The sequence below is a fragment of the Pseudoalteromonas translucida KMM 520 genome, from assembly GCF_001465295.1.
Lineage (GTDB): Bacteria > Pseudomonadota > Gammaproteobacteria > Enterobacterales > Alteromonadaceae > Pseudoalteromonas > Pseudoalteromonas translucida.
In genome coordinates this window covers 1,903,157-2,018,499 of record NZ_CP011034.1, presented here as the reverse complement: position 1 = coordinate 2,018,499, position 115,343 = coordinate 1,903,157, and the positions used below count along the sequence as shown (strand labels likewise).

At 39.2% G+C, this 115,343-nt stretch carries 100 protein-coding genes, 4 tRNA genes and 3 pseudogenes (2 of these 107 running past the window's edge); 60 read left to right on the top strand and 47 right to left on the bottom strand.

The features are described 5' to 3' along the window. The 8 genes from PTRA_RS09395 to PTRA_RS09360 form a co-directional block, all read right to left on the bottom strand. Positions 1-405: the 5' portion of a HupE/UreJ family protein gene (locus tag PTRA_RS09395; protein ID WP_058373582.1), read on the bottom strand. 180 nt of this gene lie to the left of the window's left edge; 405 of the gene's 585 nt are visible here — the first part of the coding sequence; it begins with the start codon at positions 403-405; its stop codon lies off the left edge, out of view. Positions 406-464: 59 nt separating this feature from the next. Continuing rightward, complete coding sequence (gene ureG, locus PTRA_RS09390) at positions 465-1,103, bottom strand: urease accessory protein UreG (RefSeq protein ID WP_058373581.1); 639 nt, start codon at positions 1,101-1,103, stop codon at positions 465-467. 30 nt (positions 1,104-1,133) lie between these two features. Next, positions 1,134-1,841, bottom strand: a complete 708-nt coding sequence (locus PTRA_RS09385) for an urease accessory protein UreF (protein ID WP_058373580.1) — start codon at positions 1,839-1,841, stop codon at positions 1,134-1,136. After that, positions 1,831-2,343, bottom strand: a complete 513-nt coding sequence (gene ureE, locus PTRA_RS09380; RefSeq protein ID WP_058373579.1) for an urease accessory protein UreE — start codon at positions 2,341-2,343, stop codon at positions 1,831-1,833. Before ureE ends, PTRA_RS09385 begins: the two co-directional genes overlap by 11 nt. Positions 2,344-2,363: 20 nt before the next feature. After that, the gene (gene ureC, locus PTRA_RS09375; RefSeq protein WP_011328435.1) at positions 2,364-4,067 is read right to left on the bottom strand and encodes an urease subunit alpha; all 1,704 of its coding nucleotides are present in this window, start codon (positions 4,065-4,067) and stop codon (positions 2,364-2,366) included. Beyond that, positions 4,067-4,399, bottom strand: a complete 333-nt coding sequence (locus tag PTRA_RS09370) for an urease subunit beta (RefSeq protein ID WP_011328434.1) — start codon at positions 4,397-4,399, stop codon at positions 4,067-4,069. The genes ureC and PTRA_RS09370 overlap by 1 nt, the downstream gene beginning before the upstream one ends. An 11-nt stretch (positions 4,400-4,410) precedes the next feature. Continuing rightward, positions 4,411-4,713: an urease subunit gamma gene (gene ureA, locus PTRA_RS09365; protein ID WP_058374577.1), complete on the bottom strand. Its 303-nt coding sequence runs from the start codon at positions 4,711-4,713 to the stop codon at positions 4,411-4,413. 205 nt (positions 4,714-4,918) lie between these two features. Beyond that, positions 4,919-5,827 carry an urease accessory protein UreD gene (locus PTRA_RS09360; RefSeq protein ID WP_083497519.1) on the bottom strand — a complete coding sequence of 303 codons (909 nt, stop codon included), beginning with the start codon at positions 5,825-5,827 and terminating at the stop codon, positions 4,919-4,921. Between the two features lie 1,045 nt (positions 5,828-6,872). On the opposite strand from PTRA_RS09360, the gene PTRA_RS09355 reads away from it, so the two are divergent. From PTRA_RS09355 to PTRA_RS09335, 5 genes are all read left to right on the top strand, one after another. Continuing rightward, positions 6,873-7,727 carry a pirin family protein gene (locus PTRA_RS09355; RefSeq protein ID WP_058373577.1) on the top strand — a complete coding sequence of 285 codons (855 nt, stop codon included), beginning with the start codon at positions 6,873-6,875 and terminating at the stop codon, positions 7,725-7,727. A 165-nt stretch (positions 7,728-7,892) separates the two neighbouring features. Further along, entirely contained in the window at positions 7,893-8,780 is an 888-nt protein-coding gene (locus PTRA_RS09350; protein WP_058373576.1) for a LysR family transcriptional regulator, read from the top strand. Between the two features lie 100 nt (positions 8,781-8,880). Further along, a complete protein-coding gene (locus PTRA_RS09345) occupies positions 8,881-9,576 on the top strand; it encodes a pirin family protein (RefSeq protein WP_058373575.1) in 696 nt (231 codons plus the stop codon). A 1-nt stretch (position 9,577) separates the two neighbouring features. Beyond that, positions 9,578-10,309, top strand: coding sequence for a sulfite exporter TauE/SafE family protein (locus PTRA_RS09340; protein ID WP_058373574.1), 732 nt, complete (start codon positions 9,578-9,580; stop codon positions 10,307-10,309). A gap of 58 nt (positions 10,310-10,367) precedes the next feature. After that, the gene (locus PTRA_RS09335) at positions 10,368-10,976 is read left to right on the top strand and encodes a nitroreductase family protein (RefSeq protein WP_058373573.1); all 609 of its coding nucleotides are present in this window, start codon (positions 10,368-10,370) and stop codon (positions 10,974-10,976) included. A 210-nt stretch (positions 10,977-11,186) separates the two neighbouring features. Here PTRA_RS09335 and PTRA_RS09330 read toward each other — a convergent pair. Next, positions 11,187-11,524: pseudogene (locus PTRA_RS09330) on the bottom strand (IS982 family transposase); the annotation flags it as partial. A 129-nt stretch (positions 11,525-11,653) separates the two neighbouring features. Here PTRA_RS09330 and PTRA_RS09325 point away from each other — a divergent pair. Further along, complete coding sequence (locus tag PTRA_RS09325) at positions 11,654-11,980, top strand: hypothetical protein (protein ID WP_058373572.1); 327 nt, start codon at positions 11,654-11,656, stop codon at positions 11,978-11,980. Positions 11,981-12,189: 209 nt separating this feature from the next. Here PTRA_RS09325 and PTRA_RS19430 read toward each other — a convergent pair whose 3' ends face one another. Further along, complete coding sequence (locus tag PTRA_RS19430; protein ID WP_237113447.1) at positions 12,190-12,357, bottom strand: catalase-related domain-containing protein; 168 nt, start codon at positions 12,355-12,357, stop codon at positions 12,190-12,192. Positions 12,358-12,484: 127 nt separating this feature from the next. Continuing rightward, positions 12,485-13,032: pseudogene (locus PTRA_RS09320) on the bottom strand (catalase); the annotation flags it as partial. A 286-nt stretch (positions 13,033-13,318) separates the two neighbouring features. On the opposite strand from PTRA_RS09320, the gene PTRA_RS09315 reads away from it, so the two are divergent. The 7 genes from PTRA_RS09315 (at position 13,319) to PTRA_RS09285 (ending at position 21,904) form a co-directional block, all read left to right on the top strand. After that, complete coding sequence (locus tag PTRA_RS09315) at positions 13,319-13,801, top strand: hypothetical protein (protein WP_058373571.1); 483 nt, start codon at positions 13,319-13,321, stop codon at positions 13,799-13,801. Between the two features lie 117 nt (positions 13,802-13,918). After that, positions 13,919-14,227 carry an REDY-like protein HapK gene (locus tag PTRA_RS09310; RefSeq protein ID WP_058373570.1) on the top strand — a complete coding sequence of 103 codons (309 nt, stop codon included), beginning with the start codon at positions 13,919-13,921 and terminating at the stop codon, positions 14,225-14,227. 9 nt (positions 14,228-14,236) lie between these two features. Then, complete coding sequence (locus PTRA_RS09305; RefSeq protein WP_058373569.1) at positions 14,237-15,079, top strand: SDR family NAD(P)-dependent oxidoreductase; 843 nt, start codon at positions 14,237-14,239, stop codon at positions 15,077-15,079. Positions 15,080-15,119: 40 nt separating this feature from the next. Next, on the top strand, positions 15,120-15,563 hold the full coding sequence (locus PTRA_RS09300; protein ID WP_237113446.1) for a polysaccharide deacetylase family protein: 444 nt from the start codon (positions 15,120-15,122) through the stop codon (positions 15,561-15,563). Positions 15,564-15,723: 160 nt separating this feature from the next. Next, entirely contained in the window at positions 15,724-16,293 is a 570-nt protein-coding gene (locus PTRA_RS09295; RefSeq protein ID WP_058373568.1) for a hypothetical protein, read from the top strand. Next, positions 16,290-18,827, top strand: coding sequence for a hypothetical protein (locus tag PTRA_RS09290; RefSeq protein ID WP_058373567.1), 2,538 nt, complete (start codon positions 16,290-16,292; stop codon positions 18,825-18,827). The genes PTRA_RS09295 and PTRA_RS09290 overlap by 4 nt, the downstream gene beginning before the upstream one ends. Next, positions 18,797-21,904 (top strand): site-specific integrase, encoded by a 3,108-nt coding sequence (locus PTRA_RS09285; protein WP_058373566.1) that lies wholly within the window; start codon positions 18,797-18,799, stop codon positions 21,902-21,904. Before PTRA_RS09290 ends, PTRA_RS09285 begins: the two co-directional genes overlap by 31 nt. A gap of 33 nt (positions 21,905-21,937) precedes the next feature. Here the strand turns inward: PTRA_RS09285 and PTRA_RS09280 are convergent, their stop codons facing one another. Genes PTRA_RS09280 through PTRA_RS09270 form a run of 3 tightly spaced genes read right to left on the bottom strand, consistent with a single transcriptional unit; the run spans position 21,938 to position 24,243 of the window. Beyond that, positions 21,938-22,795 (bottom strand): HD domain-containing protein, encoded by an 858-nt coding sequence (locus tag PTRA_RS09280; protein WP_024594202.1) that lies wholly within the window; start codon positions 22,793-22,795, stop codon positions 21,938-21,940. Continuing rightward, complete coding sequence (locus PTRA_RS09275; RefSeq protein ID WP_058373565.1) at positions 22,788-23,999, bottom strand: site-specific integrase; 1,212 nt, start codon at positions 23,997-23,999, stop codon at positions 22,788-22,790. Before PTRA_RS09275 ends, PTRA_RS09280 begins: the two co-directional genes overlap by 8 nt. Next, positions 23,992-24,243, bottom strand: a complete 252-nt coding sequence (locus PTRA_RS09270) for a hypothetical protein (RefSeq protein ID WP_024594200.1) — start codon at positions 24,241-24,243, stop codon at positions 23,992-23,994. Before PTRA_RS09270 ends, PTRA_RS09275 begins: the two co-directional genes overlap by 8 nt. Before the next feature lie 87 nt (positions 24,244-24,330). On the opposite strand from PTRA_RS09270, the gene PTRA_RS09265 reads away from it, so the two are divergent. The 12 genes from PTRA_RS09265 (at position 24,331) to brxL (ending at position 45,015) form a co-directional block, all read left to right on the top strand. Further along, the gene (locus PTRA_RS09265; RefSeq protein ID WP_058373564.1) at positions 24,331-24,561 is read left to right on the top strand and encodes a helix-turn-helix domain-containing protein; all 231 of its coding nucleotides are present in this window, start codon (positions 24,331-24,333) and stop codon (positions 24,559-24,561) included. Positions 24,562-24,811: 250 nt separating this feature from the next. Further along, on the top strand, positions 24,812-25,699 hold the full coding sequence (locus PTRA_RS09260) for a WYL domain-containing protein (protein WP_058373563.1): 888 nt from the start codon (positions 24,812-24,814) through the stop codon (positions 25,697-25,699). A gap of 24 nt (positions 25,700-25,723) precedes the next feature. After that, complete coding sequence (locus PTRA_RS09255) at positions 25,724-26,323, top strand: DUF1819 family protein (protein WP_058373562.1); 600 nt, start codon at positions 25,724-25,726, stop codon at positions 26,321-26,323. Further along, positions 26,323-26,928 (top strand): DUF1788 domain-containing protein, encoded by a 606-nt coding sequence (locus PTRA_RS09250; RefSeq protein WP_058373561.1) that lies wholly within the window; start codon positions 26,323-26,325, stop codon positions 26,926-26,928. The genes PTRA_RS09255 and PTRA_RS09250 overlap by 1 nt, the downstream gene beginning before the upstream one ends. Positions 26,929-26,963: 35 nt before the next feature. Then, complete coding sequence (gene brxC / locus PTRA_RS09245) at positions 26,964-30,653, top strand: BREX system P-loop protein BrxC (RefSeq protein WP_058373560.1); 3,690 nt, start codon at positions 26,964-26,966, stop codon at positions 30,651-30,653. A 25-nt stretch (positions 30,654-30,678) separates the two neighbouring features. Further along, positions 30,679-34,341: a BREX-1 system adenine-specific DNA-methyltransferase PglX gene (gene pglX / locus PTRA_RS09240; RefSeq protein ID WP_058373559.1), complete on the top strand. Its 3,663-nt coding sequence runs from the start codon at positions 30,679-30,681 to the stop codon at positions 34,339-34,341. 1 nt (position 34,342) lies between these two features. Next, a complete protein-coding gene (locus tag PTRA_RS09235; protein ID WP_058373558.1) occupies positions 34,343-34,804 on the top strand; it encodes a hypothetical protein in 462 nt (153 codons plus the stop codon). Next, positions 34,805-38,152, top strand: coding sequence for a BREX-1 system adenine-specific DNA-methyltransferase PglX (gene pglX, locus PTRA_RS09230; protein ID WP_058373557.1), 3,348 nt, complete (start codon positions 34,805-34,807; stop codon positions 38,150-38,152). A gap of 1 nt (position 38,153) precedes the next feature. Then, complete coding sequence (locus tag PTRA_RS09225; RefSeq protein ID WP_058373556.1) at positions 38,154-38,750, top strand: hypothetical protein; 597 nt, start codon at positions 38,154-38,156, stop codon at positions 38,748-38,750. Continuing rightward, positions 38,750-40,081: a DEAD/DEAH box helicase gene (locus PTRA_RS09220; protein ID WP_058373555.1), complete on the top strand. Its 1,332-nt coding sequence runs from the start codon at positions 38,750-38,752 to the stop codon at positions 40,079-40,081. Before PTRA_RS09225 ends, PTRA_RS09220 begins: the two co-directional genes overlap by 1 nt. Next, positions 40,081-42,819, top strand: a complete 2,739-nt coding sequence (gene pglZ, locus PTRA_RS09215; protein WP_058373554.1) for a BREX-1 system phosphatase PglZ type A — start codon at positions 40,081-40,083, stop codon at positions 42,817-42,819. The genes PTRA_RS09220 and pglZ overlap by 1 nt, the downstream gene beginning before the upstream one ends. Before the next feature lie 12 nt (positions 42,820-42,831). After that, positions 42,832-45,015 (top strand): protease Lon-related BREX system protein BrxL, encoded by a 2,184-nt coding sequence (gene brxL / locus PTRA_RS09210; RefSeq protein ID WP_237113445.1) that lies wholly within the window; start codon positions 42,832-42,834, stop codon positions 45,013-45,015. A gap of 627 nt (positions 45,016-45,642) precedes the next feature. On the opposite strand, the gene PTRA_RS09205 is transcribed toward brxL, so the two are convergent. The 4 genes from PTRA_RS09205 to PTRA_RS09190 all read right to left on the bottom strand — a co-directional run bounded on the left by PTRA_RS09205 (position 45,643) and on the right by PTRA_RS09190 (position 48,322). Continuing rightward, positions 45,643-45,719 (bottom strand) — tRNA-Val (locus PTRA_RS09205). A gap of 26 nt (positions 45,720-45,745) precedes the next feature. Next, positions 45,746-45,822 (bottom strand) — tRNA-Val (locus PTRA_RS09200). A 114-nt stretch (positions 45,823-45,936) separates the two neighbouring features. Continuing rightward, complete coding sequence (locus PTRA_RS09195) at positions 45,937-46,989, bottom strand: DUF3080 domain-containing protein (protein ID WP_058373553.1); 1,053 nt, start codon at positions 46,987-46,989, stop codon at positions 45,937-45,939. Further along, positions 46,967-48,322 carry an MATE family efflux transporter gene (locus tag PTRA_RS09190; protein ID WP_011328411.1) on the bottom strand — a complete coding sequence of 452 codons (1,356 nt, stop codon included), beginning with the start codon at positions 48,320-48,322 and terminating at the stop codon, positions 46,967-46,969. Before PTRA_RS09190 ends, PTRA_RS09195 begins: the two co-directional genes overlap by 23 nt. 171 nt (positions 48,323-48,493) lie before the next feature. Here PTRA_RS09190 and PTRA_RS09185 point away from each other — a divergent pair, with 171 nt between their 5' ends. Beyond that, a complete protein-coding gene (locus PTRA_RS09185; protein WP_058373552.1) occupies positions 48,494-49,120 on the top strand; it encodes a riboflavin synthase in 627 nt (208 codons plus the stop codon). Here the strand turns inward: PTRA_RS09185 and PTRA_RS09180 are convergent. Together PTRA_RS09180 and PTRA_RS09175 are read right to left on the bottom strand one after the other, a co-directional pair. Next, positions 49,117-49,320: a CPXCG motif-containing cysteine-rich protein gene (locus tag PTRA_RS09180; protein ID WP_058373551.1), complete on the bottom strand. Its 204-nt coding sequence runs from the start codon at positions 49,318-49,320 to the stop codon at positions 49,117-49,119. The two genes, PTRA_RS09185 and PTRA_RS09180, sit on opposite strands and share 4 nt — an antisense overlap. A 135-nt stretch (positions 49,321-49,455) precedes the next feature. Continuing rightward, entirely contained in the window at positions 49,456-50,316 is an 861-nt protein-coding gene (locus PTRA_RS09175; protein WP_011328408.1) for a fructosamine kinase family protein, read from the bottom strand. A 109-nt stretch (positions 50,317-50,425) separates the two neighbouring features. Between PTRA_RS09175 and PTRA_RS09170 the strand changes: the two genes are divergently transcribed. Further along, positions 50,426-51,118 carry a hypothetical protein gene (locus PTRA_RS09170; RefSeq protein WP_058373550.1) on the top strand — a complete coding sequence of 231 codons (693 nt, stop codon included), beginning with the start codon at positions 50,426-50,428 and terminating at the stop codon, positions 51,116-51,118. A 68-nt stretch (positions 51,119-51,186) separates the two neighbouring features. On the opposite strand, the gene PTRA_RS09165 is transcribed toward PTRA_RS09170, so the two are convergent. After that, positions 51,187-51,549, bottom strand: coding sequence for a DUF3718 domain-containing protein (locus PTRA_RS09165; protein ID WP_058373549.1), 363 nt, complete (start codon positions 51,547-51,549; stop codon positions 51,187-51,189). 242 nt (positions 51,550-51,791) lie between these two features. On the opposite strand from PTRA_RS09165, the gene PTRA_RS09160 reads away from it, so the two are divergent. From PTRA_RS09160 to PTRA_RS09150, 3 genes are all read left to right on the top strand, one after another. Then, a complete protein-coding gene (locus PTRA_RS09160) occupies positions 51,792-52,577 on the top strand; it encodes a hypothetical protein (RefSeq protein ID WP_011328406.1) in 786 nt (261 codons plus the stop codon). A 100-nt stretch (positions 52,578-52,677) separates the two neighbouring features. Then, positions 52,678-54,060, top strand: coding sequence for an amidohydrolase (locus tag PTRA_RS09155; RefSeq protein WP_058373548.1), 1,383 nt, complete (start codon positions 52,678-52,680; stop codon positions 54,058-54,060). Between the two features lie 12 nt (positions 54,061-54,072). Next, positions 54,073-55,314, top strand: a complete 1,242-nt coding sequence (locus PTRA_RS09150) for an amidohydrolase family protein (protein ID WP_058373547.1) — start codon at positions 54,073-54,075, stop codon at positions 55,312-55,314. Positions 55,315-55,468: 154 nt separating this feature from the next. Here PTRA_RS09150 and PTRA_RS09145 read toward each other — a convergent pair whose 3' ends face one another. Continuing rightward, positions 55,469-57,691, bottom strand: coding sequence for an NADP-dependent isocitrate dehydrogenase (locus PTRA_RS09145; RefSeq protein ID WP_058373546.1), 2,223 nt, complete (start codon positions 57,689-57,691; stop codon positions 55,469-55,471). Positions 57,692-58,490: 799 nt separating this feature from the next. Then, entirely contained in the window at positions 58,491-58,709 is a 219-nt protein-coding gene (gene cspD, locus PTRA_RS09140) for a cold shock domain-containing protein CspD (RefSeq protein ID WP_011328402.1), read from the bottom strand. A gap of 208 nt (positions 58,710-58,917) precedes the next feature. On the opposite strand from cspD, the gene clpS reads away from it, so the two are divergent. Both clpS and clpA read left to right on the top strand, forming a co-directional pair. Continuing rightward, the gene (gene clpS / locus PTRA_RS09135) at positions 58,918-59,226 is read left to right on the top strand and encodes an ATP-dependent Clp protease adapter ClpS (protein WP_083497543.1); all 309 of its coding nucleotides are present in this window, start codon (positions 58,918-58,920) and stop codon (positions 59,224-59,226) included. 68 nt (positions 59,227-59,294) lie between these two features. Then, positions 59,295-61,556, top strand: coding sequence for an ATP-dependent Clp protease ATP-binding subunit ClpA (clpA, locus tag PTRA_RS09130; RefSeq protein ID WP_058373544.1), 2,262 nt, complete (start codon positions 59,295-59,297; stop codon positions 61,554-61,556). A 210-nt stretch (positions 61,557-61,766) separates the two neighbouring features. Here clpA and infA read toward each other — a convergent pair whose 3' ends face one another. The 4 genes from infA to trxB all read right to left on the bottom strand — a co-directional run bounded on the left by infA (position 61,767) and on the right by trxB (position 64,536). Further along, complete coding sequence (infA, locus tag PTRA_RS09125) at positions 61,767-61,985, bottom strand: translation initiation factor IF-1 (RefSeq protein ID WP_002962494.1); 219 nt, start codon at positions 61,983-61,985, stop codon at positions 61,767-61,769. A 90-nt stretch (positions 61,986-62,075) separates the two neighbouring features. Continuing rightward, the gene (locus tag PTRA_RS09120; RefSeq protein WP_058373543.1) at positions 62,076-62,780 is read right to left on the bottom strand and encodes an arginyltransferase; all 705 of its coding nucleotides are present in this window, start codon (positions 62,778-62,780) and stop codon (positions 62,076-62,078) included. After that, positions 62,773-63,489, bottom strand: coding sequence for a leucyl/phenylalanyl-tRNA--protein transferase (gene aat, locus PTRA_RS09115; protein ID WP_011328398.1), 717 nt, complete (start codon positions 63,487-63,489; stop codon positions 62,773-62,775). Before aat ends, PTRA_RS09120 begins: the two co-directional genes overlap by 8 nt. A 96-nt stretch (positions 63,490-63,585) precedes the next feature. Then, a complete protein-coding gene (trxB, locus tag PTRA_RS09110) occupies positions 63,586-64,536 on the bottom strand; it encodes a thioredoxin-disulfide reductase (RefSeq protein ID WP_011328397.1) in 951 nt (316 codons plus the stop codon). Between the two features lie 288 nt (positions 64,537-64,824). Between trxB and pssA the strand changes: the two genes are divergently transcribed. Further along, a complete protein-coding gene (gene pssA, locus PTRA_RS09105; protein ID WP_058373542.1) occupies positions 64,825-66,150 on the top strand; it encodes a CDP-diacylglycerol--serine O-phosphatidyltransferase in 1,326 nt (441 codons plus the stop codon). Between the two features lie 128 nt (positions 66,151-66,278). Here pssA and ald read toward each other — a convergent pair whose 3' ends face one another. Next, positions 66,279-67,400, bottom strand: coding sequence for an alanine dehydrogenase (gene ald, locus PTRA_RS09100; protein WP_058373541.1), 1,122 nt, complete (start codon positions 67,398-67,400; stop codon positions 66,279-66,281). Positions 67,401-67,539: 139 nt separating this feature from the next. Here ald and lrp point away from each other — a divergent pair, with 139 nt between their 5' ends. From lrp to PTRA_RS09060, 8 genes are all read left to right on the top strand, one after another. Further along, positions 67,540-68,019 carry a leucine-responsive transcriptional regulator Lrp gene (gene lrp, locus PTRA_RS09095; protein ID WP_011328394.1) on the top strand — a complete coding sequence of 160 codons (480 nt, stop codon included), beginning with the start codon at positions 67,540-67,542 and terminating at the stop codon, positions 68,017-68,019. A 196-nt stretch (positions 68,020-68,215) separates the two neighbouring features. Further along, positions 68,216-70,702: a DNA translocase FtsK gene (locus PTRA_RS09090; protein WP_058373540.1), complete on the top strand. Its 2,487-nt coding sequence runs from the start codon at positions 68,216-68,218 to the stop codon at positions 70,700-70,702. Continuing rightward, a complete protein-coding gene (gene lolA / locus PTRA_RS09085; protein WP_058373539.1) occupies positions 70,702-71,328 on the top strand; it encodes an outer membrane lipoprotein periplasmic chaperone LolA in 627 nt (208 codons plus the stop codon). Before PTRA_RS09090 ends, lolA begins: the two co-directional genes overlap by 1 nt. Next, the gene (locus tag PTRA_RS09080) at positions 71,321-72,664 is read left to right on the top strand and encodes a replication-associated recombination protein A (protein ID WP_058373538.1); all 1,344 of its coding nucleotides are present in this window, start codon (positions 71,321-71,323) and stop codon (positions 72,662-72,664) included. Before lolA ends, PTRA_RS09080 begins: the two co-directional genes overlap by 8 nt. Then, positions 72,657-73,037: a fluoride efflux transporter CrcB gene (gene crcB / locus PTRA_RS09075; protein ID WP_058373537.1), complete on the top strand. Its 381-nt coding sequence runs from the start codon at positions 72,657-72,659 to the stop codon at positions 73,035-73,037. Before PTRA_RS09080 ends, crcB begins: the two co-directional genes overlap by 8 nt. An 8-nt stretch (positions 73,038-73,045) precedes the next feature. Continuing rightward, positions 73,046-74,350 (top strand): serine--tRNA ligase, encoded by a 1,305-nt coding sequence (gene serS, locus PTRA_RS09070; RefSeq protein ID WP_058373536.1) that lies wholly within the window; start codon positions 73,046-73,048, stop codon positions 74,348-74,350. A 479-nt stretch (positions 74,351-74,829) separates the two neighbouring features. Continuing rightward, entirely contained in the window at positions 74,830-76,071 is a 1,242-nt protein-coding gene (locus PTRA_RS09065) for a hypothetical protein (RefSeq protein WP_058373535.1), read from the top strand. A gap of 172 nt (positions 76,072-76,243) precedes the next feature. Next, entirely contained in the window at positions 76,244-77,575 is a 1,332-nt protein-coding gene (locus PTRA_RS09060) for a PIN-like domain-containing protein (RefSeq protein ID WP_058373534.1), read from the top strand. Between the two features lie 45 nt (positions 77,576-77,620). On the opposite strand, the pseudogene PTRA_RS19425 reads toward PTRA_RS09060, so the two are convergent. Continuing rightward, positions 77,621-77,863, bottom strand: a pseudogene (locus PTRA_RS19425) (IS110 family transposase); the annotation flags it as partial. 105 nt (positions 77,864-77,968) lie between these two features. Here PTRA_RS19425 and PTRA_RS19255 point away from each other — a divergent pair. Further along, complete coding sequence (locus PTRA_RS19255; RefSeq protein ID WP_237113444.1) at positions 77,969-78,202, top strand: hypothetical protein; 234 nt, start codon at positions 77,969-77,971, stop codon at positions 78,200-78,202. A 75-nt stretch (positions 78,203-78,277) separates the two neighbouring features. Then, positions 78,278-78,403, top strand: coding sequence for a hypothetical protein (locus tag PTRA_RS19340; RefSeq protein ID WP_257720823.1), 126 nt, complete (start codon positions 78,278-78,280; stop codon positions 78,401-78,403). Positions 78,404-78,651: 248 nt separating this feature from the next. Here the strand turns inward: PTRA_RS19340 and PTRA_RS09050 are convergent, their stop codons facing one another. Beyond that, positions 78,652-79,842 carry a PQQ-dependent sugar dehydrogenase gene (locus tag PTRA_RS09050; protein ID WP_058373533.1) on the bottom strand — a complete coding sequence of 397 codons (1,191 nt, stop codon included), beginning with the start codon at positions 79,840-79,842 and terminating at the stop codon, positions 78,652-78,654. Between PTRA_RS09050 and PTRA_RS09045 the strand changes: the two genes are divergently transcribed. Continuing rightward, complete coding sequence (locus tag PTRA_RS09045; RefSeq protein ID WP_058373532.1) at positions 79,827-80,267, top strand: hypothetical protein; 441 nt, start codon at positions 79,827-79,829, stop codon at positions 80,265-80,267. The two genes, PTRA_RS09050 and PTRA_RS09045, sit on opposite strands and share 16 nt — an antisense overlap. Before the next feature lie 466 nt (positions 80,268-80,733). Here the strand turns inward: PTRA_RS09045 and PTRA_RS09040 are convergent, their stop codons facing one another. From PTRA_RS09040 to PTRA_RS09025, 4 genes are all read right to left on the bottom strand, one after another. Then, positions 80,734-81,933 carry an Nramp family divalent metal transporter gene (locus PTRA_RS09040; protein WP_058373531.1) on the bottom strand — a complete coding sequence of 400 codons (1,200 nt, stop codon included), beginning with the start codon at positions 81,931-81,933 and terminating at the stop codon, positions 80,734-80,736. A 303-nt stretch (positions 81,934-82,236) separates the two neighbouring features. Then, entirely contained in the window at positions 82,237-83,499 is a 1,263-nt protein-coding gene (locus PTRA_RS09035; RefSeq protein ID WP_058373530.1) for a valine--pyruvate transaminase, read from the bottom strand. 136 nt (positions 83,500-83,635) lie between these two features. Then, entirely contained in the window at positions 83,636-84,295 is a 660-nt protein-coding gene (locus PTRA_RS09030; protein ID WP_058373529.1) for a glutathione S-transferase, read from the bottom strand. A gap of 13 nt (positions 84,296-84,308) precedes the next feature. Then, entirely contained in the window at positions 84,309-86,612 is a 2,304-nt protein-coding gene (locus PTRA_RS09025; protein ID WP_058373528.1) for a peptidase U32 family protein, read from the bottom strand. A 463-nt stretch (positions 86,613-87,075) separates the two neighbouring features. Here PTRA_RS09025 and PTRA_RS09020 point away from each other — a divergent pair, with 463 nt between their 5' ends. The 4 genes from PTRA_RS09020 (at position 87,076) to PTRA_RS09005 (ending at position 92,358) form a co-directional block, all read left to right on the top strand. Further along, entirely contained in the window at positions 87,076-88,155 is a 1,080-nt protein-coding gene (locus tag PTRA_RS09020) for an endonuclease/exonuclease/phosphatase family protein (RefSeq protein ID WP_058374575.1), read from the top strand. A gap of 234 nt (positions 88,156-88,389) precedes the next feature. Continuing rightward, positions 88,390-88,809 (top strand): MAPEG family protein, encoded by a 420-nt coding sequence (locus PTRA_RS09015; RefSeq protein WP_058373527.1) that lies wholly within the window; start codon positions 88,390-88,392, stop codon positions 88,807-88,809. A 385-nt stretch (positions 88,810-89,194) separates the two neighbouring features. Continuing rightward, positions 89,195-90,631 carry a sodium:proton antiporter NhaD gene (gene nhaD / locus PTRA_RS09010; protein ID WP_058373526.1) on the top strand — a complete coding sequence of 479 codons (1,437 nt, stop codon included), beginning with the start codon at positions 89,195-89,197 and terminating at the stop codon, positions 90,629-90,631. A gap of 350 nt (positions 90,632-90,981) precedes the next feature. Then, on the top strand, positions 90,982-92,358 hold the full coding sequence (locus PTRA_RS09005; protein WP_058373525.1) for an NAD(P)-binding domain-containing protein: 1,377 nt from the start codon (positions 90,982-90,984) through the stop codon (positions 92,356-92,358). Positions 92,359-92,440: 82 nt separating this feature from the next. On the opposite strand, the gene PTRA_RS09000 is transcribed toward PTRA_RS09005, so the two are convergent. After that, entirely contained in the window at positions 92,441-94,288 is a 1,848-nt protein-coding gene (locus PTRA_RS09000; RefSeq protein WP_058373524.1) for an ABC transporter ATP-binding protein, read from the bottom strand. Between the two features lie 173 nt (positions 94,289-94,461). After that, positions 94,462-95,259, bottom strand: coding sequence for a spermidine synthase (locus PTRA_RS08995; protein ID WP_058373523.1), 798 nt, complete (start codon positions 95,257-95,259; stop codon positions 94,462-94,464). Between the two features lie 195 nt (positions 95,260-95,454). Here PTRA_RS08995 and PTRA_RS08990 point away from each other — a divergent pair, with 195 nt between their 5' ends. Beyond that, entirely contained in the window at positions 95,455-96,873 is a 1,419-nt protein-coding gene (locus PTRA_RS08990; protein ID WP_058373522.1) for a M28 family metallopeptidase, read from the top strand. Between the two features lie 125 nt (positions 96,874-96,998). After that, complete coding sequence (locus PTRA_RS08985; protein ID WP_058373521.1) at positions 96,999-97,445, top strand: DUF4826 family protein; 447 nt, start codon at positions 96,999-97,001, stop codon at positions 97,443-97,445. 62 nt (positions 97,446-97,507) lie between these two features. On the opposite strand, the gene PTRA_RS08980 is transcribed toward PTRA_RS08985, so the two are convergent. The 5 genes from PTRA_RS08980 to mnmA form a co-directional block, all read right to left on the bottom strand. Continuing rightward, positions 97,508-97,975 (bottom strand): GNAT family N-acetyltransferase, encoded by a 468-nt coding sequence (locus tag PTRA_RS08980; protein WP_058373520.1) that lies wholly within the window; start codon positions 97,973-97,975, stop codon positions 97,508-97,510. Between the two features lie 9 nt (positions 97,976-97,984). Beyond that, positions 97,985-99,130: a ribosomal protein uL16 3-hydroxylase gene (locus PTRA_RS08975; RefSeq protein ID WP_058373519.1), complete on the bottom strand. Its 1,146-nt coding sequence runs from the start codon at positions 99,128-99,130 to the stop codon at positions 97,985-97,987. Positions 99,131-99,219: 89 nt separating this feature from the next. After that, complete coding sequence (purB, locus tag PTRA_RS08970; RefSeq protein WP_058373518.1) at positions 99,220-100,590, bottom strand: adenylosuccinate lyase; 1,371 nt, start codon at positions 100,588-100,590, stop codon at positions 99,220-99,222. 31 nt (positions 100,591-100,621) lie between these two features. Continuing rightward, positions 100,622-101,224, bottom strand: coding sequence for a high frequency lysogenization protein HflD (hflD, locus tag PTRA_RS08965; RefSeq protein WP_058373517.1), 603 nt, complete (start codon positions 101,222-101,224; stop codon positions 100,622-100,624). After that, positions 101,224-102,324, bottom strand: a complete 1,101-nt coding sequence (gene mnmA / locus PTRA_RS08960) for a tRNA 2-thiouridine(34) synthase MnmA (RefSeq protein ID WP_058373516.1) — start codon at positions 102,322-102,324, stop codon at positions 101,224-101,226. Before mnmA ends, hflD begins: the two co-directional genes overlap by 1 nt. Before the next feature lie 310 nt (positions 102,325-102,634). Between mnmA and PTRA_RS08955 the strand changes: the two genes are divergently transcribed. After that, a complete protein-coding gene (locus tag PTRA_RS08955; RefSeq protein ID WP_058373515.1) occupies positions 102,635-103,906 on the top strand; it encodes a sensor domain-containing diguanylate cyclase in 1,272 nt (423 codons plus the stop codon). 65 nt (positions 103,907-103,971) lie between these two features. Here the strand turns inward: PTRA_RS08955 and PTRA_RS08950 are convergent, their stop codons facing one another. From PTRA_RS08950 to PTRA_RS08925, 6 genes are read right to left on the bottom strand one after another with little or no spacing between them, the layout of a single operon-like run. Further along, a complete protein-coding gene (locus PTRA_RS08950; RefSeq protein WP_058373514.1) occupies positions 103,972-104,655 on the bottom strand; it encodes a pseudouridine synthase in 684 nt (227 codons plus the stop codon). Then, positions 104,655-104,984 (bottom strand): TusE/DsrC/DsvC family sulfur relay protein, encoded by a 330-nt coding sequence (locus tag PTRA_RS08945; RefSeq protein ID WP_058373513.1) that lies wholly within the window; start codon positions 104,982-104,984, stop codon positions 104,655-104,657. The genes PTRA_RS08950 and PTRA_RS08945 overlap by 1 nt, the downstream gene beginning before the upstream one ends. 3 nt (positions 104,985-104,987) lie before the next feature. Next, positions 104,988-105,254 (bottom strand): sulfurtransferase complex subunit TusB, encoded by a 267-nt coding sequence (gene tusB, locus PTRA_RS08940; RefSeq protein WP_058374574.1) that lies wholly within the window; start codon positions 105,252-105,254, stop codon positions 104,988-104,990. Positions 105,255-105,274: 20 nt separating this feature from the next. Continuing rightward, on the bottom strand, positions 105,275-105,631 hold the full coding sequence (gene tusC, locus PTRA_RS08935) for a sulfurtransferase complex subunit TusC (RefSeq protein WP_058373512.1): 357 nt from the start codon (positions 105,629-105,631) through the stop codon (positions 105,275-105,277). After that, positions 105,628-105,981 (bottom strand): sulfurtransferase complex subunit TusD, encoded by a 354-nt coding sequence (tusD, locus tag PTRA_RS08930; RefSeq protein ID WP_011328362.1) that lies wholly within the window; start codon positions 105,979-105,981, stop codon positions 105,628-105,630. The genes tusC and tusD overlap by 4 nt, the downstream gene beginning before the upstream one ends. Before the next feature lie 55 nt (positions 105,982-106,036). Next, positions 106,037-106,702, bottom strand: coding sequence for a Bax inhibitor-1/YccA family protein (locus PTRA_RS08925; RefSeq protein WP_041454448.1), 666 nt, complete (start codon positions 106,700-106,702; stop codon positions 106,037-106,039). A 251-nt stretch (positions 106,703-106,953) separates the two neighbouring features. Between PTRA_RS08925 and PTRA_RS08920 the strand changes: the two genes are divergently transcribed. From PTRA_RS08920 to pepN, 9 genes are all read left to right on the top strand, one after another. After that, positions 106,954-107,044, top strand: a tRNA-Ser gene (locus tag PTRA_RS08920). Between the two features lie 101 nt (positions 107,045-107,145). Further along, positions 107,146-107,236: transfer RNA gene (locus PTRA_RS08915), tRNA-Ser, on the top strand. A gap of 169 nt (positions 107,237-107,405) precedes the next feature. After that, positions 107,406-107,786, top strand: coding sequence for a hypothetical protein (locus tag PTRA_RS08910; protein WP_058373511.1), 381 nt, complete (start codon positions 107,406-107,408; stop codon positions 107,784-107,786). A 128-nt stretch (positions 107,787-107,914) separates the two neighbouring features. Next, positions 107,915-108,373: a GAF domain-containing protein gene (locus tag PTRA_RS08905; protein ID WP_011328359.1), complete on the top strand. Its 459-nt coding sequence runs from the start codon at positions 107,915-107,917 to the stop codon at positions 108,371-108,373. Next, complete coding sequence (locus PTRA_RS08900; protein WP_011328358.1) at positions 108,373-108,651, top strand: hypothetical protein; 279 nt, start codon at positions 108,373-108,375, stop codon at positions 108,649-108,651. The genes PTRA_RS08905 and PTRA_RS08900 overlap by 1 nt, the downstream gene beginning before the upstream one ends. Before the next feature lie 15 nt (positions 108,652-108,666). Then, on the top strand, positions 108,667-109,305 hold the full coding sequence (gene proQ, locus PTRA_RS08895) for an RNA chaperone ProQ (RefSeq protein ID WP_058373510.1): 639 nt from the start codon (positions 108,667-108,669) through the stop codon (positions 109,303-109,305). A 26-nt stretch (positions 109,306-109,331) separates the two neighbouring features. Beyond that, entirely contained in the window at positions 109,332-111,356 is a 2,025-nt protein-coding gene (gene prc, locus PTRA_RS08890) for a carboxy terminal-processing peptidase (RefSeq protein ID WP_058373509.1), read from the top strand. Between the two features lie 160 nt (positions 111,357-111,516). Next, positions 111,517-113,001, top strand: coding sequence for a Na+/H+ antiporter NhaC (gene nhaC / locus PTRA_RS08885; RefSeq protein ID WP_058373508.1), 1,485 nt, complete (start codon positions 111,517-111,519; stop codon positions 112,999-113,001). Positions 113,002-113,049: 48 nt separating this feature from the next. Beyond that, on the top strand, positions 113,050-115,343 hold the 5' portion of the coding sequence (gene pepN, locus PTRA_RS08880; protein ID WP_058373507.1) for an aminopeptidase N. It continues 301 nt past the right edge of the window; 2,294 of the gene's 2,595 nt are visible here — the first part of the coding sequence; its start codon is at positions 113,050-113,052; its stop codon lies beyond the right edge, outside the window.

Sequence of the window (115,343 nt, the reverse complement as noted above, 5' to 3'; positions counted from 1 at the left end):
ACCGTGGGCATAACCATGTGTAAGCATAAATAAAGCAACTAAGCTTGCGCCTAATACGGTTGGTAATTTAGCCATAGTGGCAATTAATATACCGGCTAGTAATACGCTCATTGCAATACCGGTTTCAACGCCTGCAAAGCTTAAGCCACTCCAAGCAAGGGCCGCGCCTAAAACCATGCCGCCAACTACAAATAATGGCGTGCCGCGTTTCATTGCTGTGCTTTGGCGAATACTCCAAAAGCCAATTGCTGCCATTGCTAATAAGTGGTCAATACCCATAAGTGGGTGTAACAAGCCACTAAGAAAACCGTTATGGGTTTCAGCGCCATGACCAGGGTGGGCTAAAGCTGCAGTAGCTGTTAGCATTAGGCCTAATCCCATCAGTAATTTGGTCATTATTTTCATACTATTCTCCGTTTATATTTTTTACTATTGAATTTTGTTTTGATTAAAAATTGTGTTGTTTAATTAATACTATTTGGCTTGCCAGGTCGGCGTTCAGGTAACATGCCTTGCTTTAAAATAAAGCTGATAATCTCTTCTAAGCCAACACCATCGTAAAGGTTAGCAAAAACGAAAGGGCGTTCACCGCGCATTTTTTTCGAGTCACGTTCCATTACATCTAACGAAGCATGCACATATTCTGCGATATCAATTTTATTAATTATTAATAAGTCAGACTTAGTGATACCTGGGCCACCTTTACGTGGAATTTTGTCGCCAGCAGACACGTCAATCACATAAAGTGTTAAATCAGAAAGCTCTGGGCTGAAAGTGGCTGATAAGTTATCGCCGCCAGATTCAACCAGTACTATTTCTAAATTAGGGTGGCGTGCTTGTAAGTCGTCAATCGCTGCTAAGTTCATAGAAGCATCTTCACGAATTGCCGTATGTGGGCAACCACCTGTTTCTACTCCTAAAATACGATCTGCTGGAAGTGCGTCGTGTTTAAGTAAAAAGTCAGCATCTTCGCGGGTATAAATATCGTTTGTAACCACGGCGATATCATAGTGATCTTTCAATACTTTACATAATTGACGTAATAAAGCTGTTTTGCCAGAGCCAACTGGGCCGCCAACGCCGATTCGTAAACAATGTGTCATTGCTGTTTTCCTTGTGTATATAGAAGCGTATTAGCTTCGAAATAATCTTGAATATTGTGTTTCGTGCTGTGCACTACCAAGCGCTAAGCCAGGCATAATTGGCCCAAGTTGGTCATCGGCTAATGCTAATGCAGTGTCGATTGCGATAACCATTTTAGGCCGTAATTGCTCAATTAAACGCTGCGCTGCCGTGTGCCCAAGCGGCATTGCTTTACAGGCAACCGCCAGTTGGTTTTCTAACCAGCCCCAAACAAACCCGAGTAAGCTTTGGCGTACTGGAATTTGTCGTTGTTGAGCTAACCAGGCAAAAACGGTGACATAACCTAGGTCTTGCGGTAATGCTGCATGACCTTGCTCGATTTTCGGTTGTAACTGTAAACTGTTGAGCAAACGCATTAGGGCTAAGCCTAAGCGGGTATCTTCATCGCTTAGCTCGGCAGTTTCACGATTTGCATGTAGCCAGTCGTTCCAGTAGCTTAAGCCTTCGCTGTCGCTTTTAGCCCAGCAGTTTTGTAGCCGAGCAAGTACCGGCAATTCGCAGCGCGTTAAACCGTCGTCAAGCACACCTTCTAACCATTCGCCAAGTTGTTGCTCATTAGTAACCCAGCCAAGTTCAAAAGCGCTTTCTAACCCCTGAGACCAAGCAAAAGCACCAATTGGCAGCGCAGGGCTGATCAATTGCATCAAGCCCAATAATGCCAGATCACTGCTTTGTGTTGGCTCAGTATTAGTGTGCATGAGTATGACCATCGGCATGTGAATGTTCATGGGAGTGAGCATGCGATTGCTCACGGCCAGCGTGTGCATATGCACCAGATTCTGGATCAAACGGTGCTTGGTGGTGCGTTAATTGCGCGCCTAAAAGTACCGCTAACTCTTCTAATACATGATCTGGCGGAAAACGTATCCAATGGCGACCATCTGTATCAACGCCAATTGCAAGTGACACATGGCGGTTACCTAAGTGGTAACATAATCGTGCCAAAGGCAAACCGTTTTCTATGTATGCTGTGGTAACCGGCTCATCGGCAGCGCTAATACTAAATACTTCGCCGCTGCTGGCACGCAGTAAATCGCCATTACGCAGCACTGGGCCGCGGTCAAGAAATAAACCAACATCATGACCATTGTCGCTCACTGCTTTTAGGCGACCACGAATACGTAACTCGTATGGTAAGGTGAGGGTGTCAAACACAGCATCTTGCGTGTTGCTATCTATTCTTTTTGTTAATTCAAACATTTAATTGTCCTAAAAATGGATTAAAACAAATGGTAGCGCTGGGCTAACGGTAATTCAGTTGCAGGTTCGCAGGTAAGTAATACACCGTCTGCGTGAACCTCATACGTTTGCGGATCTACCGTTAATACCGGACAAGCATCGTTGAGCTTCATATCGCATTTACGCACTTGTCGTACATTTTTACAGGCCACAAGCTGGCTCTTCAAACCGAGTTTTTCTTCAAGCCCAGTATTCATAGCAGCTTGGCTTACAAAGGTCATACGTGTTGCACTTACTGCTTTACCTAATGCACCAAACATACGGCGGTAATGTACCGGTTGTGGTGTAGAAATAGCTGCGTTTGGATCGCCCATTGCCGCACCTGCAATCATGCCGCCTTTTAATATAATTGATGGTTTAACCCCAAAAAATGGCGGTTTCCACAGTACTAAATCTGCAAATTTACCCACTTCAATAGAGCCCACTTCGTGGCTTATACCGTGAGTAATGGCAGGGTTAATAGTGTATTTGGCAATGTAACGTTTTGCGCGAAAGTTATCGGCGCCAAGTGCTTCATCTTCTGGTAATAAACCACGTTGCACGCGCATTTTATGTGCAGTTTGCCACGTACGACACACTACTTCGCCAATGCGCCCCATGGCTTGCGAGTCAGAAGACATCATCGAAATAACGCCCATATCATGAAGAATATCTTCGGCAGCAATTGTTTCACGGCGAATACGTGAATCGGCAAAGGCTACATCTTCAGGAATGTTAGGATCGAGGTGATGACAGCCCATCAACATATCAAGATGCTCATCCACAGTATTGATAGTGTACGGACGAGTCGGGTTAGTTGACGACGGCAACACATTAGGCATAGCACAAGCAACAATAATATCAGGGGCATGACCACCACCGGCACCTTCGGTATGATAGGTGTGGATACAACGATCTTTAAATGCTTCTAGCGTATCTTGCACAAAACCAGATTCATTAAGGCTATCTGCATGTATGGCAACTTGAATGTCGTAGCGATCAGCAACATCTAATGCGTTACTAATAGAAGCGGGTGCAGCGCCCCAGTCTTCATGAATTTTTAAACTCATAGCGCCGGCTTTAATTTGTTGCTCAAGTGCTTCGGGAGTACTTGCGCTACCTTTACCTAGAAAACCAATATTAATCGGTAAATCGTCCACGGCTTGCATCATTTTGCCTAAATGCCATGGCCCCGGTGTATGTGTTGTAGCTACTGAGCCTGTTGCAGGGCCTGTGCCGCCGCCAATCATAGTTGTTAGGCCACTCATAAGTGCTTCATCAACTTGTTGTGGGCAAATATAGTGCACGTGGGTATCGACGCCACCGGCTGTTAGTATTTGACCTTCACCAGCAATAATCTCAGTACCTGGGCCAATAATAATGTCTATGTCGGGCTGTGTATCAGGGTTGCCAGATTTGCCAATAGCAGCAATGCGGCCATTTTTTAAACCTACGTCGGCCTTAATAATGCCCCACCAATCGATAATCACTGCGTTAGTGATAACCGTGTCCATAACGGCGTCATCACAGCGTTGACTTTGCCCCATTCCATCTCGAATAACTTTACCGCCACCAAATTTTACTTCTTCACCATAATGGGTATGGTCATGTTCTATTTCGACCCATAATTCGGTATCACCTAAACGAATTCGATCACCCGTGGTTGGGCCATACATATCAGCATAGGCTTGACGAGATATTTTCATTACACACTCTCCTGTTTAGGTTTATTGTCTAAAGGTCCCATTACTTCACCACGAAAACCGTAAAGACGACGTAAACCTGAATAGGGGATCAAAGACACTTCACGGGTTTGTCCTGGTTCAAAGCGAATTGCTAAACCAGCAGCAATAGCTAAGCGATAACCATAGGCTTGCTCGCGATCAAAGCTCAGTGCTGGGTTACTTTCGGCAAAGTGGTAATGAGAGCCAACCTGTACAGGTCGATCCCCTTTATTAGCAACATTAATGGTGATGCTTTTACGCCCAACACACAGTTCAATGTCGCCACTTTTTAGTTGATATTCACCTGGAATCATAACGAACTTCCTTAAACTATAGGATTATGCACAGTGACCAGTTTGGTACCGTCAGGAAACGTTGCTTCGACTTGTACGTCTTGAATCATCTCTGCAATGCCTTCCATTACATCGTCACGGGTCAAAATTTCACGACCCAATGCCATCATTTCAGCCACTGTGCGTCCTTCGCGTGCACCTTCCATAATCGCGCAAGTGATCAGGGCAATTGCTTCTGGGTAATTTAGTTTTAGCCCTTTTGCTTTGCGTCGTTCTGCAAGTAAACCTGCAGTGAATAACATTAATTTATCTTTATCTCTGGGTGTTAATTCCATCGCTAACTCCATAGTCCTCGATGTTGTTATATTAATTACCTATGACTAATTGGCACAGGTGGTGTGTTCGCCTAAGCAAAAATCTAAGACGATTTGTTAAAAATATAGGTACAAATTTATTCAGCCAAGGTGTTTAATTAATCACCTAATGAGCATAGGCGATAGAATTATTGTTGTCATTTTTAGCCATGACAAACAGTTAAAATTAGGTTAACCAAATCCGTGGTATGGTGGCTTGATGTCCGCTTAATAGCGGGCGAAGTATCTCGCGTACTTGTTCAAATAATTTCCATACTTGGTTACGTTCGTGCCCTAAATAACGCACTAATAAAACGCCACGGCGGTAGGTAGCAGCCCAATTATTACTGGGCGGTAGTTGTTCACGCAGTGCGGCAATAGCTGCTGTTGGATCGCTTAAGCCAACGGTCCAAAATGTGCCATGTACGGTAGCACCACCTTGGCCCCATTTACCGTTAAATCTAGGGTGACTAGGGTCTAAATTTTGACGCTCTAACCACAATGGCTTACCGTCTTGGGTTAACTCAAAGCGCTGCTCAATACAGCCAGTAGCAAAGGGCAGATCACTGGCAGGGCGACCAAGGCCTAGTATTTCCCAGCCTAGGCACTTAGCCGTTTTAGCCAGTTCAATGTTAAATACTTGCACCCCACGAGAGCCATCAAAGGCGAGTGTTTCTTGCGGTAACCACTCTAAAATGGCGTTGTCATCCACTTTTAAATTAGTCGTTTGGCTCCATGCAACCCCGTTGCTGTCGGCTTTATAAAGCTTATTGGCGGCAGGTGTGGTAATTAAACTATGTGCGCCTTTAGTGAGCGTAATATCTATATTGAGCGCATCACCACTCACAACTCCACCGGGTGGATGCAGTAAATACACGTGACAGCAGCCATCTTTGCCTTCAGGGTAAAAAGGTCTTTGCACACGTAATGGACCATAATGACGAGCAATATTCATGCGCGTAACACGTGTATCGCCGCTGTTTTGAGCACAGAAGCCGAGCGTTAAAGAAGCTGCCCAGTGGCGATTGGCATCAAAGCTATGCCCAGATTTAGCGTCTGCCCGATGTGTTACGGGCATGGAGGAAAGTGTCATCATTCCAACATATACCTTTTATATAGGCCCAGCAGTGCACCTTTCGCTAAATTTATGGCTTTTCTGACGCGCAGGAGTAAGAGCCTTAAGATAGCAAAATCTTTAAGATCGTCCACATGTGTGGATTCGGTCAAATTGACGGAGTTAGCTTGTTAGCCTTCGCCGGATGTCAGTATGCGGGCAATTAATTGCCTGAAATTGCAAAACTGATGAAGATAAACTTCGAATACATATCAGGGTGTGTATCTACTTCCCGCAAATAGAGTCTGTTAAAGCTCAAATCATAGGGCGTGTAGAGTTGTGAGGAAATAACTATGTTCTAGCTAGATGTTAGCTGAGGAAAATAAATTGTCCAGAAAAAAATTTAAAAAATTGTATTTTTTCAATGTGTTTAACTATTTGTTGTTATTTATTAATTAGATACGAGATTTTGCTGTTGGTACAAAATATGTACCAAATGTTAAGTGTGATTAAAATAACGCTTATTCAAACGTTAATACAATGTTGTACTAGCGGTTTCTAAGCATTGGATTAGTATAAATATAAAGCCTTTGAGGGGAAAAAATACAAGCTCAGAAATAGCAATTAATACAAATATACTTTTGCGCTAGCGTACTATTTTGAGTGTTAAAATTATATTTTCGCTTAAAATACAGGCAGCTTAATAAGTTAAATTCCCTGTATGCTATGAATTTGCTTTGCGATAAAACTGGCTAAATTATTTGCTGTTTTGTGCAGCAGCATTATTTACAGGTATAAACATTTTCAGAGGTATACACGTTTTAACCTAAAAATAAGACCCTAATTTAAAAGTAAGAATAAAAAACAATTATGTAAATTACCTGCATCTTTTGTATTATTGCAATGACGTGCTAACATTCTCATTGGGAGAATGTTGCGGGCTAAAGTGGCGTTATTCATTAATTAAATTAGAACAACGGATGTTGGCTATCATTAAATTACAATATAAATTATAGATAATTGACTGTATATGAATTACAAATAACATACGTTTATTTTTATAAAGCAACTTAAGAGGATGTTTATTATGGCTAAAGTGCTTAAAGCTAAAGAGCATGATATTGGTGGATTAAATGTAAAACGCGTTTTACCTCATCAAGAAAAACGCATGGTAGGTCCATTTGTTTTCTTTGACCAAATGGGGCCAAATAATTTCCCTGCGGGCCAAGGTATAAATGTTAGACCGCATCCACATATTGGTTTATCAACACTAACTTACCTATTTGATGGCAGTATTTTACATCGTGATTCGCTGGGTAATAATTTAGAAATTCGCCCTGGTGATGTTAACTGGATGACCTCAGGTAAAGGTATTACCCATTCAGAGCGTGAAAGCTTTGAAGTACGTGCAAATCCACATTCAATTAGTGGTTTACAGTGCTGGGTTGCATTGCCAGAAGCTATGGCAGAAATTGAACCGTCATTTAATCATGTGAAAAAAAACCAATTACCGCACATTACCCACGAAGGAGTAATGATGCGATTAGTAGTGGGTGAAGCTTATGGTTTAAGTTCGCCGGTTAAAACCTATTCACCCATGTTTTATATTGATGTTGTTGCCAGCAAAGGAAGTGTTATAAAGCGCCCACACCCAGAACAAGAAACTGCAATATTTACTATTTGTGGCGAAGTAACTGTTAACGGTGAAACGTTTGGTACTAATGAGTTTATTTTATTAGAGCCAGGCGATAGCGAAATTACGCTGGCAACAGACGGTCGCTTTATTATGTTAGGCGGCGATAAATTTGAAAAAGTACCATTTTTGTATTGGAACTTTGTGTCATTTAGCAAAGAGCGTATTGAGCAAGCGAAAGACGATTGGGAAAATGGGCGTTTTCCAACTATTCCAGGTGATGATAAAGAGTTTATCCCGCTTAAATAATGCCAAGAGCTATTGCGCATTAATAGCTAATTAACTGAGATCCGAATAAAACTCACACCTATTTATGCATAATAACCAAGTGTGGTTTTGCTCAAGCTTAACTTGTCTGAAGATAGCCTGCAGAATTAACAACAAAAATAAAATTTAAAGCAATAAGAGGTAATCATGCTTAGAGTCACACTAGAGCAATGGCGAATGTTTCGCTCTGTGGTGCAATTTGGTGGCTTTAATCAAGCCTCACAAGGAATTCATAAAAGCCAGTCAAGTATTCACAATGCAGTGGGTAAAATAGAAAGCTCGCTCGATGTTAAATTATTTGAAATTGAAGGGCGAAAAACTGTTTTGACTCAAGCGGGTGAGCTAATGCTTAAGCGCGCCAACTTTTTGCTTGATGAAGCCGCTAAGCTGGAAATAGTGGGCCATACTCTTGGGCAGGGCACAGAAGGCAGCTTAAAAATTGCGGTTGATGAAATGTTTCCGCAAGCAAGGCTATATAAAGTGCTTGATACTGTTTCTGCCCAATATCCAATGCTGCAAATTGAGTTGGTGGAGTCGGTACTGAGTGGGGCAAGCGAACTGATTGAGAATGCTGATGTAGATATTGCTATTTCACCGGTTGCATTAACAGAAGGTTTTAGTGAGCAACTTTGCCAAATAGACTTTATTGCCGTTGCTAATCCAGATCATACTTTACATTCTTTGGGGAGAGATTTAACCTCAGAGGATTTGAAAAGTCATCGTCAAATTGTAGTGCGCGACTCAGGTATGCATCGTAAAAGTGATGCGGGCTGGTTAGGTGCTAACCAGCGCTGGACGGTGAGTCATTTGCGCACTTCTATTGATATGATCTGCAGTGGTTTAGGTTTTGCTTGGCTACCTACAACTTCTATTAAAAATGAACTAGCACAGGGCAAACTCAAAACACTCCCTTTACAACATAACAGCAAGCGCTCTATGCAGTTGCATTTAATCTTTAAAGATGGCGACAGCTTAGGCCCAGCAGCCAGGGCTTTTTTAGCTGAACTAAGATACCAATGTGAAGAATTACAATAATCATTCTTTTAAATAGAATGATTGATGCTAAAACAGCTAATTTTAATCGTATAAACACAGTAGTAAACTGGCTTCATTGAAATAAATGAAGGAATTTATAATGAAATACATAAGAAAGTCACAAGAGCGCGGTTCGGTCGATCTTGGTTGGTTGCAAAGCAAACATAGTTTTTCTTTTGGCAGTTACTACGATCCAAAACATATGGGGGTTTCAGCACTGCGCGTAATAAACGACGACATGGTTATGCCAGGTAAAGGTTTTGGCACACACGGGCACCGCGATATGGAAATTATTTCGTATGTAATGCAAGGCGCATTAAAGCATGAAGACAGTGAAGGCAATAAGCACACTGTACCGGCAGGCGACGTACAACGTATGAGTGCGGGCAGTGGCGTAATGCATTCAGAATATAATGCATCTAACACTGACCAAGTTAAGTTTTTACAAATTTGGATACAGCCCAATAAAATGGGAATTAAACCAAGTTATGAGCAAAAAAGCATTGCGCAAAATGGTCCATTAACGCCATTACTTACACCAGAGGGCGGTGAAAATGTATTGTCAATTAATCAAAATGCAAGCTTGTCACGCTTAGTTTTAAACGCGCAACAAATGTTTATGCTGGCTTCGGGTAAGCAAATTGGTTACCTGCACATTGTAAAAGGTAGCGTAATGGTTGATGGTAAAGAATTTGCTGCAGGTGATGCCTTTGCGGTTGACCCCGCGACAGAGCTAAACCTTGAAGCAACAGCTGAACTTGAAGCTTTATGGTTTGAATTACCGGCGGACTTTTAGTATGGATATTACAACACTTGTTTTAATAGCAGCTGTTGTTGTATTGATAGGTGTTTCAAAATCAGCATTTGCAGGGGCATTAGGCGTGTTTGCCGTGCCGCTGCTAATGCTAAAATTGCCAGCAGCGCAAGCCATTGCACTAATGCTGCCGCTATTAATTATTGGCGACATGTTAAGCGTAAGAAGTTACTGGCGAAAATGGGATAATCAACTACTTCTCCCCCTAATTCCTGGGGCAATAGTAGGTGTGCTCATTGCTTACTTAATTATAGACATTATTAATGCAGAACACTTACGCTTGATAATCGCCTTAATATGTATTGTTTTTTCAATTAAAAATATTTTCTTTAAAAAAAGCTCGCTTAAAATTCTCAGTAATAAAATTGGCGCGGGGATAATGTCCATGTTCTCCGGTATTACCAGCAGTTTAGTGCATGCGGGTGGGCCGCCCATTATTATTTATTTCACAGCGATAGGGCTTACTCCGGGTAAGTTTGTTGCTACCGCGGCGATATTTTTCGCAATGATGAATGTAATAAAACTTATTGCAGCTTTATCGTTCGGCTTGTTAACGGGTGAGACAATTTTAACTGCACTGGCCTTTTTCCCACTGGCATTTGTAGGTAATTGGTTAGGGGTAAAAATTAATGCAGTACTGGATAAAGCGTTATTTTTAAAGATAATGAATTATTTATTGTTAGTGCTCGGTTTTTGGTTACTTTTAGGTAAGTAACTGTAACTAAATTAGTTTTTTAATTACTTAAATATTTGAACAACCACAGGAGATAATAATGTCAAACTTAAATGATTTACAACAATTAGCACAGAAGCGTCGCTCTATCTATGCTCTAAGCGATCAGTTGCCCGTTTCTAACGAAGAAGTAGTTAAACTTGTTGAGCACGCAGTTTTGCATACGCCTTCAGCTTTTAACTCACAATCGGCACGTATCGTCGTTTTGTTTGGTGATGAGCATCACAAACTGTGGGACATTACTGAAGAAACGCTAAGAGTTATTGTTGGTGACGACGAAAAATTCCAAGGTACTAAAAATAAAATTGCAGGCTTTAGAGCCGGTGCAGGTACGGTATTGTTCTTTGAGGACAAAGCCGTAGTAAGAAACATGCAAGAAGCTGCACCTTTGTATGCTGACAAATTTCCAATTTGGGCACAACAAAGCAGCGCTATGCATCAGTATGCGATTTGGACAGCATTGGCTAGCTTAGACATTGGTGCCAACTTACAACATTACAATCCAGTTATTGATCAAAAAGTTGCAGATGAGTGGAACATAGCTGCAGACTGGGAATTGAATGCACAAATGGTATTTGGCGCTATTGACCAGCCAGCAGGCGACAAGGAGTTTAAACCGGTTGAAGAACGTATGAAAGTATTTGGTTAATACACTTACTTTAATATAATTTAACCAATGAAACCGCTTAGGTATATTTCTAGCGGTTTCATTGGTTTTTATAAGTAATTAATCTGACATTGATTTAAATAACAACCAAAGCCATAACAATAGCAAAATCATTCAGTATAAAATGATCAGCACTACTTTGCCTCGTATCCTCTACTTGGCTTATAGTTTTAAATTAATAATTTACAGCTTCAATAATTCAACGCCTGTGGGTTTACCTTTAAGTGAAGTAAAATAGGCACACATCGGCACAAGTACCCTCGGCATAACGGCTAAAATCGCGTGTAACTGAGCAAGTTAGGAAATTCACTTTTATACATAAGTGGAACATAACCAAGATAGTAATTTTTAAAATCACGGTGATGCGACATATGGAAACTAATGACAATAGTCATAATTTCACTGGTCGTCATACGTCCTGCTCGCTGACGTTTTTGGGTACCATCTTCGAGTAATTGTTTTTCCCATTGGGGTATAAATACTTTGCAAAAATCATCGAGATCGCAAAACAATTCAACTAATTTAATCATGCCTGTTCCTTGTTTATCCAATCGTTCTTGGTCGAAAGATCGGATCTCGGAACAGGCATTTAGTTCAATTTCTTAAACGAGATTCAGGTTATTTATTCAAATGAATTAATTTTAATCTTTATTCGGATAATGGAAGAGTCAACATTTATTGAAGTTGATTTTGCGGATTTATTAGCATTTTTAGCCGAGTGTAAACATGGTTTTAAAACCTTTTATAATCAAGATACGTTAACTGAATTTGTAAAATCAAATCAGTGCGCACCAAAGGCTTTATTTGGGCATAAAAAGTTGCTTGAAAATTCCGATACTAATTTTATGGATGACTTTTCTGATAGTGTAAATAAGCTTAAACAGCTAGTAGCAAATGATGGCTTTTTATATGTCTCGGCTGGCTTTAATCAAGACTTAAGTGAGCAGAAAAACGGTTTTGAATTTTTTATGACTAGCTGCAATTAAAAGGGAAGGTTAACTACAGTATAAGGAAGAATATGTAAGTGCATTATTTAAATGGGTTATATAAATTAAACTACAGACTAAGTTTAACTGTATTTATTACCGCGTTAATTAGCTGTCTTTTTGTTAAAAAAGCCAGCTAGCAAAATTTAGATATAACTAATAGTTTATAAGCAGCCAGGTAAATGTTTTGCAGGGTCTGTTTCACGTGCTTATATTGCATCAGAAACAGTCATCCCAAGGGCTTTAGCAACACCTTCACTATAGGCAGGATCGCACTGATTACAGTTACGAATATGACGATATTTAATAAAGTCATAGGTATCACCCATTTGTGCCGCCGTATTACTAAATAGCGCTTGTTTTTGCTCATCATTCATTAAGTTAAAAAGAGCGCGTGGCTGACTAAAGTAGTCGCTATCGTCTTCACGGAAGTCGTAGTGTGGCCTTGCCCATAGTTACCATCAACGCGGCCTTGTCCATCGCGCGCATTGCTATTAACAGGGCAGCGAGGTTGATTTACCGGCACTTGATTATGATTCACACCTACACGGTAGAGCTGTGCATCAGCGTAGTTAATTAAACGGGCTTGCAGCATTTTATCGGGTGATACGCCAATTCCAGGTACTAAATTACTCGGTGAAAAAGCAGCTTGCTCTACATCGGCAAAGTAGTTATTAGCGTTTTTATTTAACTCATACTCACCTACTTCAATCAGTGGGTAATCACCTTTAGGCCATACTTTAGTTAAATCAAAAGGATGATACGGCACGTTATCAGCTTCGGCTTCAGGCATAATTTGCACATACATTTCCATTTAGGGAAGTCGCCGCGCTCAATCGATTCAAATAAATTTTTTGATTACTTTCACGATCCATAGCGACTATTTCAGCAGCTTCTGTATCAGTTAAGTTTTTAATACCTTGCTGTGTACGAAAATGAAATTTCACCCAAAAGCGCTCACCGGCTTCACTCCACAAACTATAGGTGTGTGAGCCAAAACCATGCATATGTCTATATGAGGTAGGTATACCACGATCACTCATTACAACTGTTGGAAGTTCACACCTTAATTTTATACATTTATAGTGAGAGTCTAGCTTTAAATTTATTTAGTGTTGTTCCTGCGTGACAAATATCAAAAACCAGCCACGGACTTCGTATCCCTTCTAATAATTTTGGTATGTTAATTATATTAACAAAACCAACAAATGTGTCATCACAACCAGCTGTGTAAATTTAACCAGTGTAGCTAGGGTAACCAGCGGTGATCATGAGTTAGCCAAGCTTAGTAAATATAGATGTATCAAAATAATTACCTAAAAAATTAAAGGATGCTTTATGTCAAAATTAAATTTAAGAGAAACGTTTGCACTTTTAGCTCGCCATGAAGGTGTTTGGGAAGGATGGTATAGACACTTTGATATTAATGGCGAGCAAATAGATGCACATAAATCAAAACTAGTTTGTCGTATTCCTGATGACAAACCAAATATTTATCATCAAACCAATCATTACACATGGGAAAATGGCGAAACAGAAATACGTGACTTTATGGGTGAAGCTCATGAAGACAAGTTAGTTTTCGACAATGACATCATTAAAGGCTGGGCGGCAGAAGTTACCTTAGATGAGCACCAACGTACCATGATGTTACATTGGACCAGAGTTGGTGAGCCGAATATATATTTATACGAAATGATTCAACTATCTGACTGTGGGCAATTTAGATCTCGGGTATGGCAGTGGTTAGATTCGGGTAAAACAATTAAACGAACTCTGATTGATGAAAAAAGAGTATCAAACGATTGGCGCGGGCATTAAAAATAATCGTGCAATTGCCATTTATCAATTACCTATTTAACTAGCATCTAGAAAGATTGACTTTGTATCTTCCTAGACTTAAATTTGTCCGGACAAATTATATTAAGGCAAAAGATCATGACCACAATCGTCGTATTGTTTAACTTAAAAGCTGGTGTTGACGAGTCGACTTATCAGGCTTGGGCTAAGGAAACAGATATTCCTGCTGCAGGCGGTTTACCCTCAGTAGATGTGTTTGAAGTGCTAAAAGCAGAAGGCTTGTTAATGAGTGAAGAAAAACCTCCTTACAAGTATATAGAAATTTTAAAAATTAATGACATGGATCAATTTGCAAAAGATGTTAGCAGCCAAATGATGCAAAAAATTGCTAATGAGTTTCAGCAGTTTGCTGATAATCCTCTTTTTATCCTTACATCAAAACTATAAGAGGTGACCATGGCTATCTATTCTGAATTAAAAGGAAAAGTAGCGGTAATTACAGGTGCTGGCCGCAAAGGAGGTTTAGGCGAAGCAATGGCAAAGCGCTTGGCTGACGAAGGTTGTAAAGTAGTGATCACCGATATTGGCCATGCAGATGACAAGCATGCCCCAGATACTGCGGTTGGCACTATTAGCGAAATACAACAAATTGTAGATGAAATAGTTGCTGCTGGTGGCGAGTCAAGCAGTGTCATTTGTAATGTTTTAAAAGCAGACGAAGTAGCTGCTGCGGTTGATTTTACGGTTGAAAAATATGGACGTCTTGATATCTGGATCAACAATGCCGGTGTTGGCTATCTAATGAAACCAATATTAGAAATGGACGTAAGTGAATGGGATACCGTACTAGGAGTTAACTTACGTGGTGCTTTTTTAGGGACCAAATATGCGGCGGCGCAAATGGTTAAACAAGGGCAGGGGGGCAAAATTATAAATATCGGTTCTCAAGCCTCAAAGTCTGCTGTCGGCCATGCTTCGGCTTATACAGCTTCAAAACATGGTATGAATGGATTAACCCGAGTTGCCGCTGTAGAGCTTGGACCACATCAAATTAATGTAAATGAAATTTGCCCTAACCACGTCACCACAGCGCTAGGAGCTTGGCAAAATCAACACTTTTCTGAAGTGTCGGGTAAGGGGTATGAACAATACATGCAGGACATGCGAGACCGTATTCCTTTAGGTAGACCTGGACAGCAAGACGATATTGCAAAAGCCTGTGCATTTTTGTGCTCCGACCAAGCAATTTATATTACTGGTGAGTGTATGAATGTATCTGGTGGCGAAGAGTATCACTAAGCACTTCATAAATATTAAGCTGAAATAAGAGAATAAAATCATGCCTAAAAGTTATCAGTGGCCAAACAATAAACGCCTAGCAATGTCAATAGTTGTGAATGTAGAAGAAGGGTCTGAGTACAGCATTAAAGATGGCGATAAAGGCATGGAGCCTGTAGATGAGCTTCAAGTTTATTTGAAAAAGCCAATGCGCAACTATGGTAATGAATCCAATTATCAGTATGGGATTAAAGAAGGCGCGTCGAGAATTATTAATTTATTAGATAAATATAATGTTCCCGCGACTTGGACGGCAGCGGCTTTAAGTTTAGAAAGAGCACCACAGATTGCACAAGCAATTAAACGCAGAGAAGACGAAACATGTTCACATGGCTATCGCTGGATATTTCAATTTCGGATGGACGAAACCCAAGAATCGAACCACCGACCCCTACCATGTCAAGACGTTAGTTTAACTGCTTCTATAAATAATAATCTCCAGTAAATATAATGAATTGCATATTATTACAATAACTTAGATAAAATTTAGTTAATATTAAAATCTGTTTTTGAGTGTTTTACGAACATTTAAAGCTTGATCTGGGCACTATTTAGGCACATTATGAAAATGTCAAAAATGACTACTTATTGTTCTGGTGCTGAATATGATTGATGAGAATGTTGAAGGCAAATTAAAAAAGATCGATGAATTATTAGACAGGTCTACATTTGAGTATATTGTCGCAGAAAATATTACCCTTGAAAAAACCATAGATAATTTAATCAGTAATATAAATTTATTTTCGTTTTTAAAACCAAGTTCAAACGACAGCTTTGATACAATTACTACTTGGAAACTTGATGCTTATCAAGCCCCGATAATTGGATATAAAACTGATAATGAAAAGTTAAAACTAGTCTCTGGCTTATTTACATTTCATAAAGTTTGTCGACTTCAAGATCAGTCAAATCAACTTGTCCCATGTTTGATCCTTCCTAATCGTCCGACACCCGATCTTAGACGTTTAATTTTTCTTAATGATATTGTTCGGCTACTTTTTAAGCAGTACTTTAATGCATCCGGCCCTTTAATCTCAGAGTTACTTATTGGCTTATTCAAAGGTGAACAACCAGTAATTGATTCAACAGAATGGCGTACCTTATTTCCAGCTATTAAAACAAAAACAGAATTATGTAAATGGCTTAAAATTAGTACAAAAGTGATTAAATTATGACGGGTATGCTAAAGGTTAAGCTTCTTGAGCATATTGAGTTGTATTGCAAAGGGGTAAACTTGGAAATCAGTATCGAGGATATAAAATCTGACTTTGATGATTTTACTTCTCGCATAAGTGCTCCTGAAGATTTGAGTGGTTTATCACAAGTTTTTTTATTATTAAAAAGGATGAATGATGCATCACGAAAGCTATGGGAGTTTACTAAAAGTGAACTATGTCTTCCTGAGTATATTTATTATGCCTTTAATGAGTATGGAGTTGAGCTAGATGCAAGCTCAAGAGAGAGTTTTAATCGCAGCACATATAAAAATGGTTGGTGCAATGAGATACCATTCTATGTATTACTTATTAAATCATATGAGTATAAGCAAGATTCAAAATCATTAAATCTTCTTGCTAATTTTATTGGTAATTATTTTAAAACAATACATACACTCATCGATCCTGAATTAGCTACAAGCTCATCTACAAGAGAAGCTGAGGTTTGTAATAAGTTTCGCTTATTAATGAAAAAGTCCAATATAGCCTTCGAACCTGATAAAGATAAAATATTAACAAACTACCTTGATTCAGCTTCGTCAATCGCGAGTAAGTTAGAGTCAATTATTAATAATGATATATATACTAATAATGTAACGGATAGAGGTTATTTAAATACTTTAATTCATTTTTATAAGAATGACTGGCAACCAGCTCGGCTGTATAAACGAGGAGGCCGTTACAGAGGCTCCATCGCTAAATGGTATAAAAAACCTAATACTTTACCTATTACTGGGGCTGTTGATAATTTGTCAGTTTTAATACCATCTTTAAACTTTTTATCAGATACAGAGGGACTTAACCCTGAAGATTCAGAGGTTCAGATGCCTTTTGTAATTGATAACAATGAAGGTAATACTGTACGAGATAAAACCGAGCATCAAAGTATTGAAATGATTTTTAGTCCCGCCTCTAAGAAGAAAAAACAGATAGATATAACTCGTAATGTGCACAGAGCTCATAATATTGCTTACCAAGATACGCGATTATTAAAGGCGCCAGAACTGGGTTTATTATTTGATACACTAAATAAGTATGGCCATTCCGATAAAAATATTGAGCTAGCGATATTGGGATGGCTGATGTTTTTGTTGGGTAAGACGTTGCATGAGATAAAAGATTTACAGATATTTAATAAAATAGATGACAAAACACGAGGTTTGTTTCTAGATGAAAATGACCGTGGTTGGTGGTATTTTCCTATAACTCAAACTGCTAAACCAACGATTAAAAAAGTTGGTCTTATTAAAACAGCAAATGGTGTATTTACAGCCTGTCCTACATTTTTAACAGATTTAATAATTAAATATTTAAAGGGCAGAAAAGAAGGTTTACTTATTAACGTAGACAGTTTTGCAGCACTTGAAAACAGTTTAGCCAAAAAATTAAAAAAGGTATCAGATAAAGCTTATAGCGGAAGGCTAAGTATCAATAGCATTAGTAATTTTATTGGAAATTATATTAATGCAACAGGTGTGATTGACCCTATTTATATAGATTTTAGTTACGATGTAAAAATGTATTCTACTCGAGTATCTAGAAGCTATAGTAATATTGATGATGTTACGCGGTGTGAAAGGCTATTTGAGTTTTGGCAAGAAGTTGAGTCTGATTACTATGATTATTGTAAAGAAAAATTCCCTATAAAACTTTTTGAATTAGTGTGTTTTGATAAGCGTAATCGTATGCTTGGTTCTAAATTTACACCAGAGAATATGACAGTTAAGAGCCTCATAGCAGCTTTGGCATTAGAAGTTAAAAACACTAAGTTAAACTCTTTAAAACAACTAGATGCAATCTTAAAATACCATAACGCGTTTACAGTCTATACGGCATGGATGTTAATGTTTGGAACGGGTTATCGGGCTGTTTGGAACCCGTTACCAACTTTTTCCCTGTATTTTCCAACGCTAAACCTCATGGGGATAAGTGATAAAGATGATAGTGATTTTACGCATTCTAGATTAGTTTGTTTACCGTCTATTTTAAATGCGCAAATCACAGCTTATCAAGAGCACCTTAGTTGTTTGAGAGGGTTAATAAGAGTATTAAAGCCCAAGTTATGCCAGTCAATAGATGACTTTTTAAATGCCGCCTCTAAAAGCTTAAATCTCGATTACAAAGAATCTTGTCAGTGGTTTAAGCTAATTAGAAATTCACGTATAAATCATGGACCTTTATTCATATTTCAAAGACAAAGAGCTGGAATTGTTACTAAAGGTATTTCTCCTACAGAGTTAGTTCTCAGGTTACCTAAGGAACATAAAATACCTGCAAATGCAGGAAGGCATTGGCTTAAAAGTAATTTGCTTTATAACAACGTTAATTCAGAGCTAATAAACTTTCAAATGGGCCATTGGCAGTCTGGTGAGGTTCCTTTAGCTAATTATTCGACACTAAATTACATAGATTCTGTAAATGAATTATTACCTATTCTAGATAAGTTATTTAAGGGGGTAGGATGGCAAACTCTAAAGTCCGATCTTATTTAAATGAACTGAAGAAGCAAGGTAAGTTCCATCAATGTTTTCAACAGATTGTAAATGCTTATAGAAACTGCTCAGATAATGACTTTGGAATTAGATTCAGCGATGATGATTTTTTAAACGAATATAAAAAGCTATGCATGCTAATGCTTAGGTATTTTAAAAAATCCGATGAGAATGTTCTTTCTAGTGAAATGAACATTTTAAAGTCACGGTTAAAAGAAGACTTAACGATTAAACACCTTCAGCTCATGCTTATTGATGCTATATTAAATTATGGATTAAAGCATCATGGTATTGAATCTTCAAAAGTCCCTCAAATCGTCGTACTAAAGCGCGATAAACCTATGTTATCACCAGTAGAATTAATAAAACTACCGATAGCACTCCAAATTAAGTCAATATTAAGTAAAGAGCTACAAACACCAACTGCTAATTTATCAAAAGAAGCTAGTTATGGTCGGTTAGTTTTATATATGACAACAGGTGTTCAGTTTGACGAGCTTATTACAATCATAAATGCCCCGGATGCTTTAATGTATTTAGGTGGTCAAGTATTTTGGTATGGGAAAAGCGAAAAAGAGGAACGACGATACGTACTATGTGATGCTGTTGTCCTTTTATTATTACATCATAAAAACTTCATTAAGCCGTCTGAGAAAATACGAGTAAATAAAAATAGATTAAGTGAATTTATAATAACGTTTTTAACAGAAGCTAGTGGTACAAATTGGCAAAGCTTGTCACTTTTAAAATTACGAACACTTAGAAAAATAGATACTATAATCAACCTCAGCCCTATCGACTATCAGATGTATTTACGGTCTAGTACCTGTACCGAGCTACCTCAAACAGCTTTTTTAAGGTTAATAAGTAATAAGGCATTAGTTGCAGACGAAATAGCAAAACAACCTAAGAAATTTAATGAGCTTAATAAGCTATTGTCATTTGATAGTGACAGCTTTGATTATATTGAGCCTAAATTAATAAAAGCCAAGTTAGAGTATACCTATAAAAACTTGAGGGAACTGAATGGCCAAAGAGCTTCAAGGGCACAGTGCATTAAATTTGTTGAACAAGAATTGAAAAATGATAAAAATAGTGTTTATTTCAATATTTTGTGTGGTTGGCTTTATTACCTTTTGAAAGAGGGAGGGGTAACTAAAAAGAAGTTAAAAGTAGACACAGTAATTGATTATGTGAAAAGTATCAGTGAACCTTTTTTAAATGTTTTTACTCGAACTGATCTAGCAGTAATATCAGCGTCAGATTGGGCAATAAAGTTAAATGATACGAGTGAATATTTTAATTCTGCCCAACGTAAAAAGTATTTATATTATTTCTCTGTGTTTTTAATAGAGTCTGAAATTGTCAAAGACTTGTGTATTGACGATCTTGATATAGCTCCTGTCCAAAGTAAAGTTGATGCTAATTTAGTTTCAGCTAGTCATGTAAGCGCAATTCTTGAATATTTAAGTGACAGCCTCAATAACAGTCCGGTTGAGTTATATGCATATTTATTAATGTGTTTTTGTTTTTATAGTGGCTTGCGCCGTAATGAAGCCGCTAAGCTGTACTTTGGTGATATTCAGGTTTCACCTATAAAGCCAAATGAAGGCGAATATGATTGGGTTCTACTATCAATCAGACCAAATAAAATAAGGGGTTTAAAAACACCTTCAGCTAGAAGAGAACTACCCCTAGATGCGTTATGGCCAAAAGAGCATTTAACTAAGCTAAGAAGCTTTTATGACGTTCAAAAAAACACTGAAAATAAGCCATCAAATTCATTGTTATTTAACTGCTCTGTTAGCGTAAATAAAGCATACGAGCTATTAACGCAATTACTGCATTACTATACTAAGGATCATACTCTAAGAATTCATCACCTAAGACATAGCTTTGCTAATTGGACTTGGTACAGATTAAATTCAAACTTGGTATTAACGGGAAGGCAGTATTTATCTATATTTGAAAATGACTTATTTGATCAAAGTTTTATTACTCACTTTAACAAAAGATTAAAAGTTAAAGACAATACTCGCTCAAAAATGTTTTTTTTGTCTCATTTACTTGGTCATAAAGTCACTGTGTCGACACTAAATAGCTATTTACACTTAAAGGACATACAGCATTGCGCTCAAATGAATCAGACATATACAGTATCTAAGTATTTTTTATCTGAATGTATAGGGAGAGCTAATTTTAAGGAGTTTATGCCAGGTGAAAGTTTAATTGAAAGAATTGAATTTTATAGTAAAAAACAAGAGCAAGACTATTCGATCCAATATGCGGGTAAGGTTAGTGATTTAATCACACCATCGTTTAAAGGTTTTAAACAAAAGTTTGAAGCTGATGGGCAAATAAGAATGTTAGATTATGCAAATGCTCTTAAATCGCTAGAACTAAACTCAATACACGATACAGCATCGAGTTACTCACTCCCTGTGGAGCAAGTTCAAAAATTACATGATAATGCTCTGAGTGTAAGCAGAGAATATCCTAGGAAAGGTAAAAAGCTGCCCTTAATTCCTAACTTCCCAAGTTTAGATAATACTAAAGATGACTTAAAAAGAGTTTCTTCACAAAAAGCATTTTATTATTTATGTCAGAAATTTGATACTTTATTAAGTCAGAAAAATGTAACGCTTAGTGAAGCATTTGATGCCCTACAAATATTGAAATATGGTGCTGCAGGGAAGAATTTCGCTCTTCGTTGTCCTGATGAGCAAGTAATACGCAACTTTTTAAATTTATGTATAAAATTTAAATTAAAGTCGAGCCACTTCAAATTTCGTTTTCATCAAGTAGATTTACAAAATCAAAATGTTATTCAAGCGAGGTCTTACTGGGAAGAATTAGTTTCGTCATTTGGATTAAGCGATAGTCACATCGAAAGCGCCTCAATTGAGGAGGGCAGGTTTCTAGGTAAACATAATGGCAATGGCTTTTTAGAAGTTGGATTATTAATTACAGTAAAGGGTAGTAAAGGTACATATAAAAAGTCGAGGCGCCACCATAGCTTAATGAGCTTTCTTCATTTGCTGCTTATTATAAGTTATAGGGCCGGCGAAGCCCCTTAATAGCTTCAAATTAAGTTTAGGTATTTTAAAACGTTAACTCATTCTTTTAAGAACTTTATCGCCAACTTTACAAAAATGGTAATAATCAGGAAGCTCTTGAAATTTAGCATGTATAAAAGCTGATTCAGAAGAGCATCGGTCAGCTTGTTGCACAATATGCTCAATTGCATATCTCGCTTGATAGCCAGATGGCTTGGCTGCTAATAAACTGCTTAATAACTCCAGCAATTGCCTATTACGACTGCCTAGCTTCGCTAAAGGTTCAGCTAAGATAGCAAAGTTATAACCTTCGTGTGGTCCTGGTATGTAGCGATCGTTGGCTTGATGTAGCATGACAAATATTTTACCAATATCGTGAAATAAGCCAGCTACTAATGCAGCTTGGCATTCAATACTGGAATGATTTAAGTGTTTAGCATTATTAAATGCAATTTCAGCTACCTCTATACTGTGCTCAAACAATCCATGAGTATAAGAGTGATGGTGGTTTAGGCTAGCCGGTGCTTGTATGAATTTTTGTAAAATGCTTTGTTTAGTTAAAATAAAATCAATAAAAGGCTGCAACTCACTGCATGTGACAAAGCTAAGCAGCTTAAAAAATCGTGCTATTAAATGCTCATTTGTATTATTTATCATCGAAGTTAAATTAAGGTACTGCTGTTCGTTACATTGAGAAAGTATAGGCTCTATATCACAAACAACATGATTACCCATTATATCGTGAGTTAACTGAAATTGAGCTAAGCCAGACACTATTTGGCATTTTCTAGCAATATCAGCAGATGTAATAGCGTAAATTATTTGCTTACTTATCAATAGCTCACAATTGGCTGTTGGCAAAGTACCATTAATATGTAAATTTTTTAACCAACCATAGATATAGTTATTCATAAGTAGCCTCTTCTTCAATGTTGGCATTTAGAAGTAGGCGATCAAAAGCACTACCATCTTGTCGAGTATTGTTTGGAACATAACGGCTATAAACTTCAAATAGCATTTTAGTCGTGCTGTGACCCATTTGTTTAGCTATCCATTCAGGATTTTCACCAGCAGAAAGCCATAAGGTTGCGCATGTATGTCTTGTTTGATAAGGGCGTCTCCTCTTTAAAGAGAGCTCTTCTAGCGTTGGATACCATACCCTTTTAGTTATATTTCGATGATCAAGAGGGTTACCTTTTTTATTACAAAAAACATAAGTGTTCTTACCAGTTATTTTGAATTGTGTTTTTAATGCATCAACAACAACTCTAGATAGCTGGATATTTCTATATGATGTGGCTGTTTTAGGTGTCTCAACATTGCCATCAACTAAGGTTTCATGAATAGTAATTTCATTTCGATCAAAGTTAACGTATTCCCACTTGAGGCCATCAATCTCTGCTGTTCGTATCGCAGTAAAAAAGCGAACGGTATAATAATTACGAAAATCACTTCTTACATACTTAAGAAATTGCTGAACTTCATTGAGTGAAAAAGGTTCTATCTTGGTTTTAACTACTTTTAGTGGTTTTATATTGTTAAAAGGAGTTTGAAAATCATAACGTAATGACGCTTCTTTAAGTATGCCTCTAAGAGGTGTCATAACATGATTGATCCAATCATTACTCAATTGTTTTTTACTACTACGCTTAGGCTCTAATATGCCCGCGCGATATTTAATAATATGAGCACGGCTTATTTCATCAAGATTAAACTTGCCAAATTCAGGAATTAAATAACGCTCAAAGATCATAGACACATTTTTAAAATGACTAATTTTCCAATGAATTTTACTTTCTTCTAGCCACTCATAAGCAAATGCCTCGAAGTTAGGTACATTCTGTAAAATAACATCAGCTTTATTCGTTTCATTAGCTTTTATAGCTTCTATCTGGTCATCAAACAGTTTAAATGCCTTGCAGCGGTTACTATTCGGAAACATATCTCGGTAAACAAAACGATCGAGCATAATTTGAATTTCAATATTTTCTAGAACTTTCTCAAGTTTGATACGATTAGCTTTTGTATCCTTGAGTAAGGTCTGCTCACGACATCGTATATTTTGATAATAAAAATCAAAAAACAACTTATCGTTTCGGCTTCTTACACTAGCCATAACATACACCTCCACTTGCGAGAGGAATGACAAATTCGCGCTCAGCTTTATACGTGGTGTTGTACATTTCTTCCATTACACTTTCTAAAAGGTAAAGTATTTTTCTTGATCCAAAAGGTCTAATGTAATGCTCACCCTCAAAAAAAACATTGTCTTTCAACTTACGGTTAATGTAATCTGGGCTGAACTTAATAAAGCTTGAAAGTTCTTTAGCAGAAAGCAAAGTAAATTCATTTTTAATCATAGAAGTATCCTCACAAGAAACTAAAGTGATTAAATCATATAGAAAGTATCCTGTAAAGAAACTTTTTAAATAATTGGTTGTATTAAAATGATTGTTTATAACTTAAAGGAATTAATCGCAGCTAAGTCATTGAAAGAGGGACGTAAAATTACGTTAGATGAAGTTGCAAATGCCGCAGGAGTAAATAAAGCCGCTATGTCTAAAATGGCTAATAACAATAATTACTCAACAACGACGCGTACTTTGGATGCATTATGTGCTTACTTCGACTGCAAAATAGAAGAGATAATCACGTATAAAAAGTCGATAATTAACTAAAGAGTAGTATTAAAAGCGTTAGATAGATTAATACTGCATAACCTGTATATATTATTTAAGATATGATTCTATATAGACTTAAGAGCAAGTGGTGAAAATCTATTTTGATTGATATCAACTAGTCAGTCTAAATAATATTTTATCTAAAGTGATATGAATTATGAGTGAATTTAAGATTCATCAAAAATTATTTGATATCTATTCACTTTATGAACATACTAGGTTCACTTAGTTGATTTTATAATTAGAAATGAATTTAAACAATATTGGCTTTACTCAAAAACAACGTTTGTCATACATTGATTTTAAACTTTTTTTTGTTGGATATGTTACGAGAGCTGAAATAGTTTCTTATTTCGAGAAAGGGTTAACCTCGGCTACTCGTGATATCAATCTCTATAAAGAGTTGTGCCCTGAAAATATGGTATATGACTCAAAAGAAAAGAGATATTTTCAAGCTGCGGGCTTTAGGCCCTTATTCACACATGACCCTCGCAAAACCCTTGTAAAACTTTCTAACCAAATAACCGATGGCTTTGATGCTATTGGCGATACGACATTCCCCGTCGAAGCGCCAAGCCAGTTAAATATTCCTGATATTTTTATTGTCGCAAAGTTGGTTCAAGCAGTAATTAATCAAAAAGCAGTTAATATCACTTACACCTCCCTAAGTAGCGGCTCAGGAGAAAGAGATATCGTTCCCCACAGTATCGTCGATAATGGTTTGCGCTGGCATGTGAGAGCTTATGATCGTAAATCTAACAGTTTTCGGGATTTTGTATTAACTAGAATTACAAAGGCCGTATTAGAATATTCAGAGATACAACCTTTAGAAGTCAAAATAAGCGACCACCATTGGATGCGCATGATGCCGTTACAACTCGTTCCTCACCCCCATAACGTAAGTCATCCTACTGCAATCGCATTAGACTATGGAATGGACGGAGGAAAACTGTCGCTGAATGTGAGGGCTGCTATGGCTGGTTATTTATTGAGACGTTGGAATGTTGATTGTACCGCTGATGCAGAACTTGTTGGTGCTGAATACCAACTGTGGCTCAAAAACCGTCAAACCCTTTTCGGCGCAGAAAACTTAGCAATTGCTCCTGGTTATGTGCCTGAATTGGAAGAACTATAAATGACGACTCCAAGCATAATACAAATGAATTCATACAAAGACTACCTTGGCGACCTTATTGGTGGCAGCTTAATGATCAAAGAAAGTCAGACAGTCGCTGAGCTATTACTTAAAAAACCGTCACAAAAAGAGTGGTTAGAAGCCATTGTAAACCAAAATATTTTACAAAAACGCTCTGACGCTTCAGCAAAGAGGAATGCGGCTACTATCAAAAAGCGTTTAGAAGATATGTCAGACAAATACCTAGAACTAATCGCATTTGGTAGCACTGAGCTATCAACTCAGTTAATGTTTGCAGCTACGTTAATTAACTGCACATTACTTGCTGATTTTATGCGCAATGTAGTGTTAGATGCTAAACGTATGTTCCGTGAAAGTTTAGATGTAGCTGATTGGGAGTCTTTTTGGGATGAACGCATTAGATTATTCCCTGAGTTAGCTCAAATGTCACAATCATCGACTTACAAAATATCTCAAGTAGCTTTTAAAACCATAGCTGACGCTGGTTATATAGAAACAACACGGAATAAAAAAATACAAAATGTATATTTGTTACCAGAAGTGAGAGACTTGCTTCTAGAGATCAACAGAGACGATATTATTTCAGCGATGGAGTTGCACTAATGGTTGAGCTTAAAACTAAACAACAAAAACGACTTCATGAGCGGCTTGATGAAATTCAGCCCAAGATTGAAAGCGAAGATTTTTTAAAAAACCAAGGTTTAGGAAACGAGATTGGCTTTTACGTATTTGACTACCCACCAGAGTCAGAATTGACTGTAAGAGAGCATTTAGAATACATGACAGAGCGCCTTGATAAACGTGGGCGTAATTTTAAAAGCATCAACTTGTTTGAAGCCATTATTGAATTGCTCGATTCCCGCAAACTTACTGAAAGAGCATTTAAAGTACAAAAAGAGCGCGGTGATGACGCGTTATTCAACGCATTAAAGGGGCCTCTTGAGCAAAACCGAGTCGCTGAATTTATCGCCTCAAAAATAGACTTCGGCTCTTGTGAAAAAAACAAAACTGAGTTCATTTTACTTCATGGGCTTGGGAGCGCGTGGCCTATTATTCGTGGCCACGGCTTATTAAACGCTCTACATGCTAAGGTAGGCAACGTACCAACGGTACTTTTCTATCCTGGTGAGTACGACGGTACAGCGTTAAAACCCTTTGGCAGAATCGAATCAAATAACTATTATCGTGCATTTAAACTAGTACCGTAAACGGACTTGCAATCAAACAACAAGGATAAAATAACATGCAAATTAAAGACTTATTTACTAAAGATATAAACCGACCAATTAATGGTGTTGTAAAAGCTGACCAATTAGAAAACAGCACTGTTTTTACCGAGCTAGATGAATATGTAATCACCACCGAATTAGCAAAACACTTCGAAGAGTTCTTCGATGCGTATATGCCTTCAGTGCGTGATCCAAAAGCAAAAGCTGCATCAGGTAAATTAGGGATCTGGGTAAGTGGCTTTTTTGGTTCAGGTAAATCTCACTTCATCAAAATATTGTCATACCTTTTACAAAACATTCAAGCGACAAACGGTGAGTTTGATAAATCAGCTATCGAGTTTTTCAAAGATAAAAACCTAGATGGCTTCTTATTAGGTGAAATAGACACTGCGGTTACCAAAGATAATACCGTCATCCTTTTTAATATCGACAGCCGTGCCAACACAGATGACGGCGATGATGCAATATTAAAAGTGTTCTTAAAAGTTTTTAACGAGCAAATGGGCTTCAGTGGAGATCACCCTCATATTGCGCACCTTGAACGCGAATTAGACCAACGAGGTGTATTTGAACAGTTCAAAAAAGAGTTCAATGCGTTAGCGTCTGCTAACTGGATAGAAGAAAGAGATGCTTACGACTTCTTCCGAGACGACATGGCAGATGCGCTTGGTAAGGTAACTAATCAATCAACTGAATCAGCAAGGCAGTGGGTTGAGCAACTTGAAAACAACTTCACGTTAGACGTTAGCAACTTTTGTAAATGGGTAAAAGAATACCTAGATGTAAGCTCAGACCGCCGAGTGTTGTTTTTTGTGGATGAAGTGGGGCAGTTCATTGGTAACAACGCCCAGATGATGCTGAAACTTCAAACAATCACTGAAAACCTCGGTACTATTTGTGAAGGCCGTGCTTGGGTCGTTGTTACTTCTCAAGAAGACATCGATGCAGTAATTGGGCAAATGACAGGCTCAAAAGGTCATGATTTCTCAAAAATCCAAGGCCGATTTGAACGCCTATCTCTTTCAAGCTCAAACACCAGTGAGGTGATAGAGAAACGCCTGCTATCAAAAGAAGAGGCGGCTCGTATTGAGCTCCAGGACTTGTATGATCAAAAGGGTGACATTCTAAGAAACCAGTTAGCTTTTGACAGTACAACAACCGCTGAGTTAGCTAACTATAAAGATGCAAGTAGCTTTATTAATAGCTATCCATTTGTACCTTATCATTATATTTTAGTTCAAAAAATATTTGAAGCTATTCGTAAAGCGGGTGCAACAGGCTTACATTTAAGCCGTGGTGAGCGATCTTTGTTAGATGCATTCCAAAGTGCTGCCAAACAAGTCCGAAATGAAAATGTCGGAGTTCTAATTCCGTTATATTTTTTCTACCCAGCTATCGAAAGTTTCCTCGATACATCGGTTAAAAAAGATATCGACCAAGCATCCGTTAAAGAATCTATATCGCCGTTTACGCTGAATATATTAAAAACCCTGTTTTTAATTCGTTATGTCGATGTAATTAAGTCAACGTTAGATAACTTAGTTACCCTGTGTGTAGGCAAAGTCGATGAAGACCGATTAGCGTTAAGGCGCGAAATTGAACAGGCTTTAAATGCTCTAGAGCTTAATATGCTTATCGCTCGCCAAGGTGACGAGTACATTTTCCTTACTAACGAAGAAAAAGAAATTGAGCAGGAAATTCAAAAAACTGAAATAGAGTTATCTGATCAAACTAAGAAGATTAGCGATCTAATTTTTGATGATGTGCTGCGTCGTGAAGCGAACTATCGCTACCCTGAAAACAAGCAAGATTTCCCTATCAGCCGTTTTTGTAATGGTAGTCCACGAGATGGCTCTCAAGAAAACGACTTAGTAGTGAAAGTGATCACACCTAGAGATCCCAACTACGATGAATATACATCTACCGTATGTGCTAATCGTTCAATGGACGGTGATAGTGGCTCGATAATCATCAAGTTGGCTGAAAATAACAGAGTATTCAGAGACATCGAAACGTTTATTCGAACAAGTAAGTTTTTACGCGGCAACTCTGGTAAACGCCCAGAACAACAACAGTTACTTCATCAAAAAGCGACAGAAAACCAAGATCGAAATCGCCGCTTGATAGGAGAAGTAGAGGAGCTACTAAAAGATGCTGAATTTTACGCATTAGGCTCTAAACAAAATCCAAAAGGCGGAGCGGTAAGCTCAATACTTCAAGAGCTTTATCGCTACGTAATTGAAAACACATTCAGTAAATTAAAGTTAGTTAAACCATTTCCAGGTGATATTCGCCGCGAGATTCAAAATACCTTAGTTGCAGACGATGTTAGTCAAATTGGTCTCGATTTAAACGCTGATGAAATAAATCCGTTAGCGTCTTTAGAAGTAGAAAAGTTCATAACCCTTGGCGATGACACTGGCAGAGCAATTACCGCAGAAGACATTGTAAAACGCTTTTCAAAACGTCCATTTGGTTGGAATGATGAAGAAATAATTTTAATCATTTCGCGTTTAGCATTAGCTAACAAAATTTGCTTTCAAATGCGTCAACAAGAAGTCCCTTTAAAAAGTGCATACGACAATCTAACACAAGTTAGAAAGCGCGCAGAGCTTCGTATTCGACGTATTAAACAACAGTCTGAAGCTAACTTAAACCGTGCGGCTAAATTGTTTAAAAACGTGTTTGGTAAAAATGCTCCAGACAGTGAAAAAGAGCTGTTCAACATTGCTCAAACTAATATAAGCACCATGAAAAAGAAGCTTGATGGCTTTGCAAACAAAGCATCAACGGGGCATTACCCAGGTGTTAAAGATATTGAGAATGGCCGAGTATTACTGGCGGGTTTAATTGAAGCGCAATCAAGCTATCAGTTTATTGAATCATTCCTCGCTAATGGTGATGAGCTACTTGATTTTGAAGAAGACTACCAAGATCTTGAAAACTTCTACGAAACTCAATTTTCAACTTGGCAAAAGTTGTACAAAGCACTCACTATCGACTTTGACCGCAACCGCATAGCACTCGAAAAAGAGGAAAATGCGATAGCAGCGCTGCAAAAGTTAGAATCTATTTTTAATAAAGAGCGCCCGTACCGTGACATACGCGAAGTAGAACCGCTTATTGAAAGTGTAAACAAAGTTAACGAGGCTTTGTTAACTGAAAAGCGCACTCATGCAAAGGCAAGAATCGATATTCGTATCGAGCATGTAACTGAGCAAATTAAAGCCGCTGGCGCGGTAAACAGCGATATTAGCAATAAAGCGCTTTACCCACTACAAAATGCTAAAAAGCGTGTTGATACACTGCAAGGAATTGCTGAAATACATCAAGAGATCACTGAAGCTGCCACACTTGAAGAAGATGCCTACGAACTAATCAATAAGTTCATTGAACAACAGCAAGCACTCGCAGAGCAAAAAGCCAAAGAAGTAGCACAAAAGGCTAAACAAGCCCCCGAACCAGCATCAGCTTCAGGTATAGACTCAGAAAGTGGTAACTACAAACCAACAAAAACTGAGCCAAAAAAAGTAGCAAAACCAACACCGAAAAAAATAGTTTCTGTTGATACCTCAAGTGTGATGCGAGAGGTAAATGCCGCTGGTGTGATAGAAACCGAGCAAGATATTGAGGACTACTTATCAGCACTAAAAGCAAAACTAACGACATTAGTTAATAGCAACAATAAAGTGCGTATCAGATAATCACGGATGACATTTAAGGTGAAATATGAACACTAAAAACTTAAAAGCATACGCACCTAAAGCGCGTAAACAATTTATTGAAGCCATTAGAAAGCGTGCTGCTCACTTTGGTATATATGAAGACCGAATAGCAGAAGTTCGCATTGAAGGCGGGGCTGCCATAATCGAAGGCCGTGCTTTTACTCGCAAAGAAGGTGAGCAACGTAAGCGTTTAGAAAGCAAAATTGCTGAACGTGCGTCTGCGACCTACCAAGAAAAGTACGATATGTTCACCCGTGAAATGGCCTATACATGGTTTAATCGCCTCGCAGCACTGCGTTATATGGAAATACATGACTACTTTGATCATGGTTTTCGTGTGCTTTCCCCTGTAAAGAGCCATCTTAGTAATGCCGATAGCCTACCTGAAATCTTAAATCATGCATCCGATGTAGCTGAAAGTTTAAATTTAGATAAAGACCATATTATTGAGTTGCAACTAGCCGGTGATAAAGAAGAAGAGCTGTATCGTGAATTGCTATTAGGCCAATGTCATCAATTAGCTAAAATTATGCCTCAGATCTTTAAAGGCTTAGCGTTTGAGGCGATTGATGATGCAACAGAGTTATTGTTACCTAATAACCTGACTAAAACAGATTCTATCCTAAAAGGGTTAATCAACGATATCCCAGAGGAAGACTGGCAAGAAATTGAAGTTATCGGTTGGCTATATCAGTTTTACATTTCAGAGCATAAAGACGCTGTTATCGGTAAAGTCGTTAAGTCAGAAGACATTCCAGCAGCCACTCAGCTATTTACGCCAAACTGGATTGTCAAATACCTAGTACAAAACTCTGTGGGTAGGCAATGGTTAGCCACTTACCCAGACTCAGAGCTTAAAGGCAAAATGGAATATTACATTGAACCTGCTGAGCAGTCTGAAGATGTTATTGAACAGCTAAAAGCTATAACGCCAACCAGTATAGACCCAGAAGAAATTAAAGTGCTCGACCCTGCCTGTGGCTCAGGTCATATTTTAGTTGAAGTATATGAAGTATTGCGTGAAATCTATCTTGAACGTGGTTACCGCCTTCGTGAAATACCCGAACTAATCCTTACCAAGAACATTTATGGTTTAGATATTGATGATCGGGCGGCGCAGCTTGCTGGTTTTGCATTAATGATGAAAGCGCGTGAAGACGACAGGCGCATCTTTCAACGAGTTGAAGATGGTGAAGTATCATTAAACGTATTCTCGCTGCAATCTACTGAACACCTTGATATTACGAAATTATGGAAGGCTTTGGATTTAGAAGGTAATCAACAAGCAGGTGTCACAAGAGGCTTGTTTGATACACCTGAAGAGTTTATTCAACCAACAAGTATTTACAAAGACTATTTTGAACTACTGCAAGCCCTAAAGTCGTCCTTTTTACAAGCAAAAACACGTGGCTCTCTTATAGATATCGATCATCAATTGATAAATAACCTTTTGGCACTTAAAGCTGAGCTGAAAAATAAAATCCAAGGGCCTGATCCTGCTGGCAAGCAAGCGTCAATGATACTGTTTCCTTTAATATGTCAATCTATAGCGCTAGCTCAAAACTATGATTGCATTATTGCTAACCCTCCATACATGGGCAGTAATGGCATGAATAAAGAGTTGAAAGCATACGTATCCAAAAACTATTCTGAAGCAAAATCAGACTTATATAGTTGTTTTGTCATAGCTGCAAAAAAACAATTAGCAAAAACTGGAGTCGCCTCCTTTATCACAATTCAAGGATGGATGTTTTTGTCGTCATTTGATGAGTTTAGAAAGAAATTGTTGACAAAATCTACGTTACTGAACATCAATCATATAGGGTTTAATAGCTTTCCTTCTTTGAATTCAAAAATTGCTCTGGGAAGCTGCTTAACGTTCTCAAATCACCACATTCCTAATTATTTGGGGAGTTATATTGATCTAAATAGTGGGTCACAGTCTGCGGATAAAGGAGTTTTATTTACATCTAGTAAAAATGAAAGAACTCACTTTGTAAATAACAACGAATTTGAAAAAATTAGCGGAAGTCCAATTGCTTATTGGCTTAGTGATAGCTTAAGGGACAGTTTCGAACGATTCAAACCCTTATCTCTAAGCGCAAGTGCTGGAAAAGGAATAGATACTGGGGATAACGAAAAATTTCTCAGAGCATGGTTTGAAATAGAAAGCTCCGTAAAGTGGGTTCCGTACCTAAAAGGTGGTGGTGTTAAACGTTGGTATGGGAATAGAGAGTTTGTAATTAACTGGGATGAAGACGGCAAAGAGTTAAAATCTTTTCCTAAATCAAACTTAAGAAATTCAAAAAACTTTTTCAAAGAAGGAATAAATTGGACGCGTATTGGAATTAAACCTTCTTTTCGTTATTTTGAAGAAGGCTTTATTTTTGATTCTACAGGCCCCTGTATTTTTAAAGACGGGGATATATCAAGCTTACTAGGATATTTAAACTCAGGAATTGTGACAAGCTTTCTAAAGGTTTTGTCTGCAACTCTTGACTTTCAGAGTGGGCACATTTCAAAAATACCAGTACCTGACGCTGTTTATAGTGACAAAAAACTTAAAACATTTGCTGACCAAGCTATAGATATATCTCGTGAAGATTTTAATTTATTTGAAACATCACCTGACTTCAAAGTTTCTCCATTGGTTGAAAAGAGTTCGGGCAAATTGTTGTCTGAATCTATGTCGAATTATTTTATTTCGTCGCATAGTCGCGCAGAATTATTACTAGAATTAGAGACTGAGATAGATGCTCACTCAGAGCAGTTATTGGGGGTAGATGATGTATCTACTCAAAAAGAAATTTCCGATATTACATTGCTGGCAAATGCTCAATATAGATACTCTAATGTAAAAGAAAAAGAGAGTGTCGCCAGTATTTTTAGCTCAGATACATTATGCGAACTTCTGTCATACTGTCTAGGTTGCATGATGGGACGCTACTCTCTTGATATGCATGGGTTAGTTTACGCACGCTCTGGTAATAAAGGTTTTAAAGACCTTCTAACAGGCGGAGTTTACAAGTCATTCACTGCCGACGATGACAGTATTATTCCACTAGCCTCAGAAGAATGGTTGTTTGACGACGATGCAACATCTCGCTTTAAAGAATTTGTAAAAAAAGTCTGGGGTGTCGAACACTTATCGGAAAACCTAGAATTTGTAGCTGAAACTTTATGTTTACATGCATTGAAGCCTAAGAAGGGCGAAAGTGCGATGGATACCGTTCGTCGTTATTTCTCAACGCAATTCTTTAAAGATCATTGCAAGACCTACAAAAAACGCCCTATCTACTGGTTATTTAGCTCAGGTAAAGAAAAAGCCTTTGAATGCTTAGTTTATCTGCACCGCTATAACGAAGGTACGCTGTCGCGTATGCGTACCGAGTACGTTACGCCTCTAATGGGTAAATACGAGGCTCAGCATACACTCCTTTCCGAGCAACAACTGCAAGCCACAGGCACAGAATCTCGTGGTATTGAAAAAGACTTAAAGTCGCTTGAGAAAAAACAAGCCGAACTGCGCGCTTTCGATGAGCAGTTAAAGCACTACGCCGAAATGCGCATTACGCTTGACCTAGACGACGGCGTAAAAGCCAACTACGGAAAATTCGGCAACCTATTAGCTGATGTAAAAGCCATCCACGGAAAGGCGGTGAAGTAACGTGAACTGCAATCCGCAGCATTTTACCCGTAAAGAATTAGCCGACTTTTACGAGCGGCTAATTCTTTTATGGGAAAATGGTGACTTGCTTAATCAGCGCTTTAATATTCGCTCAAGTAAAGCTTACAAGCGTTTAAAAGAGCAGTATGCATTCGATTTAATACCTCATGGAAACTTAGATTTAATTAAAGCTGAGTTTTATACGTTTGACTTAAACCTTAATATTGAGAGCAAAAACGTAATACATTTTCATAATGCCAAAAATAATATTCTGAAAAGTTATTTTTACCATATAAGAAATGTTGCGGGTCATGCTGATATAAAGAAAGTTAAGTTTGGAAAAATAAATTGGTATGTTTTTGAACACCGCTTTTCGAATCAAATAAAGCTATTTGGACTATTTAAGGCCGCTGACTTTTGGAAAGTTCACCATGAACTAATTAGCTTAAAGGGAAATAAGTAAATGGAACTAAAATTAATAAAAAAATATGCACTAGAAGCACGAGTTTTATTTAAAGCTGCAATTGAGTCACAGCTAAACTTAATTGATAAGAGCGACGATTTGATTGCAAAAATCAATAAGTTTGGGGAAGAGGAAGTTGTAGAGCAAGCTGCCTATACATGGTTTAACCGCTTATGCGCTATTAGATACCTTGAGCTCAATGATAAGTTACCGCACGGTTTTAGGGTTTTATCACACCCATTGCAAACAAGCGCGTTTCAAATTGTAGAAAACCTAGAAGAGCTAACGGACGACTTTAATTTAGACAAATCTCAGGTGATAGAGTTAGTTTTAGAGGGAACTCACGACGAAAAGCTATTTAGAATGGCGTTACTTGGTCAATGTGAACAACTCGCTCAGGGAATTAATAAGTTATTTGGTGAAGACACTCGCTGGGTTAATGAACTATTGCCATCTGATTTAACGCGGACTAAATCTATTGTTCGTTTTGTTGTAGATGGCTTAGATGAATCATTTTGGCAGACTATTGATGTGTTTAATCAGTTGTTTTCTGCTTATTACGCCGATATAAAAAAAGAATTACCAAAAAAAACAGGTATTAAGGAACTAGCAAAAGCCACCCAAACGACAGAGCCAAAGTGGGTCAGCCAATATATGGTAGAAAATACTTTGGCTAGACGATGGCTTGAGTTATTTCCTGATTCAACGATTGCTAGCTCTTTGGAATATTTTTTGCCTGATGCTGAGCAACCAGATGAAGTTAACCAGCATATTACTAATATTGCGACAACACCTAGCTATGACCTTCGCGAATTAAAAGTTTTAGATGCTGCGTGTGGCTCTGGAAGAAATCTGTTACTCGCGTACGACATTTTAGTGAATATTTATCTCGAAAAAGGGTTTAGAGCACGGGATATCCCGCAAGAAATTTTTGAGCATAACCTTGTGGGCTTTGATATTGATGAACGAGCAATTCAAATATCGTCCCTTACCTTGGTATTACGATCTGCTGAACAAGATAGACTTTTTTTAACAAGAGGTTACCAACCTAATGTATTGCTGCTATCTGATGCTAATGGGCTAGGTGCAATAGCATCGCCAGAGCAAATTGGTGATGGTAAAAATAGTTTTGCCATTAAGGAAGCACTTGAACAAAAATATGATGCCATAGTGACCTACCCACCTAATTTAGGGATACTAGGGGCTGATGAGTCGTTAATTAATTTAAAAGAAGCTGCTAAAAAAGACTTTGCTGCAACTAAGAGTAATTTGGCGACGATGTTTTTTAGTAGAACGTTAGATTTACTTAAGCCTGATGGCTTCACATCTTTGATTTTAAAAGATAGCTGGATGTTTATGTCTCGATACGAAAAAATGCGAGACATTTTATTTGATAAACACTCAATATGCAGTCTGGCTCATTTAGGCCGTGGGGTTATACCTGACCAACACCAAATGAATGCTGTAGTGATCAGAAATAGCCACCTACCAAGCTTTGAAGCGAGATATTGCTTTACAAGCAATGCGGATATCATTGATAAACAAATAGACGAAAGCTCTGATACATTAGAAGAGCAATACATTTTGCCTAGACCAAAAAGCTTTCCTTGTGATAATTCACGCAATGTGTGCAACTCGTTAGCGAAAATGTCAAACGTTCCAACTAAACCGTTATCGTATTGGGCATCAGAAGGTTTACAGAATGCATTTTCGTTGGGGCAGCCTTTTAAGTCTAGTGTGGCAACACTGCCAGCAGGTAAAAACATTGACCGTGATAAATATGTTAGGCAGTGGTGGGAGCTAAATAATCATGATTTAGATAGCGAACAAGGCAGTTGGAAGCCCATAATTTCAGGTGGAGAGTATAGGCGTTGGTATGGAAACATTAATGGCTATGTAAATACGAAGGAATCTGAAATTGGTCAACTTAATCAACAATTAGAAAGCAAAGTTAACTCTTGGACCGCTTTGGCGCCGACGTTTAATGCTCGAGAAGTACCATCTGACGCTATTTATGATGCGTCAGGCCCTTGCTTTGCCCCAAGTGAAAATATTACTGATGAGCAAACAAGGTTGTTTCAGTTGGGTTTGTTAAACTCTTCAATGTTTAACCGTTTAGTCAAAACGGTGTATCCAGAAGGGGTTTTAGGCTCAATAAGACCAAATGATTTAGCCGTGTTACCTATTGTTGATGATGAAAAAGCAGCTATTGCAGATACTGTGGAGCAACTTGTTGAGTGTTCAAAAGAAGACTGGCATAGCGTAGAAACATCAATAGCGTTTGGCAGCCATCCTATTATGCTTGAACATCTTAAGGCAAGTTCGACATTGATAGCAGATGACTTTTTAACGATTGAATCTGATACACATCAATTTGTTAATTATATTAGCTCGCTGGAGCAAAGCTTAAATGAGCATGTAGATGAAAGCTATCAAATTGACGCAAATGAGCGAGTAGTAATATCTGCATCTGATTTGTCTTTCTATAAAAACCCATACTTTACTGTTGGTACGAATTTAGACGAAAGCGAACCTGATGCTTATAAAGCGAAGGTGCTTAATACTTTTAGATCGGATACCGTGGTTAGTTTAATAAGTTATATTGTAGGCTGCATAATGGGTCGATTTAGTTATACCGGTGACGGGGTGGTTTTTGCAAACCAAGACGTTAGTCAGTTTAAATCGGTATTAAACAAGGGAATGTACTCAAGCTTTCAGCCGGATGATGATGCAATTGTGCCGTTAGCAGAGGATTCTTGGGTATATGAAGATGATGCAACAGGCAGGGTAGTTGAGTTTGTAAAAAGTGTTTGGGGAGCTGAGAGCTTAAACCAAAATATTAATTTCATTGCTGATAGCTTGATACTTAATGCAATTAATCCTAAGAAGGCTGAGTCAGCAGAAAATACTCTTAGAAGATACTTATCAACTCAATTTTTTAAAGAACATGTCACTAAGTATGCAAGAAAGCCAATATACTGGTTATTTAGCTCAGGAAAAGAAAAAGCCTTTGAGTGTTTAGTCTATATGCATCGCTATAACGAAAGCACTTTGTCGCGTATGCGTACTGAGTATCTTATACCGCTGATTGGTGCATACGAAGCTCAATATAATTTGTTATCTGAGCAACAACTACAAGCCACAGGCACGGAAGCACGTACTATCGAAAAAGACTTAAAGTCACTTGGGGGAAAACAAGCCGAACTTCGCTCTTTTGATGAACAACTCAAACACTTCGCTGAAAAACGTATTACTCTCGACCTCGACGACGGGGTAAAAGTTAACTACGGCAAATTTGGCAATTTACTGAGCGATGTAAAAGCCATCCACGGAAAGGTGGTGAATTAATATGGCACCTCCAAGGTTGACTAGCGACGCTAATGTTAAAAGACGGTTATTACAAAAACTTAAAAGTGGCAATGATTTAATCGTAAATATTGAAGTCGAAGTAAATGGATTGCAAAAGCAGGGGCATCATACTCAGGCATTTCTAACACAATGGATGGCAGTTGAGCAAATTGCTATTCATATTATTCGAACTGCACAGGTATGCAATTGGTGTGAAGATACGTTTAAGTCATTATCGAGTAATTTAGAAGATATTGGTTACACCGACGAAACCTTTGAAAAGAAAGTGTATGAACCTTTGTTTTCAAAATATTTAGCTTCAAGAAGTTCTTTTGAAAAAATCAATGTTGATCAAGTTTTCAAATGCTTGAAAAAGTTTAATTCTGAATTAGATGAATACAAGATAAAACAACTACTGGCCGATAAGCTGACTGGTGAGCTTGTTAAGCAAAGAACGGGAAAAACTCAAAAAACAATCCGTAAACAACGTAACGAGTTGATCCATAGAAATGGGCGGATAAGTGAGCCTGATTATCAAAGTAACCAACCATTTTTTGATTATTTCTTTCAAGTTATTACTGAAGTGAAGGATATGTGATGGAACTGCGTCCCTATCAACAAGAAGCAATTTTAGCGTTAAAAAATTTTTACGTTAATTCAAATGAAAAAAATGGCTTATGTATTTTACCAACAGCAAGTGGTAAAACAATTATTTTTGCTGAGCTGATTAAACAGTTAATTACTGATATACCGAAGCTTAGAGTGTTAATTTTGGCTCACACTCAGGAGATTGTTCAGCAAAATGAAGAAAAGCTAAGAGCAATTTGGCCTGATTTAGATGTTGGTATTTATTGCTCAGGACTTCGTCGCAAAGAAATTAAGCAGGTAACGTCTGCAAGCCGAGATTCTATTATAAAAGAAATAGGAGAGAACCCTGATTGGGACTTAGTGATTGTTGATGAAGCGCATTTAATTCCACCAGAACAATCAGCCCGTTATCAATATATATTAGATACTATTGCTATGCATGGGAATGAGCCAAAAATTATAGGGTTCACTGCTACGCCTTTTCGTATGTATTCAGGTGAAATATATGGCGAAAGTAAAGATAAATTATTTAAAACCCTAATTTATAAGAAGCGTATTGATGAGTTGGTAAATTCTGGCTATTTATGCCAATTACGTGCTGTAGTGACAGACCCAAAGGCTGTTGCCGATATCTCAGCTGTTAGAAAAGGAAAAAACGACTTTATTCAAAAAGATTTGGACGAGGCTACGGCTGTAGATTCAATTGTAGAGTCGATAGTAGCCGACTGGCTTAATAAAACATCGGCTAACTTACCTACCGTGTTTTACGCAAGTTCGGTGAATCAAGGTGTATTATTTTCTCAGTGTTTGACTGAGTATGGTTTTGATTTTCCGCTGATTACTGCGCAAACCCCAAAAACACAACGAACCGATTACCTTCAGCAATTTGAGCAAGGCCAGCTTAATGGGCTTATAAATATAGCGACCTTAACTACAGGTTGGGATGCACCGCGATTGGCTTGCATAGTAAACGCCAGACCGACCGCAAGTACGTCGTTATTTTTACAAATACTTGGCCGAGGTTTACGTTTGCACCCATCAAAAGGCGAAACATTACTACTTGATTATGGGCAGAACTTAGAGCGTTTTGGCGTTATTGAAAGGGTAAAACCTGAACTAGAAGATAGAAAGCATCATGATGAACAAGCACTGGCAACAAGCTGTGATGTTTGTGATACGGTAGTTTCAGTATATGAATTAGAGTGCCCATTTTGTACAGAAACCTTACGTGAAGACAATATCAGCACCTGCTACGAATGCAATGCAGGCAACGATATGTACGCACAATTTTGTGAAGTATGTGGTGAAGAAATAGAAGAGAATATGGGTGTATTCAATTAATGAACCTAGAACAAATAAAACAAGGCATTTTAGCCAAATTCGACAAGTGCCGATTGGTATTTTGGCAAGATGAAGATGTTGAATTTAAAGAGCAGCTGCCAGCAATAAATGATGAACTTAATAGCAGTAATGTAGAGCTTATTGAGCTTGATGCGTGTTCTCATTTTGAAATAAAGCAACGTATTGAACTAAAAGAAACAAGCTCAAAGTTCTTGTTGTATAGCAATAAACCGCAAAACGAGCCAGCACGTGATTGGCTGTATGATATTCGCTTATACGCAGAGCAGTTTTATGCTGATTCAAGCTCGATGATATTGAATGAGCTAGGTATGAGAATGGAGTTTCGCCAAGATATAAGCCGCTATAAGAAGTTTTTTGGGAACCAGCAGCGATATAACAAGCTAAAGCGCTTACTTCCAGAGGGTGCAGATAAACAAACATTAGAGCTTTCGATGATTGCTGTTATCGCTAAGGTAGAAACGGTTTCTTTTACTGCGGCTTTTTATCAATTAATTAAGTTGTATGCCGAGCAGCCAGAAAAAGCAGATGAGTTGCTATCTGATTTAAATAAATTTGAGCTTGGTAAAGTGTTTTGGCTGTTAGCTGTTGAAGAGTTTGGCTATGTTGCCAATTGTTTATGGATTGATAATAAAGGTGCTAGTGCCCAACTCGTTTTACTAAAAGATTTATTAACCAAGTTATTAGTCACTGATTGCTACCAAGCGTTGCAGTCGTCTGGCGTTACTGTTCAGGCCACTAATTTTGCCTCAAGCCTTTCGGCGCATACTTTACCCATGACCTTAAGCGACGAAGAAACAACGACACTGCCAAAGAGCGTAAAAGAGTTGCTATTTAATGCGGCTTCTAAACGTGCATCTGTGGTTAACTTTGTGTCGTCTTGGCGAGAAAGCCGAACGTTATCGGATTCATATAATGTTGTGGCATTTGAGGTTGCCCAAGAGCTAGAAATCAAGAGTAAACTTGCCGAGTTTAAACATCCGTCGGAGTTGATACATGTTGAAACCTTTGTTGAAGCGGATCAGCAGCTAATTAAATCGTTAGCAACGGATTTACCTGCATATAACGCTGTTGAAATTAATGAATGGGTTTCGAAAAAGTTACGCAGCCATTGGTGCTCAACAGGGTCACATAAAGATAGTGCTAACTATGCGGCTATTTATACGGCATTAAGAGCGGCTAAAGAGTTTTATGACTTAAAAGAAAAGCATATTGATGGTTTGGCTTTTGAAAGTGCAAGGAGCCTTTATAAAGCTTATGAAACGGAGCTTTATAAGTTTGACCATGCGTATCGTATTTTTAGTGAGAACTCGATTGAAATTAGTAAAAACGGCTCTGATATTTTAAAAGCAACGGGTCTTGTTGAAGATATTGAGCACTTATATGTTGATTGGTACTTGCATGATTTAGCGATTGTCTGGGGTAAGTTAGTTGATGATGAAAACTTACTGGATAATTGGAGCCTAGCTGGAATAAACAATCAGCAAGACTTCTTCCGTGAAGAAGTTAAAGGCCTATTAAATAAAACTCAAACTAAACGGGTTTTTGTGATCATCTCTGATGCTCTTCGATACGAGGTAGCGCATGATATTCACCAGCAGATTAATGATGAAAAACGCTTTAAGTCTGAAATTAAGTCTCAGTTAGGCGTTGTACCTTCTTACACTCAACTGGGCATGGGTAGTTTGTTACCTCATCAGAAGCTGACAGCTCACCTTGGCACTAAGCCAGAATATAAAGCTGATGGAATGTCTGTGCATGGGCATGAAAACCGCCATAAAATCCTTGAAAAGTACGGCGGTGTTGCATTTAAAGCGGATGAGGTTCTTAACTGGACAAATCAAGAAGGCCGAGACAAAGTACGTGATACTCAGGTAGTTTATATTTATCACGATGAGATTGATGCAATAGGTGATAAGCAAGCGACAGAGAATCAAACCTTCGAAGCCGCTCGCGATGCCGTTGATGAAATTAAGCAATTGATTGGTCGTATCATTAATCGCTTAAACGGTAGTAGAGTACTTATTACTGCTGATCATGGTTTTTTGTTTAAAATGACGGACGTGACCGATTCAGATAAGACTGCGCTTAAATCAAAACCAGCAGGCACAACCGAAGCGAAAAAGCGTTATGTAATAGGCTCAAACTTACCTACAGACAGTTATTACTGGACTGGCAAATTAGCTAACACTGCTGGCGTAGATGTTGACGGTGGTGATGATGCTGAGTTTATGATCCCAAGGGGAAGTAACCGTTTTAATTTTGTTGGTGGGGCTAAGTTTATTCATGGTGGTATTATGCCACAGGAAATTTGTGTTCCTGTTCTTCAAATTAGAGAGTTAGATACAAAGGCTCAAACGAAACACGCAAAGCAGAAAGTAAACGCTGTTCCGCTCAATAATCCTGTGAAAATAGTATCTAATATCGATAGGATCAAATTCCTTCAAACAGATCCGGTAGGCGAGAAATTTAAGGCCCGTGAATTAGAAATATGGATTGAAGATTCCGATGGTAAAAAGGTAAGTTCACGTGAAAAGGTATTGTTTGAATCGACCTCAGAGAAGATGGACGATCGTAAACGCAACGTACAAATAAAATTAGAAGGTAGCGGCTTTGACCGCACAGTGAGCTACAAGTTAATGATGGAAGATACAGAGAGCAAAGTAAAAACAACACACTCTGTGATTATTGACTTAGCTTTTGAAGACGACTTTTTTTAGGGAAGGCATAAAATGGAAACCAAAGACAATTTAGAAAATGATAATCAAGAAAACCAAGTTGCCAACCAAGAACGTGAAATTAATGTACATGTTCATATGCATGAAAATGACGCGACGATAGACCCTATAGACGACACTGCACCTGTGCTTACTGAGCGTGGGGAGCTAAGAAGTATTGATCTAGACGAGTTAATGATAAATGAATTTAAAGGTCGTATTGTACGTAAAGATCTAACAAAGCAGTTAAAAGAAGGTGCTAACGTTCCTGTATACGTATTGGAATACCTTTTAGGTATGTATTGCTCTGCTGCTGAAGATGACTTAATTGACGAAGGCATGAAAAACGTTAAGAAAATCTTAACGGAAAACTATGTTCGACCAGATGAGGCAGAAAAGGCCAAGTCGCTTATTCGTGAAAAAGGCACACATAAAGTTATAGATAAAGTGACGGTTAAGCTAAACCAGAAAAAAGATATTTACGAAGCAAGCCTATCTAATATCGGTATCAAAGATGCGGTTGTGCCAAATAAAATTGTTAAAGAAAACGAGAAGCTCTTAACTGGCGGTATTTGGTGCATTATTACAGTTAGCTATTTCTATGAAGAAGGCCAGAAAGTATCACCTTTTAGTGTATTTAGCTTAAAGCCAATTCAAATGCCTTCTATGAATATGGAAGAGGTATATCAAGCTCGACGTAAGTTCACAATGGATCAGTGGATCGATATGTTATTGCGCTCCATTGGAATGGAACCTGCTAATTTAGATCACCGAACTAAATGGCATTTAATTGCTCGCATGATCCCATTTGTTGAAAATAACTATAACGTTTGTGAACTTGGGCCGCGTGGTACAGGTAAGTCGCATGTTTATAAAGAGTGCTCTCCTAACTCGCTCTTGGTATCGGGCGGACAAACTACAGTTGCTAACCTTTTTTATAATATGTCTTCTCGCCAAATTGGTTTAGTGGGAATGTGGGACGTTGTGGCCTTTGATGAAGTAGCCGGAATCCGTTTTAAAGATAAAGACGGTATTCAGATCATGAAAGATTATATGGCCTCAGGTTCATTCTCTCGTGGCCGTGATTCGATAGAAGCTAAAGCGTCAATGGTGTTTGTTGGTAATATTGACCATAGCGTTGAAACTTTAGTAAAAACGAGTCACCTTTTAGCGCCATTCCCTGATGATATGATTGATGCCGCATTTTTTGACCGTTTTCACGGATACATTCCTGGTTGGGAAATACCTAAAATGCGCCCTGAGTTCTTCACAGACCGCTTTGGTTTAATAACTGATTACTTAGCTGAATACATGCGCGAAATGCGCAAGACAACGTTTTCAGACTCTATTAATAAGTTCTTTAAGCTAGGAAATAACTTAAATCAACGAGATGTAATAGGTGTGCGTCGAACTACGTCTGGTTTATTAAAGTTATTAGTACCTCATGGGGAATATACTAAAGAAGATGTAAGGGTATGTTTAACCTATGCTTTAGAGGTTCGCCGTCGAATTAAAGAACAGTTGAAAAAAATAGGCGGCATGGAATTTTTTGATGTTAACTTTAGCTATATTGACAATGAAACGCTCGAGGAGTTTTTTGTCAATGTTCCAGAACAAGGTGGTTCAAACTTGATACCAGCTGGAATAGCTAACCCTGGTGTGCTTCATTTTGTAAGTGAAGGAGCAGCTGGCAAGTTAGGGCTATACAGAGTTGAAACTCAAATGACACCTGGTAATGGTAAGCACTCTACTTCAGGTTTTGGCTCTGATACGTCAGCAAAAGAACAGGTTAGGGTGGGTTTTGAATATTTTAAAGGTAATTTAAATCGTATAGCAGCAACTTCACGATTTTCTGAACACGAATTTCACTTGCACTTTGTTGACTTACAAAACTCCGGTAATAGTCGTACAGCAAGTTTAGCTTCTTTAATTGCTAGTTGTTCAGTTCTAATGAATAAGCCAATACAAGAGTCTATGGTTGTGCTTGGCAGCATTACATTAGGTGGTGTGGTAAATCCAGTGCAAGACCTTGCATCAAGTATGCAAATTGCACTAGAAGGTGGAGCAACTAAGGTACTTTTGCCAATGGCATCAGCCAGTGATATCCCTTCAGTCCCAGCAGAAACGTTTACTAAGTTTCAGGTAAGTTTTTACAGTGACCCTGTTGACGCTGTTTATAAAGCGCTTGGGGTAAATTAACAGGGAGTAAACCCGTAAGGGGGGCTCTTTACAAGACCAATTAAGAAGTGTTGGTGGTTCATCAATGTTTCCCTGGAAATGATATGCAGGCTTTCGTTATGTAGATAGGGTAATCCCCCCGAAAAATAATAGAAACCTAATGTAGAGTTCTCTCTATTGTAAACACAGGAGAAGATTATATTATTAAAGTTATATAGCTGCGCACAACTAATTAATGTATCTGTGCCTTGTGTGGGCACCGATGTCTAAACAAGGCACAGAAGCAGTTTATGGAATAGGGGTCATAGAATATTTCATGGAATGACACGGAAAATATTAGGGTAGTGGTCACCTGATTTGAAATTTTTGGTTTGGAATTTGTGATTTGAGGTTTGTGAATTTGCAAGGGTAGGGGTCTAATTTTGAGGAAGATTAAAGAGCTAAAAAAGTGGTTTGGGCGCTTGGGCACAAGTTTGGGCACAAATCGATAAAAACTGGAGTTTTTAGGATGATCTTTTGAGGCTTGGCTCTCGTTATTTTAAAATTTTGAATACAAAATAATAAAAAACTAAGAATTTAATTTTCAACAAAAAATTAAACGAGTAGATTGAATAGGGTTTTTTAACTGTTTGAAATATAGAGTTTAATTGGTACGACCGAGTGGATTCGAACCACCGACCTCTACCATGTCAAGGTAGCGCTCTAACCAGCTGAGCTACGGTCGTACAATTTTTTTAGGATTCTTAAATGTTGGTACGACTGAGTGGATTCGAACCACCGACCCCTACCATGTCAAGGTAGTGCTCTAACCAACTGAGCTACAGTCGTATTACTTTAATTTAAGTTAAGTGCTAACTAGATAGCACGGGCGCTAATATATAGCGTGATGGGAGTTGGATCAAGCAGCTTTATAGTTTTTGCGTTTATTTGCCGTTTTTTTATTCATATTGGGCTGATTTCACACGTTTTATAAAATTCTTGCCACCAAAGTACATGGTTTTTAGCTGAGTATTTTAGTTGGTTCAATAAGTTACTGTTTGTATTGGGCTGGAGTAAATTATTAATTGGTTTACTGGTGATTGCTGTTTTATACCAAAGCTGTCGATATAGCGGCTGCAGGGTTTCTAAGTAGCCGGCGAGTTGTGCTTGGTAAGGTTGCACTTGTCCTAAGTAATATTTTTTAAAGATATTATTTACAATTTGCGCTTGGTTATTATTTTTACCTGCTTGGCATAGCTGGCTAATATTTATGGTGTTTATAAATTGGGTGGCACTGTTATTTAGGGCTATTTGCGTTCTTGCTGATTGAATTAGCTGCTGGTTAAACTGGTATTTATTAAGCTGCTCTAGTGCGTCAAATAAATGCTCGGAGGTTATTTGTGCAAACTGCTGCTTTGTTATTTGTTGTTTAATATTTGCCAGCTTTGTTACGGCATTTACTGTATCGCTAAAGCCTGCTGGGGTTATTGAAAGCTCACGGGAGCTCAGTTGCCAAATGCGATTAAGCTCGGACTCTTTATAGAGCATGTTATTAAAGTAGTGCATTAAGTTATTTTGTTTGTGTGTGGTTGCCGCCAAAATCTTTTTATAAATAGCAGAGTCTTTTTTAAGTGTCGTTAAGCACTGCTGCGCACTTTGTATAAACTTTATTTGATAGATTAATATACTTGCTGCTGTGGCGGTTTTACCGAGCTGGTTATTATGCTCGCTAATGAGGACGTTAAGTTTGCAGTGGCTTAAACTGGCAAGTTGAATAATGCCCAAGGTGATATTGCTATTATTTAATGCAGTTGGTGGTAATAGATTGAGTGGTACTAGCGGTTTTGGTGTTACTGGCTGTAAATCAAGCGTGTTAGCTAGTCGCTGGGTATAAGTATGGTTTGCATTGCTAGGCTTATCGCTGCAGGCCGTTAATGCCATAAAGCACACTACCAATAAACAGGTTACTGGCAGTGGCTTTACTAATAGTTGTTTAAGCTTGCAAAGACGGTTCATATTTAAAACGTCTATGTACTGTGTACATTAATAATACAGCAGCGAGTGTTAAGCCAACAATAATGCCCAACCAAAAACCATGTGGGCCCATTGCTGGGACGATTAAGTCGGTTCTGGCTAATACATAGCCTAGTGCAAAGCCAACTAACCAATACGATACAAATGTAATGTATGAAATAGGTGCGGTGTACTTTAATCCACGTAATATACCGTTTGCAGCAACTTGTAGTGCATCAGGTAATTGATATATACAGGCTAAAATCATGATAGATGAAGCCAGTGCCAGTACTTCGGGGCTATCGCTGTACAGTTGGCTTATTAAATCGCGGCCTAAAAAGGTAGTTACGGCAACAAACAGGGCAATGAGCGCTGCCAGTATATAGCTAGTTGAAACAGCAACTTTTAGCTGTTTTAAATGGTTTTGACCGTATAAGTTGCCTATACGTATGCTTATAGCAATAGAAAGGCTGAGCGGCATCATAAACAATAAAGTGGTAACACTGGCGGCAATTTGATGGCCAGATACGGCAACGGCGCCTAAATGCGCAATAAATAATGGAATACAGGCAAATAAGGTTACTTCAAAAAAAGTGGCTAATGAAATAGGAATACCCAATTTAGTGATAATGCCGATAGTGGTTAAATTAGGTTTTTCAAAGGGAGTCATTAAGCCTTTAGCATCTATTTTTTTACTCATTTGGCAATAAATAACTTGGGCTATTGCCATTACAGTTAATACTAATGCAGTAGCAATACCACAGCCTGCGCCGCCATAAGCGGGTAGGCCAAATAAGCCATTAATAAAAATATAGTTAACCGGAATATTAACCGCTAAACCTAACAGGCTGATATAAAAAGCGGGTTTGGTCATGCCCATACCTTCGGTCATATTTCTGTAAACGGTAAAAATTAAAAAACCAAACACTCCCCATTTAACAAAGCGAATATAATCACTGGCAAGTGTTGCTATAGCAGGGCTGGTGTCGAGCTTTAATATAATAATATCGGCAAATTGAGCAATACCAAACCCGGCAATACATAACAGCGCAGTTAAATATAAAGCTTGTTGAAAATAATGGCTGATGCCTTTTTTATCGTTGGCACCCGCAAACTGTGCAATAACACCGGTTAAAGCGAGTAAAATACCTTGCAGTGCAAGTAATAATGGGTTCCAAATACCAGTGGCAATAGATAAAGCAGCTAAATCGGTTGGGCTTACTTGGCCTGCCATAATCGTATCGACGACAGACATTAAAACAAGGGTAACCTGAGCTAAAAAAACGGGGATGGCAAGGGAAAGTAAGCGTTTAGCTTCCCAATTACTAAATGTCATAACAAACAGCTAAGAAATAATACAGGGCATAATTGTAATCTATTGCGGGGTGCCAATCCATTAAGATAATTATTAAGAGTGCATGATTTTATAACTTGATACGTTAAACTAGAGGCTATTAAGCATCAAAGGCTTAACAGCCCCAATTTTGTAATAAATTTAAGAGATTATATGTTTACAGGAATTATACAAACCCAAGCGAGAGTGGTGTCGGCTAATCAAGTAGATGGCGTAATGCAATTAACCATAGCGGTTGAAAAGCAATATATACAGCAACTAAATTTAGGGGCGAGTATTGCTATTAATGGCTGTTGTTTAACGGTTGTTAAAGTATTAGCAAGTGATGATGATTTAATGGCGCAGGTATATTTTGATGTAATTGACGAAACACTCAAGTTAACTAACTTAGGTAAACTTGAACTGGGCAGTTTAGTTAATTATGAGCGTTCAGTAACCTTTGGTACTGAGCTTGGTGGGCATATTGTTTCAGGGCATATTCACTGTACTGCTAAAGTGGCGCAAATAGTTAAACAGCAAAGTAATTATAAAATGCAATTGTGCATACCGCCGCAGTGGCAAAAGTATGTATTGTATAAAGGGTTTGTGGCTATAAATGGCGCAAGTTTAACTGTAGGTATTGTGGATGAGAAAGGCTTTTGGCTGCACCTTATTCCAGAAACCCTCGCTATTACTAACCTAGATGCAGCAAAGTTAGGTGATGAGTTTAATATTGAGGTGGATCAGCAAACCTATACCATAATAAATACGGTCGAAAACTACTTGCGTCAGCAGGGTTAAAATATTTGTTCGTCGTCGCTATCTACATGTAGCTCTAGTTTATTACGAGCATGGTCAATGTGCATGTTTAAATGAATAGGGTTACAACAGGCGCTGCACTCTTCTATGTAGTCTTGATCTCCCATGCTGGCATCTAAATCTAAATGAATATGATGCCCGCAGTGCGGACATGAAATACGTTGCGATACAAAGTTTTTCATAATCACTCCATGTACATTATTAAGTAGGCTTTCAATAATTTAATTACACTAATTAACCACTTACTTAATGCTATTGGTATAAGCTCAATATAGTCGGGTTTGAATGTTTACTGCGTTTAATTTAGTTTATTTGGATTACTTTATTAACCTTTCTATGTGTTGCTTTGCTTGGGTGAGGTAATGCCCAGCAAAAATATTAGCGTGGTTTAAAATAGGGTAAAGTTGGTATATTAATTTACGTTGCTCAAAACTTGCTAGCAACGGATACTGTTGATTATAAGCGCTGTAAAAATCATCTGGCAGTGGTGCAAATAGCTCGCTCATGGCTATATCAACCTCTCGGTCACCGTAATAACAGGCAGGGTTAAATATGCTCGGTACTGTATTTATAAACCCCACATTACCACGCCAAAAATCGCCATGTAATAATGATGGCTCTACGGGGTGGCTGTGTAATTGCTCTTTTACTAAATTAATTAATCGCTCTGGCTCGATAAATATAATGCCTTTTTCTGCCAATAATTGTAATTGCCAGCCTATGCGCTCTTCGGCGTAAAATATATTCCACTTTTTATGCCAGCTATTAGGTTGCACTGTAGTGGCTAAGTAATTGTCTACATCAAAACCAAACATGGCTTGTTGATGCTTTTGATGCAACATTGCTAAGCCTTTACCCATTGCGTTCCATGTGGGGTGTGGTTGTTTGTCAAATTCTAACCACTCTAAAACAATAAACGAGAACTCTATATTTGCACCTGTGGTAATGCAATCAGGCACTATAAATACCCCGTTTTCTGTGAGCAGCTTTAAACCAAGAGATTCGCTCTCTAGGCGCTCTAGTTCATTTTTTAACGCTACTTTTACTAAATAGTTGTGCGTACCATTGGTTATATGAAAAAGTTTGTCGGTGTTGGTACTCTGAAGTTGCTGTTTATGAGTGTGTTTAAAGTCATAATGTATGGCTTGGCTTATTTGCTCGTTTACTGTTTTCCACATAACAATTGCTCGCTTTTTAAACCGATACTTAAACTATGGCAAAAAGGTATTAATTTAACAAACTAATCGTTGTAAAATTAATGCCATAAATCACTGAAATGGAATAAAAATGAATAAAAGTTTAATAACCAATTTGCTAGCGGGTATATTTGTTGTTCTCGGCTTTATATTTGATCAGGCAATTGTGCTGTCGGTTGGTTTATTTGCACTCTCTGGAGCGGTGACTAATTTATTAGCTATTCATATGCTGTTCGAAAAAGTACCTTTTTTATATGGTTCGGGAGTAATAGCGTTAAAGTTTCAAAGCTTTAAAGTAGCAATAAGAAACTTAATTTTAACTGAGTTTTTTTCAGAGCAAAAAATTAATAGCTTACTCAGCAAAGCGCAACCTAATATCGACTTTGAACCAATAATAAATAATGTTGATTTAAACCCCGCATTCGACAGTTTACTAGAGGTAATTGAACAATCTCAGTTTGGCAGCATGCTTGCTATGTTTGGTGGCAGTGCGGCGGTGGAACCAATGCGTGAAAAATTCATTGAAAAAATGCAGCTGTCGCTTGGGGAAATATCTCAAACTGATGACTTTAAAGCGCTCGTTAGTCAAACACTTTCACAAAGTAATAGTGCCGAAAGTTTACACAATACAGTGCTTAAATTAGTTGATGAGCGTTTAGATGAGCTAACCCCTAAAATGGTTAAAGAAATAATTCAAACCATGATCCGTGAGCACTTAGGTTGGTTAGTAGTATGGGGCGGCGTGTTTGGTGGATTGTTTGGTCTTATTGCCGCAATAATTTAACTACAAATTGAGCATTGAATAATTAAGCAGGTAATTATTACCTGCTTAATAAATATAACTGTAATTAATTATTTAGACCCGGCCATAATAACCACCGAAGGCATTTTAGCCTTTGCTAAATCGGTAATTGAGGTGCGTGTATCCATATCTATATTTAAAAAACGTGCCGATTTATTTAGACTATACAGCGAGATAAAATCGCCTACTGATAGATCATTACATAGCAGTTTTTTACTTATGACGGCTTTGCTTATACGTAAACTTTTCATTGTGTTGTGAATGGTTAGCCTTTTGTTTGACGCTACCGCCATACATGCTTGCGTACCGGGTGTTGAATCCGCAGCAATAAACTGGGTTGCCATTACGGGTGATGCTATTGAGACTGCACTTAATAGCACACTAGAGTATAAAGTTGCTTTTAGAGTATTCATTATTTAAGCCTCGTTATGTGAATGTGCAAGTTCAGTATTGCTCAATTTGAACAAAATACTGTTAACTCAATGATCCCAGTTGTAAGGGCATGTGTACGTAAATTGGCTTATCGTTTAGGTGATTGAAAGCATACTTAAATTAAGTGTATTTTTTGACACACTTTTATTTTTCCTGCTGACATATTTTTTCAGGCTGTTATTATCGCCCCCTAATTTTTAGTGTTTAATTAAAAGGAGCCACTGTGAGTAAAACGCTAGCCAGTTATTATCAGCAGGCGTATGCATGCGACCAACAGCACTTTAACCAATGTTTTTATTGTGGCTGTGAAGCGACAGAGCGTGACCATTGTCCGCCATTGCACATGCTACAAAGCATTATTGACCTAGGTGAAGAAGCCGATTTTGTATCAATACCGGCATGTTATGAATGCTATGCGCTACTACATAACGAAAGGTTAATGACGATAGATGAGCGCTTTACTAAAATGAAAAAAAAGCTTTCTAATAAATACGCTAAACCACTGCGTGTTTATAACATGTGGGAAGAGAGTGAACTGGGCGATATGAGCGACGAGTTTGCGCACAGCATTCAAGCAGGTATGAAACTAGGTAAAGAAGCTGCAGAGCGCTTAGCATTTACTGGTTTTAGTTACGCCACTGAAGAAGCTAAAGTCACAGTGCGTGAAAAAACTAAAGAATTTGACGTGGAAGGTATGTTATTTACCGATTTTAAAGAGGCGCTAAGCTACTGCATTACCGACTTAAATGTTGATAAAAGTGATTTTTATAAAATATTGGTTGAAGACTATCAAGGCGATTTTAACAAAGCACTTAGCCAGTATCGTCATCGGCATGACAAAGTAACTGCCGCTAAAGATGGCAACACGTTAATTAAAGATTTTTCAAAGCTGCATAAACAAAACTCTGATTTTGTAACTCGCACTGTTAAGCACTTTATGGAAAAAGATCCAGTGTTAACAACTGAAGGCGCACTAGAGAAACTTTATAACAATTATATAAAAAAGTAATTACAGCAACTCATCTCAATTTATTGGTTTTTGGCCTGTTTTTTTAGCTTTATTAGTTAGCTTTAGCTAAAGTAGCAAAAAAACAGGAGAACCGAATAACATGCAAAAATTTGCTCCCTCATTGTTAGCTATTGGCTTAGCAACTGCACTTGTTGGTTGCCAAGAAAACGGCCCACAAGACGATAAAATAACAATAAACAAAAACCCTTACCCAAGTACTTATAAAGTGGTTGCTACATCAAGTACGCTGATCACTAATGCCACTGTATTAACCGGTACTGGCGAGCGCTTAGATGATACCGATGTATTACTTGTTGATGGTAAAGTGCAGCAAGTAGGCAAAGATTTAACTGCATCAGCAGATACCACAATTGATGCCCAAGGCAAGTGGGTAACACCGGGTATAATTGACGTTCACTCGCATTTAGGCGCTTATCCAAGCCCTTCTGTTGAGTCGCATCAAGACGGTAACGAAATGACCAGCCCAAATACAGCTGAAGTATGGGTAGAACACTCTATTTGGCCACAAGATCCAGGCTTTAACCGTGCTCGCGAAGGCGGTATTACCTCGCTACAAATATTACCTGGCTCTGCTAACTTGTTTGGTGGGCGCGGCGTAACACTTAAAAACGTACCAGCGCATACAATGCAAGCAATGAAATTTCCAGATGCGCCGTACGGCTTAAAAATGGCGTGTGGCGAAAACCCAAAACGCGTTTATGGTCGCAAAGGCACGTTACCGTCAACCCGTATGGGGAACATGGCCGGTTACAGAATGGCATGGGCCGAAACCGTAGAATATAAACGCGCGTGGGATAAATACGATAGCGATTATGCCGCGGGTAAAAACCCAGCAGCACCTACCCGCGATATTAAATACGACACACTGCGTGGAGTGTTAGAGGGCGAAGTACGCATTCATAACCATTGCTATAAAGCAGAAGAAATGGCGATGATGATTGATCTTTCAAAAGAATTTAATTATCACGCGGGTACTTTTCATCATGGTATAGAAGCCTATAAAATTGCCGACATGCTAGCTGCAAACGGTTCATGTGCTGCGCTTTGGCCAGACTGGTGGGGCTTTAAAATGGAAGCCTACGACATGGTACAAGAAAATGTGGCCATTGTTGATGCGGTTAAAAACTCGTGTGCGGTCGTTCATTCAGATTCAGACACGACTATTCAGCGCTTAAACCAAGAAGCCGCTAAGGTAATGTTCCGCGCTAATCAAAATGGTTTTGATATTTCGGAGCAGCACGCAATTAAGTGGATCACCGCTAATGCGGCAAAATCACTAGGAATTGATGATAAAACAGGCTCACTCGAAGCGGGTAAGCAGGGCGATGTGGTTATTTGGAACCAAAGCCCGTTTAGTGTTTACGCTAAAGCTGAGCAAGTGTTTGTTGATGGTGCAAAAGTTTACGATAGAAACGACAGCGCGTATCAAGCAACAAGTGATTTTATGTTAGGTCAACAATAAGGAGCACCCAGAATGAAAAATTTATCACGTTCGTTTTCGCTTTCTCTGGTTGCTGCAGGGTTATTAGCATCAGGCGCGGTTAATGCGCAGTCATTGGCAATTATTAACGCCACATTACACACCTCAACAGAGCAAGGTGTGTTAGAGGGCGCGAGCATTGTAATGACTGATGGCAAAATTTCTGCCATTAATCCAAGCGCTGTAAAAGCCGATAAAATTATTGATGCTAAGGGCCAAATAGTAACGCCTGGATTTATTGCCAGTATTAACCAGTTAGGTTTAGTTGAAGTGGGTGCGGTTGCAGGCTCACGCGATGGCGGCGATGAAAAAGCCGGTATTGATTTTGATGCAAGCTTAGCTTTTAACGGCCACTCGGGGTTAATTCCTTACGCACGTAAAGGCGGAATTACGCGCGATGTGATCACCCCACAGGGCGGTGAGAGTATTTTTGCAGGCCTTGCAAGTGTAGTTGATTTAAGTGGTAGCTTTGAAAGCGTGCTGCAAAAACAAGTGGCACTAGTGGTTAATTTAGGTGAACGTAGTAAAGGCTCGCGTGCGTTTACTTTGCAAACACTTATAAATAAGCTAGATGAACATCAAACTAAAGCCGGTAAAAAAGCTAAAAAAGATGACAAAAAGCCAACCGCCGAAGATAAAATAATGGTTAAAGTACTTAGCGGTGAAATGCCATTAATCGTTAATGTATCTCGCGCTGCCGATATAGTTGAGCTTATTAAAGTAAAACAGCAGTTTGGGATTAACTTAGTACTTAATGGTGCGCAAGATGCTGTCGTAGTTAAAGAGCGTTTAGCCAAAGCAGACATTCCAGTGATCATTAGTGCTATGGATAGTTTACCTGGTAGTTTTGACTCATTAAATGCGAGTTTAAATAATGCAGGTTTACTTGAAAAGGCCGGCGTAAAAGTACTGCTAACAGTGGGCGGCGATGCCAGTCATAACGTTTATCAACTACGTTTTGATGCGGGTAATGCTGTATCGTATGGTATGAGCCAGCAAGGCGCATTAAAAGCAGTTACAGCGAACGTGGCTGAGGTATTTGGCATTAATGCAGGTAGCTTAGCTGTAGGTAAAGCGGCCGATGTGGTTATGTGGAGCAATGATCCGTTTGAGCTTAGCAGCCACGTGAGCAAAATGTTTATTAATGGGGTTGAGGTATCTACACAATCTCGCCAAGATAAACTGCGTGACCGTTATACAACTGAGTCAAGTATGCCACGCGCATATACTAAGTAATCAGAAACTAAGCTAAACATCCTATATATTGGGGTTGAAGCTACTACTAAAAAAGGCCGCTATTTTATAAATAGCGGCCTTTTTATTTGTAAAATTTAGACACAAAAAAGCCGCTTACTTTTGCAAGTAAGCGGCTTTTAAATTTAATTCAATATTATACTAATTTAGCTAAAATATCGTTAAAGGTAGTGCTTGGACGCATTGCTTTAAAAGCAGCATCGTCGTTAGGCTGGAAGTAACCGCCTAAATCTACCGCTGGGCCTTGCGCGTTGTTTAGCTCACTAACAATTTGTTCTTTGTTAGTTTCAAGGTCGCTAGCAATTTGCGTAAACTGCGCTTTAAGTTCGCTGTCGTCATTTTGCTTAGCAAGTTCTTGTGCCCAAAATAAAGATAGGAAGAAATGAGAACCACGGTTATCAATTTCTTTTACTTTACGTGAAGGCGACTTGTTTTCTGCAAGGAAAGTACCAGTTGCTTTATCTAGGGTATCAGCAAGTACTTGTGCCTTGTTGTTACCCGTAGTTACGCTTAGGTGCTCAAGCGATGCAGCAAGTGCTAAAAATTCACCTAAAGAATCCCAACGTAAGTGGTTTTCTTTTTCGAATTGTTGCACGTGCTTAGGTGCAGAACCACCTGCGCCAGTTTCAAATAAGCCACCACCGTTCATAAGTGGAACAATTGACAGCATTTTAGCACTTGTACCCAACTCTAAAATTGGGAATAAATCTGTAAGGTAATCACGTAAAACGTTACCTGTTACAGAAATAGTGTCTTTACCTTCTTTAATACGCGCTAAAGAGAATAAAGTTGCTTCAAGCGGTGCTAAAATTTGAATATCTAGGCCAGCTGTATCGTGATCTGGTAGGTATTTATTTACTTTTTTGATTAGCTGCGCATCGTGTGCACGGTTTTCGTCTAACCAGAAAATAGCAGGAACGCCAGTTGCGCGTGCACGGTTTACTGCAAGCTTAACCCAATCTTGGATTGGTGCGTCTTTAACCTGACACATGCGCCAAATATCGCCTTGCTCAACGCTGTGCTCAAGTAAAGTAGTACCGTTTGCATCAACAACACGGATAGAACCGTCTGCTTTAGCTTCAAACGTTTTGTCGTGTGAACCGTATTCTTCAGCTTTTTGCGCCATAAGGCCAACGTTTGGAACGCTACCCATAGTTGTTGGATCAAACGCACCATTTTCTTTACAAAAATCGATAGTTGCTTGGTAAATACCTGAGTAACAACGATCTGGAATTACAAAGCTAGTGTCTTGTAATTTACCATCGTTATTCCACATTTGACCGCTTGAACGAATTGCAGCAGGCATAGACGCATCGATGATCACGTCACTTGGTACGTGTAAGTTTGTAATACCACGGTCAGAGTCAACCATAGCAATAGCAGGGCGGTTAGCGTAAACAGCTTGAATGTCTGCTTCAATTTCTTCGCGCTTAGCGTCATCTAATGTTTGAATTTTAGAGTACACATCGCCTAAACCATTATTTACATCAACACCTAGCTCTTCAAAAAGTTTACCGTGCTTAGTAAATACATCTTTGTAGAATACTTTTACAGCGTGACCAAAAATAATTGGATCAGATACTTTCATCATTGTCGCTTTCATGTGAAGCGAGAATAAAACACCTTTTTCTTTAGCAGCATCAATTTCAGCAGCTAAGAAAGCTTGCAGCTTAGCAGCGCTAATGCTTGATGCATCAATAACTTCGCCAGCTAAAAGCGGTGTGCTTTGTTTAAGCACAGTAACGTCGCCGTTAGTTGCAACATGTTCAATACGCACATCAGTTGCTGTATCAACTGTTACTGATTGCTCAGAACCAAAAAAGTCGCCTTCGCTCATGCTAGCAACGTAAGATTCAGAGTCTTTGCTCCACGCACCCATTGAATGCGGGTTGTTACGTGCATATTCTTTTACAGAACCAGGTGCACGACGATCTGAGTTACCTTCACGTAGTACTGGGTTTACTGCACTGCCTTTAATTTTGTCGTACGCAGCTTGAATTGCTTTTTCTTCATCGTTTTTAGGCTCAACAGGGTATTCTGGAAGTGCATAACCTTTAGCTTGAAGCTCTTTAATTACCGCGCGAAGCTGTGGTACAGAGGCGCTGATGTTTGGTAATTTAATAATGTTAGCTTCTGGTGTTTTAGCCAGTTCGCCAAGTTCAGCCAGTGCATCGTTAATACGTTGTTCTGGTGTTAAATAATCAGGGAAGCTTGCAATTACACGACCTGCTAATGAAATATCGCGAGTTTCAACTTCAACACCTGCCGCATTTGTATATGCTTGGATGATAGGTAGCAACGAGTAAGTTGCGAGTGCCGGAGCTTCGTCCGTTTTTGTATAGATAATTTTTGATGTCATCATCATTCCTAGATAGTTGGCCATAACGACCATATTCAACAATGCAAAGAAATCATTGCCACCAGTATTGGTAATACATTAAAGCGTTAATAATGGAGCAACGAGCAGTCAGTTAGGTGTTTATTGCCCTATATTTATATAAAGCAAAATAGTCACACCTGACCAGCTAGTACCGTATTTATAACTAAACATTTAATAAAAATAAATTAGCCTTTAGGCTAGCGTTAATACGTTATTTTTAGGGTAAAGAGTGTAACAAGCTTGGTTTAAAAGGGCTAGTTTTTGCAAGCACCATCCAAGTAGTTATACCAATTGAATTAAAAACATTGATCGTTCTAACGGACTAAAAGTTTCATAATCGACATTAAAAATTTTTATATAGAATAACTATACATTTAAATTTATGCTTAATTATTAAGCTTTTTTACTTGCCGTTATAGTTAATGCCAATTTTCTTAAAAATACGAGCATGCTAGCGTATTAAATGGCTTACTTGTCACTTTTAAAATAACTAAGGTAAAACAATGGTATACATTATTTAACCCTATTGTTGAGCCATTTTTTTGCGCCGAAATAACTAATTAATTTAACGTTATTGGTATGTTCGCGTATTTAATACAAATTGATATTTAACATTCAATACAGAAAATATTGGGGTAGATAAAATAAATTCAAGGAGAAGGGTTGAATTTGCAGATAATGAGGCTATTAATACAGAAGAAGAGATGATAAAAAAGATGTTGAAGGAATTAAGCGAGGATCTAAGCAGGTCACTCGCTTTAGTAGAACAAAATAACAGTCACTCAATAATATCACCGTTGGGCGCTATATTTTTAGCGTGTAAGCCTTTAGGGCCTTGTTCTAATTCGAATGTTACATCTTGACCAGCTTTAAGTGTTTTATAGCCGTCCATTACAATTGTTGAGTAATGAGCGAAAATATCATTCTCGCAGCCGTCTTCTACGATGAAACCGAAACCTTTGGCATTATTGAACCATTTGACTTTACCACAAGCCATACTTCTACATCCTTCTATAAGTTCACTAATTTAGTTAATCTAAACTGTATAATTTGCTAGACTGACTAAGGTTTAATCAATCTATGTTTGACTGTAGTTTATTTAGCCAGTCAGTCAAGTGTTTTGATCTATTTATTAACATTTTATTTATTTTTTATTCAAGTTTGCTTGAGTTACTAAGACAAGACTATATTTAATTATGAGTGGTATGAAAGATTCAGGTGTTATAGACATCGTTCGCGACAAGGAAAAGCAAAAGCTGCAACCACCGCGAAAATATAAAGTTGTTTTAAATAACGACGATTACACGCCAATGGATTTTGTGATAGAGATCCTGATGACGTTTTTTAATATGGATAGCGATAGAGCAACCGACGTGATGCTGCAAATTCATCAACAAGGGAAGGGGATCTGTGGCGTATTTAGCTCAGATGTAGCCCATACAAAAGCTGAACAAGTTAACCGATATTCAAGGGATAACGAGCATCCACTGCTATGTAGTTGTGAGCAGGAATAAATACCAAGCGAATGATCTTTCGTTCGATTGTAATGGTATAAAATTATTATCTCTGTAAGGGGTTGCCAATGCTAAATAAAGATTTAGAACTTACTTTGAACAGCGCGTTTCGCGAAGCGCGTACACGTCGTCATGAGTTTATGACGGTAGAACACCTTTTACTTGCGCTTTTGGACAATCCATCTGCTGGGGAAGCGCTAAGTGCCTGTGCAGTAAATGTTGCAGAGTTAAAAACTGAATTACTTGAGTTTATTAACGAAACCACGCCGGTTATTCCAGATTTAGAAGAAGAGCGTGAAACTCAGCCAACACTTGGTTTTCAACGTGTATTGCAACGTGCTGTTTTTCATGTGCAATCATCAGGTAAAAACGAAGTGACAGGCGTAAATGTGCTGGTGGCTATTTTTTCTGAACAAGAAAGCCAAGCAGTATATTTACTTAAAAAACACGATATATCACGTCTCGATATCGTTAATTTTATTTCGCATGGCATTGCCAAAGGCGATGATGAATTAGGCGATGACACCGACGATATTCACGAAGACGTACAAGAAGTGCAAAGCGAAGAAGCGAGCAAGCTCGACAGCTTTACCACTAATTTAAACGTACAAGCGCTTGAAGGTCACATTGACCCATTAATAGGGCGCGATAGTGAAGTAGAGCGCACTGTACAGGTGTTGTGTCGTCGTAAAAAGAACAACCCATTATTAGTAGGCGAAGCAGGTGTTGGTAAAACAGCAATTGCAGAAGGCCTAGCGTATCGTATTGTAAATAAGCAAGTACCCGAAGTAATTGCCGATGCAGTTGTTTACTCGCTTGATATGGGCGCATTATTGGCAGGTACTAAGTACCGTGGCGATTTTGAAAAACGCTTTAAAAGCTTACTAAAAGAGTTGCAAGCACAACCGGGTTCTATTTTATTTATTGATGAAATTCATACCATTATTGGTGCCGGCGCGGCATCGGGTGGAGTTATGGATGCATCAAACTTACTTAAGCCACTGCTCTCTAGTGGGCAATTACGTTGTATGGGGTCGACAACTTATAACGAGTATAAAAATATTTTTGAGAAAGACCGCGCCTTGGTACGTCGCTTTCAAAAAATTGATGTGCTTGAGCCGAGTGTTGCCGATACCACTAAAATATTAAATGGTTTAAAAGAGCGTTACGAAGCGCACCATGGTATTCGTTATACGCAAAAAGCGTTAAAAGCAGCGGCAGAGCTAAGTGCAAAATATATTAATGAACGCCATTTGCCCGACAAAGCAATTGACGTAATCGACGAAGCCGGTGCAAGCCAACGTTTACTGCCTAGCTCTAAACGTAAAAAAACCATTGGTGTTGCCGATATAGAAAACATTGTGGCTAAAATGGCGCGTATTCCACCGCAAAGTGTGTCATCTAGCGACAAAGAAACGCTAAAAAACTTAGACCGCAATTTAAAAATGTTGGTGTTTGGGCAAGATCAATCTATTGATGCGCTTACATCGGCTATTCGCTTATCGCGCTCTGGTTTAGCCAACGAAGAAAAACCAGTAGGGTCGTTCTTATTTGCAGGCCCAACAGGGGTAGGCAAAACCGAGGTTACTAAACAGCTAGCTAAATGTATGGGTGTTGAGTTTATTCGCTTTGATATGTCGGAGTACGTAGAGCGCCATGCAATAAGTCGACTAATTGGTGCGCCACCAGGTTATGTTGGTTTTGAGCAAGGTGGTTTACTCACTGAAGCGGTAATTAAAAACCCGCATGCGGTAGTACTGTTAGATGAGATTGAAAAAGCGCATCCAGATATTTACAACATATTGTTGCAAGTAATGGATCACGGTACATTAACTGATAATAACGGTCGCAAAGCCGATTTTAGAAATGTAGTCGTGGTAATGACCACCAATGCGGGTGTGCAAGAAACAACGCGCGCATCAATTGGTTTTAGCGAGCAAGACCATACGCACGATGCAATGGGTGAAATTAATAAAGTATTTTCACCAGAATTTAGAAACCGTTTAGATAACATTATTTGGTTTAATCACCTTGATAAAGACGTTATTTTACTCGTGGTTGATAAGTTTATTGTGGAGCTTCAGGCGCAACTGGATAAAAAATCAGTTAATCTTGAGCTTAGTGCTAAAGCGCGTGAATGGTTGGCTGACAAAGGTTATGACAAAGCCATGGGTGCACGTCCTATGGCACGTATTATCCAAGAGCAGCTTAAAAAACCATTAGCCAACGAAATACTCTTTGGTGAACTTGTTGAAGGCGGTACGGTTAAAGTATCGGTTAAAGATAAAAAAATACGCTTTGATTACGAAAGCGATTTAACTCCAGCTTAGTTTAATATGCGCTAAATGAGTTAAATAAAAAGGCCTGCTTTTAAAAGCAGGCCTTTTTTTGTAATGTTTTATAGACAACAAAAAACCCAGCAAGGCTGGGTTTTTTGTTTATTAAATGTAATTGCTAGTTAATATCCATCAATTACATTTAATAAACGCTTAAAGCTAGTGAAGCACTAGCCAAAAACTAAATCTCGTTTACGCACTTACTTAGCGAGCACGGAATACGATACGACCTTTCGATAAATCGTAAGGAGTCATTTCTACCGTTACTTTATCGCCGGTTAAAATACGGATATAGTTTTTGCGCATTTTGCCTGAAATGTGAGCCACAACTACGTGACCATTTTCTAGCTCAACTCGGAACATTGTATTTGGTAAAGTATCAAGGACTGTCCCTTGCATTTCGATTACGTCTTCTTTCGCCATGTTTAGCGTAACACCTCTTTAATAGTTAAACGCTGCAGATTCTGCCCAAAATACGCCAATAAGTAAAGGCGCAGCGGCTATTTTTGCAAATTAAATAGTCAACCACTGGTCTTTGACTTGTTTTTGCGCCGGTAAAAATTGCGTTTTGTAGTTCATTTTAGGGCATTCGTCTATTTGGTAGCCCAAGTACACATAGTGCTTATTTTGCGCTTTAGCAAATATTAGCTGCTGTAAAATCATCACAGTGCCCAAACTATACTGCTCATAGTCGGGGTCAAAAAAAGTATAAATAGCTGAAATAGCCTTGTCCATACAATCAGTTACAGCAACTGCAACTAAATTATCTTGATCCCAAAGCTCTATAAAAGTGATGTTTAACCAACTGCATAATAAAAAACTCTGAAACTGTGTTTTATCAGGAGGATACATACTACCGTCTTGATGGCGCAAACTAATATATTTACTGTACAGCGCGTAGTATTGCGGGCGCTCTTGATTAGAATATTTAACCTCAAAGCGTGTTTTTGCTTTGTTTAGTTTACGTTTGTGCGATTTTGTCTCAATAAACTCTTGTACTAATACACGTACAGAGCTACATGCGCTGCAAGTTGGACAGTGTGGGCGGTAAATTTGGTTACCGCTGCGACGAAAACCTAACGCCAGCAAAGACTCAAACTTATCGCTGCTGTAGCAACTTGGATCAAGAATGACCAATAACTGCTCTTGGCGGTTGGGTAAATAACTACAAGCAAACTCTTGGCTTAAACCAGCGCGTGCAGGAATATGTTCATTCATAAATAGCGTTAAGCTCCTGTGGTATCCACATAGCAGGGTCTACTTTATAATTTTGCGCTGCGTGTAGTTTAGCTAAAAATGCAGGGCGTGGGATCACTGTTGCTCCTAACGACATTAAATAGGGGTTTTCGAGCTGACAATCAATAAAATGCGCGTTATGGCGCTTAAGCCAATTAACTAACGCCCACATAGCCAGCTTAGAGCAGTTTGTTTGATGATGAAACATTGACTCGCCACAAAACACACCGTTTTGCATAATGCCATATAAGCCACCTGCAAGCTCTCCCTCGCGCCACACTTCTACACTATGGGCAATGCCTGCGTTGTGGGCGTTAATGTACGCAGTGAGCATGTCAGAGGTGATCCACGTACCATCGGTATCAATGCGTTGCTCGCAGCATGCTTCAATTACTTCAATAAAGGCATTATTAATAGTAACGGTGACCGGGTGCTTTTTTAAATGCTTGCGCAGGCTTTTACTAATATGAAAATTATCGAGCTCTACAATGCCGCGCTCGCTGGGCGACCACCACATTATTGGCTCGTCTTCGCTAAACCACGGAAATATACCATTATTATAAGCGTTACTAAGCCGTGCTAAACTTAAATCGCCACCAATAGCGAGTAAACCGTCGGGGGAGTCGAGTGCGCACTCTATAGGAGGAAATGCTATATCGGTATTACTTAGCTGGTACAGCTGTTTTTTCATACAATACTTCAATAAAAACGAATAACAAAAGTGTAACTATAATTTAGGCATAAAAAAAGGCTGATTTATCAGCCTTTTTACTAAACACTTAACTGCTTATAGATTATCTAAAAAGCGCTCAGCATCTAATGCTGCCATACAACCTGTTCCGGCTGAAGTAATTGCTTGGCGGTAAATATGATCCGACACATCACCAGCAGCAAATACGCCTGGTACGCTAGTTTGTGTAGCGTTGCCATTAAGGCCCGACTCAACAATTATATAGCCGTCTTTCATTTCTAGTTGGCCAACAAACATATCGGTATTTGGCTTATGGCCAATAGCAATAAATACGCCCGCTAGGTCTAATTCTTCGGTTGCATCAGAGTTTGCATCTTTAATACGCACACCGGTAACGCCCATTTGGTCACCTAATACTTCGTCAAGCGTGCGGTTGTAGTGCATTACTACATTACCGTTTGCTGCTTTTTCAGCTAGGCGATCGGCTAATATTTTTTCACTACGGAAACTATCACGACGGTGAATTACATGCACTTCATCGGCAATGTTAGATAAGTAAAGCGCTTCTTCAACAGCTGTGTTACCGCCGCCAACAACCGCTACTTTTTGTCCTTTATAGAAAAAACCATCACAGGTCGCACACGCAGATACGCCACGGCCTTGAAAATTTGTTTCTGACTCTAAGCCTAAGTACTTAGCAGACGCGCCTGTTGCAATAATTAGTGCGTCACAGGTGTAAGTGCCTTGGTCGCCAGTTAAAGTGAAAGGGCGTTTAGACACGTCTACTTTATTTATGTGATCAAATATAATTTCAGTTTCAAAGCGCTCAGCATGCTCTTTCATACGATCCATTAACGCAGGACCAGTTAAGCCATGCGCATCGCCAGGCCAGTTTTCTACTTCGGTAGTGGTTGTTAATTGGCCACCTTGTTGCATACCAGTAATTAATACCGGGTTTAAATTTGCGCGGGCTGCGTAAACTGCGGCAGTGTAACCAGCGGGGCCTGAGCCTAAAATAAGTAACTTACAATGTTTTGCTTCAGTCATGGTTTTTTCCTAAACGTTTAATTCACTCTGTAATGCGCTCGATTCTAAGAAAAACAAGCAGGAAGTAAACAAAATCCGTGATTAATTTTTTTAACAAATTTTAAAGCTGTGCAATATTGTGTACTTAAAATGGAGTAATTTATGTCTAATAAGTAAAATTAGTTCAATAAACAGACTAATACGCAACAAAACTGCGTTAATTCATGACCGGTTTGATTTTTTTTGATATGTTTTACCTAATTTTGATTTGTCACTGAAAGATTATGTGACCTAAGTGAATAGGCAACTATGTTATTTTGGCAGGAAAAACCCGCATTTGGGTTGACTTCAAAAGACCTTAACGTCTTAACCAATGCGCAAGAGTACCGTACGCAATTGCTACGTTTAATTGCCAACGCAAAAAAACGAATTTATATAACCACGCTTTATTTACAAGATGATGAAGCAGGACGTGAAGTTTTAGAGGCACTGCACCAGGTGTCATTAGCCAACCCTGCACTTGAAATAAAAGTGCTGGTAGATTTTCATCGCGCGCAACGTGGCCTTATTGGCGCCGAAAAATCTGAGGGGAATGCCAGTTTATATTGTGATTACCTCGAAAAGTTTCAATCGAACGTGCAGGTATATGGCGTACCCGTAAAAGCGAAAGAGTTATTTGGCGTATTGCATTTAAAAGGTTTTGTAATTGACGACACCTTGCTTTATAGCGGCGCGAGCATAAATAATGTGTATTTAGAGTATAACGACCGTTACCGCCTCGATCGTTACTTTTTAGTTACGCAAAACGCGCTGTGCGATGCTGTAATAGACTTTATTGAAACAACATTACTTAGCTCAAATGCAGTGCCGCGTATTGATAGCCGCCCGTTGCCAAAGCTTAATGATTTTAGATTAGATCAAAAGCAATTAATGCGTGATTTAAAAACAGCAAGGTATAACAGCGCCGAGCTGCATAATACTCAGCCCTTAGGTATTCGTTTGTTTTTAGGATTAGGGCGACGCAATAACGAACTTAATCGTTTAATTAAAACTATGTTTGACGCCACCGAGCAAGAGCTGGTGTTGTATACGCCTTACTTTAATTTTCCGGCGCCATTAATGCGCTCATTACGCCGGCTATTAAAACAAGGTAAGCAAGTTACTATTGTAGTGGGCGATAAAACCGCTAACGACTTTTATGTACCGCCTAGCGAGCCATTTAGTAAAATAGGCGCGTTGCCGTATTTATACGAAACTATTTTGTATAAATTTGTTAAAACACAAAAACGCCACATTGATAACGGTAATTTAAACGTTTATTTATGGAAGCACGACAGTAATTCGTTTCATTTAAAAGGCATTTGCTCAGACAGAAAAGTACATTTACTCAGCGGTCATAACCTTAACCCACGGGCGTGGGGACTAGATGTTGAAAATGGTATTTTAATTGAAGATCCACAGCAAACAATAATGCAAGATATTGACAACGAAAAGCAAGAAATCCTACAACACTGTCGCCGTTTAACTGGCCCAGATGATTTAGAAACCATGGACGATTATCCGCAAGCGGTTAAAAAGTTACTTGGCCAAGCAAAGCGTGTAAAAGTAGATTTTATAATTAAACGCTTTATATAAAGTAATTGGTATAAATTTAAATCTATACAATAAAAAAGCAGCTTAATAGCTGCTTTTTGTTTGCACTAATGTTTACTCTAAAGTTTAAAGCACTCAAGTAAGTTAATGCTTGAGTGCTTTACGCTAAATTAAACGTTTTCTAGCGCAGTGCGAGGATCAACATATTCCATGTTAAACGCTTCTGCTACTTCTTTGTAAGTTACTTGGCCTTTAATAACATTTAAGCCTTTTAAGAAGTGAGCGTCGTCAAGCAATGCCTTTTTATAACCTTTGTTTGCAAGGTTAATAATAAACGGCAAGGTTGCATTGTTAAGTGCAAACGTAGAAGTTCGTGGCACAGCGCCCGGCATATTAGCAACACAATAGTGAACAACGTCATCAACAATGAACGTAGGATCTGCATGCGTAGTTGCTTTAGAAGTAGCAATACAACCACCTTGGTCAATTGCTACATCAACAATTGCAGAGCCTGGCTTCATGGCTTTAATGTGTTCCGCAGTTACTAGTTTAGGTGCAGCTGCACCTGGAATGAGTACACCGCCAATTACTAAATCGGCCTCTAGTACGTGTTTTTCTAGTGCGTCGGCAGTTGAGTAAATAGCGCGTACTTTGTTGCCAAACTGTGCGTCTAGTGCGCGTAATACATCAATGTTACGATCAAGTATTACTACATTTGCACCTAAACCAACCGCCATAAGCGCAGCACTACGGCCAACCATACCGCCGCCAATAATAACTACTTTAGCTGGCTCAACGCCCGGTACGCCACCAAGTAACATACCACTGCCTTTATTTATTTTTTCAAGCGCTTGTGCGCCTGCTTGAATAGACATACGACCTGCTACTTCACTCATAGGAGCTAAAAGAGGAAGGCCACCGCGAGAGTCTGTGACTGTTTCGTATGCAATACAAATTGCTTTGCTTTTAACTAGGTCTTCAGTTTGTGGTAAATCAGGGGCAAGATGTAAGTAAGTGAAAAGAATCTGATCTTCGCGCAGCATGGCACGTTCAATCGCTTGTGGCTCTTTTACTTTAATTATCATCTCGGCTTTTGCGAATACATCAGCAGGTGTTGCTAAAATTTCAGCACCGGCTTGTACGTAATCATCGTTAGTAAAGCCAATGCCCATACCCGCATCTGTTTCCACTAATACTTGGTGGCCGTGATTAACGAGCTCACGAACACTAGCAGGAACCATACCTACGCGGTATTCATGGTTTTTAATTTCTTTAGGTACACCTATAATCATAATTTTCGCCTTGTTAGAACGGGATAAGTTTTTTCACTATTATATTCATGTGTTGCCAGTGTGTCTTACCTTTTTTTTAACATATTATAGTGATAATATCTGCTTTTGGCTTTTAAACAGAATAATAAACTAGGTGAGTATGCATACACTATTAGATAGAATAGATCGCAAAATATTAGTGGAATTACAACAGGATGGGCGGCTATCTAATGTGGAACTGGCCCGACGAGTTGGCTTAAGTGCGACACCGTGTTTAGAGCGTGTAAAAAAGTTGGAGCGAGAAGGTTATATACTTGGTTACAAGGCAGTGGTCGATCCGGCTAAGCTTGGCCAAGGTTTATCGGTATACGTTGAGGTAACTATTACTAAAACATCGGCAGATGTATTTGACGAATTTAGTGCCGCAGTTAAAAAGCATAACGAAATAATAGAGTGCCATTTAGTATCGGGTAATTTTGACTTTTTACTTAAAACGCGGGTAAACGACATGTCTGAGTACCGAGGAGTACTGGGCGATATACTCTTAAAGTTACCCAATGTTAGCGAAAGTCGTACTTATGTAGTAATGGAAGAAGTAAAAGGCGAGGAAGGCGTAATTATTCGCCCCTATGTTGCTTAAGCTGATTTACAATATGTGTGTTATTTACAGGCTAATATAGTAATTTATAATTAGTTTCGCATAATATAAGTTTAAATTATAAAAACTTGTTCATAATCAGGCCATCAAGGTTAAGATAAAGTGCAACAAAATACATTTCCTGCTAAGGTATTCCACTGCTAAGTGAGTGTAAAATAATAAAGAGGAATAGGGAATTATGCGCCTAAACGGTGTGCAAAGGCTATTAGAAACAGGGCTGATAATCAGCACTTTTACAGCAATATTTATTTTATGTGCCTTAATCAGCTTTGATCCGGCGGATGCTGCATGGTCGCAAACTAGCTTTAGCGAAGTAAAAAACATTACTGGCGCTGCAGGTGCCTGGATTGCTGACATATTATTACTCACTTTTGGCTGGTTGGCTTATTTAGTACCGGCCGCAATTCAGATATTTGGCTATTTACTATTTAAACAACCGCACCGAATTTTACAACTCGACTACACCACCTTAGCATTGCGTGTTATTGGTTTTGCTTTATTTATTACCTCAGCCACCGCTATTAGCAGCATTAATTTTGATGATATTTATAACTTTTCATCAGGCGGGGTAGTGGGCGATGTAATTGAATCGGCAATGATGCCGGCATTTAACTTTACCGGTACTTCAATATTATTATTGTGCTTCTTTTTTGCCGGTTTAACATTATTAACGGGCGTATCGTGGGTTGATTTTGTTGATTATTTAGGTGATTTAATCGTCCGTTTTTATCGTTACACAAGCAATTATATAAAAGGCTGGTTAAACCGAGAGCGTTTAGCGGGTACTGATAATCAGCAAATAGACGCACAATTTGAACCAGACACCGACGAGCAAGCCGATGAAACAAATACTAAAAAAGTAAATAAACAAAAATCAATTAACAAACCGCAAACGCCATTTAATGAGCCGCAAATTAGCGACGAATTTATGCCGTTTGACGAGCTTGACGACATACTCGATCAAGAAATTGGCTTTAGCGCCATAGATGACGATCCAATGGATACAGAAGCTGCACTTAATGCACTTGATCAGAGCCCAGTAGTAGAGCCTGAAAAGCCAGTAACTACGGTAGTATCGCCAGCTAGGCCAATGAACAAGCCAAAAGCTGCGTATCAGCCGCCACCAACAGCCAAAGAAAAATTTGAACAATTACTTAATCAAGAGCCGCCACTGGGGCCATTACCATCGCTTGATTTACTCGACAGACCCGACAAAGCTAAAAATCCTATTTCGCAAGAAGAGCTCGATACAGTATCACGACTAGTAGAGACAAAACTGCTCGACTTTAACGTACAAGCAAAGGTTGTAGCAGTATACCCAGGGCCAGTTGTTACACGCTTTGAGCTAGATTTAGCACCCGGTATAAAGGTGTCTAAAATTACCGGTTTAGCAAAAGATTTAGCCCGTTCGCTTTCAGCAATTAGTGTACGTGTGGTTGAGGTTATTCCGGGAAAAACCTATGTAGGCATAGAGCTGCCTAACAAGTATCGCGAAATAGTGCGTTTATCAGAAGTAATAAACGCCCCTAAATTTGAGCAAAACCCATCGCCACTCACCATGGTATTAGGTAAAGATATTGCAGGGGAGCCGGTATGTGCCGACCTTGGTAAAATGCCGCATTTACTGGTAGCCGGTACTACAGGCTCGGGTAAATCAGTGGGCGTTAATGTCATGATAGTAAGCTTACTGTACAAATCGGGTCCTGACGATGTACGTATGATCATGATTGACCCGAAAATGCTTGAGCTTTCGGTATACGAAGGTATTCCGCATTTATTGTGTGAAGTAGTTACCGACATGAAAGAAGCCGCTAATGCACTGCGTTGGTGTGTAGGCGAAATGGAGCGTCGTTATAAGCTAATGTCGGCGTTGGGTGTACGTAACTTAAAAGGTTACAACCAAAAGGTGCTTGAAGCCAAAGAAGCGGGCTACCCAATAATGGACCCATTATTTAAAGACACCGATGGCATGAAAGATGGCCCAGATGAGCTTGGAAAACTACCTAGTATAGTGGTAGTAATTGACGAATTTGCCGACATGATGATGATTGTAGGTAAAAAAGTAGAAGAGCTAATTGCCCGTATTGCGCAAAAAGCACGTGCCGCAGGTATTCATTTAATACTGGCAACACAGCGCCCATCGGTAGACGTAATTACCGGTTTAATTAAAGCAAATATACCAACGCGTATGGCGTTTCAGGTATCGAGTAAAATAGATTCGCGCACTATACTTGACCAACAAGGTGCCGAAAACTTACTAGGTATGGGTGATATGTTGTATTTACCGCCAGGTACAAGTGTTCCTGAGCGTGTGCATGGCGCGTTTGTAGACGACCACGAAGTACACGCGGTAGTAAACGACTGGAAAGCCCGTGCTAAACCAAATTACATAGACGAAATACTCAATGGCGACGCGAACGAGGATATTTTATTACCGGGTGAAGCCAGCGAAAACGCAGATGAAGAAAACGATCCGCTGTACGACGAAGCCGTGTCGTTTGTAATTGAAACCGGTAAAGTATCGGTGTCGTCTGTGCAACGTAAATTACGTGTTGGCTATAACCGCGCAGCACGCTTAGTAGAACAAATGGAAACATCGGGTATCGTGAGTTCAGCTGGCCACAATGGCGCTCGCGATGTATTAGTACCTAATGGAGCAAATTAATGAAAAAACTTAACACCTTATTATTAGTACTTGGCAGCTTAGTTGCTACGCCAAGCTTTGCAGACGACAGCCAAGCATTACAAGATCAACTCGCATCGCTAAAAAGCTTTAAAGCGCAGTTTGCGCAAAAAGTAACAGACAAACAAGGCCAAGCAGTAATGCAAGGCGAGGGCACAATTGCCCTGCAACAACCTATGATGATCCGCTGGCAGCAAACCAATCCAGACGATACATTATTTGTATCAAATGGTGATAAAACATATTACTTCGACAGCTTCGCCGAGCAAGTAACTATTATGCAAACTAGCAGCCTTATAGATTCAACGCCGTTTGTGTTACTTACGTCAAAAGATCCAGCGCAGTGGGAAAAATACAGCGTAATGGCCACAAATAGCGGCTTTAGCGTAACGCCAAACAAAGGCGTAGAAAGCCAAGTAGAGCAGCTAGATATAACCTTTGCTGGTAACGAGCAAGGTTTGGCTAAATTAGTGGTAACCGATAATTCAGGGCAGTTATCGTCGTTTACTTTTAATGATGCACAAGTTAATACGCCGCTTGATAAAAGTACCTTTGAATTTACGCCTCCAGAAGGTGTTGAAATAGACGATCAGAGTAACGGTGAGTAACTTAGGATTTAACTTTGGGCCCGATGTACGCCCACTCGCAGCGCGTATGCGCCCAACAACCCTTGATGAATATATTGGTCAGCAGCACTTACTCAGCGCCGATAAACCACTGCATCAGGCAATTGTTGCAGGGCGCTGTCATAGTTTAATACTGTGGGGCCCGCCGGGCGTGGGTAAAACAACGCTCGCGCAAATAATTGCTAATCATGCCGATGCTGCGCTTATTCAAATGTCGGCAGTTACTGCAGGCGTTAAAGACATTCGCGACAGCGTTACGCAGGCGCGCGAAAACCTACAAAGCCGTGGCCAACGTACCTTAATGTTTGTTGACGAAGTTCACCGTTTTAATAAATCCCAGCAAGATGCATTTTTACCGCACATAGAAGACGGCACCTTTATATTTGTAGGTGCAACCACCGAAAATCCCTCGTTTGCACTTAACAACGCTATTTTGTCGCGTGCCCGTGTGTATGTTTTAAAATCGCTTGCCGATACCGATCTATACACAGTAATAAATCGCGCACTCAAACAAGACGAACAATTAAGCCAAAAGCACATAGTAATTGCCGACAACGCAAAAAAAGCACTGTGCCAAGCAAGTGGTGGCGACGCGCGCAAAGTACTTAACTTACTAGAGCAAGCGGTTGATTTAACCACAGAGCAAAACGGCCAATACAATGTAGACGAGCACGTACTTAGCCAAGTGCTGCCCACACATTTAGCTAAATACGATAAAGGCGGCGATGAATTTTACGACTTAATATCGGCCTTTCATAAATCGGTACGAGGCAGCTCCCCCGATGGCGCGCTGTATTGGTATTGCCGTATTTTAGCCGGTGGTGGCGACCCTTTATATGTAGCTAGGCGCTTACTTGCCATTGCCACAGAAGACATAGGCAACGCCGATCCGCGCGCTATGGAAGTGGCGCTAAACGCATGGGATATTTTTCAGCGAGTTGGCCCAAGCGAGGGCGAACGCGCAATTGCCCAAGCCACACTTTATTTAGCCAGCGCACCTAAAAGTAATGCGGTGTATATGGCGTTTAATCAAGCCAAGGCCGATGCTCAAAACGAGCCAAGTTACCCAGTGCCAGAGCATTTACGTAATGCGCCAACCAACTTAATGAAAGACTTAGGGTATGGCGCTGAGTATCGTTATGCGCATAACGAAGAAGGCGCTTTTGCTGCCGGAGAGAAGTATTTACCACCAGAAATGCAAGGTAAGGAATATTATTTACCGAGCGATCGTGGCCTTGAGCAAAAAATTAAGCAAAAGCTCGATTACTTAAAAGAGCGCGACGCGCAAAGCCCACTTAAACGATACGAAAATGATTAAACTTTATATGATGATCGCCCTTGGCGGAGCCTCAGGGGCGTGTTTACGGTTTTTTATTAGCGAAAGCATGCTAAAACTCCTCGGTAGGGGATTCCCTTTTGGCACGTTGGCGGTTAATATTCTGGGTTCATTGTTGATGGGTATTTTGTACGGTTTGATAGATAAAGAAATTATCGCCGCAAGCCCTGCTAAAGCCCTTATCGGGATTGGCTTTTTAGGTGCATTAACCACCTTTTCAACATTTTCAATGGATTCGCTGTTGTTGTTACAACAAGGTCACTTTATTAAAATGGCCCTCAATATCATCTTAAACGTGATGGTGTGTATTTTTATGGCTTGGCTGGGCCTTCAGCTAGTAATGCAAAAAGGTTAAAAACTAACATGTTAGATTCTAAATTTTTACGTCAAGATATCGAACAAACGGCAGCACGCTTAGCGGCTCGCGGTTACGAACTCGATGTAGCGACGGTCACGGCACTTGAAGAAAAACGCAAAACATTACAAGTAAAAACGCAAGAACTTCAAAGTCAGCGTAATGCAAGCGCAAAAGCAATTGGCCAAGCTAAAGCCAAAGGCGAAGACGCTCAACCGCTACTAGATGCAGTTGCTAACTTAGGTAGCGAACTAGACGCAGCAAAAGCGCAGCAAGATGTAGTATTAGCCGCAATTAACGACATTGCCTTAGCAATCCCAAACTTGCCAGACGAATCAGTACCTGCAGGTAAAGACGAAGACGACAACGTTGAAATACTCACGTGGGGCACACCTAAAAAGTTTGATTTTGACGTTAAAGATCACGTTGATGTAGGCCAAGACTTAAACGGCTTAGACTTTGAAATGGGCGTTAAAATTAGTGGCGCACGCTTTACTGTAATGCGCGGCCAAGTAGCGCGTATGCACCGTGCATTAACGCAATACATGCTAGATACCCACACAGACAAAAACGGTTACACAGAAATGTACGTACCGTACCTAGTAAATAGCGCAAGTCTATACGGCACTAGCCAATTACCTAAGTTTGCGGGCGATTTATTCCACACACTAGGCCTTGTAAACGACGATGGCGAACAGCAATCAGGCTTTAGCTTAATCCCTACAGCAGAAGTGCCACTTACCAACAGCGCACGCGATGAAATTTACGACGAAAGCGATTTACCAATTCGTTTAACCGCGCACACGCCATGTTTTAGAAGTGAAGCCGGCAGCTATGGTCGCGATACTCGCGGCTTAATTCGCCAGCACCAGTTTGATAAAGTAGAACTTGTACAGCTGGTAAAACCAGAAGACTCAATGGCAACACTTGAAGAGTTAACAGGTCATGCGGAGCAAATACTACAAGAGCTTGAACTACCGTACCGCAAAGTAATTTTATGTATGGGCGACATGGGCTTTGGCTCAGCTAAAACCTACGACTTAGAAGTATGGTTACCAGCGCAAAACACCTACCGCGAAATTTCATCATGTTCAAACATGGTAGATTTTCAGGCACGTCGTATGCAAGCACGTTTTCGCCGCGAAGGGGCTAAAAAGCCAGAGTTACTACATACACTAAATGGTTCAGGCTTAGCCGTTGGCCGTACACTCGTAGCCATACTAGAAAACTACCAACAAGCAGATGGTTCAGTAGTAGTACCAGAAGTATTACGCCCATATATGGGTGGCCTTGAAGTGATTGGTAAGCAATAAAACTTAAGTTTTAAGTCTGGTTTTAGGCTTATGAGCTTAAAAAGAAAGCCGCTGTTTGTAATAAACAGCGGCTTTTTTATTATAGGTTAAAAGTAAAAAGGTTCAGCTAATATGTAGGGCGTGCTTTAGCGCGTTACAGTTCTTTGCCAAAAAATATGCGCCTGTCCTTGTTACGACTTTTTATCTGTTACGGGGTCAAGTGAATGCGTAATGGCAACTGTATTGCCTTGTTCATAATATAGAAAAGCTGCAAAACACGATGCATTAAGAGGGGGAAGCTCTTTTAACCTCAATAAAGCCGCTTAAACACCAGTAATTCCTTCCAGAATACCAATTAAAACAACATCAAACTCCCACTTTATATTCTGCATAAATAAGTAATCGATTGAACCAAAATAGGAACTCAGCTATGGTTTGTTTATGAATAAAAACAAAAAACGAGTTAATCTACAGGCTCGTTATAAGCTACTGGAGCTGAGATGAGTCGATACGGGCATAATTATTTTGTAGCCTTTTATGAGTTAGATGGATTTGGCGTAATCGAAGGCAGGAAGGAACAAGCCCTTCAAGCTATAAAGGGCCAGACTGACGATTACATTCTGAATGTAAACAAGACGGAATACCTTGATCATTTGGGTTCGGAGTTTTCAATGCAGCCATTGGAAATTCATCAAGAGCAACTATCGGTTTCTGTTGAAGAACGGATGATTCCTGCCAAACGACATCCCAGTTCATACTGGGTGGACAATGGAAAATCCTATCCAAAAGATGTGTACACCTTCCACCTGCCGTTTTCTGGGGATGCTCAGTTGCTCAAGGTTCGTGCAAGTACATACAGCATGTCATCTCCGCGTATTCAGACTGATGGTCGGGAAATTCAGTTTGAAATTATTAACTTTAACCAAGAAGCGGAAGCGATAAAGCGCGAGGCTGATAATGTTGTGGCGCAGTTAACGTCGCAAAACCAGAATCTTACGAACGATCTAGTAAGATTCAACGGGTCGTTGGAGTCACTGTTGAGCAAAGCATTCGATGCACGAAAAGAACAGTTGTTAAAGAAACATGACGTGATTTCGGCTTTGGGTATTCCTGTTCGAAAAGCTCACAGCACACCTTCTACGTTCTCAGTTCCAGCTAAACGAACCCCAGCCATACCAAGCAAGCCCAAGCCCGAAGTTACTGCCAAAGGCTATAAGCCGGAACCAACTCTTGATAACGCAATTTACCATCAGATTCTCAAAATTATCCACGATGTTGGCAAGCAATTTGAGCGGTTGCCGAGTACATACGCTGGAAAAGGTGAGGAACATCTTCGTGATCATATGCTTCTGATTTTAGAGCCAAATTTTGAGGGTTCTGCAACGGGCGAAACATTTAATAAGAAAGGTAAAACAGATATTTTGCTTCGTCACGAGGGCTCAAATGTGTTCGTGGCCGAATTGAAATATTGGCATGGGAAGAAAGGCTATCTCGAAACAATAACTCAGTTGCTTTCGTATCTCACTTGGAGGGATTCAAAGGCAGCAGTGGTTATGTTCATATCCAACAAGGAGTTCAGCCCCGTCCTCGAAACTATTCGTGAAGTTACTTCAGAACATCCGAATCATTTGGGATTTGTCAAAGAGGTGGAAGAAGGTTGGTATCAGTATCGGTTTCACATTAATGATGATTCAAATCGAGAAGTTCATATTGCTATCCAAGCATTCCACTTGCCGCGGTAAGGTTGCTTATAACAAGTCGTTGCAGCGGACATTTGAGGGACCACCCAATTTTGCTGCCACAAAAACAGGTGTCGCCTCAAATGCCGCTGAACACAGACGTTAGACTTACAGACACAATTAACAACATCCCTCAGCATATTTATTTAAAAGCAGAACTAATTTAGGACAATGAATGAAAGATATATTTAAAGGGTTTTACAATATTGATAGTGCTGTATTGGAAGAGTTATGGAAGGATGAAAAAACTATTTTTGTTTTTGATACCAACGTTCTACTTAATTTATATGGATATGCTAAACAAACTAGGGATGACTTCTTTAGTATCCTTGATGCTGTTAACGATAAGTTATGGCTCCCGTACCATGTAGGCTTGGAGTATCAAAGACGTAGATTAAGCATAATTAAAAATGAAAAAGTAGTTTTTAATGATATTGAAAGTAATTTAGGTAAAATTCAAAAAGTTTTTAAAGGGGATTTCGAAAAACTAGCACTTAAACGCCGTTTCCCTAAATTGTTTGAAAATACAGAGAAACTTGAAAAAGAAATTAACAAGAGTATTTCAAATTACAAGAAGTCTGTTCAGCACTGGGATAATGAACAACCATGTGTAAGATCGCATGATGAAATAAGAGATAAACTCAATGATTTTTTCCATGAGAAAGTCGGTGAAAAACCAGAAGACCAAAAGTGGTTAGACGAACTTTACATTGAAGGAAAAGATCGATTTAAAAATAAAATCCCTCCGGGTTTTAAGGATGCAGGAAAAGGTAATGGTGATGATGAAACACACTTTTATAATGATGGCTTAAATTATGAGAGACAATATGGAGATCTTATTCTTTGGAAACAATTAATTAAGAAGTCACAGAATGATAATATTGAGAATGTAATTTTCATTACTGACGACGCGAAAGAAGACTGGTGGTACAAAATAAATTTAAATGGTAAAAAAACTATTGGTCCCCTTGCTGAGCTACAATCTGAAATATATCGAGAGTCAAATATCAAAAACTTTCATATGTACAGTACATCAATGTTTCTAGAAGATGGTAAATCAAATTTATCTATTGATGTAAGTGAAAGCTCTATCGAAGATGCTGAGGTTCAGCATCTTCAGCCAATTGGTAATGAGCCATTACAAAAAGTCCTTAACTCTTATCAAGACTCATTTGCGGGTAATGAGAAACTTCAGAGAATCCTTAACTCTTATCAAGACTCATTTGCGGGTAATGAGAAACTTCAAAGAATCCTTAACTCTTATCAAGACTCATTTGCGGGTAATGAAAAGCTACAAAGAATCCTTAACTCTTATCAAGACTCATTTGCGGGTAATGAAAAGCTACAAAAAATCCTAAATTCTTATCAAGACCCATTTGCGGGTAATGAGAAACTTCAAAAAATCCTAAATACTTATCGAGATCCCCTTACGGATAATGAGAAGTTACTCAAGATTTTCAAGGCTTATAAAGATAAAAATAAAGATGATGACTCAGGTGATGAGTAATGTAAGTCTAACAACACGCCCTGAGGTGGACAGCAAGCACTAAAGCTAACTTCCCACCGTAAATTTTAACAGCGGTGATCTCTTACTTTTCAATGCAGTTAAGTAAGTTGATTCATCGTAGGGCGTATATGTTTTCCAGCACCTAAATAGTATTCGTATCCACTTAGATGCTAATGATCTGGTGATGGTATTATGGGGTTTTCCTTTGGCTTCTTGCTGCCGATAATATGTTTTTTCCCAAAATGAATAACGCACAAATGTTTGCCTTAAAAATTTAGAAGTAAAATAGGACAGGCACAAATTTTATATACAAGAACAAATAACAGCTGGCAAAACATTATATTTATAGTTGAGCAATAGCCACCAATAATTGATTAAATAAGGGGTGTTACAATGGATAAAATGTCAGTTAACATAACGTCTAAATCTTTAGAAGCTCACCCGAAAAAACAAATTTTAAAGGTGGTGGCTGATGACGTTTCTGAAAAACAGACAGTGCAAAAGGGAGTGGCTCAAGGTGTTCAAGTAGATATATCTGAAGAGGGGGCGGAAAAAAGTCTGGAAGATAAAAATCAAGCGGCATTTCGCAAGTTATTAGGTAATGAAGATGTAGATCAAGCATCATAATCTGAAGGTGATCCCCTTGATGAACTGATTGCTGAAATACAAGAAAAGCTTGAAAAACTACTGCAAGAAACTGCATTGTTACGCAGTAAAGATGATGAAGAGTCGCAGGCAAAAGTGAAGGTGCTAGAAGCTGAAATTACCGGGCTTAACATTCAACTTATTGAATTATTAAAGCAGAAATTAGAATCGGGTAAAAACTAGGTGTAAAGCTCCTGTAATTACCTTTAATACATTTTTCGGTTACTGCATAACGCGGTAAGTCGGGTTGTTTTTAGTAAACTCATCACTTTTGTCGGATGGCGTGGCTTCGCCGCTTATCCGACTTACGTCAAAAGGTAGGTTGGTTAAGCCGAAGGCGCCACCCAACAGAGTGCTTAAACCTATTAAAGCGGCTTACTAAAAGGCGCTATCACCCTCTAAAAGCGAAGTCTCTCTAACCCTCTTGCGAACTAATTTGATTTAACCAACATCAGCTTTGCATCTTTCCCATCGGTTAATATTGCTACATTACCTTTAGTGGTTACAAACACATCTCTTAATCGGCCTGTGGCCTCTGGGAATATATGAGACTGGGTAAATTCACCATTAGCTAAATTTACAGCGTAGAGCTTTTTATCAACCAAAGTAGTAATTAACAGATGTTTTTGTAATGAGGGAAAAGCGGCGTGCTTAGAGCCGTAATACGCCATGCCTGATGGGGCGATTGATGGCGTCCAATTAACACTTGGTTTTTGCATGCCTGGGTATTGAGTAAAAGGTGAAATACGCGCTTGCGAATAATCCCTACCGTAGGTGATTACTGGCCAGCCATAATTGGTGCCTGGGCTTAAGTAGTTTAGTTCGTCGCCGCCTGCGGGGCCGTGTTCGTGGCTAATAATTTGCTGTGTATCGTAATCATATACAAGGCCTTGAGGGTTACGGTGGCCAAGTGAGTAAACAGCGTGGGCATTTGGGTTTTTATGGTTAATAAATGGGTTATCTGTTGGAATACTGCCGTTTAAGTTTATTCGTAATATTTTACCAAGCTGGCTGGTAATAACTTGTGCTTGCTCTCTAAAGTCAAAGCCATCGCCAGTAGAAAATAATAAGGTATTATTGGGTAGTACAAGGGCGCGCCCAGCGTAATGCTGTGGTGTGTTTTTATTGGTAGCTACTTTATAAATAATTTGCGGCTTTGAAAAGTCAGTGCCATTAAAGGTGGCTTTGGCAACAACAAGCCTATTTGCGTTGGCATCGCCTTGGGCGTAGGTAAAAATAATTTCTTTGGAGTTGCTATAATCTGGCGATAACACTATATCTAGCAAGCCACCTTGGCCTGCAAGGTATAAGCCCTCTAGGTTTAGTTTTACTCTTGATTGCGCATTATTTTTAATTATAACTACGTGGCCATCGCGCTCTGTAATTAACCATGTGCCGTTTGCTAGTTCAACCATACTCCACGGAGACTGTAATTGTGTGGCAAGGGTTTTTGTACTGTATTGCTTTTTTGGTAACGCAGCGCCTGCATTAACAGAAAACGCAAAAAGCGAAAGCAGGGTAAAAAAAGAGATGCATTGTTTACGGGGTAAGCCTTTGCTAGCATGGCTTATATAAGAAAAAAACTTTATTTTAAGTTGAGATAACCATGTCATTTTTAACACGTATATTGCCCTCATTTTTAGTTTCTTGGTTATTTACATTCACACTTGCTAGCTTGTTTCATAGCCAATACGTTGTCAATCAATTAGTTAATGTAGGTGTTGTAGTGGGCTTTAGCGACCGTGTTAGTTTAACACTGGATGATTGGTTGGGCTTATTACCTACCTATGGCGCTATTATCGCCATTGCACTTGCCATCGCTTTTTTAGTTACGGTGCAGCTTAATAAAAAGGTTCAAAAATACCGTACTCAGCTATTTGTTATCGCTGGCATTGTGGCGTTTGCTATGGTGTTAATTGCTATTGAGTCGATTATGAATATTCATATTATAGCGGGCGCAAGAGGCTGGGGGTTTTATACTCAATTACTTGCAGGTGCAGCAGGGGGCTATGTGTTTTCACGCTTAACAAAAACAAATATTATCTGATTTTAATTACTGCAGTATACAGGTAAGGTTTTTATTATTATGAATAAGGTAAAAGCCACTGTTTGTAGTGAACAGTGGCTTTTAAACTAGGGTCTGTTGACCTTTGCGGATTAAAATTTGTTCAAACTAGGGGCGATTTAATCACGGCGCGAGGTTTGTAACCTAGTGGGCTCGATAACTGCTCCTGCGTTATTCTACTGGCTTACATCCATGTAAGAATAAGTAAAAACCGAGCAAAGCTTCCGCGTCCTGCTCACGCCCCTTACCTACATCCATGTAGGCAACAAAGAGTCAATTGCCCCTAGGCAGAACCCTTCGGGCAGCGCATGTTTGGCATTGATGCTACGTTATCGCCTCTTTATGGGGAATAACCACACCACATAGGCTCTGCCTTGCCTAAATACCAAACACACTGCTGCAAATCTAACCTTGAAAGATAAACAGACCCTAGATGTTTTTAGTTTAATTAAAAAATCAAACTAATCAGCTTGTAGCTGCTTAAGCCAAAAATAAGCAGTAATATAGGTACAGTGATAAGATTTAATAACACTGAATTGGTGTAATTGCCCATCACCGCTTTTTGATTTACCAACCAGAGTAAGTAAACAGTAATAATAGGCAGTAATAAGCCATTAGCGGCTTGGGCAAAAATGATCACGGCAACCGGATCTAACCCCAGTGATGCAACAGCTGCGCCAAACAATAAGATAACCAATGCTACCGATTTGAAACGGCTACTTTGCATTTTGTTAGACCAACCAAGCATGCCGCAAACCGCATAGGCTCCCGCTAAAGGTGCAGTAATTGCGCTAGTTAAACCTGCAGCAAATAAACCAATAGCAAAAAAGTAATGGGCAGCGCCCCCTAATAATGGCTCAAGCTGTACTGCCATATTGGCTGCGCTAACTTTACCTGCGTCGGTACCATAAAAAGCCACCGAGGCGGTAGATAAAATAGCCAAAGTGATCACTCCACCTAAAGTGATTGATAAGCTGGTATCGATATTTGTTTGCTTAATAATTTTACGTTTATCGCTATTATTGTTGTATTTTGCTGCGAGCACTCCTGAATGCAAAAATAAATTATAAGGTACTATGGTGGTGCCAATTAGTGCTAGTACAGTGGTAACAGAGCCCTCAGGGATAGTAGGAATAAAACCCGCTAGTACTTGGCTTATAGGCGGAGCAGCCATAATTAAAGTAGAAATAAACACTAAGCTCATTAAAATTACTAATAAAATGAGCGCGTTTTCTACCACTTTATGTTTTCCGCTGTACAGTAACAATGCGCTAATAAAAGCAATGAGCGGCGTCCATATTTGCGCATTTATTGTCGGAAATATCTTTATTAAACCCATGCTAGCGCCACTAAGGTTACCCGCTTCATAGGCGGCGCTGCCCACGCCAATGGCGCTTATTACCAAAAAGCTAGCGAGCACTTTAAGCACTGGGGTATGAATATGCGCGCGCAGTGCTTGAGCAAGATCTTTGCCTGTTGCTACGCCAAGGCGAGCAGCCATAGATTGTAATAATATAGTGGCTATTACTGAAAAAAGTAATGTCCAGATAAGTGCAAAGCCAAAGTTTGCACCTGCTACGCTAGCAGTCGTTATGGTACCTGGTCCTATAAAGGCTGCGGTGACTAGTAGTCCTGGTCCTAATCGCATAATTTACCTGTATGTTGGTGTTTAAAGTGTGCACCTGTATGGGCGCGCGTTTTATTACTGCCACTTAGTGTAAGCGTTTGCAGCCTGAACAGCCTTTTATATTACCCGCTAGTAAATAGCGTGTAAAAAAGGTCGCGTAGAATAACAGTTTATATATAAATTTAAAGAGTATAGCGCGCGTTTGCACAGAAATAGTACAGTATTACAGAGGTAAATAAGCGATAAAGGCAACACTTGCTCAATAGCGTGCCGTTATAGTGAATGTTACGTTATAGCCAAGGCGTAAATAGCATAAGCATTAATTTACGCCATTAAATACTTTATGGTTTGTAAACCTTTGCGTAGTGTTGCTTCATCGGTTGCATAGTTAATACGAATACACTCGTGCTTGTGCGCCCAGCTATCGTCAATGCCAATAAAAAAGTTGTGTCCAGGAATTACATACACATCTTGCTCTTTAAGCTTTTGGTATAGCGTTTCGCTTGTTATTTTTGCATCTTTAAACCACAGCCACATAAAAAATGCGCCTTCAACTTTATGCAAGTAAACACTCATATCGGCAAATATTTCATCAAACAGTTCAATCGCTATTTGTGCTTTATTACGATAAAAAGGCAACACAACATTACGACACAGCGGCAGTAGTTCGTCGTCGTTAATTAAACGGGTAACTAAGCTTGGCCCTATACTATTTGGCGATAACACCATGCTGCCATTTACGCGGCCAATTGCTTTAATAATTTTATTGTTTGCAACCACAATACCGCTGCGTAAACCCGGTAAGCCAAGCTTTGAAAGCGACATACATAAAATTATGTTTGAGTTCCACGTTAGGTTTGCATCGGTGTAAATACAGCCCGGGAACGGATCGCCATATGCGTTATCAATAATGAGCGGAATGTTGTATTGCTTAGCAAGTAAATCAAGATGCTTTACTTCTTGGTCGGTTATTACATTACCGGTTGGATTGGTAGGGCGCGATACGCACAATGCGCTAATACTACTGTCGTTTGCTAATACTTTTTCAACCGCTTTAAAATCAATAACGTATTTAAATTGTTTTGATGTGCTACCGGTATTTAAAATTTCTATATCGGGCTTTATGGCAACAAACATATTAGCCGATAAACCTTGGTCGGCATAACCTACGTATTCTGGCGCGAGGGGAAATAAAATCTTTTTATGGCTGCCATCAGGCATTTCGCCTGCAAACATATTAAACAACACAAAAAAGTTAGCTTGGCTGCCATTGCCAAGTGCTACGTTGTTGGCGCTTATATCCCATGCATATTCTTTACTTAGTTGGCCTGCCAATGCAGCTCTAAACTCGTCGTTACCGGTTGGGCCGTCGTAAAGACCAAATACTTGCGATACTTTATTACTGGCAACGAGCTTTTGTAACTCACTTAAAAAAACCTCATTTACTTGTGGTACTAATGCAGGGTTACCGCCACCCAGCATAACAATATTAGGATTGTTACTGCTTTTAGCACTGCCTAAGTCTTCCATTAACTGAGTAATGCCGTTGGGTTGTGTAAATTTAGTGCCAAAGTTTGAGTAGTTCATAATGCATAGCGTTTGTTGGTAATGGAAAGGGCAGTATAGCGTAAATAAAGGGCTAAAATAGTAAGTTGAGAATTATTCAATGCTGAGTTTTAAAGGTTGTTACTGCAACGTCATTGCCTATAAGCATAAGCTAAAGTTAGATTTTTTTAACCCCGTATAAAAACTCTTCATTACAATCCATCCATAAATCATATTTTGTCATGACTTTGGTAAACATGGGGGCGTGCAACAATTCGTTTAACCACGCGCGTACATGTGAGTATTCGCTTTGTAAGTACCAGTGTTTATCTACGCGGGCAAACTGTCTAATAAATGGCAGCAGGGCATAATCGGCTAGGCTTTTTTCATCGCCTATTAGGTATTTATGTGCGGTTAGCTTTGCTTCAAATTGTTTAATAAATTCTTCGCAGGCTTGTTGGTAATAAATTTGTGCCATGTCTTTTGTGCGAGCATAAAATTTATATTTTTCGAGCACAGGTTTAAATTGCGTGTCGTTTAGGTTAATTAATTTAAGCATGCGCGCAAGTGCTAACGGATCGTGTGCGTGCAGTAAGTTATGCGGATCGTTTTGTTTTAAAGCCCACAGCATAATGTCTAGGCTTTCATCTATTACGTGGTTATTAGGCAGTAATAAAACAGGTACTGTGCCTTTTGGCGATATTTGTAAAAGATGCGGTGGTTTGTTTTTAGTTTTTATAGCGCGCAGCACCACCTGTTGCTCTGCCATTAAAATACCCATTCTTGCGCGCATTGCGTATGGGCAGTGTTGTAATGAATATAATAATGGCAGTGTCATGTTATTACTTACCTTAACTGTTTAGGCCTTCAAGATATTGTTGGCGTGTTTTTACTTTTACCATATTATTTAACTGATCTGCAGCGTGTGTTTGCCCGCTAATTAAATCTTGAAAATGCGCAAGTAACACGGCTTTATCTAGTTTTTCTTTATCGCCTGAGCCAATGTCGGTTAAATCAATCATAAACTCGTCAAACTTGTCGGCAAAGTCACTTACAATATCCATGTTTAAAAATTGCTCATGGTTATAAATGCTTGGGTAGCCGCCTTTTTGCTTATCGATGGCAAAGCTAATGCCTTTAACATTAGTAACGGTTGTTTCTTTTTTACAGCTCAACATACAACTTGCGTCAATACGTGGTTTTTTACAGCCTACAGTTTGTTGGAAAAAACATTGGCGGCTGGTCATCATTAGTATTGGGTGATAAATGCTGTACATCATTTTAAAGTTGTTAGGGCGTTTTATATTACGCATTTGTGGTTTGTTTATTTCGTTTGAAATAAACGCGCCTTTAGCGTTTAAATCCTCTTGTAGCGTTAATAACGCGTAAGAGTTAGTGGTATTTAATAATGGCCCTGCAATCCAGTCAATGCCCATTTGTACCGCTTTAAATGCAACGCCTGTGTTGTTACTAATAATAAGCTTAGGTTTTACAACTTCGAGTAAACGTACTGCTTCTTCAAAGTCTTTACCAATTAATACCGCCGGAAACCACGGAATTAACTGCGGGTGCGCTAAAAATACATTAATGTATTTATCGTTATCGGTTCTAAAGCTCTCTGGTAATTTAAAGTAAACATCGCCGTTTGTTAAATCACATAGGTGAACGTCTTTTATGTCCGATATTAAAATAGAGAGTGTTGTTTTGTTTTTATCAACTTTTTGATGGTTCACCAGTTTAGGCAATTCAACAGGGGCGAGTACGTCTTTGCCTTCGTTTAATAAAAACGCTACTTGCTTTTTAATGCGCGCTAGCTCTTTAAACGCAATGCTTAAGTTGTCGCCTAGGTTTGAATAATCCATATTTTTAATTTCAAAATTGGCATTACTAAAGCTTTTAAAGCGTTTATCTATAGCGGCAATATCAACAACTGATTTATCGGCGGTTTGCATAACCATTTGCGATTGCACTTCAAAGCGTTGTATTTGCTGAGTGTGCTCTGCGTTTTTATTCGATAGCGTAATATCGTTTTTATCTTTAATAATTATACTTACAGTAAATGGCTGGTTTAATTGCCCTGCAAATTCAAAGCATAGCTCACGCTTTGAAATATCTAGAAATTCAATCTTCTTTTTAACCAGCGTATCAATGTCATTTTTTTCAGCGGCGAGTTCTTGCTGTGCATCGTAAATTTGCACAACCGAAATGGCGTTACTTTTTTCGTTTGCGTGATCAAAACTATGGTCGCGCGGATTGTCGGTAAACATGTTTTTGGTCATGTCACCTTGTAAAAATTTATTAGTGAAATTACGATTAAACACTTTGTAAAGGCTTGAGTCGTCTTCAATTAAGTTACCAGTTTGTACAAAGGTATCTATTTGTTTGCGCCAGCTATCAATAACCGTATGTACGTAGTTAGCACCTTTTATACGGCCTTCTACTTTTAACGAATCAACACCTGCGGCTACCAGCTCTGGTAAATCAAAATAGGCCGAGTTGTCTTTTAAGTTTAATGGGTGTTTGTTACCCATAGCGGTTGGCTCGTATTCGTCACGGCACGCTTGCGAGCAGCGGCCTCGGTTGCCCGAGTTACCGACACTTACTGAACTTGAGTAACATTGCCCCGAAAACGCAATACATAATGCACCGTGTACAAACACTTCGGTTAATACATCGCATTTGTGCGCTACGTCGGTGAGTATTTTAATTTCGGTTAAGTTAAGCTCACGCGATAAATTTACGCGTGTAGCGCCAATGCGCGCTAAAAATTCTACTTGCGATTCGTTATGGGTAGTTAGCTGGGTAGACGCGTGAATGTGCAATGTAGGAAAGTGCTTTTTAACAATATTAAACAGCCCTAAATCTTGCACAATAATACCATCAAGCGTGGTATTTACTAATTGGTTTAACAGCTTAAACAACGCTGCCATTTCGTGCTCTAAAATAACCACGTTAAGGGTTAAAAAAATCTCACAGCCGTATTCATGGGCTAAGCGCAGTGCGCCGTTAAGCTCGTCAAACGAAAGATTAGACGCTCGGTTACGGGCATTAAAGGTATCTAAACCACAATAAACCGCATTAGCGCCGGCTACGATGGCGGCTTTTACCGCGTTTACATCACCGCCTGGGGCTAATAATTCAATCTTTCTGGTCATGACACTTTTCGCTTTATACTCATATTTAAGAGCCGCGAATTTTATATGTTTAACCAGCTGATTACTATTAAATGCCCCAGATAATCGCTTCTAAATACTAGGTCGATTTTAGCGCAGTGATACTCAAGGGTAAAAAGGAAGCTGCGGATACGTAAGCAGCTAAATTTGCAATGCTATTTTTTGATGTATGAAATTGAACTGATTTGCCATGTATCATTCCTGTTTTTATTAGTTTTATGAAATAACACAGGTTTTAAACACGACCCTAAAGCCTTAAAAACGATAAACAATAGGGTATACTGTTATTACATACTTTACGTATTTATGTAAGTAAGCAAAGGTAAGCTCAAACACATGCTCTTACATTAGGGCTGATAACTCAGCGATGCCTGTTATTTTAAAATGTACAGCAGTGGAACCTCTTTTGATAAAAAACACTCAACTAAAAATAGCCACATTTAACTTGTTTAATTACCTTGAGCCGCCTAATGCATACTATGAGTTTGAGAAAATTTATACCGCGCAGCAGTGGGCTAAAAAGCAGCAGTGGATTATTGATTACTTAATAGAGCACGCGCCTGATGTGATTGGTTTTCAGGAAGTGTTTAGCATAGAGGCGTTACAAGAATTAGTACGCGGGCAAGGCTATGAGCACTTTGCAGTGGTAGATACGCCAGAGGTGATTGACGACTTTATTTATAAGCGCCCCGTAGTGGCAATTGCAGCTAAATACCCTATTGTTGAAGTGGCTGCGGTGCAGCACGATAATGAACTTGCTGCTACCCTTGGGCTTAGTGCTGACTTTACATTTAGCCGTAAGGTATTAAGAGCCACAGTAACTTTGCCGCACATAGGTAATACCGATTGTTATGTGGTGCATTTTAAATCAAAACGCCCAATGATCGAGGTTGATGAGCACAGTAAAGCACTTACGCCCGAAAAGAACATAATTGAGATTTTAAAAGCGAATGTAGCGGGTGGTTGGGGATCAACTATTCAGCGTGGCAGTGAAGCCACATTATTAATGATACACATGATTGCGCGCCGCGAAGCGACGCAGCAGCCTATGATCTTAATGGGCGACTTTAATAATAGCATAGCCGATGGTGTGTTAAGCCATATGCTTACTAATACACTGCGTTTTGCCCCTGCTTTTGACGCTAAAACTTACCTTGCTAAATATTGTTTAAATGATGCGTGGGACTTATTTGCAAAGTCGCAATTGGCAAGTGCTGAGCCACAAACACGAACAGACGAATTACGTGTTGATGGCGATATAGCGAGTGTTGCAATTGAGCAAGGTGATATAAATGCTGCTAAGCCAGTAACGCCACGCACACCAACCCATTACTATGGCGCGAGCAGTTCAGTGCTTGACTACATTTTATTGTCTAGTGAATTTGATGCCAGCTACCATGATAGCTTTTATGAAGTAAGTGGCTATAACACTTACGATCGGCATTTAATTAACCCGGTATTTGAGCGAGACGATTTAAGTACCGACCATGGGGTGGTTATAGTTACTTTAACTTTGAGGTCGTAGGCTATAATTTTAATGAGTAATATTACTTTTACGTTTTTTAATTTAAGTATTAAGTACTTTTATGTAAAAGCGTTGGAATAAATTACTGAGTTCAAACAATAGCTTTAATTATTTATATAAATATCAAGCAATTAAACTGAGCCTAAAACTTGCCTGTTATTAATGTTACAGATCTAAAAGTTGATAATAAACAATACTTAATAAACATATTTAATAAAAACAAGGAAATAAACTATGACTAATATTGCACTTTCGGCGTATTTGGCGTTTTACCTGTATTTAATTATGTTGCTTGCACAGTGGGCGGTAGCAACTTTTAGTAAAGCAAAACAGCCTAATGCAGTGCCGGGTAAAATAAGTGACGACTTATCGCATGATAGTTTTATATTTAGAGCACACCGTACTTTTCATAATACCCTTGAAAATAGTGCGCTATTTATAGGAACAGTGTTGTTTGCTTTTGTAATAAATTATCAAAGCCCAATATTTGCACTATGTGTATGGATATACGTTATTGCGCGATTAATTCATATGGTGCTGTACTACGCAATTGCTACCAATAAAAACCCTAGCCCGCGTAGCTACTTCTTTTTAATTGGCGTACTTGCCAATATTGTGATGCTAGTAATGATAGGTTTAAGGTTAATTGCCTAATATAAATAATAGAATGTACAAAACAACAATTAATAATTAACAATTAACCAAGAGCGAAGTTGCTTACATAGCAACTTCGCTTTTTTGTAAACTACTTCCGCAGCACTAAATAAAAATAATATAACCAGTTGAATTTTGTGTAGTTAAACTATAAAAATCAAAGCTTGCCATAATCACTATTCATACACTGTATTTACAATATAGCAACCATCTATGCATATATAGACCTCAGTACAATAGCCACTTGGTAATGCTGTGCTATTTTATTGTGGTGAAAAAATAATAACCAATAAATACTCACCAAAATGCGTATCAATAAAGCAGAACAATTGCTTTATTGTAATTAAAGCCAGCTGATTTATGTAATTAAAACAGGAAATATAAAATGAAGAGTTTGCTACGGGGGTTCAACATAGTATGTATTGCTATGTTGTTTTTTTGCTCGCCAGTTTGGGCTGCGCAAGGGCAGTTAGATTTAACATCATCGAATATTGGTTGGTTGTGTATTGGTATATTTTTTATTGCTTATACCGTGGTTATGCTCGAGGAAAAGCTACATTTAAGAAAGTCGAAACCAGTATTGGTTGCAGCAGGATTAATTTGGATATTAATAGGTGCCTATTACGTTAGCCATGATATTACTGAACTTACCGAAACTGCATTTAGGCATAATTTACTTGAGTTTGCCGAGCTTATGCTCTTTTTACTAGTCGCTATGACCTACATAAATGCGCTAGAAGAAAGAGGAGTATTTGATGCATTACGCGCTTGGATGATCCGCAAAGGCTTTAACTATAAAAATTTATTTTGGATAACCGGTTTTTTAGCATTTTTTATCTCCCCGATTGCCGACAACCTTACCACCGCGTTATTAATGTGTGCAGTAGTAATGAAAGTTGCCGAAGGTGATAAGCCATTTATAAACATTAGCTGTATTAATATTGTTATAGCGGCTAATGCGGGCGGCGCATTTAGCCCCTTTGGCGATATAACCACGCTAATGGTGTGGCAAGCTGGATTGGTGCATTTTAACGAGTTTTTAGTGTTGTTTTTACCTGCTTTAGTTAATTACCTAGTGCCTGCAGCCATTATGAGCTTTTATGTTGCCGATAAGCACCCAACCGCACAATACGAAGCGGTTGAGCTAAAGCGCGGCGCCGTGCGAATATTAGTGTTGTTTTTACTTACCATAGCCACTGCAGTTGCTTGCCATAGCTTTTTAAACTTGCCGCCAGTATTAGGTATGATGATGGGGCTAGGCTATTTACAGTTTTTTGGGTATTTTTTAAGAATGACTTTACCAGGATCGCTGGCTCGCAAAAGAGCACATGCAGAGCAGTTAGGCGATCAAGAACGATTAGCTAAATTAGGCAGTGTAGTGCCATTTGACGTGTTTAGTAGAGTGCAACGGGCAGAGTGGGACACGTTATTATTTTTTTACGGTATTGTTATGTGCGTGGGTGGCTTAGGGTTTTTAGGTTACTTAAACTTTATGTCTGAGATGCTATATGGCAATTGGTCTACTACAACGGCCAATATTTTTCTTGGGGTGATTTCTGCAGTGATCGATAATATACCGGTTATGTTTGCGGTGTTATCTATGGATCCTGAAATGTCGCATGGGCAATGGTTGCTGATCACATTAACTGCGGGGGTAGGCGGTAGTTTACTCTCGATTGGCTCGGCTGCGGGAGTCGCATTAATGGGGCAAGCGCGCGGCTACTATACTTTTTTTGGTCACCTAAAGTGGACGCCTGTGATTGCGTTAGGTTACGGGGCCAGCATAATGTTGCACTTATGGCTTAACGCATCATTATTTTAAAGGTGCCAGCAAACGCTATAAGCTATTTTTTATAACAGTAACAATTTTATAAAGCTTTAATTTAAGTATTAAATGGCGGCAAAAGCGAAGGAGCATAAACAGCCTCTTCGCTTTTTTATTACTTAAATTTAAGCCGTTATAAATTAACGGCTGAGTGCTTACTGATTATATTTTTTAAGCCAAATAAGTTGCGGTGACAATAGGCGGCTAGTTAATAAAATATTGATTTATTTTATGTTTTTTTAAAGGTAAATGTTATAAAAAAGAGTTTATTTTTATTGTGGCAAATAATTTGCATGAAAAAATGTTATAGTAAGGCTCGTATTAGCTATTAGGAGTCGACTTTTATAATGAAAAAAATTGCTATTTTGGGCGCAGGTCCAAGCGGTTTGGCACAATTACGTGCATTTGAAGCAGCTCGTTTAGCCGGTATTGAAAATTTACCGGAAGTTGTTTGTTACGAAAAACAAAATGATATTGGTGGCATGTGGAACTATACATGGCGCACTGGGCTAGACAGAAATGGTGAGCCGGTACATGGCAGTATGTATCGTTATCTTTGGTCTAACGGACCAAAAGAATGCTTAGAATTTGCTGATTATTCTTTTGAAGAACATTTTGGTAGACCTATTCCTTCGTATCCCCCTCGTGAAGTGCTTAAAGACTACATAATGGGGCGTATTAATAAGCAAGATATTCGTAAATACATTCGCTTTGAGTGCCCGGTTCGTTGGGTTACATTTGACGACGAAACACAAATGTTTACCGTAACGGTTATGAACCATAAAACCGGCGAGCAGGAAGTGAATGAGTTTGATTATGTTATTGTTGCTACAGGTCATTTCTCTACACCAAACATGCCTTATTTTGAAGGGCTAGAAGAGTATTCTGGTCGAGTATTACATGCTCATGACTTTAGAGATGCACTAGAATTTAAAGATTCAGAGGTTTTACTTATAGGCAGTAGCTACTCTGCCGAAGATATAGGTACGCAGTGTTATAAGTATGGCGCTAAATCGGTAACTATAAGCTACCGTACTAAAGCACTTGGCTATAATTGGCCAGACGGCATTGCAGAAATGCCACTTGTGACCCACTTTGAAGGGGATGTTGCGCACTTTATAGATGGCACCAGTAAGCGCTTTGATGCAGTGATTATGTGTACTGGGTATTTATTTCATTTTCCATTTTTACCTGATGAACTACGTTTACAAACACATAACTGTTTGTATCCGGCAAACTTATATAAGGGTGTTTTTTGGCAGCCAAACCCTAAGTTAGTTTATTTAGGCATGCAAGATCAGTACTTCACTTTTAATATGTTTGATGCGCAAGCATGGTATGTACGCGACGAAATTTTAGACAGAATAAAACTACCAGCATTAGCAGCACGACAAGAAGATGAAAAAAATTGGTTAGCTAAGTACGATGAAGTAACGAATGTTGAAGGCTCTATTGATTATCAAGCAGCTTATATTCGTGATTTAACTAATGCCACAGATTACCCTGAATTTGCAGTTGAAAAACAGGCAGATATTCTCAAAGAATGGCAAAAAGATAAACAACAAGACATTATGTGTTTTAGAGAAAAAGCATATCGCTCTACTTTAACAAACACCTTGGCACCTGAGCTTCCTGTGCCGTGGTTAGATGTGCTTGATGATTCATTAGAATACTTTTTAGAATTATCGGCTACTCACACTATAGAAAAAAGTAAAGCGAGCTAGCACGTAATAAAACAATATTAAACCATAACGCATTTTTCGTTATGGTTTAATATTTTAAGCTTGTTGTTAATATTTAAAACAACTATTCAACGCCAATAAACCCACCTGTTTGATGTGCCCAAAGTGCCGCGTAAATCCCATTTTTAGCAATTAACTCATCATGTGTGCCTTGCTCAACAACACCGCCGTTATCAAGTACGATAAGCCTGTCCATTTGCGCTATGGTTGACAGCCTGTGAGCAATAGCAATCACTGTTTTATCTGTCATTAAGTCATCAAGACTTGCTTGAATAGCGGCTTCTACTTCTGAGTCAAGCGCGCTGGTGGCTTCGTCGAGTATGAGAATAGGGGCGTTTTTAAGCAGTACGCGCGCAATAGCAATACGTTGGCGCTGCCCACCCGATAAGGTAACGCCACGCTCGCCTACTTGCGCGTCAAAGCCTTTATTACCTTTGCTGTCAACTAAGTCGGTTACAAACTCTAGGGCTTTAGCTTGCTTGGTGGCATCGATCATTTCGGCTTCTGTGGCATCTGGTCTGCCGTATAAAATGTTGTCTTTTACTGAGCGGTGCAGCAGGGAGGTGTCTTGAGTTACCATGGCAATGTAACGGCGTAAGCTTTCTTGGCTCACATCGGTAATGTTTTGGCCGTCAATTTTTATACTGCCAGAGTCGGTGTCGTAAAAGCGTAGTAGTAAATTAACTAGCGTTGATTTACCCGCGCCAGAGCGACCCACTAAGCCAATTTTTTCGCCAGCTTTAATATTTAAGTTTAAACCGTTAATAACCGGGCCACGTAAAGTTTCACTCGCTGCCTTGCCGTAGTTAAAGTGCACATTGTTAAATTCAATTGCACCTTGGCTAACGTTAAGCGTGCTGGCATTGGGTTTATCGGCTACTGCAATTGGATTAGAGAGGGTTTGCATGCCATCGGCTACGGTGCCAATATTTTCAAATAAGCTGCTTATTTCCCACATGATCCACTGCGCCATGCCGTTTAACCTAAGGGCTAAACTAACCGCAACGGCAATTGCTCCAGCGCTAATAGCACTTAGCGACCACAAGTAAAGTGATACCGCAGTGACCGAAAATACTAATAAGTAATTTAAAGTTTGAATAACAAAGTTAAGGCTGGTGACTAAGCGCATTTGCTTGTACACCGGCTGCAAAAAAACATCCATGCTTTGTTTTGCGTATTCTTCTTCGCGTTGGGTGTACGAAAATAGTTTAATGGTAGCAATGTTAGTGTAGCTGTCGACAATGCGGCCGGTCATTTCTGAGCGGGCATCGGCTTGTGAGGTAGCCACTTTTTTAAGACGCGGTACAAAGTAAAGTTGAATACAAATATACAAAACAAGCCAAACAAGTAAGGGCAACATTAAGCGCCAATCGGCCTCGGCTACTAAAAATAACATAGAGCCAAAATAAACGATTATGTACATTAATACATCGAGCAGTTTTGTTACTGCTTCGCGCACAGCCAGAGAGGTTTGTAATACCTTAGTGGCGATGCGTCCGGCAAATTCATTTTGATAAAAACTAACACTTTGGCGCAATAAATACCTATGCGCTAACCAGCGAATCGACATGGGGTAATTACCCAGTAATGCCTGGTGTAAAATTGCAGAATGAAAAAACACGACTACAGGCAGCACTACAAGGAGCATAAGGGCCATTTTTGTCAGCTCGGACTGCTGCTCTACAAAGAGTGTTTGTGGTGTATAAATTGCCAACCAATCAACTAGTTGCCCCATGTAGCTAAATAGCGATACTTCTAAAATAGCGAGCAAGGCGGCACTTAACGAGAGTAGTGCTAGCGACAGCCCCATGCCTTTGGTGTAATGAAGGCAAAACGCAAGCAGCGTATTAGGTGGCTGCGTTGGCTTATCTTGTGGGAACGGCTTAGTGATGCGCTCAAATAGTCGATACATTTTAATAGCTTAAATGGCAAGTAATTGCAGCTATCATAGCATTTATGTGTTTTTAAATGCAGCTTAGTAGAGGCTTAATTGCTCATACTCTAAGGTATAATTAATATTAGTAAGCATTAAAACAATACCAAGATTGTTATTAGCAGCCGTTATATGAGCAGACTCATTAATTTTTATACTGCTTCTATATGGTAAATAGTATTTATATTGCTATGTAAGTTTGGCGCTATGCTTTGCATTACTGTTGAGGCTTGTATTGCCTCTACCGTTATATGCTTTAACGAAAGGTTACTTAGTATAAGTACAATGTTTTTGTACTCGTTAAACTCTATAAGTGCAATACAGTTAAAGTAATGGCGCAACAGCACTAAAGTAGTTTGTAATTCTTGCCCTGTTTTAGGATTTAAGTTAATGATTACCTGGCCGCTTTTATCAATGCAGCGATTAATGGCGTGCCAAAACGACTCGCTTTGAATAAACGTTTGGTGGTGCTCGCCACTAAATATATCTATGTAAATTAGGTCGTATTGATGAGTACATTGACTAATAAATTGCTTAGCACATTGCAGGTGCACAGTATGATCACTGGGTAATTTAAAAAATTGTTTAGCGATACTTATAACATCGGGGTTTATTTCTACACTTTCAAACGTATCAATTAAATTACGGCGGCTAGATTCAATGTGTTTAAGTGCGCGCTCTATTGCTGCAGTGCCTAAGCCTAAATTTAAAATACGTAGCTCACTAACTGGGGCTAATAAGAATAACAACATGCTTTGATATATTGGTACATATAATAGTTCAGGCCGGGCTTTGCTCATTACTCCTTGAAAGGTAACGTCTAGCTGCGGATCGTTATTAAAAGTGAGCCATCTATAATCTTCATTTTGATAAACGCGTACCGGACCAAACTTACTGTCGGTATGATAGATTTGATTACTAAGCTTGGTATCGTTTTTTAATTGGCGCATAAAGTTTTTAATATATAAAGAAGCTAGTGTGGCATAAATAACTATATTACTAAATATTGTGGTTGCTAATTATCTGGCTTAATTAAACCTTTAATCTGTGCTTTAACTTACTTTTTTGTGGTGCCTACCGCAAAAGTATTGCGCAATAAGCTTACTTACGTAATGGTGATTATAATAAAAATAAGGAGCCATTAGATGCTTAAAACACCTTTTAAAATAACAACAAAATTACTTAGCGTGAGTACTCTTGCAACTGCTTGTTTTGTGGGTTTAACTTCGCAAGCATTGGCAGCGGGCGAGATTAAATACACTGACCAACAAAAATTGCATGTAATAGCCGGTGATATTTCAGCGCAGCGTATAGGTGGCGATATTCAAACGCTGGTGGATTTTGGTACGCGCCATACATTATCAGACACTAAATCGGATACCCGTGGTATTGGCGCAGCAAGGCGCTGGATAAAACAAGAGTTCGAAAAAATATCAGCACAATGCGGCGGCTGCCTCGAAATTATTGAAGTAAAAGACACTATATCGGGAGAAAAACGAATTCCTAATGCAACCGAAGTGGTTAATATTGTCGCTATTCAGCGCGGTATAAGCGAGCCTAACCGTATGGTAATAATGTCGGGCGATATAGACTCACGCGTAAGCGATGTGATGGACTTTACTAGTGATTCGCCAGGTGCTAACGATAACGCCTCGGGTGTAGCGGGCGTAATAGAGGCGGCGCGCGTATTGAGTAAGCATAAGTTTAATGGCTCTGTGGTATACGCGGCGCTGTCGGGCGAGGAGCAGGGTTTATTTGGTGGTAAAATTTTAACTGCTTATGCGCAAAAACACGATTGGCAAATACACGCAGTACTAAACAACGACATGATAGGCAATATTACCGGTGTTAATGGCGTAACCGATAACACCACAGCGCGGATATTTTCTGAAGGTACACGCGTAATAGAAACTAAAGAGCAAGCACGAACGCGTCGCTTTACCGGGGGCGAGGTTGACTCAGCTAGTCGTAACTTGGCGCGTTACATAGATACCATTGCCGACAGATATATTGCTAATTTAGACACTATGCTAGTTTACCGGTTAGACCGATTTGGCAGAGGCGGGCACCATAGACCCTTTAATGACGCGGGCTTTGCTGCAGTGCGTATTATGGAAACAAACGAGCATTACGATCGTCAGCATCAAGACTTACGCACTGAAAACGGCATTGAATATGGTGATACGATTAAAGGCGTTGATTTTGACTATGCAGCTAAATTAACCGCACTTAATGCTGTAAGTTTAGCGTCTATGGCGTGGGCTCCAGCGCCTCCTAAAGAAGTGAAAATAGCGGGTGCGGTAACGGCTAATACGCATTTGTCGTGGCAGGCATCTAAAGACAATAATATAACCGGTTATCGTATTTATTGGCGTTTTACCAGCGAGCCACAATGGCAGTTTAGTAAAACCGTAGGTAAGGTTACTCAAGCTACACTTAACAATGTAGTTATTGATAATTACTATTTTGGTGTTGCAGCCATCAATAAAGAGGGGATTGAGTCGCCAGTGGTATTTCCGGGGGATGTGGGCTCATTCGATCATAATATTAAATTAGTTAAGTAAAGCTTATAAATTTGGCTAAAAACCAAGCAAACAGCGGGTTTGAGGCCAAAAAATACTATTTTTGTACTTGCACCTTATTTGTTAAGCCCTTAAAGTGTTAAAAAAGAAGTAAAAGGTTATTAATAATGACACAACAAGAAAAAAAACCGTTAACAGCGCAAGAACAAACTCAAGTAGAGCAGCAAAATATATTATGGCAGCGTGAATGCTTTCAAAACGCACAAAAGCATTTAGCTGAAAAAGGCATTATGCCTAAAACGTTGATTGAAAAAGACAGTCGTTTTTTAGCCCCATTTTGTGCTCTATGGAAATTTAAGGCGCAAAACGGTAAAAACTATTGGGTAATTACAGGTCGTTTACCAACTGATCATGCCGAAGTGAGTGCTGCAAAAGATGCTCGCGATGCAATACGTTATTTTTCACTGCAATGGCAGCTAAAAGCCGATCAAATAATGCAAACTGGGGCGAGTGATAAAACCAAGGTTGATTTTGCCAACTTACTGATTAATCGTGCCCATGGTTTATACGAAATGCACGAAAATGAACAACTGTGGGCTAACGAGCCTAAATAAGTTTAATATGTTTGTATAACAAATTAAAAAAGCGAGCTACTTTGTTTATTGTAGCTCGCTTTTTAATGCGTTAACGTAAATGGACGAGTTTCAAAGCTGGTAACAGGGCACTGCATTCGTAGCTTTGCAATGCCGGCCTCCATGAAGACATTGCCTTGTTGGCTAAAGCCATTTTGTTTAAATAATTCCACTTCTTCTAAAATGCAGTTAGTACTCAGTACTTCAATATTTTGCTCTGCAGCAAGTGCAACAATAAAATTGAGTAGAGATTTGTAAACATTGCGATTGCGGTGAGCGGGTAATACAGCTATACGGCCTATAAGGCCATCGCTACACAGCCTGCCTGTGGCTACAGGAGACTGTGTATCGTTGGTAATACTGGTGACAAGAATATGTTGGGCAAGTGGGTCTAGGTTGTCAAATTCAATATGTTTAGGAATATGTAACTCATAAACAAATACACGCTCTCTTATTTGCTGCAGTAGCGCTTTTTGGCTGTGCCAATCGACCTGTTCTACCCGGTAGTCCATAATACACCTCTAATTGAACCAAATACCCTCATTAATCAGTGTAGTGAATATTTCAATAAAAACTAGGCTTGGTGCCGAGTTTTTTAGCTGTTGCGCATTAAAGCCTGTAAAATCAGTAAGTAACTTAACAGCATTTAAGTCACTATTTGGTACAGAGTAGTTTTCTCCATTAATACTTACTAATAATTCATTAGCTGTTTGCTGATATATAGCACGCGTTCCACCAAGGCGTTCAAAGCTTATGTCGTCACTGTTTATTGCATCGGCAATTTGCGCCGCATTAAACGGTTGCTCAACAGGCATTAAGTCCATATCGTGCTTTGGTTGGCTTAACGTTGTGCCAAGCCATTGTTTAAACAAGGTGTCGTCGTTAAGTAATGCTTGCATTAACACTTTTACTTTATCAACCTCAGTATCGCTTAGCTCGCCCTTAGAGTCCCTTAATGTAAGGTTGTGATCGGTGTAGCGCTTTTGTCCGCTTTCGGTATCAATAATATGATCGGCAAAGCTAGAGAGTAAATCTTGTTGATTTGGCGCTCTAAAACCCACCGAATAATTAAGGGCGTTTTCTACTGCATAACCTTCGTGTGGGCAACCTGGTGGAATATATAAAATATCGCCGGGTTCTAAAATACAATCAATAACCGCAGTAAACGCTTCTACTTGCAATAATGTTTTATTTTGGGTGAATTGTTTAAGGCTAGGATCTGGCAGGCCTACTCGCCAATGGCGTTTGCCTTCACCTTGAATAATAAATACATCGTATTGATCTAAATGCGGGCCAACACCACCTTTAGGGGTAGAGTAGCTGATCATTAAGTCATCTATACGCCAGTTTGGGATAAATCGAAACGGCTCTAGTAACTGTGCTGCATCGTTATGCCAATGATCAACCGCTTGTACTAATAAAGTAGAGTGTTGCTCTGTAAGCTGTTCAAAGGCTTCAAACGGCCCTTGGTGCGATTGCCATTCATTATTATGATTAGTAACAATGCGCGACTCTATGCTGTCTTCCATTGCAAGGCCTGCAAGTTCATTCGCATCAAGCGGGTCCTGAAAATTACTAAAACCTTGTTTAATTAAGAGTGGTTTTTTTTGCCAGAACTGAGTTAAAAACTCTTGCTCTGATAAGTCATTTATTTTTAATTGATACATACAGTGGCCCTACAAATTAGTGCAAGTGGTATTAAAACAAAAAAAGCGAAAGGAGACCTTTCGCTTTTTCATTGATTTTAGTTTAGTTATTAAACTAAATCATTAATAAACTCAACAGCGCGGCCAATATAATTAGCAGGTGTTAGTTTTTTCATTTCTACTTTAGCGTGCTCAGGAAGGTCTAAACCATCGATGAAGTCTGCCATTATTTCTTGGTTTACACGTTTGCCACGGGTTAAGTCTTTAAGCTTTTCGTATGGTTTTTCGATACCGTACTTACGCATAACTGTTTGAATTGGCTCTGCTAGCAGTTCCCAGTTTTGATCAAGCTCTTCTAATAAACGTTGCTCGTTTACTTCAAGCTTACTTACACCTTTAAGTGTTGATTGGTATGCAATAAGTGCATAACCCATACCTACACCTAAATTACGTAATACCGTTGAGTCGGTAAGGTCACGTTGCCAGCGAGAGACAGGCAGCTTTTGTGCAAGGTGAGAAAAAATAGCATTTGCTAAACCTAAGTTACCTTCTGAGTTTTCAAAATCAATAGGGTTAACTTTATGTGGCATTGTTGATGAGCCAATTTCGCCAGCAATGGTTTTTTGCTTAAAGTGATTAAGGGCAATGTAACCCCACATGTCACGGTCAAAATCGAGCAGTATTGTGTTAAAACGGGCAATAGCATCAAAAAGCTCAGCAATGTAGTCATGCGGTTCAATTTGTGTAGTAAACGGGTTTAGAGTTAAACCAAGGCTTGATACAAATTTGTCTGCATGTGTGTGCCAATCGTAATCTGGGTATGCACTAAGGTGAGCGTTGTAGTTACCTACAGCACCGTTAACTTTACCTAGCATTTCTACTTGTGCAATTTGGTCGCGTTGACGTTTTAAGCGCATGTATACGTTAGCAAACTCTTTACCCATAGTAGACGGTGTAGCAGGTTGTCCGTGCGTACGTGTCATCATAGGGATTGTTTTGTACTCAATCGCTTTTTCTTTAATTGCGCTAAGTAACTGATCGCAATATGGTAGTAATACATTATTGCGTGCTTCAGTTAGCATTAAACCATGAGATAGGTTGTTAATGTCTTCAGAGGTACATGCAAAATGAATAAATTCGTTAATTGCATGAAGCTCTGCGTTATCGGCTACTTTTTCTTTTAGAAGGTATTCAACCGCTTTAACGTCGTGATTTGTTGTGCGTTCAATATCTTTAACGCGCTGTGCATCAGCTTCGCTGAAGTTATCAACAATGGCGTTTAGTAATGCATTAGCTTGTTCGCTAAATGCAGGGACTTCTTTAATATCGCTCGCTGCAGCTAACGCTTGCAACCAACGCACTTCAACGGTTACGCGGTATTTGATTAGGCCAAATTCGCTGAAAATACTGCGTAGTTCAGTGGTTTTGCTGCCGTAGCGACCATCCACTGGAGAGATAGCCGTTAACGCTGAAAGCTCCATAATAACTCCTAAATTTTAGTTTGAACGATAATTAAATTTTTGCTTTAGCAATGGCGATTATTTTTCTTTTTGCAAAGAAAAAGTGACGGCGTTTACCGCCCATTTGTCGCCATAAAACTGCACTTCTAATGCCGGCTAATAATAATGCGCGGATTTTATTTTGAGTGAGCTGCTGCTTTAGTAACTCAGGTTTACCATAAACCTGTATACGGTGCCCAAGGGGGCTTAGCACCGTTGAGTATATATCCGCTAAACCGGCGACAACGCTCTCGTCGGTTATAGCAAAATGATCTAAACGTCGATGAATGTCATCAATACGTTTACCTAATTCGTTTAAGCTTTTGTCGTTTGCACTCAAGGCACGTTCTAGCTGCATTAAACCACCGACGTATTTTACAATTTCAACATCTTTTTGCGCGCCAGCACTTAGCTGTGCCAATAATGTTTTGTAGCCATCGCGTAGGTTATCTGTGCCTTGGTATACATCCTCTGGCGATGCAGGTGAGGTTTGAATAATACTCGAAAGTAGTATTTCTAAATCGTGTTCATTATTATTGCCGTATTGAGCAACTTTTTGAACTTGTTTAGCAACTTGGCACATGGCGGCAAGCGCCATGACTTGGTGTTCATTCATTACTTAATCACCGAATCAATAATACCACCACCTAAACACACATCTTCTGCGTAAAATACGGCAGATTGACCTGGAGTAACGGCTTTTTGTGGCTCGTCGAATAATACGCGTGCCATGCCGTCTTCGCCCACAAGTAGCGTACAGCTTAAATCTTCTTGGCGGTAACGGGTTTTAACTGTGCAGCGAGTAGTGCCTTTAGGGCCAATACGGTCAACCCAGTGCAATTGGTTAGCATTAAGGCCATTACTGTATAGGCGAGGGTGATCTTTACCTTGGCCAACAATAAGTACATTTCGCTCAAGGTCTTTATCTACTACATACCATGGCTCGCCTGAGCCTTCTTTCATACCACCAATTAGTAAGCCTTTGCGTTGGCCTAGGGTGTGGTACATTAATCCTTCGTGCTCGCCTACATTGTTACCATCAGTGTCTTCGATAACACCGGGTTGGGCAGGTAAAAACTTTTGTAAAAAGTCTTTAAATTTGCGCTCACCAATAAAACATATACCTGTGCTGTCTTTTTTATCATGAGTAATTAAGTCTTGCTCTTCAGCTATGCGGCGCACTTCTGGCTTAGCAATATCGCCAACGGGAAATAATGTTTGGCCAATATGTTCGTGGCTAAGCGTGTATAAAAAGTAGCTTTGATCTTTATTATCATCTAACCCGCGGCACATAACGTATTTGTTATCGCGTAGTTCGCGGCGCACATAATGGCCGGTGGCAATAAAGTCGGCGCCTAATGCTTGGGCAGCAAATTCTAAAAAGGCTTTAAACTTAATTTCTTTATTGCACATTATATCTGGATTAGGGGTGCGACCAGCTTTGTATTCAGCTAAAAAGTACTCAAATACGTTATCCCAATACTCAGCAGCAAAGTTAACTGTATGCAGTTCAATACCGAGTTTATCGCAAACTGCTTGCGCGTCTTTTAAATCATCAGCTGCGGCGCAATATTCATCATTGTCGTCTTCTTCCCAGTTCTTCATAAACAGGCCTTCTACCTGATAGCCTTGTTGCTTTAACAAATATGCAGATACAGAAGAATCAACACCGCCGGACATACCTACGATGACTTTAATGTGACTATTTTCGCTCATGAATAATTTCGCTTATACAGATTACTGTTATTAATAACATCTTGGAAAGGCCGCGATTATAGCATGTATTTAAGCAGCGCTTAAAGAGGCTTAGCCGTAATGCAGTGCTTTTGTAGTTATTTTTATAGCGCCAGCAAAACGTTTTTGTTATTTGTAGCAAGCCAAATAAATATAAATAGTAAATAAGTGTGAATATTAACTGTGTAATAGTAGGAGCCGTTATAGCTTTGTATTGCTTTATAGTGTTATATTTAAGCGTAATTACTTAGTAATTAAAAGTTATTATAAATATACTCAATGGAATGAATGTATGAATTATGCCTCTCACGTTAATAGAGTAAAATCTTTTATTGTAGATTACTCAAAAAAAACCGATATAAGTGAGTTGCTCAACAACCCGTTGAGTGAACTTAAAGAAACAGCTTATTATTTGTTTGATGAATTGATCACAATAACCCCCCCTATTTTTTTTCAAGAACCACATCCTATTGTTGAGTTATTTAAATTAATTGAACAGTCGTTGAGCCCTAATCTAAAAATAGAAAAAGCATTATTAGAGCATTTAGAAACATGGTGGGTTGAATGGCACTTTGTAGCGACTATGAATGCCAAATTACTTAACGAACATAACGACCCACAACAAAAATATTTAAATGCTCACACGCATCACCCTATGCGTAATCACGAGCTGAGCCATTATGCAAAATTATTTACAGTGCTTCCTATGCCTATTTGTAATGTGTGCGTTGAAACGGGTGATATATTAAAAGTTAATCAGCGGTATATTGATGTATTTGGTTTTACTATAAATGATACGCCCAATGTAGATGTCTGGTGGGAAAAAGCCTACCCAGATATAGATAAAAGAAATACCGCTCGGGCATTATGGAGCGCGTCGCTTGTACAAGCCGAAAGTAATAAAGGCGATATTCCTGCAAACGACTACCAAATAACCTGCAAAAATGGTGAACAAGTCGTTATGCAGGTATCGGGTATTAGTATTGGTAACGAGTTTTTGATTGTTTTTAATGACGCCACTGAGCGGATTAAAGCACATGAGATTTTAAGCGAAATGGCGTTTTTAGATTCGTTAACCAAAATTGCCAATAGGCGCCGCTTTGATGAAAAAATTGTTGATGAATACTCTCGTGTTAAATTAGCAAATTGTCAGCTTTCACTCATTATAATTGATATTGATAACTTCAAAAACTTTAACGACCGTTACGGGCACATTGCAGGCGATAATTGCCTACACGCTGTGGCACAAAAACTTGCCGATACAGTGAGCCGTCCAGAGGATTTTGTTGCCCGTTATGGGGGCGAAGAGTTTGTTGTATTACTACCACAAACAGATAAACAAGGGGCGTTATTTGTGGCTGAGCAAATTCAAAAAGCAATTGAAATGCTGGCAATTGTGCATGAAGATAGCTTTACAGGGTATTTATCAGTAAGCATGGGAATTAATACTGTTAATCATCATCAGTGTGATGATCATTTAACATTTATTCAAGCTGCCGATGATGCTCTTTACTATGCAAAAAACCAAGGGCGTAATTGTATTGCGCTAAGCCCAGGCAAATAGCTTAAACGCTAATTTAAAGTTAATAATGGCTTATAAATTAGCGATTGCAGGTTGGTTTACATCAGTTAGGTATGCTCTATACCTGTAAGCACTTTATACTCGCCGTTATTAATGCCATCTAGGGTATATTTACCAATACTATAGCGAATTAAGCGCAAAGTAGGGTGGCCAATATGAGCTGTCATGCGCCTAACTTGGCGGTTACGCCCTTCACTTATTGTTATGCTGAGCCAAGTTGTAGGTATTAATTTTCGCTCTCTTACTGGCGGGTTACGCGCCCATACTGTTGGCTCCCTGATGATGCTCACTTTAGCGGGTAATGTAAGGCCATCTTTTAATTCTACGCCTTTACATAATGCAGCAATTGACTCTGAGCTTGGCTCACCTTCGACCTGAACCCAATAAGTTTTACTGGTTTTTTTACCCGGTGCGGTTAGGGTGTTTTGTAATTTACCGCAATTGGTGAGCAGTAATAAACCTTCACTGTCTCTGTCGAGTCTGCCTGCAGCGTAAACTTCTTTTATAGGAATAAATTCAGCAAGGGTTTTTCTGTTGGCATCATCAGTAAATTGACATAAAACGTCGAAAGGCTTATTAAATAAGACTATTTTTATATCTTGTGCAGCTATTGCTGGTTTTATTTCTCTTTTTGAAGCGACGCTTTTTAGCGCGCTGCGAGAATAGGTTCTGCCAGTATTACGTTTGGGTTTAGCTGTGTACTCTTGCTTATTAGCTGACTTATTATTCATTATATGCACCTGGCAGGTTTTGGTAAGCCGGCAATTTTAGTCGCTTGTTTTGCCGGGCCTTTAGGAAATAGTTTATATAAATATAGGCTATTACCTTTATCTTCACCGAGCGCTTTAGCCATCGCTTTTACCAGCATTCTAATAGCGGGGCTGGTGTTGTATTCAAGGTAAAAGTTGCGCACAAAGTTAATTACTTCCCAATGCTGCTCAGTTAAATTAATGTTTTCTTGCTGTGCAATAATGGGCGCTAATTCTTTTGACCATAAAGTATGGTCAAGTAAATAACCTTGTTTGTCTGTTTCAAGCTGTTGGTTGTTAATTTCAAGCATAAGTTACCAGGTAATAGATTGATTGGTTGATAAGCTAAGGGTTACAAATTCGTCATAGCTAATTACTTTATCGTTATCATTAAGTTTAATAGCGCGGGCACTCGCATCAGGCGCTAAAATAAACAATGAGTCGGCAAATTGTCGATACTGTTTTACTGCATAACAGGCATCCCCAACTAGAAGTACAATATCGGTTGCTTGAATTAGGTTTTCTAATCGATTTGCGCTGTAGTAGCTAAGGGGTTTAGAAAATATATGTAAGGTGCTCAAAGCATTAGTTTGTAGGTTACTCATAGGTTCACCACATGTTGCTGGGTTTTAATTAGCGTTTTTTGCTGATCAAAGTTTAGTGCTTGCACATCTAACAATAAATCATTTTTGTTTAGGCCATAATCGAGCAGTGACTTTTCGCAGACGTAAATATTTTCAACGTCATAAATTTCTAATGTTTTAATGTTTTTAAAAAAATCTTTTATACCCAGCATATTTGGTTGTTGTTGCTTTTTTAATGCCAGTACAGCTGGGCCACTAAATAGCCAACTGATATTCTGATCGACAGCTGCAAATATGAGGGTCATGTCTAGGGCGTCGCGAATATGCAAGTCATCAAAAGGGCTGCATTGGCTCATTACGAGTACGTTAATCATTTAAACTGTATCCATTTGTCGGCATCACTAGCAAGCATGGCAAATTCAGCAAGCCCAGCAACATTAAACACATTGGTGTGTTTAATGTCTAAACCCCGTTTTTCAGCGGCGGTTACACATAACATTAAATTAATTTTTTGATCGGCTAATTGCTGCCATAACATCGGAATTTGTAGCTCATCAGTGGGAAGATCAAAGTGGTTTGATGCATGATAAACCCCTTGCTGATATAAAAATATAGCGTCTATGGTGTGTCCTTGCGCTAAGCAAGCGTGCGCAAATTTAACTAAACGCTGCGTAGTATCGTGATCAGAGGGTGGAGTATGTAAAGACAAGACGAAACGCGACAAAATTATTCCAAAAAAAAAGCCCCAATTAAGGGGCTATTTTAACAGAACTTTTTAATTAGTCATTATTTGCGCCAAGTAGAGCAAGTAATGAAGTAAATAAGTTATATACACTTAGGTAAAGTGACACAGTTGCGCGAATATAATTTGTTTCGCCACCGTTAATAATACGGCTGGTATCAAATAAAATTAAACCAGACATAATTAATACCACTGCAGCATTAAGTACCATAAACATCAGTGAACTACCGATGAAAATATTAACAATACTTGCCACAATAACAACGATTAAACCAACCGTTAAAAAGCCACCCATAAATGAGAAGTCTTTTTTAGTGTTAAGTGCATAAGCCGATAAACCAAAAAATATCAGCGCGGTAGAGCCCAGCGCTTGCATAATTAGCATAGGGCCGTTAGGCATTTCTGCATAGTGGTTAAGCATTGGGCCAAGGCCTGCGCCCATTAAGCCGGTAAAAGCAAATACCCAAAATACACCAGATGCAGTTTCTGCTTTTTTATTTACTACAAATAATAAGCCGAACGAGACAAGTGTGAACACTAATCCCATAAAGTATGGTAATTGTAGTGCCATTGAAATACCCGCTGTAACAGCGCTAAATGCGAGTGTCATAGCAAGTAATAGGTAGGTGTTTTTAAGCACCTTGTTTGTTTCAATGGTAGACATTACCGGTTTAGCGGTATTGTACGATTGATTAAACGCCATTGTAGAGCTCCTGTGGTTGAAACTGAGTAGTTCCGATAATTTAACTAAATTTAGATTAACAACTCTTATATGTTTGGGCAAACCTTTGTAGTTCAATAGAGTGAAATATTTAAATAAAAGTTCAATTACAATTAATAAAGAATGTTTTTGCTTTAACTTTAAACAAATTAGTTGTTTTTTAATCACTTAAACAATTAATTTAAAATAAAGCTTCACAAACCTCTGCGCTTTCCCTATTATTCAGGCCGTGCGGAGAGATGGCAGAGTGGTCGAATGCACCGGTCTTGAAAACCGGCATGGGTTTATAGCCCATCTAGGGTTCAAATCCCTATCTCTCCACCACTTATTTAACAAATAAATGGTGTTATGGTTTTTAAAATCAATAGTTCTTATTTATTTAAAATAGTTAAAAATACACTTTTATTTTTAACTATAGCAGTATCGGAGAGATGGCAGAGTGGTCGAATGCACCGGTCTTGAAAACCGGCATGGGTTTATAGCCCATCTAGGGTTCAAATCCCTATCTCTCCACCATAATTAACAAAACAGCCCGCTTAATTAGCGGGCTTTTTTGTGCCTCATATAAAATAGCGCGTTTGTTTTGCAAGCATAAATTACGACCATAGTCTCTATTTATAAGCGACTCCGCTTAGGGCATGCTTATATTATTGAGGCTTATGTTTGTATATTTAAGGATTTTACGATGAAACATCAACTTGCAAAAAGTGTCGGGCTTTCATTGCTCTCCCCAATCATTATTGGTGGTATGTTGGGTATTTATTATGGCCTTGCTATGAATGGCGACTTTTTATCAATATTTTTTCAATTATTGATGACGGCAATAGCAAACGCACATATTGTAGGGTTAACGATGGCCGCATTTGTAGTGCCAGGTTACTTACTTATGTTTAAGTACGCTAAAGTAAATTATTCAGGGGTTTTAACGCTTGGTTTATTAGGCGGCGCTATTTTTAGTTACTTACTTAGTGCTACTACGGGCGAGATATTTTTAATAAATAGTGTGATGTCTGGGTTTGCTGCAGGGCTGTTTTTGTTTGGGCTGCGTAAAACCGCAAAAAAATAATCGTAGCATTATTAAGCAAGCATGCTGATAAAGCGTGCATTTTCCTTTTTTTTAGCCGCAAAAGGTTTCAATTTTTCACGACAAAGAGTACCTTTAGCTACTGTATGTTTAATAAGAAGTAGTTTGGTATGCAAAAGCACGATTTTTACCAGTCATTAGTTAAGCAAACGCAATCGCTGATAGGCGGTGAATCGAATGTAATTGCTAATATGGCAAATATAAGCGCGCTGTTATTTACCTCATTAGATGATGTAAATTGGGCGGGCTTTTATTTTATGGATTCACCTACCGAATTAGTGCTTGGTCCGTTTCAAGGTAACCCAGCTTGCATTCGAATTCCGGTAGGAAAGGGTGTATGTGGAACCGCTGCCGCAACCGGACAAACACAATTAATAGAAGATGTTCACGCTTTTGATGGGCATATAGCCTGTGATGCAGCGTCAAACTCTGAAGTAGTTGTACCTATCATGAAAGCTGGTAAAGTATTTGCTGTACTTGATATAGATAGCCCAAGTATTAGCCGATTTGATACTGACGATCAAGCGGGTCTTGAAGCATTAGTAAAATGCTTAGAGGCAAGCCTATAATGAAAGACTTGCTAAATGTTCAAGACTACCTTTTTGCCGTACAAGATGTGGGCGATTGGGAAGGCGATGAAGAACATGTAGCGGAAACGCTCAATGATTTGATTCATATTGCTTGGGATCGTCTACCAGACGAAGCCGAGTGTGAATTTATCGATGAAACAATTAATGGTATTTGGGAACACCTTCGTGGTGATATGGCTGTAATTGAGGCCGACTTCGAAGAATTGGTCGACTGGGTAATACACTATGTTGATTCGTCCCTTGATGAAAAGATGTGAAAAATAGGTTCTAAAATGGAAACCACAAACAAGCTAAAAGATATGAACGAAGTGTTGGAATTTTTATATCAAGAATTTCCGCAGTGTTTTAAACAAAAAGACGGTATCAAACCGCTTAAAGTCGGTATTTTTAAAGATATTGCTGAGCGTATTGAAGGGTCTGAAAAAGTAAGCAAGACTCAAGTGCGTCAAGCGCTTAGAAAATACACGTCTAACTGGCGTTATTTAGAAGCTGTGACTAAGTCAGAGTTTCGTATTGATATTGATGGTAATCAAGCTGAAAAAGTTGAGCAAGAGCATATCGACCATGCACAAAAAGCATTGGAAGAAAGCCGCGCTAAAATGGCTAAACGCAAAAAGCAGCAACGTCCGCGTCAAGATGCAGATGCAAAATCTTTCAAAAAGAAACCTGCTCATGCTGCTAAAAATGCTACTTCAGCAGATAAAACAGCTAAAGCCGCACCGGTTAAGCGTTCAGGAAAAATTGAACCTTTACCAGCAAGTGAGGTCAAGGTTAATAATAAGGTTAAGGTTAAACTTGGCCAAGCACTTGTTAATGCAATAATCACTGAAGTGAACAAAGACGACGTTCATGTTGAATTAGTGACTGGTATGCAAGTTAAAACCAAAGCTGACAGCTTATACATTATTTAAGCTGAAAATAAATTAAGGAGTTGTGTATGAGTAAAAAGTTTACGCTCATTCCGTTAGTTGCTGCCCTGTTTTCAGGTTCATTATTTGCTGCCGTTGAAGCCGTTACGTTAAAAGACTTACCGTTGCTCAAGCAAGAAAGTCAACATGCTACAGCCAGCAAACGAGTGGTTAACTTATTTACTCGTTCACACTATACACCGGTGCGATTTAACGATGAGCTTTCAAGTAAAGTGTACGATCGTTATATCGAATCCCTTGATTTTAATAAAAGTGTATTCTTAGCCAGCGATATTGCGTCATTTGAGCAATATCGTAATGGCTTTGATAACGCATTGGTAACCGGCAAGTTAGGCTTTACTTTTGATATTTTTAATCTAAGCCTTAAACGTCGCTTTGAGCGTTACGATTACTCGCTTTCATTACTTGAAAATGAGATGACGTTTGATAAACAAGATGAATACTTTTTTGATCGAGAAGATGCCGCCTGGGTAACTACCCAAGACGAACTTGATGAAATATGGCGTGAGCGTGTTAAATATGACGCACTACGCTTAAAAATGACCGGTAAAGATTGGGAAGGAATAAAGGATGTACTTGTTAAACGCTATAAAAATGCACAAAAGCGTTTAGTACAATCAAAACCTGAAGATGCCTTTCAAATAGTAATGAACTCGCTTGCACGCAGTATAGAGGCGCATACCTCTTATTTATCGCCGCGCCGAGCAGAGCAATTCAAGATGGATATGGACCTAGAGCTTGAAGGCATAGGTGCAGTATTAAGCCCAGACGAAGACTATACCGTTATTCGCAGTTTAGTACCGGGTGGTCCTGCCGATAAATCACAACAAATTAAAGCCGATGACCGCATTATTGGCGTTGCCCAAGACGGTAAAGAGTTTGTTGATGTGATAGGTTGGCGCTTAGATGACGTGGTTGATTTAATTAAAGGCCCTAAAGGTACAAAAGTACGTTTACAGTATCTTAAAGGCGCTGATGCGCACGGTACGCCTAAAATAGTTGAAATAACCCGAGATAAAATACGCCTAGAAGACAGAGCAGCCAAATCTGAAGTGTTTGAAGCACAGTATTCCGATTTAACCAGTAAAATTGGCGTTATTGAAATACCTGGCTTTTATAATAACTTGTCGCAAGATGTAAAAGTTGAACTGGCTAAACTAAAAGAAGCCAAGGTAGACGGTGTTATTATAGATTTACGCCAAAACGGTGGTGGTTCTTTATACGAGGCAACACAGCTTTCGGGATTGTTTTTCGACCAAGGCCCGGTGGTGCAAATTCACACTCTTAATAATCGTATCGAAGAGCAAAAAGACCGTGATGGTATAACCTATTACGATGGCCCGTTAACTGTTTTAGTAGACAGATACAGTGCATCTGCTTCTGAAATTTTTGCAGCAGCGATACAAGATTATGGCCGCGGTATTGTGATTGGCGAGCAAACATTTGGTAAAGGGACTGTACAACAACACAAAGGCTTAGGGCGAGCGTACGACCTGTACGACAACGAACTTGGCAGTGTGCAGTACACTATTGCTAAGTTTTACCGCATAAATGGTGGTAGCACACAACACAAAGGCGTTATTCCTGATATTTCGTTTCCATCTGCAATCGATCCCGCAGAGTGGGGAGAAAGCAAACAAGATAATGCACTGCCGTGGGATAGCATAGTACGCGCTAGATACCAAGAAATGGGTGACTTAAAACCGATTATTACGTATTTAGATAAGCAACATGCGCAGCGCATCCAGTCAGAGCCAGAGTTTAATTATGTATTTGAAGACATTACTCGCTACAACGAAGAGAAAGACCGCAAAACTATTTCGTTAGTAGAAGCTCAGCGTATTAAAGAAAAAGATGAAAATGAAGCACGCGCCTTAGTGCGTACTAATGAGCGTTTAGCGCGTTTAGGTGAAAAACCAATCGAAAATCTAGATGATGTGCCTGAAGTAATTGAAAAGCTGGATCCATTTTTAGAGGAAGCAGCCCTGATCACTCAAGACTATATTAAATACGGGCGTATAGCCAAAAAGTAATAATTGGTTTTACCTCTATAAAAAAAGGCGCAATTGCGCCTTTTTTGCTACCCATAATTTACAAGATTGTTATAATCGCTGATTACACAAAGTTGAGCTAGATCAATGTTGCTCGATTAATGCGCGGTATGTGCTAAGAAGAATAATTAACATGCATTAGATGTGTGTAGGAGTCTTTATCTTGAAATCATTAGAAGAAAAACCAATAAAACCCGCCTCGTTTTTTGATGCACTCATTCCAATCTCAGTTCTCATTTGTTTACTTGGTGCGGCTGTTTATCTATTTGGTGATAATTCCTCTTCTGGGCCAAATCAAATAGCCTTGTTATTTGCTACTTTTGCAGCAGCATTAATAGGTCTAAAAAATGGCTACAATTGGAAAAAACTAGAAGATGCGATGATTGAAGGGATCACCTTGTCGTTAGGGGCTATCTTAATTTTACTTATGGTAGGTGCGTTAATAGGCACATGGTTGCTTTCGGGCACAGTACCTACGCTAATTTACTACGGCTTACAGGTTATTAATCCGAGTTGGTTTTATGCAGCCAGTTGTTTAATTTGTGGCATTGTTGCAATGAGCATTGGTAGTTCGTGGACCACGGCGGCTACAATAGGTGTGGCTTTATTAGGCGTAGCTACAGGCTTAGGGTTAGAGCAAACAGTAACAGCTGGTGCGGTTATATCGGGCGCGTATTTTGGCGACAAGCTTAGCCCACTATCAGAAACTACTAATTTAGCACCTGCTGTTGTGGGAGCAGATTTATTTGAACATATTCAACATATGCTGTGGACTACAGTACCGAGCTTTGTGATTGCCTTAATAATCTTTATATTTATGGGTTTTAACGCGACTGCATCGAGTGAAGCTGGGCGTATTGATGAAATTACTGCTATTTTGCAGCAAAACTTTAATATTGGTTTAGAAATGCTAGTGCCTTTAATTGTACTTTTGGTACTTGCGATACGCAAAATGCCAGCGTTTCCAGCTATATCTATAGGTGCGGTACTTGGCGCTGTGTGGGCTGTGTTGTTTCAATCTGATTTAATTGCCAGCCAAATAGATATAAGCCAAGGCCAGCTAGTAGGTTACTTTAAATTAATTTGGACCACCTTTTTTGATGGTTTTAGCATTAGTACCCAAGACGACAATATGGATGCACTCCTCAGTGGTGGCGGTATGTCAGGTATGCTTACAACAACCTGGCTAATTATGACGGCACTGATGTTTGGCGCTATTATGGAAAAAACGGGGCTGTTAGATGTGTTTGTTAAGAGTATTCTTAAAATCGCAAAAAGCACAGGTTCGTTAATCACTGCAACTATAGCGACTTGTATTGGTACAAACGTCATTGCGGCGGATCAATATATTGCTATTGTGGTACCGGGGCGGATGTTTAAAGAAGAATACGCAAACCGTGGTTTAAAACCGGTTAATTTATCGCGTACCTTAGAAGATGGCGGCACAATTACCAGCCCGCTGATCCCATGGAATACCTGTGGTGCCTATATGCAAAGCGTGTTGCTGATCAATCCATTTGACTATGCACTGTATGCTTTCTTTAATTTAATTAACCCTGTATTGGCAATTATTTACGCTTATTTAGGTATTAAAATATTACGTATTAAACCAAAACAGACTGCTTAATTTAAACAGCCTCTTTTAAACATAAAAGGGGCTTTTTTTGGAGTATTTATGACTGCCGCACAAAAACCGCAAACACAATATTTAAAAGATTACCAAGCGCCAGACTTTTTAATTAACCACACCGAGCTTAACTTTGATTTACAGCCGTTAACAACAAGAGTCACTGCACTACTTACACTGAGCCGCGTGGGTGCTAAAACGGCACCTTTGGTACTCGACGGTATTAATTTACGCTTAGTATCGCTTTCAATAGATACTCATGATATTAGCGATTATAAAATAGTGGGTGAGCAACTCATTATTAATAATTTACCAGATCACTGCCAACTTAGTATAGTGACCGAGATTTCTCCGCAAACAAATACTTCTCTAGAAGGACTTTATTTATCGGGTGGGGCTTATTGTACTCAGTGTGAAGCGCAGGGTTTTAGAAAAATAACTTACTATATGGACCGTCCAGATGTTTTATCAACATTCGATGTAACCATAATAGCAGATAAAAAATACCCGCAGTTACTCTCTAATGGCAACATGGTTGATAGCGGTGAAACGCAAGACGGTCGTCATTTTGCTAAGTGGCAAGATCCGTTTAAAAAGCCAAGTTACTTATTTGCTTTAGTGGCGGGTGACTTTGATGTATTAAATGACAGCTATACTACAAAAAGTGGTAAGAATGTTGATTTAGCCTTATTTGTAGATAAAGGAAACTTGTCAAAAACACCACATGCAATGAGCTCACTTAAAAAAGCGATGCAGTGGGATGAGACACGCTTTGATTTAGAGTATGACCTTGATATTTATATGATTGTTGCCGTTGATTTTTTCAACATGGGAGCGATGGAAAATAAAGGGCTTAATATTTTTAATAGTAAGTGTGTTTTGGCAAATCAAGAAACCGCTACCGATAAAGACTATCACACCATTGAATCTATTGTTGGGCATGAATACTTTCATAACTGGACCGGCAACCGCGTAACCTGTAGAGATTGGTTTCAGTTATCGTTAAAAGAAGGCTTAACAGTATTTAGAGATCAAGAATTTAGCAGTGATTTGGGCTCGCGAGCGCTAAACCGTATTGATGCCGTTAAAGTAATGCGTACTCACCAGTTTAGTGAAGATGCAGGGCCTATGGCGCATCCTATTCGACCAGAAAAAGTAATTGAAATGAATAACTTTTACACTGTGACTGTATACGATAAAGGCGCTGAAGTTATTCGCATGATGCACACCTTGCTTGGTGAAACTAACTTTCAAAAGGGCATGACACTTTATTTTCAGCGCCATGATGGCCAAGCGGTTACCTGTGACGATTTTGTAAGTGCTATGAGTGATGCATCTAATATTAACTTAGAGCAATTTAAACGCTGGTATAGCCAATCGGGTACTCCTCGTTTAAATGTACAACAAAGTTACCATAGCGAGACGCAAACGTTTAGCCTTACTATTGAGCAGGCTGCGCCAATTAATCAGCCACAAAACGATACTTTGCATATTCCTTTTGCAATTGAGCTATTAGATAGCAAGGGGAAAAGTGTGCCGTTACAATATAAAGGTCAGCCCGTTGATCATGTGCTTGATGTAACTAAAGCAACGCAAACATTTAATTTTGATCAGCTATCAGAACAACCTGTTGCCGTTTTATTGGAAGACTTTTCAGCACCGTGTATTTTAAAGCAGCACAGTAACGATCAAGACCTATTGCACATAATGCGCTTTGCACGAAGCGACTTTTCGCGTTGGGATGCACAGCAACAGCTATTTATTAATGCGGTTAAGCGCGGTATTGCAAGCAAAAATCCTGATCCATTAAGTAATGAAATAATAGCAGCCTTACAGGTATTAATAGCCAGTAGAGCAGGTGACTTGGCATTACTTGCTGAACTGTTAAAACTTCCTAGCTTTGACACCTTAGCAGCTGAGTTTGAGACGATCCCAGTTGATGCCATTCTTACTATTACGCAGCAGTTTGAACAGCAAATAGCCGATACCCTCGAACAAGAATTTATTAATTGTTACCAAGCACTTGAAGACGATGGCAGTGTTAATGCGGCTGCTGTGGCAATACGTTCATTAAAACAACAATGTTTGTATTACCTAGCAAAAACAGACAGTTTACCAGCGGCTGAATTTATAAAAGAAGCTGCAAGCTCAACTAATATGACCAATGTGCTCGGTGCGCTCAGTGGGGCTATAAAAGCGTCGCATACTTTAAGCGACACCTTGCTTGCACATTTTGATAGCCAATGGCGACACGACGTATTAGTAATGGACAAATGGTTTGCACTGCAAGCTATGCAGTCGGGTGAAGATGCAATTGACAATATTAAAGCACTGTATGAGCA

Bases quoted from the DNA above. Each gene is read 5' to 3' on its own strand.
- ureC (WP_011328435.1), bottom strand. From the start codon at position 4,067: ATGAAAATATCTCGTCAAGCCTATGCTGATATGTATGGCCCAACCACG.
- PTRA_RS08925 (WP_041454448.1), bottom strand. From the start codon at position 106,702: ATGGCGTTTAATCAATCGTACAATACCGCTAAACCGGTAATGTCTACC.
- lrp (WP_011328394.1), top strand. From the start codon at position 67,540: ATGCATACACTATTAGATAGAATAGATCGCAAAATATTAGTGGAATTA.
- PTRA_RS09295 (WP_058373568.1), top strand. From the start codon at position 15,724: ATGATTGATGAGAATGTTGAAGGCAAATTAAAAAAGATCGATGAATTA.
- ureE (WP_058373579.1), bottom strand. From the start codon at position 2,343: ATGTTTGAATTAACAAAAAGAATAGATAGCAACACGCAAGATGCTGTG.
- PTRA_RS09025 (WP_058373528.1), bottom strand. From the start codon at position 86,612: ATGACCAGAAAGATTGAATTATTAGCCCCAGGCGGTGATGTAAACGCG.
- PTRA_RS09270 (WP_024594200.1), bottom strand. From the start codon at position 24,243: ATGATTAAAAATGAATTTACTTTGCTTTCTGCTAAAGAACTTTCAAGC.
- PTRA_RS09360 (WP_083497519.1), bottom strand. From the start codon at position 5,827: ATGATGACACTTTCCTCCATGCCCGTAACACATCGGGCAGACGCTAAA.
- mnmA (WP_058373516.1), bottom strand. From the start codon at position 102,324: ATGAGCGAAAATAGTCACATTAAAGTCATCGTAGGTATGTCCGGCGGT.
- PTRA_RS09220 (WP_058373555.1), top strand. From the start codon at position 38,750: ATGGAACTGCGTCCCTATCAACAAGAAGCAATTTTAGCGTTAAAAAAT.
- PTRA_RS09155 (WP_058373548.1), top strand. From the start codon at position 52,678: ATGCAAAAATTTGCTCCCTCATTGTTAGCTATTGGCTTAGCAACTGCA.
- PTRA_RS09145 (WP_058373546.1), bottom strand. From the start codon at position 57,691: ATGACATCAAAAATTATCTATACAAAAACGGACGAAGCTCCGGCACTC.
- pglX (WP_058373559.1), top strand. From the start codon at position 30,679: ATGAACACTAAAAACTTAAAAGCATACGCACCTAAAGCGCGTAAACAA.
- PTRA_RS09290 (WP_058373567.1), top strand. From the start codon at position 16,290: ATGACGGGTATGCTAAAGGTTAAGCTTCTTGAGCATATTGAGTTGTAT.
- PTRA_RS09340 (WP_058373574.1), top strand. From the start codon at position 9,578: ATGGATATTACAACACTTGTTTTAATAGCAGCTGTTGTTGTATTGATA.
- PTRA_RS09005 (WP_058373525.1), top strand. From the start codon at position 90,982: ATGAAAAAAATTGCTATTTTGGGCGCAGGTCCAAGCGGTTTGGCACAA.
- aat (WP_011328398.1), bottom strand. From the start codon at position 63,489: ATGAAAAAACAGCTGTACCAGCTAAGTAATACCGATATAGCATTTCCT.
- PTRA_RS09385 (WP_058373580.1), bottom strand. From the start codon at position 1,841: ATGCACACTAATACTGAGCCAACACAAAGCAGTGATCTGGCATTATTG.
- PTRA_RS09275 (WP_058373565.1), bottom strand. From the start codon at position 23,999: ATGGCTAGTGTAAGAAGCCGAAACGATAAGTTGTTTTTTGATTTTTAT.
- PTRA_RS09045 (WP_058373532.1), top strand. From the start codon at position 79,827: ATGTCATTTTTAACACGTATATTGCCCTCATTTTTAGTTTCTTGGTTA.
- PTRA_RS09355 (WP_058373577.1), top strand. From the start codon at position 6,873: ATGGCTAAAGTGCTTAAAGCTAAAGAGCATGATATTGGTGGATTAAAT.
- PTRA_RS09165 (WP_058373549.1), bottom strand. From the start codon at position 51,549: ATGAATACTCTAAAAGCAACTTTATACTCTAGTGTGCTATTAAGTGCA.
- PTRA_RS09300 (WP_237113446.1), top strand. From the start codon at position 15,120: ATGCCTAAAAGTTATCAGTGGCCAAACAATAAACGCCTAGCAATGTCA.
- serS (WP_058373536.1), top strand. From the start codon at position 73,046: ATGTTAGATTCTAAATTTTTACGTCAAGATATCGAACAAACGGCAGCA.
- PTRA_RS09260 (WP_058373563.1), top strand. From the start codon at position 24,812: ATGAATTTAAACAATATTGGCTTTACTCAAAAACAACGTTTGTCATAC.
- PTRA_RS08995 (WP_058373523.1), bottom strand. From the start codon at position 95,259: ATGCGCCAATTAAAAAACGATACCAAGCTTAGTAATCAAATCTATCAT.
- purB (WP_058373518.1), bottom strand. From the start codon at position 100,590: ATGGAGCTTTCAGCGTTAACGGCTATCTCTCCAGTGGATGGTCGCTAC.
- PTRA_RS08985 (WP_058373521.1), top strand. From the start codon at position 96,999: ATGACACAACAAGAAAAAAAACCGTTAACAGCGCAAGAACAAACTCAA.
- PTRA_RS09225 (WP_058373556.1), top strand. From the start codon at position 38,154: ATGGCACCTCCAAGGTTGACTAGCGACGCTAATGTTAAAAGACGGTTA.
- PTRA_RS09315 (WP_058373571.1), top strand. From the start codon at position 13,319: ATGTCAAAATTAAATTTAAGAGAAACGTTTGCACTTTTAGCTCGCCAT.
- ureG (WP_058373581.1), bottom strand. From the start codon at position 1,103: ATGACACATTGTTTACGAATCGGCGTTGGCGGCCCAGTTGGCTCTGGC.
- PTRA_RS19430 (WP_237113447.1), bottom strand. From the start codon at position 12,357: ATGAATGATGAGCAAAAACAAGCGCTATTTAGTAATACGGCGGCACAA.
- proQ (WP_058373510.1), top strand. From the start codon at position 108,667: ATGGAAACCACAAACAAGCTAAAAGATATGAACGAAGTGTTGGAATTT.
- PTRA_RS09000 (WP_058373524.1), bottom strand. From the start codon at position 94,288: ATGTATCGACTATTTGAGCGCATCACTAAGCCGTTCCCACAAGATAAG.
- PTRA_RS09060 (WP_058373534.1), top strand. From the start codon at position 76,244: ATGAAAGATATATTTAAAGGGTTTTACAATATTGATAGTGCTGTATTG.
- PTRA_RS09195 (WP_058373553.1), bottom strand. From the start codon at position 46,989: ATGAACCGTCTTTGCAAGCTTAAACAACTATTAGTAAAGCCACTGCCA.
- brxL (WP_237113445.1), top strand. From the start codon at position 42,832: ATGGAAACCAAAGACAATTTAGAAAATGATAATCAAGAAAACCAAGTT.
- PTRA_RS09150 (WP_058373547.1), top strand. From the start codon at position 54,073: ATGAAAAATTTATCACGTTCGTTTTCGCTTTCTCTGGTTGCTGCAGGG.
- pssA (WP_058373542.1), top strand. From the start codon at position 64,825: ATGTTATTTTGGCAGGAAAAACCCGCATTTGGGTTGACTTCAAAAGAC.
- PTRA_RS09065 (WP_058373535.1), top strand. From the start codon at position 74,830: ATGAGTCGATACGGGCATAATTATTTTGTAGCCTTTTATGAGTTAGAT.
- PTRA_RS09345 (WP_058373575.1), top strand. From the start codon at position 8,881: ATGAAATACATAAGAAAGTCACAAGAGCGCGGTTCGGTCGATCTTGGT.
- PTRA_RS09370 (WP_011328434.1), bottom strand. From the start codon at position 4,399: ATGATTCCAGGTGAATATCAACTAAAAAGTGGCGACATTGAACTGTGT.
- PTRA_RS08900 (WP_011328358.1), top strand. From the start codon at position 108,373: ATGAAAGACTTGCTAAATGTTCAAGACTACCTTTTTGCCGTACAAGAT.
- nhaC (WP_058373508.1), top strand. From the start codon at position 111,517: ATGTGTGTAGGAGTCTTTATCTTGAAATCATTAGAAGAAAAACCAATA.
- pglX (WP_058373557.1), top strand. From the start codon at position 34,805: ATGGAACTAAAATTAATAAAAAAATATGCACTAGAAGCACGAGTTTTA.
- hflD (WP_058373517.1), bottom strand. From the start codon at position 101,224: ATGAATGAACACCAAGTCATGGCGCTTGCCGCCATGTGCCAAGTTGCT.
- nhaD (WP_058373526.1), top strand. From the start codon at position 89,195: ATGAAGAGTTTGCTACGGGGGTTCAACATAGTATGTATTGCTATGTTG.
- brxC (WP_058373560.1), top strand. From the start codon at position 26,964: ATGCAAATTAAAGACTTATTTACTAAAGATATAAACCGACCAATTAAT.
- PTRA_RS09255 (WP_058373562.1), top strand. From the start codon at position 25,724: ATGAATTCATACAAAGACTACCTTGGCGACCTTATTGGTGGCAGCTTA.
- PTRA_RS09090 (WP_058373540.1), top strand. From the start codon at position 68,216: ATGCGCCTAAACGGTGTGCAAAGGCTATTAGAAACAGGGCTGATAATC.
- PTRA_RS09180 (WP_058373551.1), bottom strand. From the start codon at position 49,320: ATGAAAAACTTTGTATCGCAACGTATTTCATGTCCGCACTGCGGGCAT.
- ureA (WP_058374577.1), bottom strand. From the start codon at position 4,713: ATGGAATTAACACCCAGAGATAAAGATAAATTAATGTTATTCACTGCA.
- PTRA_RS08980 (WP_058373520.1), bottom strand. From the start codon at position 97,975: ATGGACTACCGGGTAGAACAGGTCGATTGGCACAGCCAAAAAGCGCTA.
- tusC (WP_058373512.1), bottom strand. From the start codon at position 105,631: ATGATTAACGTACTCGTAATGAGCCAATGCAGCCCTTTTGATGACTTG.
- ald (WP_058373541.1), bottom strand. From the start codon at position 67,400: ATGATTATAGGTGTACCTAAAGAAATTAAAAACCATGAATACCGCGTA.
- PTRA_RS09280 (WP_024594202.1), bottom strand. From the start codon at position 22,795: ATGAATAACTATATCTATGGTTGGTTAAAAAATTTACATATTAATGGT.
- PTRA_RS09285 (WP_058373566.1), top strand. From the start codon at position 18,797: ATGGCAAACTCTAAAGTCCGATCTTATTTAAATGAACTGAAGAAGCAA.
- PTRA_RS09325 (WP_058373572.1), top strand. From the start codon at position 11,654: ATGGAAGAGTCAACATTTATTGAAGTTGATTTTGCGGATTTATTAGCA.
- PTRA_RS08950 (WP_058373514.1), bottom strand. From the start codon at position 104,655: ATGAATAATAAGTCAGCTAATAAGCAAGAGTACACAGCTAAACCCAAA.
- PTRA_RS09305 (WP_058373569.1), top strand. From the start codon at position 14,237: ATGGCTATCTATTCTGAATTAAAAGGAAAAGTAGCGGTAATTACAGGT.
- PTRA_RS08945 (WP_058373513.1), bottom strand. From the start codon at position 104,984: ATGCTTGAAATTAACAACCAACAGCTTGAAACAGACAAACAAGGTTAT.
- PTRA_RS08905 (WP_011328359.1), top strand. From the start codon at position 107,915: ATGCAAAAGCACGATTTTTACCAGTCATTAGTTAAGCAAACGCAATCG.
- PTRA_RS09120 (WP_058373543.1), bottom strand. From the start codon at position 62,780: ATGAATGAACATATTCCTGCACGCGCTGGTTTAAGCCAAGAGTTTGCT.
- crcB (WP_058373537.1), top strand. From the start codon at position 72,657: ATGATTAAACTTTATATGATGATCGCCCTTGGCGGAGCCTCAGGGGCG.
- PTRA_RS09040 (WP_058373531.1), bottom strand. From the start codon at position 81,933: ATGCGATTAGGACCAGGACTACTAGTCACCGCAGCCTTTATAGGACCA.
- PTRA_RS09350 (WP_058373576.1), top strand. From the start codon at position 7,893: ATGCTTAGAGTCACACTAGAGCAATGGCGAATGTTTCGCTCTGTGGTG.
- PTRA_RS09250 (WP_058373561.1), top strand. From the start codon at position 26,323: ATGGTTGAGCTTAAAACTAAACAACAAAAACGACTTCATGAGCGGCTT.
- PTRA_RS09185 (WP_058373552.1), top strand. From the start codon at position 48,494: ATGTTTACAGGAATTATACAAACCCAAGCGAGAGTGGTGTCGGCTAAT.
- prc (WP_058373509.1), top strand. From the start codon at position 109,332: ATGAGTAAAAAGTTTACGCTCATTCCGTTAGTTGCTGCCCTGTTTTCA.
- trxB (WP_011328397.1), bottom strand. From the start codon at position 64,536: ATGACTGAAGCAAAACATTGTAAGTTACTTATTTTAGGCTCAGGCCCC.
- PTRA_RS08990 (WP_058373522.1), top strand. From the start codon at position 95,455: ATGCTTAAAACACCTTTTAAAATAACAACAAAATTACTTAGCGTGAGT.
- lolA (WP_058373539.1), top strand. From the start codon at position 70,702: ATGAAAAAACTTAACACCTTATTATTAGTACTTGGCAGCTTAGTTGCT.
- PTRA_RS08955 (WP_058373515.1), top strand. From the start codon at position 102,635: ATGAATTATGCCTCTCACGTTAATAGAGTAAAATCTTTTATTGTAGAT.
- infA (WP_002962494.1), bottom strand. From the start codon at position 61,985: ATGGCGAAAGAAGACGTAATCGAAATGCAAGGGACAGTCCTTGATACT.
- PTRA_RS08975 (WP_058373519.1), bottom strand. From the start codon at position 99,130: ATGTATCAATTAAAAATAAATGACTTATCAGAGCAAGAGTTTTTAACT.
- PTRA_RS08910 (WP_058373511.1), top strand. From the start codon at position 107,406: ATGAAACATCAACTTGCAAAAAGTGTCGGGCTTTCATTGCTCTCCCCA.
- PTRA_RS09035 (WP_058373530.1), bottom strand. From the start codon at position 83,499: ATGAACTACTCAAACTTTGGCACTAAATTTACACAACCCAACGGCATT.
- PTRA_RS09015 (WP_058373527.1), top strand. From the start codon at position 88,390: ATGACTAATATTGCACTTTCGGCGTATTTGGCGTTTTACCTGTATTTA.
- pglZ (WP_058373554.1), top strand. From the start codon at position 40,081: ATGAACCTAGAACAAATAAAACAAGGCATTTTAGCCAAATTCGACAAG.
- PTRA_RS09190 (WP_011328411.1), bottom strand. From the start codon at position 48,322: ATGACATTTAGTAATTGGGAAGCTAAACGCTTACTTTCCCTTGCCATC.
- PTRA_RS09265 (WP_058373564.1), top strand. From the start codon at position 24,331: ATGATTGTTTATAACTTAAAGGAATTAATCGCAGCTAAGTCATTGAAA.
- PTRA_RS19255 (WP_237113444.1), top strand. From the start codon at position 77,969: ATGGATAAAATGTCAGTTAACATAACGTCTAAATCTTTAGAAGCTCAC.
- PTRA_RS09170 (WP_058373550.1), top strand. From the start codon at position 50,426: ATGAATAAAAGTTTAATAACCAATTTGCTAGCGGGTATATTTGTTGTT.
- PTRA_RS09030 (WP_058373529.1), bottom strand. From the start codon at position 84,295: ATGACACTGCCATTATTATATTCATTACAACACTGCCCATACGCAATG.
- PTRA_RS09175 (WP_011328408.1), bottom strand. From the start codon at position 50,316: ATGTGGAAAACAGTAAACGAGCAAATAAGCCAAGCCATACATTATGAC.
- PTRA_RS09335 (WP_058373573.1), top strand. From the start codon at position 10,368: ATGTCAAACTTAAATGATTTACAACAATTAGCACAGAAGCGTCGCTCT.
- PTRA_RS09310 (WP_058373570.1), top strand. From the start codon at position 13,919: ATGACCACAATCGTCGTATTGTTTAACTTAAAAGCTGGTGTTGACGAG.
- clpS (WP_083497543.1), top strand. From the start codon at position 58,918: ATGAAAGATTCAGGTGTTATAGACATCGTTCGCGACAAGGAAAAGCAA.
- clpA (WP_058373544.1), top strand. From the start codon at position 59,295: ATGCTAAATAAAGATTTAGAACTTACTTTGAACAGCGCGTTTCGCGAA.
- cspD (WP_011328402.1), bottom strand. From the start codon at position 58,709: ATGGCTTGTGGTAAAGTCAAATGGTTCAATAATGCCAAAGGTTTCGGT.